Source organism: Chitinophaga sp. SYP-B3965 (genome assembly GCF_009647655.1).
GTDB lineage: Bacteria > Bacteroidota > Bacteroidia > Chitinophagales > Chitinophagaceae > Chitinophaga.
Map to the genome: position 1 here is coordinate 288,357 of NZ_WJFD01000003.1, position 115,343 is coordinate 403,699.

General features: G+C 44.9%; 93 protein-coding genes (2 of these 93 cut by a window edge). 34 read left to right on the top strand and 59 right to left on the bottom strand.

Annotated features, from left to right (window positions below; genetic code table 11):
- Together GFS24_RS18950 and GFS24_RS18955 are read left to right on the top strand one after the other, a co-directional pair.
- Window positions 1–2,264 carry the 3' portion of a SusC/RagA family TonB-linked outer membrane protein gene (locus GFS24_RS18950; protein WP_216647449.1) on the top strand. It extends 1,219 nt beyond the left edge of the window, so only the last 2,264 of its 3,483 coding nucleotides appear in the window; its start codon lies off the left edge, out of view; it ends in the stop codon at window positions 2,262–2,264.
- 9 nt (window positions 2,265–2,273) lie between these two features.
- Window positions 2,274–3,665, top strand: coding sequence for a SusD/RagB family nutrient-binding outer membrane lipoprotein (locus tag GFS24_RS18955; protein WP_153662104.1), 1,392 nt, complete (start codon window positions 2,274–2,276; stop codon window positions 3,663–3,665).
- Window positions 3,666–3,747: 82 nt separating this feature from the next.
- Here GFS24_RS18955 and GFS24_RS18960 read toward each other — a convergent pair whose 3' ends face one another.
- The 11 genes from GFS24_RS18960 to GFS24_RS19010 all read right to left on the bottom strand — a co-directional run bounded on the left by GFS24_RS18960 (window position 3,748) and on the right by GFS24_RS19010 (window position 10,200).
- Complete coding sequence (locus GFS24_RS18960; protein ID WP_253906532.1) at window positions 3,748–4,320, bottom strand: AraC family transcriptional regulator; 573 nt, start codon at window positions 4,318–4,320, stop codon at window positions 3,748–3,750.
- A gap of 1 nt (window position 4,321) precedes the next feature.
- On the bottom strand, window positions 4,322–5,182 hold the full coding sequence (locus GFS24_RS18965) for a hypothetical protein (protein ID WP_153662106.1): 861 nt from the start codon (window positions 5,180–5,182) through the stop codon (window positions 4,322–4,324).
- An 11-nt stretch (window positions 5,183–5,193) separates the two neighbouring features.
- On the bottom strand, window positions 5,194–5,709 hold the full coding sequence (locus GFS24_RS18970) for a heavy-metal-associated domain-containing protein (protein ID WP_153662108.1): 516 nt from the start codon (window positions 5,707–5,709) through the stop codon (window positions 5,194–5,196).
- Window positions 5,710–5,763: 54 nt separating this feature from the next.
- A complete protein-coding gene (locus GFS24_RS18975) occupies window positions 5,764–6,153 on the bottom strand; it encodes a hypothetical protein (RefSeq protein WP_153662110.1) in 390 nt (129 codons plus the stop codon).
- 9 nt (window positions 6,154–6,162) lie between these two features.
- Window positions 6,163–6,567, bottom strand: coding sequence for a DUF1579 family protein (locus tag GFS24_RS18980; protein ID WP_153662112.1), 405 nt, complete (start codon window positions 6,565–6,567; stop codon window positions 6,163–6,165).
- Window positions 6,564–7,103, bottom strand: coding sequence for an SRPBCC family protein (locus tag GFS24_RS18985; protein WP_153662114.1), 540 nt, complete (start codon window positions 7,101–7,103; stop codon window positions 6,564–6,566). Before GFS24_RS18985 ends, GFS24_RS18980 begins: the two co-directional genes overlap by 4 nt.
- Before the next feature lie 40 nt (window positions 7,104–7,143).
- Window positions 7,144–7,530, bottom strand: a complete 387-nt coding sequence (locus tag GFS24_RS18990; RefSeq protein WP_153662116.1) for an SRPBCC family protein — start codon at window positions 7,528–7,530, stop codon at window positions 7,144–7,146.
- A gap of 104 nt (window positions 7,531–7,634) precedes the next feature.
- Complete coding sequence (locus GFS24_RS18995) at window positions 7,635–8,321, bottom strand: helix-turn-helix domain-containing protein (protein ID WP_153662118.1); 687 nt, start codon at window positions 8,319–8,321, stop codon at window positions 7,635–7,637.
- A gap of 20 nt (window positions 8,322–8,341) precedes the next feature.
- Window positions 8,342–9,016 (bottom strand): nucleotidyl transferase AbiEii/AbiGii toxin family protein, encoded by a 675-nt coding sequence (locus GFS24_RS19000; protein WP_153662120.1) that lies wholly within the window; start codon window positions 9,014–9,016, stop codon window positions 8,342–8,344.
- The gene (locus tag GFS24_RS19005; RefSeq protein WP_153662122.1) at window positions 9,009–9,530 is read right to left on the bottom strand and encodes a hypothetical protein; all 522 of its coding nucleotides are present in this window, start codon (window positions 9,528–9,530) and stop codon (window positions 9,009–9,011) included. Before GFS24_RS19005 ends, GFS24_RS19000 begins: the two co-directional genes overlap by 8 nt.
- A gap of 67 nt (window positions 9,531–9,597) precedes the next feature.
- Entirely contained in the window at window positions 9,598–10,200 is a 603-nt protein-coding gene (locus GFS24_RS19010; protein WP_153662125.1) for a 2OG-Fe(II) oxygenase, read from the bottom strand.
- 73 nt (window positions 10,201–10,273) lie between these two features.
- Between GFS24_RS19010 and GFS24_RS19015 the strand changes: the two genes are divergently transcribed.
- Window positions 10,274–12,337, top strand: a complete 2,064-nt coding sequence (locus tag GFS24_RS19015) for a M48 family metalloprotease (protein WP_153662127.1) — start codon at window positions 10,274–10,276, stop codon at window positions 12,335–12,337.
- On the opposite strand, the gene GFS24_RS19020 is transcribed toward GFS24_RS19015, so the two are convergent.
- Both GFS24_RS19020 and GFS24_RS19025 read right to left on the bottom strand, forming a co-directional pair.
- Entirely contained in the window at window positions 12,334–14,328 is a 1,995-nt protein-coding gene (locus GFS24_RS19020; protein WP_153662129.1) for a putative porin, read from the bottom strand. The genes GFS24_RS19015 and GFS24_RS19020 overlap by 4 nt on opposite strands.
- Before the next feature lie 30 nt (window positions 14,329–14,358).
- Window positions 14,359–15,171 carry a purine-nucleoside phosphorylase gene (locus tag GFS24_RS19025; RefSeq protein ID WP_153662131.1) on the bottom strand — a complete coding sequence of 271 codons (813 nt, stop codon included), beginning with the start codon at window positions 15,169–15,171 and terminating at the stop codon, window positions 14,359–14,361.
- Between the two features lie 116 nt (window positions 15,172–15,287).
- Here GFS24_RS19025 and sucC point away from each other — a divergent pair, with 116 nt between their 5' ends.
- From sucC to GFS24_RS19050, 5 genes are all read left to right on the top strand, one after another.
- Window positions 15,288–16,502 carry an ADP-forming succinate--CoA ligase subunit beta gene (gene sucC / locus GFS24_RS19030; RefSeq protein ID WP_153662133.1) on the top strand — a complete coding sequence of 405 codons (1,215 nt, stop codon included), beginning with the start codon at window positions 15,288–15,290 and terminating at the stop codon, window positions 16,500–16,502.
- Window positions 16,503–16,601: 99 nt separating this feature from the next.
- Window positions 16,602–17,213, top strand: coding sequence for a hypothetical protein (locus GFS24_RS19035; RefSeq protein WP_153662135.1), 612 nt, complete (start codon window positions 16,602–16,604; stop codon window positions 17,211–17,213).
- A 106-nt stretch (window positions 17,214–17,319) separates the two neighbouring features.
- Entirely contained in the window at window positions 17,320–18,345 is a 1,026-nt protein-coding gene (locus GFS24_RS19040) for a DUF4407 domain-containing protein (RefSeq protein WP_153662137.1), read from the top strand.
- Between the two features lie 63 nt (window positions 18,346–18,408).
- Entirely contained in the window at window positions 18,409–20,316 is a 1,908-nt protein-coding gene (locus GFS24_RS19045) for a DUF4139 domain-containing protein (protein WP_153662139.1), read from the top strand.
- A 111-nt stretch (window positions 20,317–20,427) separates the two neighbouring features.
- Window positions 20,428–20,835 carry an OsmC family protein gene (locus tag GFS24_RS19050; protein ID WP_153662141.1) on the top strand — a complete coding sequence of 136 codons (408 nt, stop codon included), beginning with the start codon at window positions 20,428–20,430 and terminating at the stop codon, window positions 20,833–20,835.
- A 5-nt stretch (window positions 20,836–20,840) separates the two neighbouring features.
- Here the strand turns inward: GFS24_RS19050 and GFS24_RS19055 are convergent, their stop codons facing one another.
- The 5 genes from GFS24_RS19055 to GFS24_RS19075 all read right to left on the bottom strand — a co-directional run bounded on the left by GFS24_RS19055 (window position 20,841) and on the right by GFS24_RS19075 (window position 23,006).
- Window positions 20,841–21,461: a SprT-like domain-containing protein gene (locus GFS24_RS19055; protein ID WP_153662143.1), complete on the bottom strand. Its 621-nt coding sequence runs from the start codon at window positions 21,459–21,461 to the stop codon at window positions 20,841–20,843.
- Between the two features lie 3 nt (window positions 21,462–21,464).
- Window positions 21,465–21,860, bottom strand: coding sequence for a hypothetical protein (locus GFS24_RS19060; RefSeq protein ID WP_153662145.1), 396 nt, complete (start codon window positions 21,858–21,860; stop codon window positions 21,465–21,467).
- On the bottom strand, window positions 21,850–22,155 hold the full coding sequence (locus GFS24_RS29480; RefSeq protein ID WP_371731186.1) for an AtpZ/AtpI family protein: 306 nt from the start codon (window positions 22,153–22,155) through the stop codon (window positions 21,850–21,852). Before GFS24_RS29480 ends, GFS24_RS19060 begins: the two co-directional genes overlap by 11 nt.
- Window positions 22,040–22,492 carry a polymer-forming cytoskeletal protein gene (locus GFS24_RS19070; RefSeq protein WP_216647450.1) on the bottom strand — a complete coding sequence of 151 codons (453 nt, stop codon included), beginning with the start codon at window positions 22,490–22,492 and terminating at the stop codon, window positions 22,040–22,042. The genes GFS24_RS29480 and GFS24_RS19070 overlap by 116 nt, the downstream gene beginning before the upstream one ends.
- A gap of 121 nt (window positions 22,493–22,613) precedes the next feature.
- A complete protein-coding gene (locus GFS24_RS19075) occupies window positions 22,614–23,006 on the bottom strand; it encodes a hypothetical protein (RefSeq protein WP_153662149.1) in 393 nt (130 codons plus the stop codon).
- A gap of 261 nt (window positions 23,007–23,267) precedes the next feature.
- Between GFS24_RS19075 and GFS24_RS19080 the strand changes: the two genes are divergently transcribed.
- Together GFS24_RS19080 and GFS24_RS19085 are read left to right on the top strand one after the other, a co-directional pair.
- Window positions 23,268–26,183, top strand: coding sequence for a tetratricopeptide repeat protein (locus GFS24_RS19080; RefSeq protein ID WP_173003122.1), 2,916 nt, complete (start codon window positions 23,268–23,270; stop codon window positions 26,181–26,183).
- Between the two features lie 120 nt (window positions 26,184–26,303).
- Entirely contained in the window at window positions 26,304–28,703 is a 2,400-nt protein-coding gene (locus tag GFS24_RS19085; RefSeq protein WP_153662153.1) for a transglycosylase domain-containing protein, read from the top strand.
- Window positions 28,704–28,802: 99 nt separating this feature from the next.
- On the opposite strand, the gene GFS24_RS19090 is transcribed toward GFS24_RS19085, so the two are convergent.
- The 4 genes from GFS24_RS19090 to GFS24_RS19105 form a co-directional block, all read right to left on the bottom strand.
- Window positions 28,803–28,988 carry a hypothetical protein gene (locus GFS24_RS19090; RefSeq protein ID WP_153662155.1) on the bottom strand — a complete coding sequence of 62 codons (186 nt, stop codon included), beginning with the start codon at window positions 28,986–28,988 and terminating at the stop codon, window positions 28,803–28,805.
- A 105-nt stretch (window positions 28,989–29,093) separates the two neighbouring features.
- Complete coding sequence (locus GFS24_RS19095; protein ID WP_153662157.1) at window positions 29,094–30,026, bottom strand: M20/M25/M40 family metallo-hydrolase; 933 nt, start codon at window positions 30,024–30,026, stop codon at window positions 29,094–29,096.
- 51 nt (window positions 30,027–30,077) lie between these two features.
- Window positions 30,078–31,913, bottom strand: a complete 1,836-nt coding sequence (yidC, locus tag GFS24_RS19100) for a membrane protein insertase YidC (protein ID WP_153662158.1) — start codon at window positions 31,911–31,913, stop codon at window positions 30,078–30,080.
- Between the two features lie 119 nt (window positions 31,914–32,032).
- Window positions 32,033–33,688: a CTP synthase gene (locus GFS24_RS19105; protein WP_153662159.1), complete on the bottom strand. Its 1,656-nt coding sequence runs from the start codon at window positions 33,686–33,688 to the stop codon at window positions 32,033–32,035.
- Window positions 33,689–33,961: 273 nt separating this feature from the next.
- Here GFS24_RS19105 and GFS24_RS19110 point away from each other — a divergent pair, with 273 nt between their 5' ends.
- Window positions 33,962–34,483, top strand: a complete 522-nt coding sequence (locus GFS24_RS19110; protein ID WP_153662160.1) for an acyl-CoA thioesterase — start codon at window positions 33,962–33,964, stop codon at window positions 34,481–34,483.
- A 244-nt stretch (window positions 34,484–34,727) separates the two neighbouring features.
- Here the strand turns inward: GFS24_RS19110 and GFS24_RS19115 are convergent, their stop codons facing one another.
- The 3 genes from GFS24_RS19115 to GFS24_RS19125 are packed head-to-tail and all read right to left on the bottom strand — an operon-like array spanning window position 34,728 to window position 38,233.
- Entirely contained in the window at window positions 34,728–35,312 is a 585-nt protein-coding gene (locus GFS24_RS19115) for a bifunctional precorrin-2 dehydrogenase/sirohydrochlorin ferrochelatase (protein WP_153662162.1), read from the bottom strand.
- A gap of 11 nt (window positions 35,313–35,323) precedes the next feature.
- On the bottom strand, window positions 35,324–36,100 hold the full coding sequence (gene cobA, locus GFS24_RS19120) for a uroporphyrinogen-III C-methyltransferase (RefSeq protein ID WP_153662164.1): 777 nt from the start codon (window positions 36,098–36,100) through the stop codon (window positions 35,324–35,326).
- Window positions 36,101–36,118: 18 nt separating this feature from the next.
- Window positions 36,119–38,233 carry a HEPN domain-containing protein gene (locus GFS24_RS19125; protein WP_153662166.1) on the bottom strand — a complete coding sequence of 705 codons (2,115 nt, stop codon included), beginning with the start codon at window positions 38,231–38,233 and terminating at the stop codon, window positions 36,119–36,121.
- A 506-nt stretch (window positions 38,234–38,739) separates the two neighbouring features.
- On the opposite strand from GFS24_RS19125, the gene hxpB reads away from it, so the two are divergent.
- The gene (gene hxpB / locus GFS24_RS19130) at window positions 38,740–39,393 is read left to right on the top strand and encodes a hexitol phosphatase HxpB (protein ID WP_153662168.1); all 654 of its coding nucleotides are present in this window, start codon (window positions 38,740–38,742) and stop codon (window positions 39,391–39,393) included.
- Window positions 39,394–39,396: 3 nt separating this feature from the next.
- Here the strand turns inward: hxpB and GFS24_RS19135 are convergent, their stop codons facing one another.
- Window positions 39,397–41,067 carry a beta-xylosidase gene (locus GFS24_RS19135; protein WP_153662170.1) on the bottom strand — a complete coding sequence of 557 codons (1,671 nt, stop codon included), beginning with the start codon at window positions 41,065–41,067 and terminating at the stop codon, window positions 39,397–39,399.
- Window positions 41,068–41,139: 72 nt separating this feature from the next.
- The gene (gene rpsA, locus GFS24_RS19140) at window positions 41,140–43,038 is read right to left on the bottom strand and encodes a 30S ribosomal protein S1 (protein ID WP_153662172.1); all 1,899 of its coding nucleotides are present in this window, start codon (window positions 43,036–43,038) and stop codon (window positions 41,140–41,142) included.
- Between the two features lie 181 nt (window positions 43,039–43,219).
- On the opposite strand from rpsA, the gene GFS24_RS19145 reads away from it, so the two are divergent.
- Window positions 43,220–44,119: a rhomboid family intramembrane serine protease gene (locus tag GFS24_RS19145; protein WP_153662174.1), complete on the top strand. Its 900-nt coding sequence runs from the start codon at window positions 43,220–43,222 to the stop codon at window positions 44,117–44,119.
- Between the two features lie 34 nt (window positions 44,120–44,153).
- Here GFS24_RS19145 and GFS24_RS19150 read toward each other — a convergent pair whose 3' ends face one another.
- Window positions 44,154–45,515: a HAMP domain-containing sensor histidine kinase gene (locus tag GFS24_RS19150; RefSeq protein ID WP_153662176.1), complete on the bottom strand. Its 1,362-nt coding sequence runs from the start codon at window positions 45,513–45,515 to the stop codon at window positions 44,154–44,156.
- Complete coding sequence (locus GFS24_RS19155) at window positions 45,502–46,203, bottom strand: response regulator transcription factor (RefSeq protein ID WP_153662178.1); 702 nt, start codon at window positions 46,201–46,203, stop codon at window positions 45,502–45,504. The genes GFS24_RS19150 and GFS24_RS19155 overlap by 14 nt, the downstream gene beginning before the upstream one ends.
- A gap of 168 nt (window positions 46,204–46,371) precedes the next feature.
- Here GFS24_RS19155 and GFS24_RS19160 point away from each other — a divergent pair, with 168 nt between their 5' ends.
- The 3 genes from GFS24_RS19160 (at window position 46,372) to GFS24_RS19170 (ending at window position 49,622) form a co-directional block, all read left to right on the top strand.
- Window positions 46,372–46,857: a hypothetical protein gene (locus GFS24_RS19160; protein WP_153662180.1), complete on the top strand. Its 486-nt coding sequence runs from the start codon at window positions 46,372–46,374 to the stop codon at window positions 46,855–46,857.
- A 37-nt stretch (window positions 46,858–46,894) separates the two neighbouring features.
- Window positions 46,895–47,812, top strand: coding sequence for a bestrophin family protein (locus GFS24_RS19165; protein ID WP_153662182.1), 918 nt, complete (start codon window positions 46,895–46,897; stop codon window positions 47,810–47,812).
- A 121-nt stretch (window positions 47,813–47,933) separates the two neighbouring features.
- Entirely contained in the window at window positions 47,934–49,622 is a 1,689-nt protein-coding gene (locus GFS24_RS19170) for a hybrid sensor histidine kinase/response regulator (protein ID WP_153662184.1), read from the top strand.
- A gap of 152 nt (window positions 49,623–49,774) precedes the next feature.
- Here the strand turns inward: GFS24_RS19170 and GFS24_RS19175 are convergent, their stop codons facing one another.
- On the bottom strand, window positions 49,775–50,263 hold the full coding sequence (locus tag GFS24_RS19175) for a DUF4251 domain-containing protein (RefSeq protein ID WP_173003123.1): 489 nt from the start codon (window positions 50,261–50,263) through the stop codon (window positions 49,775–49,777).
- Here GFS24_RS19175 and GFS24_RS19180 point away from each other — a divergent pair.
- Window positions 50,244–51,587 carry a 4-hydroxy-3-methylbut-2-enyl diphosphate reductase gene (locus GFS24_RS19180; protein WP_153662188.1) on the top strand — a complete coding sequence of 448 codons (1,344 nt, stop codon included), beginning with the start codon at window positions 50,244–50,246 and terminating at the stop codon, window positions 51,585–51,587. The two genes, GFS24_RS19175 and GFS24_RS19180, sit on opposite strands and share 20 nt — an antisense overlap.
- A 211-nt stretch (window positions 51,588–51,798) precedes the next feature.
- Here GFS24_RS19180 and GFS24_RS19185 read toward each other — a convergent pair whose 3' ends face one another.
- The 7 genes from GFS24_RS19185 to GFS24_RS19215 all read right to left on the bottom strand — a co-directional run bounded on the left by GFS24_RS19185 (window position 51,799) and on the right by GFS24_RS19215 (window position 63,929).
- Entirely contained in the window at window positions 51,799–52,560 is a 762-nt protein-coding gene (locus GFS24_RS19185) for a LytTR family DNA-binding domain-containing protein (protein ID WP_153662190.1), read from the bottom strand.
- A 33-nt stretch (window positions 52,561–52,593) separates the two neighbouring features.
- Window positions 52,594–54,567: a tetratricopeptide repeat protein gene (locus GFS24_RS19190; RefSeq protein WP_153662192.1), complete on the bottom strand. Its 1,974-nt coding sequence runs from the start codon at window positions 54,565–54,567 to the stop codon at window positions 52,594–52,596.
- Window positions 54,568–55,127: 560 nt separating this feature from the next.
- The gene (gene cmk, locus GFS24_RS19195; protein ID WP_153662194.1) at window positions 55,128–55,817 is read right to left on the bottom strand and encodes a (d)CMP kinase; all 690 of its coding nucleotides are present in this window, start codon (window positions 55,815–55,817) and stop codon (window positions 55,128–55,130) included.
- Between the two features lie 88 nt (window positions 55,818–55,905).
- Window positions 55,906–57,510, bottom strand: a complete 1,605-nt coding sequence (locus tag GFS24_RS19200; RefSeq protein ID WP_173003124.1) for a T9SS type A sorting domain-containing protein — start codon at window positions 57,508–57,510, stop codon at window positions 55,906–55,908.
- A 13-nt stretch (window positions 57,511–57,523) separates the two neighbouring features.
- A complete protein-coding gene (locus GFS24_RS19205; RefSeq protein WP_153662198.1) occupies window positions 57,524–59,143 on the bottom strand; it encodes a hypothetical protein in 1,620 nt (539 codons plus the stop codon).
- A gap of 96 nt (window positions 59,144–59,239) precedes the next feature.
- Window positions 59,240–60,958 carry a hypothetical protein gene (locus GFS24_RS19210; RefSeq protein ID WP_153662199.1) on the bottom strand — a complete coding sequence of 573 codons (1,719 nt, stop codon included), beginning with the start codon at window positions 60,956–60,958 and terminating at the stop codon, window positions 59,240–59,242.
- Between the two features lie 439 nt (window positions 60,959–61,397).
- Entirely contained in the window at window positions 61,398–63,929 is a 2,532-nt protein-coding gene (locus tag GFS24_RS19215; protein WP_153662200.1) for an ATP-dependent Clp protease ATP-binding subunit, read from the bottom strand.
- Window positions 63,930–64,186: 257 nt separating this feature from the next.
- Here GFS24_RS19215 and GFS24_RS19220 point away from each other — a divergent pair, with 257 nt between their 5' ends.
- The 3 genes from GFS24_RS19220 (at window position 64,187) to GFS24_RS19230 (ending at window position 66,397) form a co-directional block, all read left to right on the top strand.
- The gene (locus GFS24_RS19220; protein WP_153662202.1) at window positions 64,187–64,558 is read left to right on the top strand and encodes an STAS domain-containing protein; all 372 of its coding nucleotides are present in this window, start codon (window positions 64,187–64,189) and stop codon (window positions 64,556–64,558) included.
- Between the two features lie 33 nt (window positions 64,559–64,591).
- Entirely contained in the window at window positions 64,592–65,500 is a 909-nt protein-coding gene (locus tag GFS24_RS19225; RefSeq protein ID WP_153662204.1) for a ribonuclease Z, read from the top strand.
- A gap of 69 nt (window positions 65,501–65,569) precedes the next feature.
- Window positions 65,570–66,397 (top strand): DUF3575 domain-containing protein, encoded by an 828-nt coding sequence (locus GFS24_RS19230; protein ID WP_153662206.1) that lies wholly within the window; start codon window positions 65,570–65,572, stop codon window positions 66,395–66,397.
- Between the two features lie 125 nt (window positions 66,398–66,522).
- On the opposite strand, the gene dapA is transcribed toward GFS24_RS19230, so the two are convergent.
- A complete protein-coding gene (dapA, locus tag GFS24_RS19235) occupies window positions 66,523–67,404 on the bottom strand; it encodes a 4-hydroxy-tetrahydrodipicolinate synthase (RefSeq protein WP_153662208.1) in 882 nt (293 codons plus the stop codon).
- Between the two features lie 80 nt (window positions 67,405–67,484).
- Window positions 67,485–68,438, bottom strand: coding sequence for an acetyl-CoA carboxylase carboxyltransferase subunit alpha (locus GFS24_RS19240; protein ID WP_153662210.1), 954 nt, complete (start codon window positions 68,436–68,438; stop codon window positions 67,485–67,487).
- Window positions 68,439–68,756: 318 nt separating this feature from the next.
- Here GFS24_RS19240 and GFS24_RS19245 point away from each other — a divergent pair, with 318 nt between their 5' ends.
- Window positions 68,757–69,275, top strand: coding sequence for a hypothetical protein (locus tag GFS24_RS19245; RefSeq protein ID WP_153662212.1), 519 nt, complete (start codon window positions 68,757–68,759; stop codon window positions 69,273–69,275).
- Between the two features lie 246 nt (window positions 69,276–69,521).
- Here GFS24_RS19245 and GFS24_RS19250 read toward each other — a convergent pair whose 3' ends face one another.
- From GFS24_RS19250 to GFS24_RS19265, 4 genes are all read right to left on the bottom strand, one after another.
- On the bottom strand, window positions 69,522–70,418 hold the full coding sequence (locus tag GFS24_RS19250) for a DUF5017 domain-containing protein (protein WP_153662214.1): 897 nt from the start codon (window positions 70,416–70,418) through the stop codon (window positions 69,522–69,524).
- A 23-nt stretch (window positions 70,419–70,441) separates the two neighbouring features.
- Window positions 70,442–72,007: a RagB/SusD family nutrient uptake outer membrane protein gene (locus tag GFS24_RS19255; RefSeq protein ID WP_153662216.1), complete on the bottom strand. Its 1,566-nt coding sequence runs from the start codon at window positions 72,005–72,007 to the stop codon at window positions 70,442–70,444.
- Window positions 72,008–72,011: 4 nt separating this feature from the next.
- Complete coding sequence (locus GFS24_RS19260; protein WP_253906534.1) at window positions 72,012–75,428, bottom strand: TonB-dependent receptor; 3,417 nt, start codon at window positions 75,426–75,428, stop codon at window positions 72,012–72,014.
- Window positions 75,429–75,569: 141 nt separating this feature from the next.
- Window positions 75,570–76,529: a FecR family protein gene (locus GFS24_RS19265; RefSeq protein ID WP_153662218.1), complete on the bottom strand. Its 960-nt coding sequence runs from the start codon at window positions 76,527–76,529 to the stop codon at window positions 75,570–75,572.
- Window positions 76,530–76,613: 84 nt separating this feature from the next.
- Between GFS24_RS19265 and GFS24_RS19270 the strand changes: the two genes are divergently transcribed.
- Entirely contained in the window at window positions 76,614–77,135 is a 522-nt protein-coding gene (locus GFS24_RS19270) for an RNA polymerase sigma factor (RefSeq protein ID WP_153662220.1), read from the top strand.
- 39 nt (window positions 77,136–77,174) lie between these two features.
- Here the strand turns inward: GFS24_RS19270 and GFS24_RS19275 are convergent, their stop codons facing one another.
- Genes GFS24_RS19275 through GFS24_RS19295 form a run of 5 tightly spaced genes read right to left on the bottom strand, consistent with a single transcriptional unit; the run spans window position 77,175 to window position 84,914 of the window.
- Entirely contained in the window at window positions 77,175–77,765 is a 591-nt protein-coding gene (locus tag GFS24_RS19275) for a hypothetical protein (protein WP_153662222.1), read from the bottom strand.
- Window positions 77,766–77,814: 49 nt separating this feature from the next.
- A complete protein-coding gene (locus GFS24_RS19280; RefSeq protein WP_153662224.1) occupies window positions 77,815–79,131 on the bottom strand; it encodes a DUF4302 domain-containing protein in 1,317 nt (438 codons plus the stop codon).
- Between the two features lie 18 nt (window positions 79,132–79,149).
- Window positions 79,150–80,052 carry a putative zinc-binding metallopeptidase gene (locus GFS24_RS19285; RefSeq protein ID WP_153662226.1) on the bottom strand — a complete coding sequence of 301 codons (903 nt, stop codon included), beginning with the start codon at window positions 80,050–80,052 and terminating at the stop codon, window positions 79,150–79,152.
- 19 nt (window positions 80,053–80,071) lie between these two features.
- Window positions 80,072–81,523: a RagB/SusD family nutrient uptake outer membrane protein gene (locus GFS24_RS19290; RefSeq protein ID WP_153662228.1), complete on the bottom strand. Its 1,452-nt coding sequence runs from the start codon at window positions 81,521–81,523 to the stop codon at window positions 80,072–80,074.
- Window positions 81,524–81,533: 10 nt separating this feature from the next.
- Window positions 81,534–84,914, bottom strand: a complete 3,381-nt coding sequence (locus tag GFS24_RS19295) for a SusC/RagA family TonB-linked outer membrane protein (RefSeq protein ID WP_153662230.1) — start codon at window positions 84,912–84,914, stop codon at window positions 81,534–81,536.
- A 339-nt stretch (window positions 84,915–85,253) separates the two neighbouring features.
- Here GFS24_RS19295 and GFS24_RS19300 point away from each other — a divergent pair, with 339 nt between their 5' ends.
- The 4 genes from GFS24_RS19300 (at window position 85,254) to GFS24_RS19315 (ending at window position 89,802) form a co-directional block, all read left to right on the top strand.
- Window positions 85,254–86,069 carry an AraC family transcriptional regulator gene (locus GFS24_RS19300; protein WP_173003125.1) on the top strand — a complete coding sequence of 272 codons (816 nt, stop codon included), beginning with the start codon at window positions 85,254–85,256 and terminating at the stop codon, window positions 86,067–86,069.
- Between the two features lie 182 nt (window positions 86,070–86,251).
- Window positions 86,252–88,462: a sensor histidine kinase gene (locus tag GFS24_RS29485; RefSeq protein ID WP_173003126.1), complete on the top strand. Its 2,211-nt coding sequence runs from the start codon at window positions 86,252–86,254 to the stop codon at window positions 88,460–88,462.
- On the top strand, window positions 88,459–89,241 hold the full coding sequence (locus tag GFS24_RS19310) for an MBL fold metallo-hydrolase (protein WP_153662236.1): 783 nt from the start codon (window positions 88,459–88,461) through the stop codon (window positions 89,239–89,241). Before GFS24_RS29485 ends, GFS24_RS19310 begins: the two co-directional genes overlap by 4 nt.
- A gap of 42 nt (window positions 89,242–89,283) precedes the next feature.
- Window positions 89,284–89,802: a PPC domain-containing DNA-binding protein gene (locus GFS24_RS19315; protein ID WP_253906535.1), complete on the top strand. Its 519-nt coding sequence runs from the start codon at window positions 89,284–89,286 to the stop codon at window positions 89,800–89,802.
- On the opposite strand, the gene GFS24_RS19320 is transcribed toward GFS24_RS19315, so the two are convergent.
- From GFS24_RS19320 to tkt, 3 genes are read right to left on the bottom strand one after another with little or no spacing between them, the layout of a single operon-like run.
- Window positions 89,756–90,511 (bottom strand): HAD-IIB family hydrolase, encoded by a 756-nt coding sequence (locus GFS24_RS19320; protein ID WP_153662238.1) that lies wholly within the window; start codon window positions 90,509–90,511, stop codon window positions 89,756–89,758. The two genes, GFS24_RS19315 and GFS24_RS19320, sit on opposite strands and share 47 nt — an antisense overlap.
- Window positions 90,508–91,116, bottom strand: a complete 609-nt coding sequence (locus GFS24_RS19325; RefSeq protein ID WP_153662240.1) for an HAD family hydrolase — start codon at window positions 91,114–91,116, stop codon at window positions 90,508–90,510. The genes GFS24_RS19320 and GFS24_RS19325 overlap by 4 nt, the downstream gene beginning before the upstream one ends.
- Window positions 91,103–93,097 carry a transketolase gene (tkt, locus tag GFS24_RS19330; RefSeq protein WP_153662242.1) on the bottom strand — a complete coding sequence of 665 codons (1,995 nt, stop codon included), beginning with the start codon at window positions 93,095–93,097 and terminating at the stop codon, window positions 91,103–91,105. The genes GFS24_RS19325 and tkt overlap by 14 nt, the downstream gene beginning before the upstream one ends.
- Window positions 93,098–93,205: 108 nt before the next feature.
- On the opposite strand from tkt, the gene GFS24_RS19335 reads away from it, so the two are divergent.
- From GFS24_RS19335 to GFS24_RS29000, 4 genes are read left to right on the top strand one after another with little or no spacing between them, the layout of a single operon-like run.
- A complete protein-coding gene (locus tag GFS24_RS19335; protein WP_153662244.1) occupies window positions 93,206–94,036 on the top strand; it encodes an SDR family oxidoreductase in 831 nt (276 codons plus the stop codon).
- A complete protein-coding gene (locus GFS24_RS19340; protein ID WP_153662246.1) occupies window positions 94,036–94,686 on the top strand; it encodes an NAD-dependent epimerase/dehydratase family protein in 651 nt (216 codons plus the stop codon). The genes GFS24_RS19335 and GFS24_RS19340 overlap by 1 nt, the downstream gene beginning before the upstream one ends.
- Window positions 94,686–95,483, top strand: a complete 798-nt coding sequence (locus GFS24_RS19345; RefSeq protein WP_153662248.1) for an AraC family transcriptional regulator — start codon at window positions 94,686–94,688, stop codon at window positions 95,481–95,483. The genes GFS24_RS19340 and GFS24_RS19345 overlap by 1 nt, the downstream gene beginning before the upstream one ends.
- A gap of 28 nt (window positions 95,484–95,511) precedes the next feature.
- Window positions 95,512–95,682: a hypothetical protein gene (locus tag GFS24_RS29000; protein ID WP_173003127.1), complete on the top strand. Its 171-nt coding sequence runs from the start codon at window positions 95,512–95,514 to the stop codon at window positions 95,680–95,682.
- 32 nt (window positions 95,683–95,714) lie between these two features.
- On the opposite strand, the gene GFS24_RS19350 is transcribed toward GFS24_RS29000, so the two are convergent.
- Genes GFS24_RS19350 through GFS24_RS19385 form a run of 8 tightly spaced genes read right to left on the bottom strand, consistent with a single transcriptional unit; the run spans window position 95,715 to window position 106,554 of the window.
- Window positions 95,715–97,844: a GH92 family glycosyl hydrolase gene (locus tag GFS24_RS19350; RefSeq protein WP_153662250.1), complete on the bottom strand. Its 2,130-nt coding sequence runs from the start codon at window positions 97,842–97,844 to the stop codon at window positions 95,715–95,717.
- A gap of 59 nt (window positions 97,845–97,903) precedes the next feature.
- Complete coding sequence (locus tag GFS24_RS19355; protein WP_153662252.1) at window positions 97,904–98,752, bottom strand: PKD domain-containing protein; 849 nt, start codon at window positions 98,750–98,752, stop codon at window positions 97,904–97,906.
- An 11-nt stretch (window positions 98,753–98,763) separates the two neighbouring features.
- Entirely contained in the window at window positions 98,764–100,278 is a 1,515-nt protein-coding gene (locus tag GFS24_RS19360) for a RagB/SusD family nutrient uptake outer membrane protein (protein WP_153662254.1), read from the bottom strand.
- Between the two features lie 11 nt (window positions 100,279–100,289).
- Window positions 100,290–103,298: a SusC/RagA family TonB-linked outer membrane protein gene (locus GFS24_RS19365; RefSeq protein ID WP_153662257.1), complete on the bottom strand. Its 3,009-nt coding sequence runs from the start codon at window positions 103,296–103,298 to the stop codon at window positions 100,290–100,292.
- 57 nt (window positions 103,299–103,355) lie between these two features.
- Window positions 103,356–104,411, bottom strand: a complete 1,056-nt coding sequence (locus GFS24_RS19370) for a dipeptidase (protein ID WP_153662259.1) — start codon at window positions 104,409–104,411, stop codon at window positions 103,356–103,358.
- Window positions 104,408–105,400 (bottom strand): 3-hydroxyacyl-CoA dehydrogenase family protein, encoded by a 993-nt coding sequence (locus GFS24_RS19375; protein ID WP_153662261.1) that lies wholly within the window; start codon window positions 105,398–105,400, stop codon window positions 104,408–104,410. The genes GFS24_RS19370 and GFS24_RS19375 overlap by 4 nt, the downstream gene beginning before the upstream one ends.
- Window positions 105,397–105,795 carry a RidA family protein gene (locus GFS24_RS19380; RefSeq protein WP_153662263.1) on the bottom strand — a complete coding sequence of 133 codons (399 nt, stop codon included), beginning with the start codon at window positions 105,793–105,795 and terminating at the stop codon, window positions 105,397–105,399. The genes GFS24_RS19375 and GFS24_RS19380 overlap by 4 nt, the downstream gene beginning before the upstream one ends.
- A gap of 12 nt (window positions 105,796–105,807) precedes the next feature.
- Window positions 105,808–106,554, bottom strand: coding sequence for an SDR family NAD(P)-dependent oxidoreductase (locus tag GFS24_RS19385; protein WP_216647451.1), 747 nt, complete (start codon window positions 106,552–106,554; stop codon window positions 105,808–105,810).
- A gap of 133 nt (window positions 106,555–106,687) precedes the next feature.
- Between GFS24_RS19385 and GFS24_RS19390 the strand changes: the two genes are divergently transcribed.
- The 4 genes from GFS24_RS19390 to GFS24_RS19405 form a co-directional block, all read left to right on the top strand.
- Window positions 106,688–107,710: a LacI family DNA-binding transcriptional regulator gene (locus GFS24_RS19390; RefSeq protein WP_153662265.1), complete on the top strand. Its 1,023-nt coding sequence runs from the start codon at window positions 106,688–106,690 to the stop codon at window positions 107,708–107,710.
- Window positions 107,711–107,812: 102 nt separating this feature from the next.
- Entirely contained in the window at window positions 107,813–110,299 is a 2,487-nt protein-coding gene (locus tag GFS24_RS19395; protein ID WP_153662267.1) for a T9SS type A sorting domain-containing protein, read from the top strand.
- A gap of 110 nt (window positions 110,300–110,409) precedes the next feature.
- Complete coding sequence (locus GFS24_RS19400; RefSeq protein WP_153662269.1) at window positions 110,410–112,518, top strand: GDSL-type esterase/lipase family protein; 2,109 nt, start codon at window positions 110,410–110,412, stop codon at window positions 112,516–112,518.
- 124 nt (window positions 112,519–112,642) lie between these two features.
- A protein-coding gene (locus tag GFS24_RS19405) for an endopygalactorunase (protein ID WP_153662271.1) crosses the window boundary here: on the top strand, window positions 112,643–115,343 show its 5' portion. Its footprint extends 98 nt past the window's final position; the window shows 2,701 of its 2,799 coding nt (coding positions 1–2,701); it begins with the start codon at window positions 112,643–112,645; its stop codon lies beyond the right edge, outside the window.

Here is a 115,343-nt window from a genome sequence, read left to right on the forward strand (position 1 = left end):
TATTCAGCTTTTATCCGCAGGACCCTGAGTATGGAAAAGAAACTCCTTTTATTCCTCACCCTGATAACATCAAAGATTTTTATCAGACAGGATATAGTTTAAATAATGGCGTTACAGTATCCGGCGGTAATGAGAATTCAACTTTACGCCTGAGCTATAACAATACGAATATCGGAGGGGTGGAACCCAACACCTGGTTAAAAAGAAATAACCTGGGTGTAAATGCATCTCTCGACCTCACCCCCAAGCTGACGGTTTCAACAAACATCAATTACGCTAACAATAGTGCGCAGCGGCCATCGCAGGGTTCCGAATGGGGCGCGCGCTATCTTGTACAATGGTTCCAGCGTAACCTGGATATGACCCGGATGAAGGATTACCGTTATGCAGACGGAACGATCAAACACTGGAACATTTCCTCTCCTGCTACCGGCAGCAGTGGCGTGCTTACAGATCTTAGCGCATTGTACTGGGACAATCCCTACTTTGATGCTTATGAAAATTTAAGCACTGATAGTCGTGATCGTTTCTTTGGTGATGTAGGGCTTAGCTACCAGGTATTACCTGGTTTAAAACTGAGCGGATTTGTGCGCGGTGATATGTACTCACAAAATATTGAAACACGGATCGCATTCAATGGCAGAAGAGTACCTGCGTATACTTCCGGGAAATATCAGAACAAAGAAATGAACTATGAATTCCTGGCGCAATACAATAAGACCTGGGATGATTTTTCTTTCAATGCTAACCTTGGTGGAAACATCTACAACAGGAAATATACGTATGTAACAGGTGAAACACAAGGCGGACTTTCCAGCCCTGGATTTTATAGCCTGGCTGCTTCCAAAGACCGACCGCTCAGCAATTCTTATTTGCAGGAAAAGGAGATCAGGAGCGGTTATGGCATGGCTTCCTTTGGTTATAAGAACACTTATTTTGTGGATGTTTCCCTGCGGAATGATAATACCTCTACGCTGGCGGAACAAAATAATTCTTACTGGTATCCCTCTTTATCCGGCAGCTTTGTATTTAGTGAACTGGTGAAATGGCCTGCATTATCATTTGGTAAACTCAGATTGAGCTATGCACAGGCGGGTTCTGACCTGGATGTATTCAAAACATCTTTGAACTATGGTGTTGGCGCGAACTATACCAACCCCGATAAGTCCATCGTCAATTCCATTTACATCCCGGATGAACTGGCCAACGTGAAGATCAAACCTTCCTTCGCCCATTCTTATGAAGCGGGTATTGATCTGAAATTCTTTGATGGCCGTTTGGGTGCAGAATTCACTTATTATCTTCAGCGGAACGAGAACCAGATCATTCCCCTTACTTTATCAGGTACTACCGGTTATGCGCAAACTATTATCAATGCCGGTATGATAGAGAATAAAGGTATTGAGCTAACGATATCGGCTACACCGATACAAACCAAAAACTTTAGCTGGAACACTATTTTCAACCTGAACAGGAACCGGAGCATGATCGTTGAACTGGGACCAGGACAGGATGTTTATCCGCTTTATTCTTCCACTTATTCCGGTGTTACAGCTTACCTCAATGCTTACAAAGGTCAGCCTTTTGGCAGCCTGATAGGCAAAGCATATCAACGTGATTCTGCTACGGGCAAGGTATTGCTGGGAACAAACAATATGCCGCTGTACACAGAAGCGAACCATAATTTCGGCAGTGTACTGCCTGATGTTACGGGTGGTTTCCAGAATATGTTCCGCTTAGGGAAATTCGACCTGGGTATTATGATCGATTATCAATTTGGCGGGATGTTCTTCAGCCGCTCTAAGATGCTGGCGGTGAAAACCGGCATGGCAGAAGAAACAGCGGTGTTAAATGATAAGGGAAAGAACATACGTGATGCGATAGCAGATGGCGGTGGTATTAAGGTGAACGGTATTTCTGCTTCCACCAAACAGGAAGTAACGGCTTATGTAGATGCACGCAGTTATTTCAGAACGGTACTGGGTACACATGTGTATGAAGAATGGTTATATGGTGCTGATTATATCAAACTCCGTGAGGTACGTTTGGGTTATACACTGGATAAAGCCATGCTGGGCAGGCTGCCTTTCAGCAAAGTGAATATTGCGCTGATAGCACGCAATCCGGCTATGCTCTGGCAGAAAGCACCGAAAGGTCTTGATCCTACAGAGTTGTCCAGCGGTGCTCAATCCATCAGCTGGCTCGAATCCGGTCAATCCAATACCGTACGTTCTTTTGGCGCGAACCTCACCATTAACTTTTAACTGACGATCATGAAAAGACTATATATCATTGCAGGTATCAGTTTGCTTTTAGGGGCTTGTAATAAGTTTGGTGACATCAACGTGGATCCCAATCGTCCCTCTGAAACTTCCAGCACACAGCTGATCGCCAATGCAGAACTCTATTTGCCTGTACTGGGAGAATCCCCGCAGGCAGAATATTTTGCACAGTATTTATCAGAAACACAATACCCTAACCTTTCTTTATACAACCAGGTAAGCTCCAGTTTTTACAGTCTCTATTACGGGCCACTGATGAACCTGGATTCTGTGATCCGCTCCACGAAATTGGACGCTACAGAGGGCCCTATAGCTAATCAGCTGGCGGTGGCCAAGATCCTGAAAGCTTATTACTTCTGGCATATTACAGACCGTTGGGGAGATGTGCCTTATCAAGAGGCTTTGAAAGGAAGCGCCAACACCACACCTGTGTATGATTCACAGGAAAGTATTTACACCAGCCTCTTCCTGTTACTGGATGAAGCGGATAAATCTATTGTGGCCGGCGATATTATCAATGACATTGTTTACCAGGGAAATATGGCCCGCTGGAAAAAGCTGGGCAACACCATCCGCCTGCTGATGGCATTACGTTTATCTGTTGTGAAACCGGAAATAGCAAAAACAGAATTCAACAAAGCGCTGACCGCAGGCATCATGACGTCTAATGTTGATAATCTTGTTTTTGCTCATTTGCCGGAAGCGGCGAATGAAAGTTACTGGTACGACCAGATCACAGACCAGAACCGCAAATGGTGGGCACTGAGCGAAAGCCTGGTGAATAAAATGAAACCAGTGAATGACCCGCGTTTACCTGTGTACGGTGATAAGAATTCCGCGGGGCAATATGTTGGATTGAAATACGGCGCAACAGATGGATTGAGCACTACCGCATTTTCCTTACTGGGTGCTGAGATCAGGAAACAGAACGCCAATGTGTACCTCGTTACTTATGCACAGGCGCTTTTTGCGAAAGCAGAAGCTGCCAAGCTGGGTTGGATACCTGATGGGGACGTAGCAGCGGAAGCGAATTACAAATCAGCGATTGAACAATCTGTGCGTCAATGGAAGAATAATGATACCACGGGTTTTGGTGTAATGATGGCCAGCCCGGGCATGGCTTATGTTCCTGCTACTGCTTATGAGCAGATCGGTAACCAGCGCTGGGTGCATTTGTTCATGCATGGTTTTGAAGCATGGGCGGAATGGAGAAGAACAGGATTCCCGGCCGGACTTATTAAACCGGATGGCAAGGATGTTCCTTCCAGGCAAGGGTATCCGCAGGATGAGGTGTTCAATAACAAAGTGCATTATGAAGATGCAGTGAGGAGACAGTTTCCTGGCGGGGATAACCTGTATGGTAAATTGTGGTGGGATAAATAGCTTATTAATAACTATGGTGTAATATAATTTGTTTCCCCCCTTTCGAAAAAAGGGCCTGTCTTTTCAGACAGGCCCTTTTGTTTTAGATCTTATCCAACGGCTTTCGTTTATCTTCTTTTAACTGTTTAAACTGGCTGGGGGTGAACCCTGTTACCTTTTTAAACTGTCCGGATAAATGGGCAACGCTGCTATATCCCATCTTATAGGCAATTTCACTGAGTGTTAATTCATTGTACACCAGTAACTCCTTCACCCGTTCTATCTTTTGTTGAATGATATACTGCTCGATGGTGGTATTCTCTACTTCAGAGAACAGTTTGCTGAGCAGGTGATAATCCTTTTGCAATCGTTGCGATAACAGAGTAGAGAAGTTTTCATTGAGTTCATCCAGTTCTCCGTAATGCACGGTTTCCACGATGATGTTCTTGATGCCTTCTACTATCTGGTGTTTACGATCGTCCAGCAATTCAAAACCTTCTTCCTGTAAAGCTTTTGCGATCACTTCCGTTTGCGTGGTACTGAGCGTACCTTTTAAAGTGGCATTGCCCAGGTTTACATCTGTCACCTCCTGCCCTTCCTGCTCCAACACCTGCCGCACCATTTTGATGCAGCGGGGGCAAACCATGTTTTTGATATGCAATACGGTGTTATCCATCCTACTTGTTTCTAAGGTTAAAGATATTATGTTCTACCCTTACCAGGAAACTCCTGTCCATATTACGTGCCATATCTCCAAACAGCTGTGTGCGGTAGGAGAAGTCCAGTCGTGTAGCACTGTTAAAAACAAACTGAATGGCCGGTGCCACATCCACATAATAACCTGCGCGGTATTGATCTATATTAGACTTACCAAGGAACTCTACATAGAGGTTCAGGTTCGTCTGCTCATAGCTCTTATACTTCACTGGCAATAGCAGGTAACCGGCAGACACGCTGTAATTCACCATATTGCGGGAAACGTTAGTGGGCAGTTCATTTTTGAGATTCTTCATAAAACGATTATAACCCAGCGTACCGGAAATGGCCAGCTTATGGAGCAGTTGTGTGGCAATGATGCCAGCGCCTGCTCCTGAGGTCATTCCTTCCAGATCCAGCTCTTCATTCTCATAGTTCCTGCCGTTATGATCGTGCCCGGCATTCACTACGGGATAATAAGGATTATCTATCAGGGAGCCTTTTACATAACCCGCCATCCGGAAATGTGCATGCACATCATCTTTCGATAGAAAGCGGTATTTGGCGTAAATGCTGCCTCCTTCAAAACGGATATCCTCCTGCATGTTATTGGAGAGGTATCCCACCGCATGCACCATCAGGTTCTTTGAAATACCGAACATCACTTCCGGCTCAAAACGCATGCCGGTATGGCCTTCGAATTGCATGTTGAAGAACTTGTTAGTGAGGCGGATACCCATGGAATTGGCGGGCATATTGCTTGCGGGTTCTGAATTCACATACAGCTCCTGGGCTTGCGCAGTTCCCGCTGTGAACATCAGCAGTATTATAAATTTCTTCATGGAAGGCGGGGTTAAATGGTTACGTGATATACTCTTTTACCTTCCATAGTACCGGTTTTATAACAGCCCATTTTAGTCTGGGTGCTATATTGCTTAAATGCTTTGCCGGTGATGAAATCCTTATCGATCACGGTGATGTCTTTATCGCCCTGTAATGTTTGAGGTTTCACATTTATGAAATGCAGTGTTTGTCCTGCAAAGGGAATATGCGTATCATTTTCCACTTTTACCTGATCGAAGTTAGCGGTAACAGTGAGTTTGGCTACGGAGAAACCCGCGCCTTCCACCTTTCCCCTGATCTGATCAAGGTTCACATTGCTGTTGGGTTTAAAATAGAGGATGAAGGTGGTATTGTTGAGATCGGTATCGATCTTATCTATAAAAGGCAGTGTTTTTAATGCTTTAAAAGTAGCGTTGGAACACATGGCGCAGGTGAGGCCAGCTGCCTGTAAAGATGCTTTCTTGTATTGAGCAGATGCGGTGAATTGTACACCTATTAGCGCGAGGGCTATGAGTAATGTTTTCATTGTATTTCTTCTTGAAATGATTAATTAGATACCTGTTTGTAAAGGGTATCTGCATCAGATCAGGAAAATACAATTGCTCATGTAAAGCGGAACGGAGGGTGTGATGGGGGGGCTGTTTTCCCTGGGGTTTAGTATGGCTGCTTTGGCAATGGGCTGTTGTAACCAGACTGGCTGCGTGATGGCAGGCGCCAGGGAAATGGTGTTACCGGAGAAATCCACAAAGGCTTTGGCGGCCTGGTGGGAGTTATCCAGCTTTATGAATTTGGCTTCGTCCTTACAGCAATCCCCTTTCACGTCCATGCCGCATTTTGGGCAGCTGTCGTTATGGGTATCGTGGAGGTCTACGGACGCCAACTCACCCATGCAATAATGCATATTTACCGTGAACCCGCTGGTTATCAACGTGTACAGAACGGCAAAACATATGGTGAGCAGTTTCTTCACGGGGTAAAGTTACGATATTTTTGTGAGCTTAACGTCCATGATGGGGGCCCAGGACTTTCCGTCTTCGGAGCCTTCCCAGGTGCCGGAAATTACATTCCCGTTCTCACTGAAGGTAAAAGTACCCCGCTCCTTTTCTCCTGTGAACGTCCAGGCACCGTTATGTTCCGTGGCCTGGCTTACGGTGTTGTTTCCCTGGTTATCGTAGAAATGCATGGGGTATTTACCGGTGGCCGCATCGTAGCCGATCATTTCAAGGCCGATCGTTTCCTGGCTGCCCATGTGTACATTGATCTTGTGTTGGAGGAAATGGCCCCCGGGGAACCATTCATAAGTATCCGTACCGGATATTTTTTCCCCGGTTGTCGTCTGGCCTTCTGTTTTCCAGGTGCCGATGAATGGCTGTAGCTTTTTCATTTTTCAAGGATGGTTTTCAGTTTTGCCAGTCCTTCGTCCAGATCCCTGGACAGCATCTTTTCCAAATTCATGAATAACAGCATGAGGTTCATGGGGTATTTCATCTTACCATTAAATACCCATATCACCCGAGTTTGTTGTTCTCCTACTGCAACATTGGCAATAGATGCATAAGAGGTCCCTTCAAAAGGACGAATAAAACGCAATTCATAATCTATCTTCTCTCCTTCCTGGATCTTAATGATCTCCTGTTCTCCTTTCCCTACCTGTTTATTTTCACTGTCCCAGGTTGAAACAAAACCCACGGTACCGTCTGTTCCTCTATATTCCTTTTTCATGTTGGGGTCTATCAATGCCCACTTGATAAAATTGTTATGATTACGCAGTAATCTCAGGTAATCATATACAACGGTTTTAGGTTTATTGATGACCACTACGCGTTCGATAGTGTATTCTTTCTTAATGAACAGTGCAATGATCAGCAGCAGGAGGATAATACCGATGAGGATAGTAAAAGCAGTAATTAAGATGCTCATTCTTTTGGTGGTTTTGTGAAATTTACTGCTTTTTCGGGAATTAATTCCGTTCTATGACCTCCTTTATCGTCTGCAGGTCTTTTTGCACGGCGCCCATATCCCTTTTAAATTCATCGTCCGTCATTTCTGGTAACCTGAACAGGGTGAACACTACTTCGCTTGTTCCATCATGATCCAGCACCCTTATGGGAATATATACTTCTTTGGCGCCGGGTTTTGCACGTACGTAATGGTCCGCTACCCTGAATTTGTTCTTTTCTACAAAACGTACCCTGGCCTCTCCCCCATTGATCCGCCACACATTTTCAGTTTCCGTTTTTTGTATAGATGTACATAAGCCCGCAGCCCATTGTGGCAGGTTCTCCGCATTTGAAATAAAGGTGTACACTTCGTCCGCATTGCGGTTGATGGAAATACTTAAGTTCATGGTTTGTGTATTAAAAAGAAGGCTCCATAAAAGAATAAGGTGGCTCATTTTAATTGCAAATTTAGGGCCATGCGGGTTCCTCATCTTTGGAAAAAACCGACAATTTACAGCTGTACCGGAGTATGCCCTGTGTACTTCTTGATTTCATGGGTGAGGTGTGCGTGATCGTAGAAGCCATTCATGAAGGCGATGGTTTCGAGGCTTTCTGTATTATGCCTGATCTGGTTGATGACAGCACGGAAACGGATGATGTTGGAGAATGCTTTCGGGCTGATGCCGGTGTATTGCTTGAAACACCTTTCCAGCTGGCGTTCTGTGATGAAATGTTTTTTTGTTAGTGTGCTTATTTTAGATGTTCCGTTTTGCGCGATGATATCTTCAATGATGGGGAGCAAAACATGGTGTTTGTGCTTTTGTTTATCGAGGAAGTATTGATCCAGGTTTCTTACATCTAATAATGATCTCTCAAACTCTATACATTGGTCTGCTGCTTCATGCAGGGGATGGTCATAAAACAAAGCAAAAGCACCGGGTTTGAAACGGATGCCCAACAGATGAGTATCCGGGTGGTTGATGGTTTCGGAGAAGCGGGTCATTGTGCCTATGAGGTATACATTATCCGGGGCGAGGATAGTGTTATCACTGGTTAATGGGGAGCCGAGATTGCAAATGAGATCTACACAACCATCCGGAAGGATGCGGGTGGAGGTTTGGCTTCCGGAGGTTACCGTCCAGTAGGCATCTATGTATGGATGCAGGGCTGGGTGTGGTTTGTATTGGTGGTAGCTCATTTGTGCAAAGATAATTGCATTTAATTTAAACTAAGCGCACTCTTCAACTGAAGGATAACTCCAGTATTATCCGCATCCTCCATATGACCAGAAACTGCTTCTTCAAAATCCGGATGATCTATCATACCGGAAAATTCCTTTTGCAGATAATTACGCACATGTTCAGGGCCATTAAGTAATTGCTGGTCAAAATCATTACAATTCTCGAAGATATACACCATATCTTCAAAATCTTTACTTGCACGCAGATCCTTTCCTCCTCTTGCTCTATGGGCCTCCCACTTTGAAGCGAGGAAATAAGGAAGAGAAAAAATAAGGACCTTTGTTTCAGCATCCAGGTTATGTGTGATAGCATGCCGGAAACCTTCGGGATACCATCTGTTGCTAAATCCCATCACAGGTTCCGTGGGCATGATATCTACGATCATACCTTGTATCCGATACCGGCATATAACCCCAGAAGTAATATCGTTTACAAAACCCATCGCTCTCAAACGTGCATCGATCTCCGCATAATCCTTATATGAGATCAGTTCAATGACTACGTCAACATCTTCCGTAGGGCGAATTGCTTTTGCCACAGCAGGTGCTGTATTATAAAGTGATACGGTTGCTCCTCCAACAAATACATAAGGCTGCCCTATTCCCTTCAATAAATTAGCTACTGCTTTTATGCGCACTATATTTTCATGCATGACTTCTATCGAATATCTGCTTTAATAGTTTTACTGCGTATTCTTTTTCCCTCACCTTTCCCATACGTAATACCTCTACCAGCGCCAGTACATCATACAGATCTTTATCTTCCAATACAGCTTCCACCAAATTAGGATATAACGGAACAACACTTTCTCCTCTTGCCTTTCCTTTCGAAAATGACCATACAACGATATCAGTGATAACAAGGTGATCAGACATTACAGGAGCAGCATATGCTGTTGGTACACCTTTAGTGACCTGGCCTTTAATAGCAGGAAATACGTAAGGCAAACCATGTTGTAAAAATTCCAGGAGCGCCTGGCGGCGAACCTTTTTCTTTGACACATCTAACAAACCTGCAAGTGCAGAACGACTAAGTGAATAACTAATTTCTGCAGGGCTGATCTTTAAGGCTGCGGAGAGGTCTTTATTCAGCCAGCCATCCTCTGAAAGGACGATCTTTAATAATACGGCGATATCATGTGGCCGCATGCCATTATGGTGTTTCATAATAGCAAATATACAACATTATTCACAATTCACAAATTGTGAATAATTACTAAAAACTACATCATTATCAATGAATTGAATCTTTTTTCAACCACCCCGTAATACTCAATCTCACCTTATTCGTCACCAACACCTCATGTTCCATTTCACTGCTCCTGAAAAATACGGTTTTGCCATTTGTTGGGGATATCTGCTGATCTCCTCCTGTACGGGTAATAGATAACTGCCCGCCATCTTCTTCCACCCAATCAACATTCAGGTACATGATCATGGAGTACTGCCGGCTTTCGTTATTGCGGAACTGATCCAGGTGTTTTTTGTAAAAGCTGCCCTCTTCGTATAAAGTATAGTGAAACTCATAACCGGTGATGCCTGTATAACATTCACTGTTGAGATGTAATATAAAAGCATCCATGAGATCGAAGAATTCATTCTCGTAGGGGTCATTATGCGATCTGTCCAGCCAGTAAATAACATCGCTCCGTACTAACTTATCTTTTAGTGCCAGTTCTTTGTTACCAGTTCCGGCAGCAAGCATATTATTTCCATCGTATAGGGTATTCAAATTGTCCTTCAGGTGACCGGCCAGCCGGTCGCTTAAAAAATGGTCTGCTATGCCTACTTTACTTTCTATAAAACTATTGATAAGTGTATCAAAGATCTGTTGCAATAAGGGTGGATTATCCGCTAAAGGTAGATTTAATTAAGGGGAATTATTATATTAGTCTTTTAAACACTATACCATGCCCGCAATTTCCTTATACCCACCCAACCCGTTAAACGTAAGCCCGGAATTGACCGCTCCTGCAGCTTCTTTTAAAAAACAGGTCTTCAAGGTGATCGGCGCCATTTTTCTGTTCTGCCTGGTATACCTGCTGCTATTGGCCTTAGCCGTTGGATTAGCTGCTGCCTGCATTTTTGCGGGGATCTTCCTGATCACTTCCCTGCCGAAATTCATTACGATCCTTATTGGGCTGGGTATTATAGGACTGGGGGTGATGGTGATCATCTTCCTGGTGAAATTTGTATTTGCGAAACAGAATGCAGAGAAACCAGAGCGTTTGCAGGTATTTGAAAATGAACATCCTGCCTTGTTTGCGTTCATCCGGCAATTGACGAAGGATACCAATACGCCCATGCCTAAAAAGATCTTCCTGGTACCGGATGTGAATGCGGCGGTGTTCTATAATTCCAGTTTCTGGAGTATGTTCTTACCAGTGAAGAAAAACCTGGAAATTGGATTGGGGCTGGTGAACGTTTTAAACCTGAGTGAATTCAAAATGGTACTGGCGCATGAGTTCGGGCATTTTTCGCAAAGCAGTATGAAGCTGGGCAGTTATGTTTTTACCATGAACAAAGCGATCTATAATATGCTTTATCAGAATGACGGGTATGATAAAGCTTTGCAGGGCTGGGCTGATATTCATGGCATTTTTGCTATCATGGCGGCTATCACGGTATGGATAGCAAGAGGGATACAAAAAGTATTACGGGATATGTATGGTGTGATCAATCTTCAATACATGAGCCTTTCCCGAGAGATGGAATTTCATGCAGATGCGGTAGCAGTTTCTGTTACCGGCAGCAATATTGCTACTTCCGCCATGCGCAGGATAGAATACGTAGGTCACGGCATGACCTATTGCATCAATAAAACAGGTGAGCTGGCGGAAAAGAATGCCGCCTTACAGAATATGTTTGAGATGCAAAGGGAAGTGAACCTTTATTTCGCCAACGTGCATACGATAGAAGTGGAAAATGGTTTACCCGCGATCTCTAATGAATACCTGGCCTCTTTTACGAACAGCCGTTTAAAATATAAAGATCAGTGGGCTACACATCCTTCTATGGATGAACGGGAAGAACGGTTTCAGGCTGCCCGTGTGGACAATACACCTGATCACAGAAGTCCCTGGATACTCTTTTCTGATCCCGCCGCTTTAGAAGAAAAGATGACACAGCATTACTTTGCGATCAACTATCCGAACGTAGAAGTAAAGGAACGGATGGATAGTGTGACCATGATCCAAAAACTGAAAGAACATAATGGATTATACCAGTTCCCGACAGATTTTAATGAATTCTATGATAACAGAACTTTCCAGAAAATTGAAGAAGGAAGAACGGTTCAAATACCGGCAACATTTGCGGAATTGTATGCGCCTGAAGTGGTGAACCGGGTAAAAAGATACTTCCGTAACCAAATAGATCTCGCATACCTGAAAGCTATTGAGCGTAAAGAACTGGATGTGAAATATTTTCAGTTCGACCAATCTCATTACAACAGGAAGGAAGCGGAAAAAGTAATTACTGATCTTGAGAAAGAAGTAAATGAGGGAGGTGAATGGTTGATGGACATTGATTATGCTGCCTACTTATTTCATCTGCAAAAGGATGCTGATCTTTCCAAAGTTTATGCTGAGATCGTTGCTTTGCAAGAAGAAAAAACAGCTTTTGAAGCCATCTCTGAGAAGATCACTAACCGGATCTCTTATATCTACCGGGTACAGCAATTTACGATTGAAGGATTACGTAGTGAACTGGGTGCTTTGAAAGATGAAGAACAGCCTTTTAAAGATCACCTGGATAAACTGCTGAGAAGCGGGATCGTAGTACCGGCTATTGATGATACTTTCCAAACAGATGCCAGTGCTTTCCTGGAGAAGTCCATCTCTTATATTGTTGACGACCAGGCACGGGGCACTGAAATAGTGGCCTTGTTCAATCTCTGCCATCGCACGATGGAGTGTTTTGACAGAGGCATCATCCTTAAGAAGAAAGCCTACCTTGAAAGAATATTAAATTAATTGATGAACCACCAGCGTAAACCCACCCTGAGAGAAAAATCATTGCTGGGGTAAAGTGGTGCGAAGAAATTCTGATCCCATAAGAAGGTATTCAGGTTCTCTGCCCTTACATAAGCTGTAAAGGATTTGATCCTGAAATGCACGAAGGCAGCCAGGTCCGGGTACACTTTTCTTTGAATACTATCCTGGTAAGTGAACTGGCCCAGCATGGGAGAATAATCATCTGTGTAGTAAGGTGTATTGTATTTACCCTCGAGACCTGTAAAGAGATTCAGGTTTTTAAAGAGGCGTGCATTATATCCTGCTCTTACACGACCCCAGAAAGTAGGGAGTTGAATAGGCGCGCTACCTGCCAGCTGCTGGAATGCCAGGTCAGCAAAGATGGTAAAGCTCTTTACATCAAAACGTTTTTGGCCAACGATCTGCAACAGGTTGAACAGTCCGGTGAACTGATTGCTCTGGGAATAACTTGAAAAATAAGTGTATTTATTAAAGAGATAGTAATTACCCACAATGTTATACTTCAGCTTCGGGTTATCTGAACGCACCTGTAATTGGGTAACGTTCTCTTTCTGTATTGTAGGATTCCGGTACACCTGGCCATGGTCTGTAGCAAAGAAACGGTACACATAAGAAGGTTCCCTGTTTACGTTTGCTCCCATCAGGGTAATGGTACCCAAAGTTCTGTTCAGATAACGGCGCAGGCTTGCACTTACGCTGTAGTCTCCGGCATTTTCACCTAACAGATAGAACTCCCCTTTTGCGGAGAGGTCCCATTTCTGGTTCTTCGTTTTATTCCGGTATTCCCCATGGATCCGGAGGTTCTGGAAAGTGATGCTGGTATTATCTATGAATTCACCAATGATATTATCAAATCCCCCACCTACTTTGATAAAGTGGGCCATGTTACCGCGTATCGGGAATTGGATAAAGGAAAGATCGTTACTCAGTATACGCCACTGGTGACGTGTTAAGACGGTATCTTCAAAACCACTACTGGCTGGTGGATCAAATATTAAACCGTAATGATTCTGATAGAATGTTGTATCCGGATTCCTGTCTATAAACTCATACGTGTTCTGTGTGTACGTGAATGTATGTTGTACACGGAAAACAGGATCGAATTTATACACATCGGTGGTATCGTTTATATGGATGGTATCTCCCTTGCCCCAGTCGTATTGATGCCTGAACAGGAAACTGGCTTCCTGGTAGGAATTCTTTACGGGTATGTTACTATTAAAAATGGAACTGGAAGTGGCGGTGCTTCCTCCCAGGTTGGTGGGGATCAGCCGTAGTTGTGTATTATCGGGATTCTTCAGTTCTGCGGTATCTGTGATCCCTCCATTTTCTCCGCCATTAATCTTATTCAGATAATAGCTCATCAGGATGTGATAGCGTTTATTCTGACTATTATAATTAGCGGTTACTTTATAGTTGTCGTGGTTAGTACTTTGATTCCTGTAATACCCCTGTGAATTTATTTTGCGGTAGGCAAAGGAGAAATTGAATTTCTCTCCCCGGTTCTGGGTATGCATCAGGTTGATCATTTGTTCCTGTTTGCTGCCGATGAGGTATCCCAGTTCTGAATAGGGCCTGTTGGTATTATAGAAACGGGCGTTCTGATGATTGAAGCCATACACATCAAATGCATGAAAACCGGGATCAAAACCGGGTAACATCCTTGGGCTGAAGATGATGTTGCGGGCTGCACTTCCGTTATTACCCAGCGTGAGGTAATTGGCGGGAACTTCCAGGTAGTTGAGGTTAAAATCTATGATAGAGGAATCCAGCATGAAGTCCGTGGGCTCATCCAGGTAGCGGAACCGCAGGGTGAGGGTATCCGGTTCATGGTCGTGTTTGGTGGTATCCCTTTGCATACGGGAATTGCCACCGCCTGCGCCAGTAGGGATACGGCCGGTATTAATTTGTGCCCGCAGGGCGGCGCCGGAACAAACCAGCAAAAGTAAAATAATGGTGAACTGCCTCATTCTGATGATTCGTATATGGCCCGCAATTCTCTACAATTGTTGAACCAATTCGCTGAAAATATATGTTAAATGTGGTTCTGCTGCTTTGGCGGCTGCCAGTACTTCCTCATGGGTGATCACATTTTCCTCTTCCCGTATGCCCAGATCCGTGATCACGCTCATGGCAAAAACCTTTAAACCGCTGTGGATGGCTACGATCACTTCAGGCACGGTACTCATTCCAACGGCATCGCCTCCGATAATATGCATGAACTTGTATTCGGCGCGGGTTTCAAAAGTGGGTCCCTGTACTCCTACGTAAACGCCGGTATGTAAAGATATACCTTTAGCGGCAGCTATACTTTGGGCTTTCGCGATCAGGGTTTTGGCGTAAGGCTCACTCATATCCGGGAAACGGGGGCCCAGCGCATCATTATTTCTGCCTCTGAGGGGATGTTCCGGCTGGAGGTTGATATGATCTGTGATGATCATCAGGTCCCCAACCCGGAAAGCCTTATTCATGCCGCCCGCCGCATTGGAAATGAGGAGGGTGTGGATGCCGAGGGCTTTCATGACCCTCACGGGGAAGGTCACCTGCTGCATGCTGAGGCCTTCATAATAATGAAAGCGGCCGGCCATGGCTACAACGGGACGGCCATTTAGCTTACCCAGTATGAGTTTGCCGGAATGGCCTTCCACTGTGGCGGGTGGAAAGTGAGGGATGTCATTATAAGATATCTCTATCTTATCTGTGATCTCCCCGGCCAGGTTTCCCAGACCGCTGCCCAGGATAATACCCACTTGCGGGGCTTCCTTTGCATATTGTTGTATAAATGTTGTTGCTTCGTTGATCTGTGCAGGCATAGCAAAAATTTATGCCCGGCAAAGTTAATCCTATATTACATATGAACAGCCTCCCCCAAAGAAATCACCTTTCTAAAACATAAAATGCCTATTTTAGCGCCCAAATTTAAACACCGATGAATTTACACGAGTACCAGGCGAAAGAACTGTTGAAAAAATATAACGTACCGGTGCAGGAAGGTATCCCGGTAGATACTCCAGAAGCTGCTGCTGAGGCTTACAAGCAACTGAAAGTTCAGTTCGGCAATGAGTTTTCCGTAGTGAAGGCGCAAATCCACGCTGGTGGTCGTGGTAAAGGCAAAATTGTGGGTACGGAGCAACGTGGCGTAGCGGTAGGAAAGAATGCAGAAGATGTTAAAACCATAGCCGGCAATATCCTTGGCGGTACTTTGGTGACCATACAAACAGGCGAAGCCGGTAAACTGGTGAACAAAGTGCTGGTGGCCCAGGATGTTTACTATCCCGGTCCTAATCCTATCAAGGAATTGTACCTCTCTATCCTGCTGGACAGGGCTAAGGGCACAAACGTGATCATGTATTCTACCGAAGGCGGTATGGATATTGAAGAAGTGGCACACAATACACCCGAAAAGATCTTCAAAGAATGGGTATACCCAGGTGGTAAACTGGAACCTTTCCAGGCCCGTAAGATCGCTTTCAACTTTGGCCTGAGCGGTGAAGCTTTCAAAAACATGGTGAAATTCGTTACCAACCTGTATAATGCATACGTTGGACTGGACGCTGCCATGCTGGAGATCAACCCCCTGTTCAAAACCAGCGATGAAAAGATCATTGCAGTGGATTGCAAACTGAACCTGGATGATAACGCATTACTTCGTCATCCTGACTTAGTAGCCCTGCGCGATACAACAGAAGAAGATGCTACCGAAGTAGAAGCTGGTAAACACAACCTGAACTTTGTGAAACTGGATGGTAACGTAGGTTGTATGGTGAACGGCGCTGGTCTGGCCATGGCTACCATGGATATGATCAAGCTGAGTGGTGGTGAACCCGCCAACTTCCTGGACGTGGGAGGTTCTGCCAACGCACAAACCGTTGAAGCAGGTTTCCGAATCATCCTGAAAGATCCTAAAGTGAAAGCGATCCTCATCAATATCTTTGGTGGTATCGTTCGTTGCGACAGGGTAGCACAGGGTGTTATTGATGCTTACCAATCCATCGGCACCATCAATGTACCCATCATTGTACGTTTGCAAGGTACCAATGCAGAAGAAGCCAAGAAACTGATCGAGGACAGCGGCCTGAAAGTTCAGTCTGCCATCCTGCTGAGTGAAGCGGCTGCACTGGTGAACAAAGCGGTGAGCGCTTAATAACTTAGAGATAATGTTTTGATAATAGGTGGCCGGCATATTTGCCGGCCATTTTTTTTGCGCCTTTCCTTATATTTGGTTTCCATTAAAACCCAATATATGCACCTCCGTATTCTAACTATTGCAGCATCTGCTACCATCCTGCTGGCTTGTAATTCAGGAAAGAAAGGAAATACAGCAGACAGTACTTCTCAAGATACTACTACTGCACCTGCTCCCGCAGCAGCAGCCCCGGTTGCCAAAACATTTGACCTGAATGCTATCCCGGTTTCTGATAAACCGCTGGGCGCATTCCCTTATTTTGAACTGCCGGAAGGATATTATAATTATAACAAGAACAAGGTGGTAGATTTTGATGTGGCCTACTTCTGGGTGGGTGATCATTTTGAAAAACCGGAAGGGAAGATCTTTTATGATTACATCAGGGCAAAAGAAGGAAAGTCTTACAGTGACCTGGAACTGACTAAAAACCTGGATGCGGCGATCACTGGGGCCGGCGGTGTAAAACTGACGGAAATGAAAGTACCGCAGGATTCTGCTACAGCCATCCCTGAAAATAACAAGTTAAAATATCTGACAGGATATGGGTTCATCAGTCATGCCGTGACCACTACCTATCTTATCCGCAGGGCAGATAAGAACATCTGGGCACAGCTCACTCCTTCTGATGATGGCGCGTCCATCTGCTGGATGATATTGGAAACCAAATAACACTTCCGGAGAGTGGAGATTGTGAAAATCCAGTATCTTTGGTTTCCATCCTTCTTACATAAAACATGCATCAGGTTATTGGTCTTATCCTTTAACAAGAATACGCATGTTACGCATCCGCCATTTTTTTCTCATTTGCTCCGGCGCTCACCTGCCGATGTTGAATCGCGCACCTTCAGAACTGAATAAGTATGCAGGTATTGGCGCCACTATTTTCTTTACAGGACTGCTGGCTGCCCTCTCCGGAGGATATGCCCTCTGGACGGTATTTCAGCAACCATGGGCTGCTGTGGTATTTGCGCTTGTCTGGGGCCTGATGATCTTCAACCTGGACAGGTACATTGTTTCCAGCATGAAAAAACGGGACCGCTTCCGGGATGAATTCCTCATGGCCCTGCCACGGATCATCCTTGCCCTCCTGATCGCTATCGTGATCTCCAAACCTTTGGAGCTGCAGATCTTTAATAAAGAGATCCAGGCAGAACTCGTGATCATGGAACAACAGAAATTTAAAGCGCAGGAGGATAAAGTGAAAGAACGTTTCCAGGCCCGCAGTGCAACTGTGAATGCACGTTTGCAAACATTACAGCAGCAGATGACAGTTGAGGCCGCCAGGCGGGATACTTTGCAATTGCTGGCCCAGCAGGAAGCAGATGGAACAGGAGGATCCAAACTCAAAAACCTGGGGCCTATTTACAAAGCCAAAAAAGCGGATGCGGATAGTGCACAGGCAGCATGGGTAGCTTTAAATCAGCAACTTGCAGCAGACAAGGCTGAACTGGCTGGCATAGACGGAGAAATTGCAAGCACCATTGCACAATTGAAACGGGACCAGCTGAACGGATTTGCCTCCCGGCTGGATGCCCTGGGCACCATCACGCAAAACAGTGCGCCCATCCGATGGGCTAACTGGTTCATTATCTTATTATTCATTGCCATTGAAACGGCGCCTGTATTTGTAAAGCTGATCTCTCCCCGCGGGCCTTATGATGATCTGCTGGAACAACATGAATACGGCTTTACTATGCATAATAAAGAAAGGAAAGCCATGCTTACACTGGAAACGGATGAACGTATTGCCGTGCGGACAGGGGAAAGTGAGCATAGAATGAAGAAAGCAGCCTTTTCCTAAAAATATCCGGAGGGGGTTTATGGAATCGGGGGAATTACATCATCCTGTCCATAAATCCCTCGTATGAAAATACATTTATGCGTTGTTCTCTCTTTTATCGGAGCTAACCTTCATGCGCAAACGAAAAAGCAAACTGTTAACGCTACCATTGATAAGGTAACTGTGTTTATGCAGGGAGCACAGGTCACACGTTCCGCCACTACTAATATTCCGGCGGGTACTACTACGCTGGTATTCCCAAATATCTCCCCGGAACTGGAAGAAAAAAGTATCCAGGTACAGGGCAAAGGGGCTTTTACGATCCTCTCTGTTTCCCGCAACAGGAATTACATGGGTGTACAGGCGCCAATTGAAGAAGTGACCCGGCTGCAGCAACAACAATCCCTGCTGGAAGAAAAGCGGCTCCGTGAAAAGAACCGGCTGAAAGTATTTGCACAGGAAGAAGCGATGCTGGGCAAAAACCAGGACCTCCGCGGAACCAATACAGGTCTTAAAACACAAGACCTCCGTGATGCATTGGATTTTCAACGTACACGCCTTACAGAAATACTGGAACAGCAACTGGCCATCGAAAAGAATATCAATACCCTAACGGATCAGATCCACAGGCTGGTATCACAACAGGTTTCACTGATGGCGGTGAAGGACAGTTCTACCAGCGATCTGCTGATCACGGTGATGGCCAAAGAAAATATCAATGGCAAACTCTCGCTTAGTTACCTCGTGAAAAATGCAGGCTGGTATCCTACTTATGAATTAAGAGTAGAGAATATCAGCCAGCCGCTGGAAATGGCATACAAGGCTAATGTGTTTCAGCAATGCGGGGAGGAATGGAAGAACGTGAAGCTGAGTTTATCCAACGGAAATCCTTCAGAGAGTGGGTCAAAGCCGGAATTACAACCCTGGCAGATGAGAACTTTCTATAGCATGCAGGAGTTAGTGAACTCCCGGAGTGGCCAAAAGACAACAGGTAAAAATGAAGCGCGCGGCAGAGTTTTGGATCCGGAGGGCAAACCAATTAATGGTGCTACCATCAGGGTGCCAAATCGTTCTATTGGTACTATTACTAATGAAAATGGCGAGTTTAGTTTGCAAATGCCACAGGATGTGAGTACGCTGGAATTAAATTTCTTAGGGTATGAACCGGAAGAAATAAGGCCCACCGGGAATTTTCAATCTTTTGTGATGAGGCCCAGTAAGTCTACGCTTAATGAAGTAGTGATAACGGGTTATGCAACACAGTATAAAAAAGACCTTACAGGCGCTGTTAGCAGTATCAGGATAAGAGGGACGAACTCAACAGTAGCTCCTGCCCCCAAAGTGCAGGAAACCATCCCGCTATCTGTTAACGCTACTTTTCACACTACCAGTGTGAACTTTGATATTGCCACCAGTTATACCATTTTATCAGATGGCAAACCTTATACTGTTTCTATCAAAGAAATGGAAGTGCCCACGCACTATGAATACCATACTGCGCCAAAACTGGATCCTGCTGCTTATTTGCTGGCAGGTATAACAGACTGGGAAGGATTAAACCTGCTGGAAGGGGAAGCCAGTATTTATTTTGAAGGCACTTACCTGGGAAAATCTTTGCTGAATCTTCAAACTGCTACTGATACTTTATTTGTTTCTTTAGGGAAGGATAAGAACATTGTGATCAACCGCAAGCTGCAAAAGGATTATTCCAAAAATCAATTCTTCGGCAGCAATCAAACGGTAACGCGCAATTACGAGATCAGTGTGAAGAATAATAAACAGGAACCTATTCGTATATTAGTAGAAGATCAGTTACCGATTTCCATACAGCGGGAAATTGAGATCAGCAAAGTAGAATACCCGGGTGCGCGGTTAGATGAAACTACACAGCAGATAACCTGGGACCTGAATATTGCATCTAAGGAAGAGAAGAAAACGAAATTGCAGTATGCAGTGAAGTTTCCAAAAGACAGGATCGTGAACCTGGATTAGCCTTAAAGGCCGTTTTCAAATTTAACTAGTCGCAAATGTTGCCCCCTCGCCCCTGCTGATTGCAGGGGCATTTGTTTTTGTTTATACCCTCAAGTTTCCGTACATTAAACTATGCAAGTACACATCAAAACAATTCACGAAAGCAGCGCTGCGGCTGGATGGGCGGGTCCGCGCAGCCTGGTGATAGATCGTACGCCCAGGGCTGGTGGAATGGGGATCGGTTTTAGCGGGGAAGAACTCTTTATGATGGCTATCGGAGCCAGTATCTGTAATGATCTGTATCGGGAAGCTGCGCTGTGGCAGGTAAACATCCGGCATGTGGAGATCATTGTTAATGGTGACTGGGGTGGTGAACCCACACGCGCCAGTAACATCCGGTACGATATCAGAGTGGAATCTGATGCACCCCGTGAGAAGATCGAAGACCTGATCCGGCATACGGACCAGATTGCGGAAATACCGCATTCATTAAGAGTGGGAGCGGCTGTGAAGTTGAATCATGTGGAAGTGGTACGCTAGTTAATCTACTCACTTACCAGTTCTACCTCATACACCGGGCTGAACAGGTACACTTTTTTAGACGGCACTTCTTCGCAACGATACCGTTTGCGGATCCGTTCTCCTTTTCGGAATACCCTTCCGTCTTTCGTTTTAAATAATTGTCCTAACGGCAGTTGTTCTACCAGGTAATGATTTTCCTTTTGCCTGTCGTACCGTTTTAAAACTCTCATCAAACCTTCGTCTGCGCAGGAACTGGCGCCGGGGTTATGCAAACTTTCTCTTACAGCGCCTTCCACATCTGCAGGCAGATACTGTTTACCTACAAACTGGCGGAGGATCTTGCTGTATTCCTGTTTCCATTCTTTTCCATGGGCAGATACCCTGTTCCCATACACCATGAAAGTAACGAGGTGGGCTATCTCATGCAGTAAAGTGAGGAGGAAGGCATATTTATTCAATCCGCCGTTGATGCTGATGCGGTGGCCTTTTTCCTGGTAAGGATGGCGGTAATCTCCCAATACGCTTTGCCTTTCTCTTGTAATAGTGAGATGCACTTTATATTGGGTAATATAATCTATCACCTGCTCAAAAGTTCCTTCCGGCAGATAACTGGCCAATGCATGTAATGGTGCTTCTTGCTTCAAGCGCTACGATTTCTTTTGCTGTTTGCTGGTACGGAGTAAATGACTGGTCTCGAATACGGTGTATACGAGATAGAAGAACATGAACAGAAAAATAGTGGGTTTGCTTACACGGGTGCGGTTCACGATCACATAGATCGCTATCGCTACTACGCAAAGCATCAGTTTAGCCAACGTAGACGCATAAACAGAACGCACAATGACATTCGGATTATCGCTCGTCATGCCTTTGCGGTTCAGTGAATAACTAATCAGTGTGATAAGTGCCATGACAACATTGCCGGCCACCAGCACTTCGTAATGTACACCCAGCGTCTGGAAAAGCCAGGTCTGTAAGAGAAATAAGGCGGCAGTGATCAAAACGAAAACAACTGCCAGCCAGAGAATAAATTTATCGGTCATGCTTACTGGTATCTTTAACAATCTTCCACAAAAGTAGCGCTAAAGCCAGTAAAGAAAAAATGATCATGAACAGGGGAAATTTCATCCCCAGCCATTGATCCAGCAGGTAGCCCAGCCATAGGGAAATTCCAATGGCTGCCATCATTTGAAATGCAAGTCCGGCGTAGCGGAGGAGCAGGTTATACGGTTTCTTCCTGGAGGACTGTTCTTCCATTTTTAGAATCCGAATGGTTATATGATGGTGAAGAAGCAGGTGCAGCTGGAGCTTCGTTAGGATCCATATAGCAACGACCATTGAATTTCACGGAAGGTTCCATTTCAAAATGTGCTGTGTATATATCTCCTTTGATCAATGCATTGCCTTTCAGGAAGAGTAATTCCTCTACCTTAATGATCCCGGTCACTTTTCCTAAAATATCTGCGCTCTGGCAGACCAAATCACCATTGATCTCACCTTCCGGTCCCACAACGATCTTAGCCTTTGTGGATACCAGTCCGTTCACCTGGCCATCTATACGAATATCTCCCTCGCACGCAATATCTCCGTTGATAGTGGTGCCATTTCCGATGAGGTTGATGTTGGATGTAGGCATGAGCCCCTTGGCATCGCCTTTCTTTGTTTGGTTAAACATAGGTTCGAAGGTTTTCAGTTTTTAAAGAATAATATGGTCAAAATTAATGCGTTGGTAAGATAGATAAATATATTGATATGTGTATTATAATATTATTAAATCTATGGGAGGCTGAAATCCGTTAATAAGTACTGTTGTCTACTTTAGGCACTTTCAGCATATTTGTATCGAGCTGAATATTGCCGCCGATAACGTTCTTCAGGTTATCCAGGTATTGGTCCCTGGTAACGATAGACCTTTCCAGGGAGTCTGCCCGCATCCGGAGTTGCAGAAATTCCTTCCGCTGCTTCAGATCCCCGTAACCGGGAATGTAGTAGCGAAGGGGCGTGAATACCACGGTAGCCACGGTAATGGCCACCAGCAAAACGAAGAGGGTGCTAAGGGCTACATATACGCTCATACGGGACAAGCGGAATGCCGTTACCTCTTCATAGGTATCATCATTCATGATCACCAGCCTGTATTTGTGGTTTAACCTGTCCAGGCTCCTACCTTTGTGTTTGTCGTCCGCCATTGAGTTCAGTTACGAATGATGTATTCTTTTGTTAATGTAAAGATTGAAGAATTTCCCGAAATATCCATTAAAATTCGTAATTGTCATAAAGTTATGCAATAATATGAGTACGCTCTTCCTCTAGGCAAAGAAAAAAATAATCATATCTTTAAAATATTTTTTCCAATTACATAGTTTATATAATAGTTCTTATTGACCCTGGTTAAATACATGAATTGTTCTAGATCCTTATATGTACGCGCTTGTGTGATGAGTTTGGTTATGTGTTCCGGAGCTCTGGCCGTATTTGGGCAAAGCCAGGTTGATAAACCTGTTATCAAAAAGGAAGATCGACGCCCGCCTTCTGAAAAAATGGCCGAAAAGTCCTGGACCATCAAGCGAAAGCTGGTGCAGAACACTGTGACCCGTTATAACTACTATTATCACGCTAAACTCAAGCTGGAGGGGGTGCTCAAAGGCATTAACACCCAACGGCAGGATAATTATAATGTATTCCTCCCCTTCTACCCTTTTTCTGTAGATAAACTCAGCCTGAACGGTTCCGACCTGGATTCTGTGATCCAGAAAGCCTCTGTGGCTGTGCAGATCCACGATCCGCGCAGTAAATGGATAGACGACTGTTACCTGCTGGTAGGCAAGGCCTATTATTATAAAGGCGACTGGCAGGAGGCAAACAATACGTTCAAATACATCAATACCACCTTCGCCCCTAAAAAGAAATCTGAATACAGTACGGTAGTGGGCAGAAGTGAAGATTCCCAGCTGTCCATCGCCTCCCGTGAAAAGGAAAAGAACTGGTTCAACCGTTTCAGGCATAAATCCGCCAGGAATGACGCTTTTCTTTGGCAGGCCAGGGTTTACCTGGAAGAAAAGAAACATGACGAAGCCCAATCCCTCCTGAATATCCTGGAAAGCGATCCTTATTTCCCTCACCGGCTGGAAGGCCAGCTGGCGGAATTACAGGCCTACCGCTTTTACAAACAAGGTCTCTACCGGCAAACAATAGAGCCTTTGCGCCTGGCTATTAAAAAAGGCAAGGGCAACAGGGACGAAAAAGCCCGTATGAGCTATATCCTGGGGCAGCTTTACTTTTCTCAGAATGTGCCGGATTCCGCCATGGATGCATTCCGGAGTGTGATCGCTTACAAACCGGATGCCCTGATGGACTTCAATGCCCGGGTGCAAATAGCCCGTGCCAATGCAAAAGTGAGCGGCGCCAATATGGAACAAAGTCTGGCCGCTTTACAAAAAATGATGCGCAAGGAACGTTTCCAACCCTTCAAGGATGCGCTTTATTATAATATGGCCTCCATCGTTGCCAACGACGATCCCAACAGGGCATTGGAATACCTGCATAAAGCACTGAAGGTGGAAAACCCCAACATGCTGCAGAAAACCCTCACCTTCAAGGCCATCGCGGATATTCATTATTTCCAGAAGGATTATCTCAAGGCACAGCGTTATTACGACAGCACCGCTGCCATCATGGGGCCTGATTTTGAAGATGCCAGCCTGGTGACCACCCGTAAGGATGTACTCACGGAAGTAGCCAAAAGGATCCAGCTGATCCACGATGAAGATAGCTTGCAAAGGATCGCTGCATTACCTGCTGATCAAAGGGAGAAATTGCTGGCCCAGAGAGTGGTTATCATCCGGAATGAAAAAAATGCCCCACCTAAAAAAGGGGAAGATCCACAGCAATTCCAGGCTTATAATAATAACAACCGTTACAACAATCCTTCTTCTCCTAATAGTAACGGGGAAGCAGGAGATTGGTATTTCTATAATGTGGGTAGTAAATCCACAGGATATTCTGAATTTAAACGCCGCTGGGGAAATCGCCAGTTGTCTGATAACTGGCGCAGAAGCCAGGGATCTTCTATTACGCAATCCAATAATAATCAACCGATCACTGATGAATCACCTGCTGCTAATGCAGCGGCGGCCCTTGATCGTTTGCCTGCGGATAGTGTTAATAGTAATGTGTTAGCGGCAAATCTTCCCACCACACCGGAAAAACTGGGAGAATCACGGCTCCGTCAAATGGATGCCTGGTATGAACTGGGTAAGTTATACCATGATAAACTGGAAAATCCGCGGGATGCCATCGCTTCTTATGATTCACTGCTGGCAAAGTTCCCGGATAATCCACGCAAGGCAGAGATCATGTATTCGCTGTATGTATGGCATGAAAAAATGGGCCATACCCAGGAATCTGCACGGTACAAACAAATCGTGCTGAGCCAGTTCAGCGGTACCAATTATGCCAATTACATTCAATTCGGCTTGCCAAAAGATGAAGGTCAGGAACGGAAAAAAGCGGTGAGCGCTATTTATGAATCTGCTTACCTGGCTTATCTCACGGGCAATTATGATACAGTATTTACGTTAAAGAAACAGGCTGATTCCTCTTTTGGATTCAGTTCTTTACAATCCCGTTTTGACCTGCTGGAAGCAATGGCCATTATCAAAACAGGAACGGAAGAAGAGGGTAAGAATGCCATCCAGGCCGTGATCAAAAAATATCCGGGAGATGATGTGATCCTCCGCCAGGCTACGATGATCCAGGATGCGCTGAACAAGAAGAAAGAAGTGGTGGATTATCTGTCGCAATTGCAGGCGGTGCCCCGTGATAGTTCCGGAAACGCTATTGTGGATGAAAATATTTCGATCCGTTACCCATGGCAATCACCCAAACCGGATCTGAAAGATTCTGTTGCGGTGGTACCAAAACCAGCTACGGATTCAGTTGCTACTGCTGTTGCACCTCCTCCCCCTCCGGTTACACCTTATAAACTGGGAGACGAGAAAGCAGCCAATCCGCATTTTGTGGTGATGTATTTTACCCGGGTATCCAAAGTGCTTGTAGATGAGGCACTTGCGCAGTTCTCGAAATACAATGCGGAAAAACATGTGGCGGATAAAGTGGAAACCAGCAGTTTTGTGCTCACACCCACAGAGATCATGATCATTTTCCGGTTATTCCCGTCTGAGGATAAAGCGCTGGATTATTTTGACGAGATCTCTAAAACAGCTGCTGCTGTGATCATTCCGCGGATTAAACCTACTGAGTATAAATTCTTTATCATATCAAGAGAAAACTTCATTCTTCTCAACAATACAAAGGACATAGAGGGCTACAAGAAATTCTTTAATACGAACTACATAACGGAATAATATTTGCACTACTTACCTGCACCACGCCCAATGAAGGAAAAAACCTCATTGGGCAAGGCCTATGAAAGCCGGGGAATTTGAATAATTTTGCACTACAGACTGTTTCACACAATTTAACATATGAAGAAATCCGTAAAAATATTATGGTGGATATTTGGGGGAGGGCTCGCTTTCCTTCTAATCCTTATTATACTCATCAATCTCCGCCTCATTGGAAATATGCCCAGCATTGAGGAACTGGAGAACCCCAGAACAGCCCTTGCCTCCCAGGTACTTGCGGAGGATGGCACTATTATGGGGAAATATCTCCAGGTAGACCGTTCTAACATTGACTATAAGGATATCTCCAAAAACGTGATCAACGCCCTCCTGGCTACGGAAGACCGTGGTTTTTACGACCACTCTGGTATTTCTGCCAAAGGCACGGTGGCCATCCCCTTCTATCTCATGATAGGGAAGAAAAGAGGGTCCAGTACCATCACACAACAGCTGGCACTCAACCTGCAGGCGGATGCTGATGGCAAACAAAGAGCACGTAATTTCATTGCACGGGCATTCCAGAAATTACCGGAATGGATCATCTCCATCAAACTGGAAAGGAATTTTACCAAAGAAGAGATCATCACGCTTTACCTGAACACGGTTACTTTCGGGGACAATGTATATGGTATTGAAAATGGTGCCCGCACTTTCTTTAGTAAAGATCCCAGCCGTTTGTCCATCGAAGAAGCTGCCATGTTGGTGGGTATGCTGAAAGGCCCCTCTCAGTTCAATCCCAGGAGAAATCCTCAAATGGCGCGTGACAGAAGGAATACGGTGATAGAGAACATGATCGATGAAGGATACCTCACCAAAGCAGAAGGAGAAGCTGCCAAAAATCGCCCGATCGTATTACGCTATAATAAAATAGACCACAATAAAGGACTCGCTCCTTACTTCCGTGAAGTACTGAGAGCTGAATTGAAGACCTGGTGTAAAGAACATAAAAAAGCAGACGGCACAGAATACAATCTCTACCGCGATGGCCTGAAGATCTATACTACCATCAATCCCCGGATGCAATTGTATGCGGAGGAAGCTGTAGCCAAACATCTGAAAGACCTGCAGAAATCTTTCGCCCAGCAGTCTAATATCAAGTCCGGCAAAGTGTGGGAGAAAAGACAAAAAGACCTGGAAGGCTTCATGAAGGAATCCGATCGTTACAAACAAATGAAGGAAGATGAAGCCACAGATGAAGAGATCAAAAAGGCTTTCAGTACACCTACCAAAATGAAGGCATTCTCCTGGCGTAGCTTTACCGATCGTGATCTGAATGAGATCGATACGGTGATGACGCCCATGGATTCCATCAAATACATGCGTGCTATCCTGCAGGCGGGTTTCATGGCTATGGATCCTGAAAGCGGAGAAGTGAAAGCATGGGTGGGTGGTCCGGATTTCCGTTATTTTAAAAATGATCACGTTGCTAAAACCAAACGCCAGGTTGGTTCTACTTTCAAACCATTCCTCTATTGCTTTGCATTGATGAATGGCATCGGTCCTAATACGATGCTGCCTAATGAACCTGTTACTATCGGTAACTGGACGGTGAGCCGGAACTCTGAAGGAAGTGTGGGTGGTTCTATTTCCATGGCAGGTGCGCTGGCTAAGTCCCTCAACCTGGTGAGTGTTTACCTCATCAAACAAATGGGCGCTAAAGCCTTTGCGGACTTTGCACAGAACAAGATCGGCTTTGAAGGTAAGATCCCTGAATATCCTTCTATTGCATTGGGTACGCCGGAGCTTTCTCTCTTTGAAATGCTGCGTGCTTATACTATGTTCCCTGCAAGAGGGGTGATCACCAAACCTATTTATATTACCCGTATTGAAGATCGTAATGGTAATATCCTGGAAACTTCTGTTCCTGAAAAAAGAGAAGTGATCAGTGAAACGGATTCTTACACTATGGTGAAAATGATGGAAGGCGTAACGGCTCCTGGCGGCACAGGTGCAAGGTTGCGTTTCCGTTTTAATATTCCGGGAGAGATCGGTGGTAAGACGGGGACTACGAATGATAATACGGATGGTTGGTTCCTGGGTTATACGCCACAGTTACTGGCTGGTGCATGGGTTGGTTGCGAAAATAACTATCTCCGTTTTTCCAGTACTGCTTTAGGGCAGGGTGCTAATACGGGTTTGCCTATCTGGGCTTATTTCATGCAAAAAGTATATGCTGATAAAACACTGGGAGTAGATCCTAATTCTACTTTCCCTATTCCGGCTAACCTGCATAATGACCTCTACTTTAATTATGATTCTAATGTACAGCCGGGTGCAGAAGCGGAAGATGTTGGGAATGGGGCTGCTACGGATTATGAGCCGGCAGTGGATGTGGGGGATTATGGAGAACCTACTGAGCCTGCTAAGAAAGAAGATCCTGCGAAGAAAGAAGAACCTGTTAAGCAACCGGTGAAAGAGCCGGCTACGACTCCGAAGGATCCTAAGGCGTTGATGCCGCCGAAGCCGAAGAAGGATAATTAGAGAGTTTGCCGCGCAGCAAAGGGCGGAGGGTTGTGTGTTTCTCTAAAAAATATATGACCAAATAAAAAAGCGTTCCGGTTGGAACGCTTTTTTATTTGGTCATATATACACCGGTGGAATATTCGTTGGCATAGATGTCGGTAGATTGGGGAGTTTGGGCAATTCTGCTTCCATGATATCGGATGGAAATTCGTTAACATCAATAATATCTCCACCCCTGATCTCACTCATTTGTGTGGTGGTTAGCAATTGCAGTTCACTGTTGATGTGTAACTCATTTTTCATGTACGTAAGTGTTTAAATGACGGCCTACTCTATTTTAGCTTTTCGGCATCCGCTGCTTACGTACTAACCATTTTGAAAATAAAATGGTTGTTATTCTCCCGTTAATCATTTCTTTTCTTCCTCTCCTTTATATGACAATTTCTTTTCCTTCATCGCATTATTGATAAGCTGGATACCGATCTCCAGGATACCTGCTTCTTCTTTCGCTTTGAGTTTATCGATATCATCTGTGGGTTTATGGTAGTCGTCATGACCACCGGTGTGGAAGAATAATACAGGTACACCTGCTACATAAAAACTATGATGATCTGATCCGCCTTTACCGGCTGCATCTGTAAAGAACTTTACACCATCCCCTTTCACATCTTTAAAAATGGCCGGCCATTCTTCTGCACTGCCGTAACCACCAATTCCAACACCACGATCCGCATTGTATCGTCCTATCATATCCATGTTCAGCATGAAATGTACATTGTACAGCGAATCAACCGGATTCTTTGTGTAGTATTTTGAACCTTGTAATCCCAGCTCTTCTCCGCCAAAAGCGATGAACATAAAATTGAATGGTTCCTTCTGATCATTCTGTGTGTAATACCGCGCCAGTTCCAGTAAACCGGCTACACCGGATGCATTATCATCTGCTCCGTTATGGATCTCTCCGATGGGATATTTCCCATCAAACAAACCAGCCCGGCCGAGGTGATCATAATGCGCGCCAATGATAATGGTGTAGGGCGCTCCATTGTCCAGCCAGCCGATCACATTCCTGCTGGCGACATTTAAATGTTTGCCGCGGTTAAAGGTAAAGGGCTGATAATACTTGCCGTTGAAACCAGGCTCCAGGCCTAAGGATGCGAATTGCTTCGCCACAAACTTACTTGCTTTCTCTCCTCCTTTTTCTCCTGTACCACGTCCTTTCAGTTTATCGGAAGCGAGATAACTTACTGTTTTGGTGATGCGCGCTGCAGATGGCATATAAGTTTGCGCATAACTGCCGATGCCTGTTAATAATAAACCTGCTAATAGAATAACTCTCATGTGTTCACTGTTAATAAAAAGGCCCCAGTTTCGTGGGGCCTTTCGGATATTTTATTTCTTCTTTGTTTTGTCTTTCTGCATGTCCTGCTGGCGCTTTTGCATTTCTTCCAGTTTGCCTGCCCATGCGGACTGTTTCTTCGGCTTCAATTTATTCTCCTGGATCTTTTTATGGATCTTATCATGGTTGATCACAAACGTCTGGATCACCCATTGCAGCAGGATACTGATCACGTTACTCAGGAAGTAGTAATAAGTAAGGGCCGCTGCCAGTTTGTTGAAGATACCAAGCAACATTACCGGGAATACATAAGGCATGTATTTCATTACGGGGTTGCTTTGATCTGTCATGCCGCGATTATAGAAAGCGAGGATCAAACTGGTGATGGTCATCAGGATGGTGAACAAACTGATGTGATCTCCATAGAAAGGAATATTAACTCCAAAGTTGAAGATGGAATCGTAGGTGGACAGGTCTTTTGCCCATAGGAAACTTTCTTGTCTCAACTCAATGGAAGAGGGGAAGAAAGAGTACATGGCTACGAGGATGGGCAATTGCATCAGGGCGGGTAAACAACCTCCCAGTGGGTTCACACCTGCACTGCGGAAGAGTTTCATTTGCTCTACACCAAAAGCCTGCTGATCATCTTTGTATTTAGCACGCAGATCATCCAGTTCCGGTTTCAACACTTTCATTTTTGCAGCAGATACATAACTCTGGTAAGTGAACGGAGCAATGATCAGGCGGATGAAGATGGTGAGGAGGAGAATGATCAGACCATAGTTAGAGGTAAGACTGCCCAGGAAGTTGAACACAGGGATGATGATCCATTTGTTCACATACTTCACGAAGGCAAAGATACCTGTGCCCAGGGGAATGATCTTTTCCAGATCCACATCCATTCTTTTTAAGGTCTGGTAGTGGTTGGGACCGTAATACACTTCCATGGGGAAGCTGTATGCGGCAGCACCATTGTAAGGAATAGCAAGGGTGGACATGTTCTGCCCAACAATGTTACCGCTTTCAGGTACTTTGGTATTGATCTCTGCGGACGCAAAGTTTTCTTTGCGGGCCAGCAGGGTGATGTTGAAGAATTGTTGCTTGAAGCTCACCCACTGGATCGGTTTATCCAGTTTTTCCTGGCTACGGTTAGTGAGGGTGAAATAATCATGGTCCTTATTGGCAAAGCGATAATGTATCTGGTTATTTAAACGCTCCGTTTCCATGTTATGCTCCTGGCGGTCTGCCTGGCTGTTCCACTGGAAGTTGATATTCCCTTTTGGCAATACGTTCTGCATGCCAATGAGGTTAATGGTATAATCGATCAGGTAGCTGTCTGCCTTCAGGGTATATACATATTCCAGGTATTGGCTGGCGCTGGTGCCTAAACGGTAGCTGATGGTTTGACTGCCATCTGCGTTCTTTTTTATTTCCTGCGGGGTAAAGTAAGCATCTGAAGTGTTGAGCGATTGATTATTCGCTAAAGGTATTTTCAGACCCATCCTGTTAAAGGAACCTTGTTGCAGGAACAGGGGTTTACCATCAGAGGTTTTAAAATCAAGCAATTGAATGGTAGCAGGTTCCCCACCTTTATTGCTAAAAGTGATCTTTACCAGTTTGTTTTCCAGTACCTGCTGTTGTTCTGTTCCACTGGCTGCTGCTGCAAAAGGACCATATTCTTTTTCCAGTTGGGCTGAATCCAATACTGGACTGGCGCCGGTGGAATCAATTACTTTGGCCTGTTGTTCCTTGGGCTTATTCAGGTTGGCTATGGAATCCTGACGGGCCTTCTCCAGTTTTGCAGTATTGGTGCTTTGTTGATTCCAGAAAATATATCCTATCAGCAAAGCTCCGAGCAACACAAAACCAATGACCGAATTTCTGTCCATGTCGATTTTAAAATTTAAGGAGCAAAGGTAATATATAAGGCAGCATTATGTACGAATTCCGGCAGATGAATTGTTAAAGTATTCATCTGCCGGAATTCAGCTATCACTTATAAAAAATATCAATCATGTATCACCTTCTCCTCGGCCTGTTTAGCTTTACCATTCTTGGTTTCGGCAAAGTTCTTGGCGGCCTGGATAAAGCTCACGAAGATAGGGGCCGGGCTTTCTACTGTACTTTTCAGTTCAGGGTGGAACTGGCCGCCTATGAAGAATGGATGGGTGGGTAACTCGATCATTTCCACGAGGCCGGTTTCCGGGTTTTTACCGGAGGCTACGAGGCCGCCATCTTCTATCTGATCCAGGAAGTCGTTGTTAAATTCATAACGGTGACGGTGGCGTTCATTGATAGAAGGTGCGTTGTGATAGATCTCAGCAGCCTGGCTGCCGGGTTTCAGTTCACAGGCATAAGAGCCTAAACGCATGGTACCGCCCATTTTGGTGATCTTCTTTTGTTCTTCCATCAGGTTGATCACCGGATAAGGTGTTTCCGGGTTCATTTCTGTGGAGTGTGCATCGCGGAGGCCGAGTACGTTCCTGCAATATTCCACCACAGCCATTTGCATACCTAAACAGATACCAAAGAAAGGCAGGTTGTTTTCGCGGGCATACTGGATGGCGGTGATCTTTCCTTCTATTCCTCTGTGTCCGAAGCCGGGAGCTACGAGCAAACCATCGAGGTTTTTCAGTTTCTCACATACGTTTTCCGGTGTAATATGCTCAGAGTGAATATTTTGTACGATCACTTTACATTCATTCACGGCACCTGCATGGATAAACGATTCCAGGATGGATTTGTAGGCATCCTGCAATTCTACGTATTTACCGATCAAACCAATGGTTACTTTGGTTTTAGGGTATTTCAGTTTGTCCAGGAACTCGCGCCATTTGATCAGCTCGGGTTCTTTTTCTACCGGGAGGTTGAGTTTTTTCAGGCAGATCACATCCAGTTTCTCACGCATCATTTCCAGGGGCACTTCGTAGATGGTTCCAACGTCCTGTGCTTCTATTACTGCATCTACCTGTACATTACAGAACAGGGCGATCTTTTTCTTCAGTTCTCTATATAATGGCTCTTCTGTGCGGCATACGATGATATCGGGGTGCACGCCATTTTCGCTCAATAATCTTACAGAGTGTTGTGTAGGTTTGGTTTTCAGCTCTTTTGCCGCACGCAGGTACGGAATGAGTGTGAGGTGTACTACCAGGCAATCTTCTTCTCCCAGTTCCCATTGCAGCTGACGAACCGCTTCAATATAAGGGAGGGATTCAATGTCACCTACGGTTCCGCCCAGTTCGGTGATCACGATGTCAAATTTGTTATCCTTGCCTAAAAGGAGGATACGGCGTTTGATCTCATCTGTGATGTGCGGGATCACCTGTACGGTTTTGCCGAGGTAGGCTCCTTCTCTTTCTTTGTTGATAACTGTTTGATAGATACGGCCGGTGGTTACGTTATTGGCCTGGGAAGTAGGCGTATTCAGGAAACGCTCATAGTGACCCAGGTCAAGATCTGTTTCGGCGCCATCTTCGGTTACATAACATTCCCCGTGTTCGTAGGGGTTGAGTGTACCGGGATCCACATTGATGTACGGATCAAATTTCTGAATTGTCACTTTAAAGCCGCGTGCCTGCAATAGTTTTGCGAGGGAAGCTGCGATAATTCCTTTACCCAATGAGGAAGTAACACCTCCCGTAACGAAGATATATTTTGCCATAAAAAACTAAGTTCCTGAAATTTTTACTTGACCAAAGAGGAAGTGCTGCCGGACTGTTTGGTGTATCCTGTCAAGTAATTTACTTCCGTAAGGTCATGCAAAGTTACACAAATTTGCCTCGCACCCAAGCCAATTTTTCGCGGAGGCCCTTCAATATCAACTCAAATCCTTTACCAGTAAGCCTTTCAAAAAAGATCATTAAAGTGTAACTTTATTTGTTCATGGGAATTATCGCGGCATTACCGTAATTTTGCGTCCTGAAATACATTCGATATGACCTTGACGCCAAAGAAGGCACATGACTCCCTGATCGTTATGACAGAGCTGGTGCTGCCCAATGACACCAATACTTTCGCTAACCTGATGGGTGGCCGTTTAATGTACTGGATGGACATTGCTGCCGCCCTTGCCTGCATGAAACATTGCGCCGCTCCCGTTGTAACGGCTTCCGTAGATAATATTTCCTTCGAAAATCCCATTAAACTGGGAAACGTGGTACATATTGAAGCCCAGGTTACCCGCGCTTTTACTACTTCCATGGAAGTACATATGAAAGTATGGGGGGAAGATCCGGTGCAGCAGTACCGGTATAAATCCAATGAAGCATTTATGACCTTCGTGGCCCTGGACCCAAATGGCAAGGCGCGTCACGTGCCGGCTATCCTGGCGGAGTCTGAAGATGAAATAAAACTGTATGAAGGGGCTTTGCGCCGGAGACAGTTAAGGCTGATCCTGGGCGGGAAGATGAAACCGGCGGATGCGGGGGAATTGAAGGCGTTGTTTTACGAGCAATAAAATTGGTGAATGTTATTTATACACGTAGGGCTGTTCTTTATAAGGACGGCCCTTTTTTATAGCCTCGTACTGGCCCCTTATCGGCCTTGCAACGGCCTTGTAATGGCCTTGAGCGGCCTCTAGATGGCCTCGTATCAGCCTTGCAATGGCCTCTCACCGGCCTGATTCTTCTATTATATGGCCTCTCCAAAAAAAGACCGTCCCCATTGCCGGAGACGGTCTTTTTCTATGATTTAGCCCGGTATCAATGATCCCTGCTCACCAGCACGCTGGTTAATTCGTTCAGTTTCTTCACTTTATCATTAAAATCGCCCTTCAGCCTGTCCCGGAGCGTGTGTAAATGTTGTAAAACAGATTCCAGCGTTTCGGGGATGGCGTCGTTCAGTACTTCTTTTAATCTTTTTGCGATGGTAGGAGATTTCCCGTTGGTGGAAATGGCAATCTTCAGATTTCCTTTCTGTACCACAGATCCCAGGTAAAAATCGCACAAGGCGGGGGTATCTGCTACATTGATCAGGACTTTGCTGGCTTTTGCTTTTTCCCAGATGCAGGCATTTAGTTCCTTGTCTGCCGTGGCTGCTATCACGAGGTCCTTTCCGAACAGGTCTCCACAGGAGAACGCTTTTTGCACGAGCGTTACATTGGGGAACCCTGCGGTGAGGCTTTCCAGTTCAGGCGCAAACCAGGTAGCCACTACGGTTACCCTTGCTGCGGGGCAATTCTGTAAGATGGCATTCACTTTTTCTGTTCCCACATTTCCGCCACCTACTACCAGTACCTGCAACTGCTCAAGCTTAAAGAAAACAGGAAATAAATGATTCTCTTCCATAAGATCACATTTTATGCTATTTGCTTGTAATTCTCCGCGATCTTGGCTTGCAGATCCTGGAACGCTTCATGGAACCTTACTACCTCCCCGATCACGATGATAGCGGGATTCTTCAATCCCTGCTCTCTTGCAAATGTACCGAGATCAGTTACATTTCCCACACCAATCTTTTGATTAGGGAGTGTGCCATTCTGAATAATGGCAGCTGGTACCTGGCCTTTGCCCTGTTGCGTGTAAATAGCAGCAATTTCATCCAGTTTGCTCATGCCCATGAGGATCACGACTGTTGTGTTTGCCTGGATGGCAAATTCCAGGTCACGGGAAAGTTTTCCATCCTGGGTGGTACCCGTGATCACCCAAAACCCCTCACTCACGTTACGCGCGGTTACGGGAATTTTATTAACGCCCGGAACAGAGATAGCACTGCTGATGCCGGGAATTACTTCTGTTTCTATACCATATTGCTGTGCAGCTGCCAGTTCTTCCTGTCCGCGGCCAAACACAAAGGAATCGCCGCCTTTAAGACGAACTACGCTGCCAAAAGTTAAAGCATATTTTACGATCATGCGGTTGATCTCAGCCTGTGTGTACACATGCATGCCGGCACGTTTGCCTACAAAACGTTTCAGGCAGTTCTGTGGTGCATTGTCCAGCAATTCATTGTTGGATAAAGCATCGTAGAGAATTACGCGGGCGTTTTGAATGGCCTTCAGTCCTTTTACAGTGATCAGATCCGGATCTCCGGGACCTGCTCCTACCAGTGTCACTTTCGGTTGTATTGTTTGCATGATCGGTTGGTTTTATATTTAAGCATTTGCACTGGCCGCCTGTTTTTCCAGACGGTATTCCTGTGCCCTGTCATAAAATGCTTTTGCCTGTTGATAGTATTGTTTGGCAAAGCTTTCTGTTGGTTCGTGCTGATTGATCTGCAGCACCATTGTTTTGAAACTATCTATTTTAAAGCGGCCGGTTTCTACAAAATGTTTGTCGAAATCATTGATGATACCGTGTTGTGTGTTACAGTTCACGTTTTCATCCAGCAACATGGTTTTGGCGGTTTGGATCATACAGGCGTAAGCGTGATAGATACCGTCTGCCCATGCATTGTTTGCAAAAGATTGTGCAGCCCATTCCAGTTTCTCTTCCGCTTCAAATAATAAAGTGGCGATGAGATCGATCATTACACCGGCACATTCTCCCACACCGATTGCTGTGCTGAATGATTCAGCCTGGCCCCAGTCGATGAAATCACCATCTGTTACAATACCCAGGTCTGCAAGTGGTTTCAGCAATTCGTAGAAGTACTTCTCTCCTTTCCTGTCGTAGTAATCATTGAACAGTTCTTTCTTCTCACTGTTTGATTCGTAATCATGCAGTAAAGTACGTAACACATCAGGACCCCGGCGGCTAGGCACTTTCAGTACTTTATCTGAAATCCTGCCGGCGCCATCAGAGAGTACACCGCCACCCAGTAATACCTGCAGTGCGGGTAATACTTTACCGGCAGCTTTCATGGAAGAACCATGGAAACCGATGTGCGCCATACCATGCTGACCGCAGGAGTTCATGCAACCGCTGATCTTTATTTTGATATCGTTATTATAGATAAGGTCCGGGAACTCATCGTGGATCACTTGTTCCAGGGCAGCGGCGATACCGGTGCTGCTGGAAATACCAAGGTTGCAGGTGTCTGTACCAGGGCATGCCGTGATGTCTGCAATGCTATCGAAACCGGCGGCCTGAAAACCTACTTCTTCCAGTGCGCTGAAAATGTAAGGCAGGTGTTCCGGGAGGATGTATTTCAGTAATAAGCCCTGGTTAACGGTTACACGTACATCATCCCCCACCACAAGTGCCAGTTTTTCCAGCAGGATGCGGGAATTCACGGAACTGATATTACCTAATGGTACTCTTACATAAGCGCCATAGAAACCTTTTTGCTTTTGCTCGAAGGTGTTTGTTTTCTTCCAGGCTTCGTATTGTTTAGGATCTTTAATGGTATAAGCGGGCAATACAGGATTGGCTGCAGGTAAAGCAGGTTCCTGCCATGCAGCGTAATCTACAGGTACTGATTTTTGTTTGATGGCTTTATATTCTTCTTTCACGAGGCGCTCGAATTCTTCCATGCCGATCTTGGCGATGAGGAATTTCATCCGGGCTTTATGCCTGCTGCTTCTTTCACCGTGACGGTCGAATACGCGTAAGATACTTTCTGTGTAAGGGATCAGTTGATCTGCTTCGAGGAATTCAAAAGCTGTTTTAGCGAGATAAGGTTGTGCGCCTAATCCACCTCCTACTAATACTTTGAATCCTCTTACTTCTTTACCATCTACGATGCGGATCTTGGGGATCACACCGAGGTCGTGCATGAAAGCGAAGGCAGTGTCTCTGTCGCTGGAGGAGAAAGAGATCTTGAATTTACGGCCCATGTCCTGGCAAACAGGGTTGCGGAGGAAATATTTGAAAGCTGCATCAGCGTATGGTGTGATGTCAAATGGTTCTTCCGGATCTACACCTGCTTTATCAGAGCCGGTAATATTCCTCACGGTGTTACCGCAAGCTTCACGTAAAGTGATATCATCTATTTCGAGTTTCGCCCAGAGTTCAGGAGTCCTGTCCAGGGAAACGAAGTGAATTTGTATATCCTGACGGGTGGTCAGGTGGAGGTTCCCGGTGGAATATTCATCCGAGATATCAGCGATGCGTTTCCATTGCTGGAGGGTCATTTTACCATAAGGGAGTTTGATGCGCACCATTTGCACACCTTGCTGACGTTGTCCGTAAACGCCGCGGGCTAAACGTAAGCTGCGAAATTTCTCATCAGAGATCTTTCCTTCGCGAAACTGCCTGATCTTTTGCTCCAGTTCAATGATGTCCTTTTCTACAATCGGATTTTCCAGTTCGGTTCTGAAACTTTGCATGATAATTGAATTGCTCGTGATTAATTAATCGTATTCATAACAACGCGTGTGGCAAAGGCCTAAAAAAACAAAACCCCCGTTGCATATCGGAGGCCTATCTTGTATGATTCTGAAAACAGATATTTCATATGTAGAAACCTCCTAGTCTGTTGAGTGATCCCAACAGTACATGCACATGTTCATTCCCAGCGATACTTTATTACCCATATTCCTATAGATTTTGTAGAGTAATACAAAGATATAGACCTGAGGGGGAACCACAAAACTTTTTTTAATAAAAAAGGGGGGTATAAATTAGAAATTTTCCAAAAGTGGGGGGCTAGGAGCTTGCCGCGCAGCAGAGGGCGGAGTTTTTTCTCTTTTGGGGAGGGGGTGCTTTTTGGGAGGGGTGTTTTTATCGAGGGAATTGTGGCTGCGGGGGAATGGCAGTGGGTTTGGGGATTGTATGATAGCCAGCGTCTTACATAAAATATCTTATTACCTTTGCGGCGGCGTAAAACCAATATATGATCAACACGGTGATTTTTGACATGGATGGCCTGCTCATTGACTCAGAACCCCTTTGGGGACTGGCCATGCGGGAGGTATTTTCAACGGTAGGTGTAGAATTGTCCACTGAGCTGGCCAGTCATACTACGGGGTTGAGAACCAAGGAAGTAGTGAGCTACTGGCACAATTACTTTAAATGGGATGCCAAAAGCGCGGAACAGGTGACGGACGAGATCATTGAAAGTGTTACGGGCAAGATCCTCCGGGAGGGTCAGGCCATGGAAGGACTCCATTATATACTGGACTTCTTTGGGCAGCGGGATTTCAAAATGGGACTGGCCTCCTCCTCTCCTATGCGGCTGATCCAGTCTGTGCTGGACCATTTGCAGATCGGGTCTTCTCTTCAGGCGGTGGTTTCTGCTGAATTTGAGCCTTATGGGAAACCTCACCCGGCGGTTTACCTCTCCTGTGCAGAGAAATTAAACAGCTCTCCACTGGAATGTGTGGCTTTTGAGGATTCTGTTACCGGTATGATAGCCGCCAAGGCTGCCAGGATGAAAGTGGTGGTGGTGCCGGAAGTGCATCGCCGGAATGAAAAGAAATTTGTACTCGCAGATATAAAACTGGATTCGTTGCTGGAATTTGATGAAGGGAAATTGCAGCTGTTATAATATTTACCAGGTAAATTTTAAGAACGAAACACCTTGCCGGGGTAATAAGATCCTTACCACAGTTTCTCCATTCTTCGTTTTTATCCATTCCGGTGCCTGCAGTAATTGCAGCTGCCCTGCTTTTTCTAAAGCTGTTATTTGTGCGGCATCCGGTTGTTTTGGGGAACCCATTTTCTTCCAGGCTTCATAGGAATTGCTGTATTCCTGATCTACGCGATAGTGCTGCAATAATGCAGCAGCGGGTAATCCGCTGATCTTTACAAGTACCAGTGTGGCTGGCGCCGGACTATTATTATCGTGATAATTCCAGACCATCACGGTTGCGCTGTTTTTATCTTTAGCGGCGAGTGCATTAATATCTGCAGAATCTCCACGTACGCTTGACTCTTTTATCCGCTTATGATCATAACTGAGTTTTCCGCTTACGGCTACCCTGTTCCCCTGCATCATACCAAACATCCTGAAGATGTTCAATACCGGTTTGTCCACACCATTGGTGGCCAGGTCTCTGAAACCGGCAAACCATGGCTGGTCCTCAAATTCAAAGGCCCATGTTACGGCGCCGGCTAAGTTTACTTTTCGTTCATCAGCAAGATCATATTTCCGTGCAAAAGCGGCGGCGGTATAACTGGAATACATAGTTCCATTCCGGTATGCATTCTGCGGGCTGAATTCTTCGGAGCAGGCGGCACAGCCTTCGGGATCTGATTCTCCAATGATAATGGGCAGGTGTTTGAGGGAAGGATAAGAAGCAACGATCTCAAACCCTTTATCTATATCTCTTAGCTGTGTGCCCATATTCATTTGCACAATGCCGTTCACTAATTTCGGTGATCCTTTTGCATGAAAGGTGATCACATCCAGCGGTGCTCCTTTTTTACCGGTCACGTGATTTTTACCGTTCACGATGTGGTCCAGGAATGTTTTAAAGAATTTTGTGGAGTTGCGGCCCTGTGGTCCTGTTACTTCCGGCCCGCCGATCTTTGCTGTTGGCAGCGCACGTTTTACAGCATCAGCTACGTAATCATACAGTTTGATGTATTCTTCCGGTGTGCCTTTCCAGTAACTGATATCCGGTTCGTTCCATAATTCCCAATACCAGCTTTCCACTTCTGTTTTGCCATAACGTGCTATGGAATGTTTCACCCATTCATATACAAGAGTGGCAAACTTTTTATAATCGGTGGGTGGATAGGCCCAGCCGGTGTAGATATCATTATAGTTATCACCAGGTTTCCAGTAATGCCGGTATGGTTCTGGTTTTGAGGAAAGGGCTTGGGGCATAAAACCAATCTGGGCAATGGGTTTCATGCCTCTTTCTATATAGGTGTCGAAGATCTTGTCTATGATGGTCCAGTTGTAAACGGGGTTTCCGTTAGCATCTTCTGTGTAGGCATTTGTGGAACCCCATTTTAGTGCGGCGGTTCCGTCTCCTGTTACGAGCAGGCTATGTACTCTTACGTACACGGGTACTTTACTGAGTTTTGCTATTTCGGTGAGGAGTTTCTTACCATCTTTCATGTAGGTATAGTTAGGTTCATCGTAACCAAACCATGCCCAGATGGGTTTCATGGGTCCTTTGGAGGTATTTGTATTTACATGGATGACCACAGAATCCTGTTGTGCGAATAGGGATTGCGCGATCAGCAGCAGTAATAGGGTGAGGGTTCTCATGTATCCAATATACTAAAAAAAAATCCTCCCGACATACATCGGGAGGATCCTTTATTTTTCTAAAACAATCAATTATTCACCTTTCTTTTCTTCACCACCTTCTGATTGTTTCAATTTTTCTCTCAGTTCAGCGAGCGCGCCGAGGTCACCCAGGGTAGCTTTTTCCACTTTAGCTTGCAGGTTCTTTACAGACTTGCGAGTTTTTTCAGCGTCAGCACGTTTTTCTTTGTTGACAGCTTCTTTCTCGTCTGATTTCACTTGTTCCCAAACTTTAGTGTGAGAAACCAGGATGCGTTTTTCGTTGCGGTCGAATTCAATGATCATGAATTCTTTCACATCTTCAACAGCAATTGGTTTGTCATCTTCCGTACGCAGGTGACGGGCAGGAGCGTAAGCTTCCAGGCCGTATTGCAGTTGTACGGTAGCGCCTTTATCATCTTTCTTCACTACAGTACCTTCATGGATTGAACCAATTGGGAAGATAGTTTCGAAAGTGTTCCATGGATCTTCTTCGATCTGTTTGTGACCGAGGCTCAGTTTGCGGTTGTCCTTATCTATACCCAGGATAACAACTTCGATCTCGCTACCCACTTTCGTGTACTCGCTTGGGTGATTGAAGCGTTTGATCCAGCTCAGGTCGGAGATGTGGATCATACCACCGATACCGGTTTCCAGTTCTACGAATACGCCATAAGGAGTGATGTTCTTCACGATACCTTTGTGACGGCTTTCGAGCGGGAATTTAGTTTCGATCGTAGACCATGGATCTTCGGTGAGTTGTTTGATAGACAGAGACATTTTACGCTCGTCTTTGCTCAGTGTAACTACCACTGCTTCGTACTCTTCGCCCAGTTTGAAGAACTCTTTGGCGTTGATTGGGGTAGAAGCCCATGAGATCTCTGATACGTGTACCAGGCCTTCCACACCAGGGAGGATTTCCAGGAATGCACCGTAATCTTCGATATTTACTACTTTGCCTTTCACTTTTGCACCTTCGGTGATAGTAGCTGGCAATGTATCCCAAGGATGCGGGGTCAGTTGTTTGTAGCCTAAGCTGATACGTTTCTTCTCGTCGTCGAAGTCCAGTACCACCACATTGATCTTTTGATCCATTTGGAGTACTTCGCTTGGGTGAGAGATACGTCCCCAGCTGATGTCTGTGATGTACAGTAAACCATCGAGGCCACCCAGATCGATGAAAGCACCGAAGTCTGTGATGTTCTTGATAGTACCTTCCAGCACCTGGCCTTTTTCCAGTTTGGAAATGATATCCACGCGTTGTTGCTCGATATCGCTTTCGATCAGGGCTTTGTGAGATACCACGGCGTTACGGATAGCTTCGTTAACCTTCACTACCTTGAATTCCATGGTTTTACCTACAAACTGATCGTAGTCGGTAACCGGTTTAACGTCGATCTGAGAACCTGGCAGGAATGTTTCCATACCGTGAACGTCTACGATCAAGCCGCCTTTGGTTTTGCTGGTAACGGTACCAGTAACCACTTCGCCTGTTTTGTAAACCTCAACGATACGTTCCCAGGCACGTTGTGCACGCGCTTGTTTGCGGCTCAAATGAAGGTTACCGTCCCTGTCTTCTTTTTCTACTACCAATACTTCTACGTCATCTCCGATCTTCAGGTTCGGCATGTCGCGGAACTCGTTCAGGGAGATCAAACCATCGGATTTGAAGCCGATGTTCAGCACAACGTCGGTTTTAGTTAAACCAACCACAAGACCAGTAAGCAAACCATTTTCTTCAATCACTTTGAAAGTGCTGTCGTAGGTTACATCGTACTTAGCCTTTTCTTCTTTGCTGTAAGAAGATACGTTACGTTTGTCCACGCTCCAATCGAAATCATCGTGAGCGGTCTCAACAGGTGCATTTTGTGTCGCTGTTTCTACCGTAGCAGCTTCTGCTACCGGGGCCTGTTGTTCAGCGTTTTGTTCGTTAGTAATGTTGTTTTCTGTCAATTTTTGTTTCCTCCTTTTAAGTAAAGAATTTTAAGGACGGCAAAGATACGCAGATAATCACTTTCGGGCAATTTTTTTTAGCCGGAATGCCCTATGTGTGCTAGGGGGTTATATATTAAATTTAACATTATCCAAGAGAGCTCTTTCCGCCCGGATCAACAATTTTCTTTAATTTTCCATTATGAACGGATCTTCTATTAAATCGGAATTGCGGATGTGGATCAGGCAGGAGAATATGGTCACCTACCTGATCATAACGAATATTGCTGTTTTCCTTATCATGGGCATTCTCAGGCTGGTATCCCTGGCTTCCGACAGCGCTAACCCGATATTTGCTTTCTTATATGATAACCTATCCCTGCATACCCGTCCGGACCAATTGCTGGTAAAGCCCTGGGGCTTTATCACTTATATGTTTACGCATTACCAGGTACTGCATATATTATTTAACCTGCTCATGTTCTTCTTTTTCGGGAACCTTTTCCGTTCAGATCTGAGCAACCGGCGTGTATTGCCACTTTATTTGCTGGGCGGGCTCATTGGCGGAATCCTTTATGTGGCTGTTTACAATATCCTACCCAGTTATAGTGGCATAGATGGCACCATGGTAGGGGCTTCTGCAGCCATTATGACCTTTATTGTAGCCAGCAGTACATTAATGCCTAACCTGGAAATTGCGCTGTTCGGTGTTTTCAACATCCGGCTTAAATGGCTGGCCCTTGGTTTGGTGGTGATAGACCTGTTTTCTATGCCAGATGGAAATCTTGGCGGATTGGTTTCTCATCTTGGTGGTGCCGCTTTTGGTTTTGCTTATATCCGTATCCTTAAGAGCGGCACAGACCTCTGTTCTCCTCTGATGATCCTTTTCGATAAAATAGGGGATATCTTTTCCCGCTCCCGCAGGGAAGCGAAGCCTAAAAAGTTCAAACCTAAAAAATCTCCCCTCCGGGTGGTTCGCAATAACGAAGTAGCCATCAGTACCCGGCTGGATGAATTGCTGGATAAGATCAATGAAAAGGGCCTTGAGAGCCTCACTTCAGAAGAAAAACTCTGGCTTAAAAAACACAGCGAAGAGAAGTAGGGGGCTTTAACGAAAGTACTTTAGCCGCAAATCTTTAAGCCGAAGGCAATTCCACCCTGATCTCTGTGCCCTCCCCCATACGGCTGTTTACAATGATCTCTCCTTTATGCATGCGGATAATGTTCTTTGTGAGCGGCAGCCCTATCCCGTAACCTTTAAACGGCTGTGTATTGGATGCACGGAAAAAAGGGGAAAAGATATAAGGCAGGTCTGGCACAGGGATCCCGATCCCCAGATCCCTTACAATAATAATGTTCTTGGAATTGGTTGCCGCCAATGCCAGTGATACCGGGCGATTACTGGAATACTTCACGGCATTGCTCACAATATTGCTCAGCGCCAGTTCCAGTAACTGAAAACTTCCCAACACATTCATTTTCTCTTCTTCCTCCGGGAAAAGGCTGTAATCGATCTCCACTTTATTATCCGGTGTGATACGATCTATCACATGTTTTACAGCAAAGAGCAGTTCATCTGTCCGCACAACGTCCCAGCTTTCTTTTTTACCATCAAAACCTGTCTGGGCTAGGTGTAACAAACTGCGTGTAATATGTTCCAGGCGCTCTGCTTCTCTTAACATATTGCTCACGGCTGTACGGTAACTTAAGCCATCCCGCTCTTTGCTCAATGCCAGTTCTGCTTCTCCTATAATAGCTGTAAGCGGGGTACTCAGTTCATGAGAAGCATTACTCACAAAATTATTCTGCGTTTCAAATGCCATTTCCAAACGGTCCAGCATGTTATTGAAAGTATCTGCGAGTTCGCTGATCTCATCATTGCCACCATGTGCTTCCACACGCAGATGCAGGTTGCTGGAACTGATATCCTTCACCTGGTCTATAATACGATGCACAGGCATTAAAATATACCGCGAAAAGAACAACCCTGTTCCAATGATCAGTGCCAGTGCTACTGTAAGACAGGTAAGCAGGATCCTCCGCAGGTCAATCATGTATTGGGACATATACTCGTTCACTGCAGATACGATCACGATGTAACTGTTATCTCCACTGGTATAGAGGATGCCTTCATAGAACCTGTCCCTGTTCCGGAATGTTTCCCTGCCTTCCCTGATCACGGTCTGATAGAATTCCGGCTGCAGGCCAATGCTATGATGTGGTTCCACTTTGTTGCCCGGCAGGATGCGCAGGATGTATTCATTTTCCGATGGCAGTTTTTCCAGGTGTTTGTCCCGTATATAATTATAGGCCAGGGTATCTGTACCAACCGGTGGAAAAGCAGCTGTAGCCGTGAGGTATGCACGTATTTCCAGGCGTTTGTAAAAATCTTCAAAGGAATACTGGCTGGCGAGGTAATACACGAAAAAGCTCATCACTGAAATGATGGATACGGTCAGTATCGCAAACAGCAGCATGATCTTGTTACGAATTTTCATCGGTACGGGTTTCTTTTAACATGTAACCATGGCCTACAACGGTTTGTATAAGCTCCGGCTCGCTGGCCTTGTTTATCTTTTTGCGGAGGTAGTTCACATATACATCCACTACTTTGGTGCTCATATTGAAATCTATTCCCCATACATGTTCCAGGATCTCTACTCTTGACAATACTTTCCTTGGATTACGCAGCAGGTATTCCAGCAGGCGGTATTCTGTAGCGGTTAACGTCATAACGCGTCCATTGCGGGAGGCTTGCCGGGTATCGGTATCCAGTTCCAGATCGGACATGCGCAATATGCTGGTATTGTTTACAGTTACAGGAGACATCCTTCTTCTGAGCAGAGAACGGATACGTGCTTCCAGTTCCTGGAACTTGAACGGTTTGGTCAGATAATCATCCGCTCCACTATCCAGCCCGATCACTACATTTTCTGTGGTGCCTAATGCTGTTAACATCAGAATAGGCGTCTGTATTTGGTCGGCTCTTAATTGCCTGCATACTTCTATCCCATTCTTACCGGGTAGCATCACATCCATGATGATCAGCCCGAAATCGTTGTTCCGTGCCATATCCAGTGCCAGCAAACCATCCGGTGCCACACTTACCTCATATCCTGATTCTGTTAATCCCCGGGAGATCACAGATACCACAGCAGGTTCATCTTCTACTAATAAAATCCTCATCTTTCCAAATTTAAACACTGAAGCCCAGAAAACAGTGCGTTTGCGCATTCTCTTACCAGATTCTAACTTCTTTGCGAACAGATTTTTATCATTTCGCAACTAACTTCTAATCGTGCATTTACTTCCTTCTAACATCCCCGTTCTAGTTTTGTTTTAAAATAAATACTGATGAAAAACATACTCGTACCCACTGATCTGTCCATTCGTTCATTAAACTATCTGCATAACCTGGCAGAGCGGAACGATGACGTGGTAAGCATTACACTGATGCATGCATTAAGAATGCCGGATTCCATACTGGACCTCTGGATGTTCACAAAATCAGGAAGACATCATACGCTTGTTACGGGCGATTTCAGGGAAGCCTGTGAAGTGATGAAGAATAAATACGCCAAAACGATCCACGAAATAAAAGTAGAATTCTTTTACGGCAGTACTACTCCGGCGCTGCGGAATTTCCTGAAAGCACATGAGATCCATGAAGTGGCCATGCCGCAGTCGTTTGTTTATCAGTGCCCGGGAAATGAAAGTTATAATCCTGAAAAGCTGTTGAGGAAATGCCGCTTACCCATCAAACAACTGATCCAGCATACGCCAAAACAAGCTGTTCCTTCCGCCACTTCTATTGCTGAGCTGCTGGTGTTGCAGAATTAAGATGATGCCTTACCCGTGAACATTAAAACGATGAATTATGCTGCTAAAGAAAGGTATTCCGCTAAGATATATTTTTGGTACGATCCGGTATGAGATACTGGCAGTAACGGTTTACACGCTGCTGATCAATGTCCTTTATTATCAATACGGATTACGTGAGATCGCTATTCCGCTGGCCATCCCCATGGTATTGGGTACGGTATTATCACTACTCCTGGCATTCAGGTCAAACCAGGCATATGATCGTTGGTGGGAAGCCCGTACGATCTGGGGAGCTATCGTAAATGATTCCCGTTCACTGGTAAGGCAGCTCACGTCCATGATCAATAATTCAAATGAAACAGAGGAGATCAGGCATTTCCGGGACCAATTCGTAAGGAGGCAGATAGCATGGAATTACGCCCTCGGGCAATCGCTCAGAAAGAAAGATCCACTTAAAGGATTGGACCGGCTGCTCTCCCGGCGGGAACTGAATTTTGTTTCGAAATTTGACAATGTTCCTGCCGGCCTTTTGCAAATGCATAGCCGCGATCTGCGGTATGCGCTGCAGCATGAATGGATCAATACTTATCAGCAGGTGGAAATGGATAAAACGCTTACGCGGCTTTGCGATGCGATGGGTAAATGTGAGCGGATCAAGAACACGATCTTTCCGGCCACTTATAGTTTGTACACGCATTTTGCCGTGATCTTCTTCATCCTTTTACTTCCATTTGCCCTGATCGATTCATTAGGTATTGTGGAAGTCCCCCTGGTGGCAGCTATTTCAGCTTCTTTCCTGCTGATCGAGAAAATGGCCATCAACCTGCAGGACCCGTTTGAGAATAAACCAACAGATACTCCTATGACAAGCATTGCCCGTAAAGTGGAACGGGACCTGTTGCAGATGCTGGAAGAAACGCAAATGCCGGAGGTAGAACTGGAACAGCAGCAGCCCGTTTACTATGTTTTATAGGCCATGGAGTTGTTAGCGGGCCTCCGGCTGGGGGTCCGTTAACAACTCCATTAACAATTGATTAACGCAATACCGTGGTGAAAATGATAGATTGGGATAACAATCGACATCCCTTATTCGCATGCCATTCATCTCGCCAAATAATGAAGCAGGTACTGCCCTTTCTTCTATCTTAAGAACTGGCACTAAAGGCATTCATGATGAAGCAGCCATTAAAAGTATTGTACTCGTTAATACACTGGCCCTTGCACTGGGTTCCCTGATCTTTGTGATCGGTTCCCTGTTCTACTACCTCACGGAAAATGGCCTGATCCTTATTCCCGCAGCAGCAGAATGCCTCATTGCCTTTTCTGCGATCTACCTGAACTATCTCCGTAAGAATACACTTGCCGCACTTACCATCTTCTTCCTGCAATGTTTTTCTGTGATCTATTTCGGCATTGTACTGGGCGAGATCCTGGTGCTGCAACTGATGGTTATTTTCCTCATCGCTGTCACGTATCTCATTTTCAATAAAACCCTTATCAGGAGGACCTGCCTCTGCATGGCCCTTAGCACATTGGTGGTGCTGGAATTTTGTTATTATTATAAAGTAGGGCCGTATGTGCATCTCAGTTATGCCACGGGATATATTTTCAAATGGTGTTCCATGTGCGGCATCCTGTTGCTGATCATCCTTACGGGCAGGCATTATGTGCGCAGCAGTGATTTCAAAAGGGTTTTCATTTACCAGATCACACATGAACTGAGAACTCCGCTGAATGCTATCCTGGTAGCTACGCAACTGATCAAGCGGGAAATAAAATTCAATCCGGACATTCAGAACATAGATGCTTTATCTGATCACTTGCTGGCTGCAGGTAATAATGCCCGCAACATTATCAACAATGTGCTGGATATGGCACAGATCGAATCCGGTAAAATAGATAAACAGGATGAAACAGCTTTCCTCGTACAACCTTTCTTTGAACAGATCATCGGCGTACATCATGTGATTGCGCAATACAAGGATATCCGGCTGAAGATGGAAGTGGAACTGATGCCGGAAGTGATCCTGGGCGATCCGTTGAAACTGCATACTGTTACCACCAACCTGTTGTCCAATGCCATCAAGTATGCGGATAAGAAAACGGAGATCCTTATCCGCCTTTCCGGTTCTGCTGACCTCTGGCAAATTGAGATCATCAATCGTGGTCCGGGCATACCGCCAGAAAATCAGGATATCATTTTTGAACCTTTTGTTACGCATAAAAATAAAAAGGAAGATGGTACAGGACTTGGGTTGTTCATCACCAGGATCAAAGTGACGGCCATGGGTGGAAATATTGGTGTAACCAGTCGCCCTGGTGAATTCACTACTTTTACGGTTACGCTGCCGCTGAGAGAAGGGAAACTTTCAGACATCAAAAAGGAAACGCTGGCGGATGGAGATAACAGTCCTTTTGATATGCATGTGCTGATTGCGGATGATAATGATATGAACAACATCCTGCTGGCCAAATACCTGAAGCAGATGGGCTGCAGGGTTACGATGACGGTGAATGGGCTGGAAGCTATTCAACAGGCTGAGATCGAAACGCCGGATGTGATCATCCTGGATTATCATATGCCGGTGATGGATGGTAAGGAAGCATTGATCCTTTTCAAACATACTTCCTCTTTTAAACATATTCCTGTGATCATGGCCACGGCGGATGCTTATAAAAACTCTAAACAGATATTGATGGATGCGGGGGCGGATGCATTTTTGGAGAAACCTATCAGTTTTAACAGGCTGCATTCTATTCTTGTGGAGTGTGTGAGGAAGTGAGGTAAGGGGCTGGGAGTTTGCCGCGCAGGAAAGGGCGGTTTTCTTTTTTCTTTTGAGGGGAGGAGTTTTTTGGGGGCGTTTTATTCTTTTAAGGAAGAGGAGTTTTTTAGGGAGGTGTTTTATTCTTTTGAGGGAGAGACGTTTTTAATAATTCACTCTATTATATTCCCCATATAAGAAATCGGTTGTTTATTCCTTGGTTCCACATACAGGGTGGCCACGCCTGATCTTAATACGTTCAGTACCATATAACTTATATCCGGAGAATTCCGCCGCCGGAAAGTGATATTCCAGCCTTTCTTCTTTTCTTCCAGTTTATAGTCGAACTGCCCCCATTTAAAGGTGAAACCTATCTGGGAATTATCTGCATAGGCGTTGGTGGACCGGCCATAGTAAGGGAGGTTTACATGGAGGCTATCCCCCTGAACCCGGAAAGTGTAATTTTCTCCTGGTACGCTGGTGGTTTGACCGCCGGGGGGTACCACGGACTGTACAAAAAAGCGGAATGTGTGCTTGTCCAGCAGGGCTTTTATGGTGTTGGCGATGAGGGAATCTTTGTGCTGAGGGCTTTGGGCTTTTGAAAAAGTTACCGTGAGGATAAGAAAAGCGCATGCGCACAGCATGGATCTTACAATATTCACTGGATGGGATTTTAGGTATACGGAAGTTAACAAATTAAGGTCAATCAGAATCTTGTTATCTTTGTACGGCACAAGACAATGTACAGACGACCACATGAAGACATTTAACGTACCTATTATATATCGCAGTCCGCTCATCTCTGCTATTAAACAGCAGCGGAAACAGCAGGACCGTATGAAGAAAGACTTTACCCCCACCCTGCTGGATTTTGGCCCTGTGCGGATACAGCTGGCGCGGCATTTCGGGTTTTGTTACGGTGTGGAAAATGCCATTGAGATCGCCTTTAGAACGGTGGATGAAAATGAGGGGAAAAGGATCTTTCTCCTGAGCGAGATGATCCATAACCCACAGGTAAATAACGACCTGCTTTCCCGGGGGGTAAAATTCCTGATGGATACCTCGGGCAGGCAACTGATCCCCTGGGATGAGCTGACGGCGGACGACATTGTGATCATTCCTGCTTTTGGCACCACGCTGGAAATTGAGGGAAGGTTGCAGGACATGGGAATTACGCCGCTTCAATATAATACAACCTGCCCTTTTGTTGAACGTGTATGGAATAAAGCTGAACAAATTGCGGCTAAGGAATATACGGTGATCGTACATGGCAAACCCAAACATGAAGAAACCCGGGCTACCTTTTCTCATAGCAGACACCATACCCCCACGATCGTGGTGAAGGACATGGAAGAAACACACCGGCTGGCAGCCTACATTCTGGGTACACGGCCAGCAGAGCAGTTCTACGAAGAGTTTAAAGGACAATACTCTGATGGTTTTGATGTAACCAAACACCTCCAACGTGTTGGTGTCGTGAACCAAACCACGATGCTGGCCTCAGAAACGCAGGCTATTGCAGATTACATCAAACAGACCATCCAGGAGAAATACCAGTTGGCGGAAAACCAGGTGGGTGAACGGTTTGCTGACACAAGGGATACTTTGTGTTATGCCACGAACGACAACCAGACTGCCGTTACGGGGATGCTGGAAACGGAAGCTGATCTTGCCATTGTGGTAGGAGGTTATAACAGCTCCAACACTTCTCACCTGGTAGAACTCTGTGAGGAAAAACTGCCTACCTATTTCATATCATCTGAAGAAAAGCTCTTATCCCGCGATGAGATCAGTCATTGGGATTTCCATCATCATGAGGAGCTGCACAGTACCCAATTCCTTCCGAAAAAGGAAACGCCGGTCACCATTCTCCTTACCAGTGGCGCATCTTGTCCGGATGCCATTGTGGAGGGTGTGATCAGGAAGTTACTTTCTTTTTACGGGATGGAACATAAAGTAAACGAAGCGATAGAAACTTTCGGATAACAAAAAAGACACCAGAAGGGTGTCTTTTTCCTTTGGGGCTAATCAAACGCTAGTAATGCAGAGAAAAATCTTGAAACAAACAATTGATGACCTTGAACGTGGAACAAAAGTACATTCCTATACAGCAGTCCGCAACCTTCATTTAATATCCGGTATTGTATTGGCGATAAGTGGTAAGATTGGAAGTAAATTTGGTGCGGCAGGATCGCAATTAAAACTGCATCGCTTTTTTCAGGAACTCCGCTTTACGCCTGCGTGACACTTCTACCTGTGTTCCATCACTCATCAATGCAAAACCACCCTCTCCCTGGATATACGATTCCATCTGCTGTAAGTTGATCAGGTGGGAATTATGCACGCGGAAGAAATCCACGTCTGTTAGCAGTTCTTCAAACTCTTTTAATGGCTTTGATACCAGTAACTGTTTTTTATCCGTGAAAAAGATCTTGGTATAATTACCTGTGGATTCACATCTTACGATGTTCTGCACGGGCATGAACACCAGGCCGTTGATGGTTGGGAGTGCTATCTTTTTATTGGTCTGCTGCAAAGTTTTCATGTTCTGCAGGAAAACTTCCAGCGGTGCAATGGAGGTATCCTGTTTGTTCAGCCGCCTTTCGTGGAACTTACGCAGGGCTTCCTGTAATTCTTGTACGCTGAAGGGTTTCAGGAGATAATCCAGGGCATTGAACTTGATAGCTTTCAGCGCGTATTGTTCGTAAGCGGTTGTAAAGATCACATCAAAATTTACCTTGTCGTACAACTTCAATAATTCGAAGCCGTTCTGGTGAGGCATTTCCACATCCAGGAAAACCAGGTCAGGCTGCAGGTCATCAATTAATTGCTTAGCATCCTGTACACTATTTACACCGGCCAGTACGGTTACTTCCGGGCATTTTTTCTGCAGCATTGTTTGCAAGGCGTCAATACAATGCTGTTCATCGTCAACGATAATTGCTTTAATCTCGCTCATGTGGTGATATTTTGCTAAATTTCTCTGCTCCCTTTAAAATAAGAATTCCGCGGGCAATACGATCTTTACCTGAGTTCCGGTAGCCAGCCCTACATGATCCTGCAGATCATTCACTACTACATTGGCATCTTTGGTGTTGTTGATCTTGCGGATCAGGGCGATACGCCCCTCCGTCACTTTCATACCCATGGAATTGTGCAGATGGTCTTTTTTCGCTTTAATTTCCATTGCCAGTTTACGACCGATGCCGTTATCTGTTACAATGATCTCCAATACTCTGCCGTTGAGGCTCACGGTGATATCCAAACGGCCTTTATCCTTACGGTGCACTAAGCCATGCCAGATGGAATTCTCTACATATGGTTGAATGATCATGGGCGGGATCAGCACTTCTTCTTCATTGATATTTTCTGCCACATGAATTTGGTAATCAAAAATATTATTGCAGCGCAGCGCTTCCAGATCAAGGTATAAACGCAGGGACTCTAACTCTTTGTTCAAGGGGATGAACGTATGCTGGCTGTTATCCAGGATCATGCGCATCAGCTTGGAGAACTTGGTGAGGTAGTCTGATGCTTCTTCCTGGTTATTGCTCCAGATATAACGGTGGATGGAACTCAGCGAATTGAAAATGAAATGCGGGTTCATTTGTGAACGCAGGGAGCGCAGTTCCAACTGGAGGGTCTGACGGTTGGCCTGCAGGTTGCGGTGCCTGATATAAAAGAATCCTCCCACGATGAGCATAAAGAGAAAACCGGCCAGCGCAATAGCCAGGGCCAGGTTGCGGCGGATCCTTAACTGGCTGAGGTCCTGTTCCTGCTGTAATTGCTTGATCTGGTTATCTTTCTGATGCACCACATACATGGCCTGCATTTGTGCAAATTCTGTTGTAGACCTTTCATTCAGGATGCTATCCTTGTACAGGAGGGAGATATTGGAATTATCAATGGAGCGGTCATAATCGCCGGTGCGTTTGTAATTATCCGCCATGGCTTTGTATGCTTCCATCAGGGTAGACTTGAAACCCCATTTCAAACCGAGGTCTATAGACTCCTGGATGTATTTCCTGGCCTCTTCGTTTTTATTCTGTTCATTCAATAAACGCCCTATACTGAGATAACTTTCTGCCACATGTACTTTATCATCCACTTTATCATTTGCCTGGAGTGCTTTTTGGAGGTATTCCATGGCAAGGGTATAGTTCTTCTTTTTCTGATATGCTGCACCCAGGCAGGTATAACAGATGGACATTCCTGTTTTATTATCCATGGCCTGGTTAACGGCCAGGGAACTTTTATAGTATTCTATGGCTTTATCCAGCTGGCCCAACCCTTCATAGGCATATCCCAGGTTGCCCAGATTAATAGCCACGCCCAAGTCATTTTTTCCGTCCCGCTCCAGTTGGAGGCTGCGGGAAAACTCCTGGATGGCATCATTGTACTTCCCGTCGGACAGTTTGATATTGCCGATGGAGTTAGTAGCGATACAGATATTCCGGATGTCGTTGTTCTTTTCGGCTAGTTTGAGGGCCCTGAAATGGAAGTCGAAAGCTTTGGGTAGCATGTCCCTTCTGCGATAGTCTACCCCGATATTATTGAGGGAAACGGTGATCAGGCGAACGTCTTTGGCATCCTCCGCATACTTGAGTGCTCTTTCATGAAAATCAGCGGCCAGGATGTATTGAGATTTATTTCGTTTAGTCGTGCCCAGTTCGTTATATCCTTCTGCTAATCCTTTGTTATAGCGGATCTTATGAGAAACGTTGATAGCCTCCTGGAGGAAGGCGTTATCATTCCGGCTTCTGTCGTAATAGCGGTAAAGACTTCTGGATTTGGCCATGAGGCGGTTCACTTTGAGTGTATCATCCGCCATTCCTTTTATGGAGTCCAGGCTGGCCTGAACCTGCAAAGAATCCTGTGCCGATGCGTACATCCACATGGCAAGGTGCAGGAATACAGTAAGAATGAGGCCTTTTTTAGACATGGTGAAAGGTGAAACAGTACTCACAAGTTAAAAAAAATAAAACGATTGTTAGCGATTGTGTTTCAAGATGGTATGAAAAAAGTGAAGGGGCGAAAGAATTCGCCCCTTTCCTATTAACCGAATACACCTACTGAAAATATGAAATAGGGCCGTCTAGCGACCGCATTCCACATTTAGTTTAAGACACGTTACGCCATAAAGCATAGCGTGTTTGATTTATTTTGTAGTTCTTTTATAATCGGTTAATAGCATGGTCTTTAGTCTGGATATAGCCTAAAAGCTTGGACAATCACATAGAACCACTTTGCAGCGATAAAAAAGTTACGGGATCCGCAAAGCGCCATCCGGTAGCCTTTATCATTCAATGATTTGCAACAAAGTTCAGGTTCTTTTCCAGGTATGTGTCTATCAGATCCAAAGTATCATGGCATATATCAATCACGTCCGTGTATGTTACGGAATCAGGGCCAAGACCATTAAAATGCAGGAATTTCGAGAGGATGAGGTATATAAAATTAGTACGGTAGGGATAGTATCCCTATCGAATCAAAGGTAATAACGTTTTTTTGATATACAAAAAAATTTCAAGAAGAATGTGCCATGATTGCATCTTCTACCCATTGCATAACCAGATCGAGCTGTTCCTGCATGTTTAATTGACTGTTATCCAAGATGATAGCATCATCAGCCCTGCGGAGGGGGCTTACTTCCCGGTTTGCATCTATATAATCCCGTAGTTCCAGGTTCTCTTTTACTTCGTGGAGGGTGATATTCGGGTTTTTGGCGTATAGTTCTTTGAACCTGCGTTCCACCCTGATAGCGGGATCTGCGGTCATAAAGATCTTCAATTCTGCATGCGGAAAAACAACTGTACCAATGTCCCGGCCATCCATTACGATGCCACTTTGTTCTCCCATCTTTTGTTGCTGTGCTACTGCAAATTCACGTACAGCACGGATGGCAGCTACCTCGCTCACTTTTTCAGCTACCAGCATTTCACGGATCAATTGTTCTACATTTTCATCATTCAGGAACATATCACTATAACCGGAGATCTGGTTGTGTACGAATTCCAGGTGGATGCTGGCGAGTGCATTTTTCACCTCCACGTGATCGCTATATTCTATCCTGTGCTGAATGAAATAAAGGGTGATAGCACGATACATCGCACCACTGTCTATATACAGGTAATTCAGCTGTGAAGCCAATTGCCTGGCCAGTGTGCTCTTCCCACAGGAAGAATAACCGTCTATTGTGATGATGATCTTTTTCAAACCCCGGATTTTTGATGTGCAGGTAGGTGCTAATGTTACAATTGCCACTGCAAAAATGCCGTAATTCCGGGAAAATTCAAAGAGTTTTCTATCGGCGATCTATCACAATTACTTTATGTGTGCGCATCAGACGGTTTGATTTCTGATCGTAGAATGCGAGTACGTAAGTTCCTTTGGCAAGATTGTTTACGCGAACAGTGGCTTCTCCCTGTACGGAGTACTGATTCACTATCTGACCCAGGCTGTTTACTATCTGCATGATCATATCTGTATGTTCTCCGCGGATCTGTACCTGGAACTGGCCCATGTTAGGATTCGGCCATACTTCGATGTGCAGGAATGGTGGTACGGCTTTGATCTGTGAGTAACTTACGCGTTCATTTTTAGATACTGCCTTGATACGGTAATATGTCCAGCCATCATAAGTATTAGGATCAGCATGCTGGTAATCCAGGCGGGAAGTAATATTTCCGTTTGGTGCCTGGGAGCGTACTTCGCCGGCTTTTGTGAAACCGGTATCCTTATCAAAACGTCTTTCTATTTCGTAACGGTCATTGTTCAGTTCGCGGGCTACAGACCACTCCAGTTGTGCGAAGTTTTCTGAGAGGCGCCACGCATTAAAATACATAAAGGCAGCAGGTGCATACGGTCCATAGATCATGGAGGCCTTCGTAAAATATTCGTTGTTGTTCAGTCCATCTTTAAATACGCGGAAGTGCATGGTAGCATTCCTCAATGTATTGGTGGTGGTGATATTACCTGCAACAGGGAAGGATTCCAGCGATTCCAGGTAATCCCAGTTATTGTTCACATAACGGCTTACATAACTGGCAGAGCGGAAGGTCATATAGTCCTTTCCTTCTTCGGCATCCATGTGCTGCAAAGTTACTTTTGCTTCTGCGTGGTCACTTCTTACGCGAGCCACGTTCCATGTTTTATTGGTAAAATCGAGTTTATTTACATTTCCTGATATCGCAAACTGGTACACACTATCAAATACCCTTGCCCTGAAATCGTCCGGTACGCCGGCGTATTCAATTTCTGCGGGGGCGTAGGTATCTATAGAAGTGCCGATAGGGAATACTACTTTACCAGATGCTCCATCTACATTTTCGCGATAAAGGAAACCACCGGCTACCGTAGAGCCTGTTACGATAAATGATTTTTCGCTGTATCCTGTGATGGTACCGGGTTTGGCATCTCCTACCACCAGGTTCCAGCCATTCAGGAAAAGATGACCGTTTACAAAATTGAGATTGTTACGCACTTTCACATCACTCAGATCTGAGAGTAAAATTCCCAGCCGGTTATTTACCTCAAAGTTAGGAAAGGTAGCGCCGGTACGGCCTACAACACTATATCCACCCAATAACTGCTGTGCGCCCAGGTTCCCGTACATTGGATTGTTGCCGGAGAAGCGGAACAGACCGCCTTTTCCATCAACGCCGCTGGCGGATTCATCGGGAAGCGTAGCTGCGTTACCGTTATTCCATGTTTTGCCGTAGAAATTGATGATTGAATTAAGGCTGGATCCAAAAGCGCCTTCGTTTGTAACGTTTCCATATATGCTGAATACTTCTCCCGTTGCGATCTGGATCCTGGCATCGGGAGCAATGTATAGCCCTTGTTGTTGTGCTGCGAGGGGCAGTACAAAACTAAGAAGTGCTAATATGGTAAGGTTAATGTAACGCATTTTCTTTCGGTTATCACAATGAGATGATAGCAATATTAAATTTTGTTCCATTAGCAATCGTCCTGTTGTTGTCATCAGCATTAATAAACCCAACCTGTATCTGCCGGGCGCCGAAATTACTAACTCTGACCCATCCTACTCCAACTCCATTACCCAGGGCTAAGGCTGGACTCACTATCACATTATCATCTGTTTTCAAAACAACGCCTGCGGGTAATGTCCATGTAACTACTGTTGTTGTCATTTGGTTAATTGTTACGTTAGCAGTTGTGTTATAAACTACTTTAGTAATGCCAGTTAATACACTACCATCAGTACCCAGTTTAAAAGTCCCTTCCACATCCAGTTTAGCAGTAGGTGTAGCTACACCGACACCTAACCTTTCATTTGCATTATCCCATATCAGTGATGTTCTTTGCGCTACATCGCCGGTTGTCCCAGTGGTGAACAATAGGCCTCCGGTTGTATTTAAACCAGTTACCCTCAGACCTCCTGTAACGTGCAAGGCTGTACTGGGAGCATTGGTACCAATCCCTAACCTGTTATTGGTGGCATCCCAGAACAATTGTGCATCATCCTGTTCTACTAATCCGGTAGTACCTGAGGTGAATAATATACCACCTATTTTATTTAAACCGGTTGCTCTCAGATCTCCGGTAACATGTAAGGCTACTGAAGGAGCAGCGTTACCGATACCTAACCTGTTGTTGGGAGCATCCCAGAACAATTGTGCATCATCCTGCTCTACTAATCCTGTGGTACCTGAGGTAAATAATATACCGCCTGTTTTATTTAAACCGGTTGCTCTCAGATCACCTGTAACATGCAGTGCTACTGAAGGAGCAGCGTTACCGATACCTAATCTGTTATTGGTGTTATCCCAAACCAGCTGACCTGCTTTCTGTGTTACGGCACCTGTATTGGTGAATAATAATCCACCCTGCGTAGTTAAACCTGTTACAGTAAGACTTGCAACGTTACCGTTACCATTTATGCGGAAATTGCCTGTTTGCAATGCTGCATTCTGATTTTGAATATAGGAAGCTCCAAGGTTTGGAATATCTGCTGCTATCAGGGCTGTTGCGCCGGATTGTACACGGCCTTTTGCATCTGTTGTTACTTTAAAATAAGTATCAGCAGTGCCAAAATTTGATAAAGTAGTTGTAACGTTTCCGGCGGCGTTTACTGTACCAGCAGTAACATCTCCGGTCATTGTTTTAATATAGTCAGGGGTCCAGTTACTCCATTTTGCGCCATCGTAGCGGAGTAATTGATTAATGGTGGGGGCTACAGGGAAGTTTATATCCGACAAATTGCCCAATGCGTAGGAAGTGAGGTCTGGAATTTTTTTCCAGCCGGTATATCCGTTGGTTTTCTTAACGTACAGTGTCTGATCATCGAGATTGAAAACCATCATGCCCTGAGCGGCACTATCGAGTGGATTGGAGGCTAATGCTGCGTTCGTAACACGCGGTAACAGTAAACCTTTTTTGTGTGAGCTTATTTCGAGGGCGGCATCCAGTCTGGTACTTTCAGGCTGGCCTCCCAATTTCAATTGCGCCTGGGATGGAATGGCTGCCAATCCGGAGATCAACAATATTAGTAATGATTTATATCCTCTCGGCCAATTCATGTCAATTTTTTTGGTGTACAGAAACATCATATGCTTGTTATTAAGATTTTACCGGAACGGTTATACGATTATAATAACCGTTCCGGTAAATCAGGTTTAGAAGCCAGTTCCTCTGCTGAGCAGTTGCCAGTTGGTACCGTCAGACATTACAGTGATAGAAGTATGTACAACAGTGATTGAAGTACCAGGAACACCATTAATTGTTTGTGCACTGGTTGTAGCAATCACTACGTTATTATCTTCTTCAGTAACAGGGTTAGAGCCAGGGATCCTTTTGATCACATATACACGGCCTGCACAAGTAGTTGCATCAGGAAGTGTAACGGCGGAAGTTGCACTTGTTGCAGCCACCATCACGATGTAATCATCCGCTGCGATTGGGCTGCCAGTTGCGATTGTACGGAATTTAACACCCAAAGAACCGTTCACGTTTAAGTTAGAAGTAGTAGCTACAGCACCTGCAGTAGGGCCTACCAATACTTTAGTTTCGAAAGTCTTATCGCCAGTGAATGACTGAGCAGCTATAGTTACAACGCCTCGGTTTGTAACAGATGCATCAGGCAACGCGAAAGTCACTTTATCAGCAACAGATGAGATAGAGAAGTCTGTACCAGTTGTTACTGTTTCAAAAGCCAGGTCACCAGTAGCACTACCTACAGCAGGAACACCGGTTGGTGTAGAGATCTGTCCGATACCAGTAGCGGTTAATTTCCAACCTGGAACAAGTACTTTCCTTAATTCATTATCTGTAGTATTTTGTAATAACAGATTATAGCTATCAGTATTTACCAGTGTTTGCGCAGTAACACCATCCAGGGTTACAGCACCTTCTACTGCTAAAGTAGCAGCACCAGGCGTTGCAGAGAGTTTCTTAATTACTACAGCACCGTCGAATGTCTTATCACCTGTGAATTCCTGAGCAGTAGTGCTAACAATACCGGGACTTGTTCTTGAAGCAGGCGATAAAGCCAGTTCCCATTTACCGGTAGTAGCATTTTGTGTAAATACACCACCTTCTGCAGTAGCGGCAGCGGATACTGCAACTACTTTAAATCCATCAGGATTAGTCAGGGCGTGCAGGGAATCATAGTCAGCCTTAGTCATGAAACCGAAAGCTGCAGCCTGGCCTTCCATAATCGGATAGCTTAATTCTATTATACCGGGGAGACCACCAGCTGGTGCTGTAGTAGCAATTGCAGGTGCAGTACCATTGTTACCTTCCAATGTGATATCCATATCACCTTGTAAAGTATTCAATTTAGTTACAGAAGTCTGTGCCAGATCTTTCTTTTTAACAGTACCATCTGCTGCTATTACCAATACATCATTGATAGCAGGATCAGTAACTAATGGATAATTAATAAATGAAGGTGTAAAGATCAGTCTGCCATCTGCACCCACTGTAAGACCTGTAACACCGTTTGCATTCAAACGTAAGTCTTGCGTGTTGGTAGTACCCATAAAGCTGGTAGGCGTACCAAGGTTACCATCCATTTTCCATGGTGCTCCTGCTCCACCCTCAGTGGTAACTCTCACCATAGCGCCACCAAGTTTCACAAACAACCCGGCAGGATTGCTCGGACCAGAACCTGTATAATATACCAGGTAACCTTCAGTAGCTGAAGCAGACATAAGCGACATATCACTTACACGTGGCAGTAAAAATCCTTTCTTGTTGCTTTCCAATTCCAGGATGGCATTGGGATCAATCTGAGCGGGATTACCCCCGATCTTGACCTGAGCTTTTAGGCTGTCGTAGCTAAAGAACAACAGCGCAGCCAGTACCATACTGGCAATACGTAACGACTTTCTCATAGGATAATAGGTTGAAAAATATGAGTTGTTAAAATAAAAGGTTTATGTGTTTAATTGATTTATGACGACTTTTTGTTTTTGTTCACCGCTCCTTAAATCCCCTTTTTTTGAGGCAGGTTTTTAAGGCTAGGTCTAATGTTTTTCCCCTCTCTCGCATCAGGGCTACAACGCTGTCACAATATTACATATATATTTTGATTAATACGTATTATTTATAATGTTTTTTCTTTATTTAATATATAAATATGTGAAAAGTCGAAGTTAGAACCGCTATGGGAGCAGTATTTACTTATGAGTCAGGGGGTTAGAAAAAGTTATGAAAGAGGGTACGAAAAATAAAAAGTGCAAGTTAGGAGGGTTAAAACGGGAAAATGCTCCATAAAAAAAGGTTGCCGGAGGATATCCGGCAACCTATATATTATATAATGTCCTTTGAAAATTATGCTTCTGATTTCTCAGATTTACTCTTGGAAGGATTCTTTAAAGAGAACACCAGTTTCTGGTTTTCTTTATCGAGGTCCGCGATCAGAATATCTCCATTATGAATGCTCATATTCAGGATCTCTTCTGCTAACGGATCTTCCAGGTATTTCTGGATAGCGCGGTGGAGCGGACGGGCTCCAAATTGCTGATCGTATCCTTTCTCTGCGAGGAAACCTTTGGCTTCGTCTGTAAGTTCCAGGCTGAAGCCCAGGTTCTGCAAACGTGCCAGCACACCTTTCATGGTGATATCTATAATGGTATAGATATGCTCTTTGGACAGAGAGTTAAAGATGATCACATCATCGATACGGTTGAGGAACTCAGGAGAGAAGGTACGTTTCAAAGCCTTTTCTATTACGGCTTTGGTGTTATCTTCTTCACTTACTGCTCTCGTATTGGTGCTGAAACCAACCCCTGCACCGAAATCCTTCAACTGGCGTACGCCAATATTAGAGGTCATGATGATAAGGGTGTTTTTGAAGTCCACCTTGCGACCGAGACCATCTGTAAGGATACCATCATCCAACACTTGCAGGAGGATGTTATAGATATCCGGATGGGCCTTTTCTATCTCATCCAGGAGGATCACAGAGTATGGCTTACGGCGAACTTTTTCTGTCAGCTGACCACCTTCTTCATATCCTACATAACCTGGAGGCGCTCCGATCAGGCGGCTTACGGAAAATTTCTCCATGTATTCACTCATATCAATGCGGATTAAGGCATCATCTGAGTCGAACATGTACCTGGCGAGTGATTTGGCCAATTCTGTTTTACCTACCCCGGTTGGGCCGAGGAAGATGAAAGTACCAATCGGTTTTTTAGGATCCTTCAGCCCTACGCGGTTACGCTGGATGGCTTTGGTCACTTTACTGATGGCTTCTGTTTGTCCAACCACAGCACCGGACAGGTCTTCACCCATGCGGCGGAGTTTATCGTTTTCTGCCTGCACCATCCGTTTAACGGGAATGCCGGTCATCATACTCACTACTTCTGCGATGGCTTCTTCATCAATTGGGTAGCGTTTGTGCTTTACTTCTTCTTCCCACACGGCTTTGGCCTTTTCGAGGTCTTCGCCGAGTTTCTTTTCGGTATCGCGGAGGGCTGCAGCTTCTTCGAAGCGCTGGCTCTTCACTACTTTATTTTTTTCCTGCTTAATGTCTTCGATCTGTTTTTCCAGGTCGAGGATATTTTGCGGAACATTGATGTTCTTTAAGTGTACCCTTGCTCCTACTTCATCCAACACGTCGATAGCTTTGTCTGGCAGCAGGCGGTCCGTCATGTAACGGTCGCTCAGTTTCACACAGGCGTCGATGGCATCATCTGTATAACTTACGTTGTGATACTCTTCGTAACGTTGTTTGATGTTGTTGAGGATGAGGATGGTTTCTTCCACGGATGGCGGATCAACCATTACTTTCTGGAACCGGCGGTCTAACGCTCCGTCTTTCTCAATGTACATACGGTATTCATCTAAAGTAGATGCACCGATGCATTGGAGTTCTCCACGGGCGAGGGCTGGTTTGAAGATATTGGAAGCGTCCAGGGAACCGGAAGCTCCACCTGCGCCAACGATGGTGTGGATCTCGTCAATGAACAGGATCACGTCCCGGTTCTTTTCGAGTTCATTCATGATGGCTTTCATCCTTTCTTCAAACTGGCCGCGGTATTTTGTACCGGCTACCAGGGCAGCAAGGTCGAGGCTTACTACTCTTTTATCGAACAACACGCGGGAAACTTTGCGTTGTACGATGCGGAGGGCGAGGCCTTCCACGATAGCAGTTTTACCAACTCCCGGCTCACCGATGAGGATTGGATTGTTCTTTTTACGGCGGGAAAGGATCTGCGAAACGCGTTCAATTTCCTGCTCACGGCCAACGATGGGATCCAGACTTCCGCTTTCAGCGAGTTTGGTGATATCGCGGCCAAAATTGTCGAGTACAGGTGTTTTAGACTTTGTATTGGTTTGCTTCGCTTTGGAGGCATAACTTTTACGTTCGTCTTCGAACTCCTCTTCTCCGGGGTCATCGAACTCTGCTTTAGGATCTGCAGATTTTACGAAGCCCAATTCGTTTTTAAATGTATCGTAGTCCACGTCAAATTGTTGAAGGATTTGAGTACATACGTTTTCTTTATTCTTGAGGATGGAAAGCATGAGATGTTCTGTCTCAACGGTAGGGCTTTTAAGGGCCTTAGCTTCCAACACGGTCACACGGATCACTTTCTCTGCCTGTCTGGTTAGAGGGAGACTATTAATGTTAGCAATGTTCTTGCCGGTTTTATCCTTAATAGCCAGTTCCACTTCTTTGCGCAGTTCATAAAGATCTACGTTCAAAGCTTGTAGAATTTTAACAGCCGTCCCCTCACCTTCACGAATGATGCCCAATAGCAGGTGTTCCGTACCGATGAAATCATTTCCCAGACGTAAAGCTTCCTCCCTGCTGAACGAAATGATCTCCTTTACTTGCGGTGAAAAATTCTGATCCATTGTAGATGATTTTTGATTAAACCCTTACGGGGGCTTGCTTATACAATATTACCAAATAAATTTGGATTTAGTTTTTATCCTTGCACATTTATACTTAAGATTTACTTTTGCTTCAGAAGGCCGTATAGATGTAAATATACTTACGAGAAGGAGGATGTTTTTGTTTGGGTGAGATTTGCTTCCGGCAAGGTAATTACGGACGGGTTCGTTCGGCTGTCCTTTTTTTTAATGATTAAAATAATATAACATCCTGGCTTATGCAATTCAAAATTGATACCAAAGAAAAAATAGTGCTTTTCCGGCTGGAAGAACCCGAACTGAATGCTAATTTGGCAGCCGAGCTGGAGGAAACGATTTCCGGAATGACCGAACTGGAGGAGAAGAATCTGGTGCTGGACCTGCGTTCCCTGCAATCTATTGATGAAAAAGGCCTTAAAGCCATTTTTGCAGTATATAACCATCAGTACGAGCGTGGTCTTTCGGCGGCCGTTGCTCATCTTTCACCAGATTTAGCTGCTGTGCTGGGTGAAAAGTACCCGGAAATGCTGAATGTAGTGCCTACAGAATCTGAAGCCATCGATATGGTGATGATGGAAGACCTGGAAAGGGAGCTGGACCTGGGAGAATGATATCATTACCAATTACTTGTTTATTTTAGAGATATGTTCGCGGTAACAATTTTAGGCAACAATTCGGCTATACCTACACCAGACAGGCATCCTACCTCTCAGGTGATCACTTATAATGATCAGCTGATCCTCGTGGATTGCGGAGAGGGCACACAAATGCAGTTAACCCGTTATAAGATAAAAAGAGCCCGTATCCGGCATATTTTTATCAGTCACCTGCATGGGGATCATTATTTTGGGCTGATAGGGCTTATTAATAGCATGAGTTTGCTGGGAAGGATAGAACCTTTGTCTGTTTTCGGCCCGCCGGAACTGGAAGAGATCCTGCAGATCCAGTTAAATGTTGCCGGGACTATCCTCAACTTCGAACTTAATTTTCATCCCCTGATGCCTACGCAAACGGGTGTTGTGTTAAAGGAAAAAGAAATGGAGGTGAGCTTCTTCCCTACCCGCCACAGGATTCCCTGTTACGGTTTCTCCTTCAGCCTTCAGCGCAGGAAACGCAGGATCATTCCTGAACAGGCACGCATATATGAAATACCGGCGTCCTTTTACACCAAGTTGCAGGAAGGGGCAGATTATGAAAGGAAAGACGGGAAGCTCATCAAGAATGACTGGGTAACCCTCCCTCCTCCTAAAGCCAAACGGTATGTGTATTGTGCGGACTCCATATATGATGAGGACCTGGTACCACATATGCGGGAAGCGGATATGGTGTATCATGAAACTACTTACCTGCATGATCTTACACAGCGGGCTATGGACAGGTTTCATAGTACGACTGTTCAGGCGGCTACACTGGCTAAAATGGCAGGGGCCCATCGTTTGCTCATTGGGCATTTCTCTTCCAAATACACTGAGCTGCAACCTTTTCTGGATGAAACCCAACCTGTTTTCCCCCAAACAGAACTGGCCCTGGAGGGTGTTACCTATCTTATCTAGTCAGGTATTTTTTGTGTAAGTGGTTTTACCAGACTATATTTACACATTAAATTTAAAATTCCTATAACTATGAAAAGAGCAGCACTGCTTTTGATGCTTCCCCTATGCCTGGGACTGAACGCCGTGGCACAATCTGATAGTACGGCCATGGGCACAGATTCTACGGAGGCCCCCACCCGCAAACACCGGCTTCGCAATTTGCCTTACAACAAGAATATCATTAAAACGAACCTGGCTTCTATTGCATTGAATAACTACGGCCTTACTTATGAAAGGATGATCAGCCGTAAGATCTCTGCTTCCCTGGGTTATCGTTTCATGCCTAAAACCTACCTGGCTAAAACTTCCCTTACGGAAAAGGTGATGGATTATTTTGAGGATGGTGACGGAGAGATCACACAACAGCTGGATAAATTGCAAATGAGTGGTAATGCCATCACTGCGGAGATCCGCTTCTATACCGGCAAACGGCCTGGCGCCAAAGGTTTTTATGCCGGCGTGTATGGCAGGTATGCTTCCTTCAAATATGATTACCCTTATGATTTTGAATTGCCTACTGAAACAAGGTTAGTACCCCTAACTGGTAAAAGCAGTGGCATTGGCGGCGGGATCATCCTGGGTGGCCAGTTCAATGTGCACAAGAATGTGGTGATCGATCTTTTCATTATTGGCGGCCATTATGGCAACCTTAGCGGTAAAGTGGAAGGGCTTACAGACCTGAGTGATTTTGATGAGCAACAGCGGAATGATCTGAAAGATGACCTCGAATCATTGATTGAAATAGGTAATAAGAAGAATATCACGGCGGAAGTAAGGGATGATGGTATCCGGGCGGATGTCAAAATGCCTTTTGTGGGTGTGAGGGGACTTGGGTTGACTGTGGGGGTATCTTTCTAGGAGGATGGCTATAGGATCATCGAAGGATCTCCCTATCTTGAGCCTATGTCAAGCCTATGTGAAGCTTAATTAAAAGGACCGTTCTCATGAGAGAACGGTCCTTTTTTAATACGATCAATACTTATTTAGTAACCCTTCAGGAAGGTGTTTATTTTGGTTTGCAGTTCATCGCTTACCGGAATGATGGGCAGGCGGAAAGTGTTTTCGATGATCTTGTCGAAAGCCAGGAATGCTTTGATACCGGCGGGATTGTTTTCCATGAACATCAGGTCGAAACCATCCAGCATTTTGTAATGGAGGCGGCGGCCTTCTGCGATGTTACCATCCAGGGTTGCTTTCACCATGGCGGAAAAATCTTTTGCGAAGTAGTTGGCGGCTACTGAAATAACGCCGTCCATTCCGCAGGCAAGTTGTGGAAATGCCACCCCATCGTCTCCGCTGATCACCAGGAAGTCTTTGGGTTTGTCCTTTATGATCTGCATGCATTGGAGCATATCGCCGGAGGCTTCTTTCATGGCTACGATGTTTTCTACCTCATGGGCCAGGCGCAGGGTTGTTTCTGCGGTCATGTTACGGCCGGTGCGGGCAGGGACATTGTATAATATGATAGGCTTAGGTGAAGCTGCTGCGATGGCTTTATAGTGCTGAAAGATGCCTTCCTGTGTAGGTTTGCTGTAAAAAGGGGATACGCTTAAAATAGCGGCAGCCTCATCCAGCGGACATTTTTCCAGCCGGCTTACAACATCTGCGGTGCTATAATCACCGATACCTACTACAACGGGCACCCGTTTATTTACCTTCTCGAACGTAAACTTTATCAGGTCCAGTTTTTCATCGGAAGACAAGGTGGGTGTTTCTCCGGTGGTACCTAAGGTAACCACGTAATCCACTCCTCCTCCGATCACATAATTGATCAGCCTTTCCAGGCCTGTCCAATCAATTGCTCCTTTTGTAGTAAAGGGCGTAACCAGTGCAACACCGGTACCCCTTAATTGTTGCTGTAACATATCTAATGGTGTCAATAGCCTTTAACTGCCCTTAAAAAGATGCAAATATGAAAATTTGGATCGGTTCCCGCAATTTTTATTTAGCGTTCTTCGTAAAAGCCCATATTTGAGAATTTGTCTATCCGTTGCTCAATGCGGGTATCGGGATTGACCCCCTTTAATTCGGCGAGGGTAGACTTTAATTTTGTTTTCAGGATGGCTGCCATTTCTTCATGATTGGAATGTGCGCCGCCTACTGGTTCTGGGATCACACCATCCACGAGACCGAACTGGCTCATATAGGTGGAAGTGAGTTTCAGTTCTTCTGCTGCTTTTTCCTTGAAATTCCAGCTGCGCCAGAGGATGGTGGAACAGTTTTCCGGGGAGATCACGGTGTACCAGCTGTTTTCCAGCATGAAGATACGGTCTCCGATACCTATTCCCAATGCACCGCCAGAGGCCCCTTCTCCTATGATCACGCAGATCACTGGTACCTTTAATTTCACCATTTCAAAGAGGTTACGGGCGATGGCTTCCCCCTGGCCCCTTTCCTCTGCTTCCAGACCGGGATAGGCTCCTGGTGTGTCTATGAGGGTAACGATGGGCTTGTTGAACCTTTCTGCGAGTTTCATGAGGCGGAGTGCTTTCCGATATCCTTCAGGATTAGCCATTCCGAAGTTACGGATCTGGCGCATCTTGGTATTGATACCTTTCTGCTGGCCGATGAACATGACTGTTTCTCCGTCCAGATCGGCAAAACCGCCTACCATGGCTTTATCATCTTTTACGTTCCTGTCACCATGCATTTCCACGAAGTTGGTGGTCATGCGTTCGATGTATTCGAGGGTGTAGGGCCTGTCCGGATGGCGGCTTAGTTGTACCTTTTGCCAGCTGGTCAGGTTGTTATAGATGCTTGTTTTAGTGTCGTTTATTTTTTGTTCGTACTCGCTTACGGTTGCCGATACATCCACACCGGATTTCACGCCGTTCTCTTTCAGTTTTTCCAGTTGTTCGTACAGATCCGCAATCGGTTTTTCAAAATCCAGAAATTGCATTATACAGATTTAAAAAGGTTAAAGTACGTCATAAAGATAGTAAACCCTGCACAAGTGCCCCAAATGGCGTTTCTGATACAGGGATAATGCTTTAATAAAATAAACCCGGCTCTGCCCGGGTTTGCAATGCTCGAGCCTTTTTTAGGAACTCAGGGCGGCAAAAGTAGTACAATTAAGGTTATATAACAATATTTTTGGTTTTTTGGGGAGGGCTGGGGGTTTGCCGCGCTGCAAAGGGCGGAGGTTTTCTTCTTTTTCTGGGGGAAGGAGTTTTTGTTGGAGGGGGCCTTTTTCTTTTGGGGAAGGAGTCTTTTGGGGATGATGTTTTGGCTGGGAGTTTGCCGCGCAGCAAAGGGCGGAGTTTTTTATCTTTTAAGAAGGCGTTTTTGTTGGAGGGAGGACCTTTTTCTTTTGAGGAAGGAGTCTTTCGAGATGATGCTTTGGCTGGAGGTTTGCCGCGCAGCAAAGGGCGGAGGTTTTCTATTTTTTAAGAAGGCGTTTTTGTTGGAGGGGGCCTTTTTCTTTTGGGGAAGGAGTCTTTTGGGGACGATGTTTTGGCTGGGAGTTTGCCGCGCAGCAAAGGACGGAGTTTTTTATCTTTTAAGAAGGCGTTTTTGTTGGAGGGAGGACCTTTTTCTTTTGAGGAAGGAGTCTTTCGAGATGATGCTTTGGCTGGAGGTTTGCCGCGCTGCAAAGGGCGGAGGTTTTTTCTTTTTTAAGAAGGAGTTTTTGTTGGAGGGGGCCTTTTTCTTTTGGGGAAGGCGTTTTTTTGATGATGCTTATTTTTTTGCTGGGAGTTTGCCGCGCAGCAAAGGGCGGATTTTCTTTATTTTTTAAGAAGGTGTTCTTATTGGAGGGGGACCTTTTTCTTTTGGGGAAGGCGTTTTCTTCATTTTGGGAAGAAAGTTTTCTTTCCGGAAAGAAGGTTTTCTGAAGATGAAGATGGGTGTTGAGTGGGCGAAATTCTTCCTCCTAAAACAATTTCCCTCCTAAAACAAAAAAGCCCCCCTTAGCGGAGGGCCTTTGTTGGCATAGGTATGAAAGGGATAAGGGAATAAGCATGGTTTTCATTTAAAAAATATATCAGGGAGTGACTGTTACCTGCAATTCTTTTACGTTGGTTCTGCTATCGTATACTGTTGTGTTGGCGGCTTCGAAAGTGGCTTTGTAGACACCGGCTCCTTTGTAGATGTAAAAAGAAGAGGTGATACTGTTGGATGATATGTTTTTTAGAGATACGCCTACATCAGGGATGGCCCTGTTGAGGATCAGTCCTTTTGTGATCACCCAGCTTTCTGCTTCTTCGCTATTGGCAGCCCCACCTGTTACTTTCAGTGTGGTGGCAGATACTACCCATTTCACGGCTGGATTTTTCATCAGTACTACTCCCCATGCAGCTCCTGCAAGATCTGCAGCTACCGGCATTTTGGTTTTACCATCTTCCAGCAGATTCGTTACTGTGAAAGTTGGAATGGTCCATGTCCTTTGTGCAGAGGCGCTTTTTATACCGGTGTATTTGAATGCGATGTAAACAGGTTTGCCATCGTTTAAAAACTCAGATAGATCTACGACCCCTGAGGCTGTGTTGTTCACACCGGTGGAAAGTGTTGCCTTGCTGGTAATATTAGTCCAGTGTGTATTTGGACTGTATATGGTGGCAGAATCATACACGCCGGGGAAATCTGTAGAGATCATCAGCGCCAGGCTGTTGGTCTGCGTTCCGGTTTGCATGTAGGAGGTAAACTGCAGCTGTGGTGTTCCCTTTGCACTTGCTCTTTTTCGGAACTCGTATTGATGGGAACTGTCTCCTGCATAAAAAGTGATGTTATACGGATTCCCGGTAAAAGAAAAGAAAGTGGTATCTCCTAAAGCGTAGGTATCACTTTTGGGCGTAACGGAAAAATCGGGCGCAGGTACATCCGTTGTGTTGCAACTAACTGCCACAAGACTTACTGCGAGTATATACAATAGTTTCTTCATAAAATCTTTTTAATGTAAAACGATTACCATCCGGGATTTTGCACCATTAGTTTATTCAATGACATTTCATTGGATGGAATGGGATATAATAAATGTCTTTCCGAAACACGATCAGCTGCGGTGGCTGCATACTGATAAGTAGCCGTTGCGCGTGCTTTAATTTCCAGGGCCTGATCTTTCATAGCAGTGAGGTATAAACCCCAACGAATAAGGTCCTGCTTGCGTACTCCTTCAAAACAAAGTTCCATGGCTCTTTCATCCTGTACCGCTTTGCGGAAGGATGTCTGATCCAGCCCGGTGAGATCTGCTGTAACATCAGGTGTGTTGGCGGGTTTACCATATCCCCTTCTTCTTACCATATTAATATATTGGTAAGCGTTAGCCGGGCCACTCACTTCATTCTCTGCTTCTGCGAGCATCAACAATACATCTGCATAACGCAGGATGGGGAAGTTGGTAGGCGTGTAGTTTTTATTCAGGGGACGTAACAGTTCGTACTCTCTACGCCATTTTGCACAATTCCTTGCATAAATGTTGGTGGCAGCCAGCATTGTTTTAACACCTGTAGCATTCAGTGTATAGTTTCCAATTGCCCAATCCCTTCTGAGATCGCCGGCTTTATAGAGGGAAAATAGTTTGTAGGTGGTGCTGTTAAATCCGTAAGCATATCCTACTACCTGGTCATTGGAAGAAGAACATTTTACACCATTCTCGTTTCCGATGCGGCCTCCGATCCTGTTGGCATCACTATTGTTGCCCCAGGTACCGGTTTCCCAGATACATTCTTTCCATTCATCGATATCCTGGCATTCGTTGATGTAGATCTGGGAATAACTGGGATTCAATTCATGCACATTTGATTGCACCACTTTCAATGCATAATCGCGTGCATCTGCATATTTCGTTACTTCTTTCAACGGTTCGCCAGCCCATTGCAGGTACACCCTGGCTAAAATGCCCTGTACGGTTGATTTTGAGATACGTTCTGTATTCCCAATAGCGGTTACGGTGTTTACCAATGTTTCCGCTTCTTTCATTTCTTTCTCAATGAAAGTGTACACTTCTTTCATGGGTGTACGTGCGAGATCTACATTGTTCACGGAAGAGGAAGCTGTTATTTTTAAGGGAACATCTCCCCAATATTGTACCAGGGTGAAATAGTAAAATGCCCGCAGAAATTTTACTTCTCCCTTTACAATTCCCTTTTTGGCATCGTCCATTTTTGCTTTATCAAGGTTGGCCAGCACTACGTTGGCTCTTTCAATACCGCTATACAGGTACGTCCACATTTCTGTTACGGTAACATCAGATGCATCATAAGTGAACCACCATGGGCCGATGGGCTGGTTGGTAACGGAATAAAAGGATTCATCTGTACTGGCATTGTGCCGGATAGGGATCCTTCCACCCCACATGAATTCCATGCCTGCAATGCTGTAAACACCTGTAACTGCTGCATTTACTTCTGCTTCGTTATTATAATAGTTAGAAGGAGATACAGACGAGATGGGTTTTTTATCGAGAAATTTACTACACCCGGACACTATTACGAGTAGTACAAGGCTTGTAAGGGAAAGTATCTTTTTCATGATTTTATAAATTAATGTTAAGACCGAAAGTGATCGTCCGGGCACGTGGATAAGAAGAATAATCGAATCCGGGTGTGAGGGCTGAATAACCAATACCTACTTCAGGATCTGAACCGGAATATTTTGTCCAGGTGATGAGGTTTTGTGCTGAGGCATATAACCGCAGGCTCTTGATCTTTGCTCTTTTTAAAAGTTCTGCCGGCAAATTATATCCCAGGTTGACTGTTTTCAGGCGCAGGAAAGATCCGTCTTCCAGTGTGCGCGTGGAATAAACATATCCGAACTGGCCACCTGCACGCGGCATGGTAGTTTCTGTATTTTCCGGCGTCCACCTGCTTTCAAAACTTTTATACTGGTTGAGGTAGGATTTATTGCCGGTTTCAAAATTGATCCGGTTACCGTTCATGATCTGGTTACCGTAAGACCATTGGAAGAAAACGTTGAGATCAAAACGCTTATACCTGAAATTATTGGTAAAACCGCCGATGTGTTTGGGCAGGCCTCTTCCGATAATGGTACGATCGTCCACATTTACTACACCATCTCCGTTAAGGTCCCTGTATTTGATGTCTCCGGGTTTAATAGCCGGGCGGGTATTACCATTGGTAGGCCTGTCATCTTTTAGCAGATAAGTACCGTTGGGAAGTTTGTTGAAGTCGTCATACTGATATACACCATCCCATATAAAGCCATAGAATTGCCCCATGGGCTGGCCGATCTTAGCTAAGTATAAAGGAACTGTGGCATACCAGGAGTCCCAGCTCATGAAAGAAGAAAGTGATTCCTGGTTTTGCGTCAGCGCGAGGATCTTGCTTTTATTGAAGGAGATATTGAAACCACTGCTCCAGCTGAAACCATTTTGGTTTTTAATATTTACTGTGTTCAGTGAGATCTCCAATCCTTCGTTACTTGTTTTGCCTACGTTCTTGAATGCAGTTCCATAACCGGTGGTGGGAGGAAGTTTTGCATTCAGCAGGAGATCTGAAGTTGTTTTCTTATAATAATCTACGGAGAGGGATATACGGGATTTGAAAAAATCCACATCCAGCCCTACATCTGTTTGTGCAGTGTTCTCCCATTTCAGGTCCTGACTGGCCAGTGAAGTAGGGATAGCACTTTGCTGCAATTCATTGTTAAATGAATAGTAGGAATTACGTGTGGCGAAATCGAGCAAAGCATAAGTAGCATATTCACTCACCCGGTTGTTTCCGGTGATCCCCCAGCTGGTGCGTAATTTTGCATCATTGATAAAACGAACGTCTTTCATAAACTTTTCGTTTTTGATCTTCCATGCAAAAGCGGCAGAAGGGAAATAACTCCATTGATTGGTAGACCTGAATTTGGAAGAACCATCAGAGCGGAAAGAGGCGGTAAATAAATAACGGTCTTTAAAAGTATAGTTCACCCTTGCCAGCATGGAGGCCATTGACCATTCAGATTCCCGGGAAGTTACGGGTTGTGGCACACCCTGGCTGAGCCCGCTCAGGCCAAGGCTTTCATTTGGCAATTGGTTGGCGGACATTCCGTACAGGCTGCTCTTATTACCTTGCATCGTAAAACCAGCTACTACGTTCAGGATATTATCCCTGTTTATTTTCTTATCATACACCAGCGTATTTTCATTGAGCCAGGTGGAAGATTCAACATAGGTGATAGATCCATTCACTTTATATACGGTGTTGGGGTTACCGCTTCTTGTTAATGAATTATTGAAAGCATCACTGCGTTGTGTGTTCTTATTGATGCCTCCTGATACGCGCAACATCAGATCCGGCAGGATTCTGTATTCTCCGAAACCGTTTGCGATCAGGTTGTTTACATTCCGTAAACGATATTCATTCTCCGCGCTGAGGAAAGGATTGATCCGATAGTCCGTACCAGAATTCACCATATCATCTATCAGTTCATCTTCAAAATCTTCATTGATAGGTTTGGAAGAATTAATAGGGCCGGCAGGTCTGTAACCCCATGCACTGTACAGGAGATTATTCATGGAGGAACCGCTGAGTGCAGACGGAGATGTTCCTGTGGTTTTTGTAGTGGTATAGCTAATGTTACCCCCTACTTTAAATTTATCATTCACCTGCTGATCAAGGCTCACCTTACCCTGGTAACGTTTAAATCCAGAGTTGATAATAGTTCCCTGCTGATCCTGGATCTGGCCGGATACGGCATACTTTGTTTTTTCCGTACCGCCGGACATAGAAACAGAATGATTCTGCATAGGCGCTACACGGTAGAGCTTTTTCTGCCAGTTGATGCTTTCCACTTTTTTGTAATCGTCTACCGTTGCGCCATTGGCCAGGTAAGTGAGGTCCAGATCACCTGCTCCTATCTCCTGCTGCAATTTCACAAATTCGTAAGCATTCATGACAGGGATATCCTGGATGTTCTGCTGCATTCCATACCAGGTATTGTAACGAATAACGGGGGCACCGAGTTTACCTCTTTTGGTAGTAATGATCACTACACCGTTTGCTCCCCTGGCACCATAGATGGCAGTGGCGGATGCATCTTTCAATACATCGATGGTTTCAATATCATCCGGATTCAGGATATTATTATCTGGTGTTTCGATGGGGAATCCATCTATTACATACAGGGGATTGTTGTCCTGTGTGAGTGAGTTGTTACCACGGATAACGATCCTGGCATTTGTTCCGGGCTGCCCTTCTGCGGAAAAAACCTGCACACCGGCAACACGACCAGCCAATGCTTCATCAAAAGAAGAAACGGGGGCTTTGTTCATGTCTTCCATGCTTACACTTCCAATAGATCCGGTGAGATCTTTCCTCTTTTTTGTACCGTAACCTATTACCACGGTTTCGCTGAGTTCGCTGGCTAAAGTGGAGAGGGATACTTCTATACTTCCTTGTCCGTTCACGGCTTCCTCATAACGGGTGTATCCTATGATCGTAAATACCAGTGAGCCTTTGGGCGGTACATTAGCGAGTTCGAATTCTCCTTTTTCATTGGTGGAAGTACCAATGCCGGCACCTTTTACGCCAACAGAAACACCGGGCACTGGTTCTCTTGTAGAAGCATCTGTTACTCTGCCTTTTACGCGAATGGGCTTACTATCTGCCACCACAGGCGGTTTAACCTTTGCTTTTTCGATCAGCACTTTACCCGATACTACCTGAAAATCCAGTTGCAGTGGTGTGAGGATCTTTTTAATAACAGCATCCACACGTTCATTGGCAGCGGATAAATTTACGGGCGCCTGAAAAGCGGCGTCGTTAGACGTGTATACAAATGGCACGCCGGATTCTTTGGTGATTGTTTTTAACGCGTCCTTTAAAGGCGTGTTCTTAAAATTGACGGTGATCTTCTTTGACAGATCCGTCTGGCCCTTACTTTCCAGGGAAGTAGCCATGATCATAACGATGGCAGTGAAAGCCAGGAATAGTTTTTTCCACATAACTTTGATTGATTATAATGTGTCCGTACATGAGATAATTTCCGTGGTTGGGCAATATATTTCCACAACCATTTCATAGACTTAAAGAGACTCTTTGAACATAGCTTCGTATTAATAGTGAATAAATCTGTCCCGGGACGGTTACTTACATCCCTTTCCTGAGAGATGGATCATTGTTCCTTCTCTTTTAATTTTCGTTTTGGTTAAAGTGGTAATGATCTTCAGGATCTCTTCCAGTGGCTCTGTATCGAATTCACCGTTGAAACGGCAATCGGACAGGTTCTTGCCTACCAGAACGATCTGAACGTTATACTTGTAGGATAATCTTTCCGCCACTTCTGCTAATGGCGTTTCTTCGAAGATGAGTTTGCCTTCACTCCATGCGATGGCATTTTCCGGTTTATCTACAATGGATGTAATTAATGTGGCTTTGTCCGGATTAAAAGTGGCTCTTTGATTAGGGAGCACGGTCACGCTTTTTTGAGAAAGCGTATCCATCACTGCCACTTTTCCGGTTAATACGGTTACGGACAATTGCGGCGAATTTCTGTAAGCCGTAATATTAAAAGAGGTACCCAATACGGTGGTATTGAGGCCTCCTGCATGAATGATAAAAGGTTTGCCGGCGTCCGTGGCTACTTCAAAGAAACCTTCCCCTTCCAGCGTAATTTCTCTTGTATCTCCTATAAAGCGTTCCGGATAAGTTAAGATACTACCAGCATTAAGGGTAATGACAGTGTTATCTGGCAGGGTGAGTTTTTTGGTGGTATGAAAAGGTACTTTCACAGCCACCAGGTTCACTTTTTCAGGTCCCTGTACAAAATACCAGGCGCCTCCGGCGGTTACCAGTAAACCAGCTACCAGTGCGGCGATACGGATAAATCCTTTCCAGGGAGAGCGGGTATGGCTCATAATACCGGCTATCATTTCGGCCTTTTCTTCCTCCGGCATTATAACGGAAGGCTGCTCCCAGCCTTGTTCCATCAAGTTTTCCAGCCAGTTTTCCGGCTGGTCCTGCAACCATAATTCCACCTGCTGATTTTCGGCTGGTGTTGTTTCTCCCTTTAAAAACCTTTCCAGTAATTCTCGGTTCATATGCATAGAACACGTTTTTTAATTAAAATGCCTATACATACTTTACAATTCTTAACTTTTGCTTAACTTTCGAACTGTAGCTTTGCAGAAATGACGTCGATTCGTAATATATCGCAACAACGATTTAAGCGCATTGTGGAGGAAACTTTTGATCGTTTATATGCGTCCCTGTATCTGCTGTGTAATAACAAACAGCTGAGTGAGGATATCATGCAGGAAACTTATATCCGGTTGTGGAAGAATATTGACCAGGTGCAGGATGATCACACCATTATTAATTTACTGAAGCGCTATGCGCGAAATATATTCCTGGACGAGGTGAGAAGTGCAGCGAGGAAAAATGCGTCCCTTTCCAAACATCAGCCGGAAGAAACGGTAGATTCTCCGGAAGATTGTTTTAAGAACAGGGAGTTGAACATGGCTATCCAGAGCGCCATTAAAAAACTGCCGCGTCAGCAGCAGATCATTTTTCGTTTACATAAAGAACACGCGATGAGTTACAAACAGATCTCGGCGCGGATGAATATAGGTACGGGGACTATTGAGGTTCATATGAACCGTGCGTTAAAAACATTAAAACAACATCTCTCCCATTTACAGGGAATTGATTAAAAAGAAAAAGAGGCGTTATGCCTCTTTTTCTTTTTATGCTTAATCTTTTATACCAAGGTATGCTTTGACTGCAAGATAATTGTTCCAATCAACAGCAGGTGCCTGCCTGGCTGCCTGGCCACCAGGGATGAGCACGTAGCGGTATTGCCGAACTTTTGCTCCTTGCTGGTTTACAGTAGTACTCATGAAATGGGTGGAATAAAGGTCAATTTGTCCTACTGAGAAAGTAGTGGTAATACTGAGTCCTCCACCGAGGTAAATATCAAACATGGGCAGTGGATCCACTAACTGGGCTGCTGCTGTTCCCCAATTTAAATAAACTTTTATTTCCCCATTATTCAATATATCACTTGTAAGTTTAGGTGCAAGAATAGTGGCATAAAAACCGATCGTATCTGCTCCATCTTTTTCCACTGTGAACGGTACGTCCAGCCATGCGGAATAGATAACATTGGCTGTTCCGGGATTTCCAGCTGCTCCACCAGGGCCGGCGGGACCAGCAGGGCCAGCAGGACCGGCAGGACCAGCGGGGCCGGCAGGGCCAGCGGATCCATCTTTGGAACAGGAAACAAAAAATACTGCCACAGCCATCAGCGAGACGTATAAGATTCTGGACGTAATGCTCTTCATAAAAAAAAGTTGAATTGGTTATAAAATAGGTAAAGACGTTCCTAATGTTTTAACGAAACCAGCTGATCCACGCTTTTGCATCTAACGCACTCACCATATCATACGTGGTAGCACTTGTTTGTATCAGATAATATCCCTGCGGACTGAGGAATTGTATAGCCGTATTTATATAGGCATCTTCCGAATCCGGCGGGATATCTCCCAGATCTCCGAGGTAACGGAAACCAATTCTTCCATCCGTGCTGAATACAGGTGCCCTGAAAGCTGTACCAAAAAAGATAGTGGGTGCTCCTCCGTCCGGCAATACATATCCGGCCAGATCATATCTCACTCCGCCGGAAGTACCAAACTCTGCAAAGAAACCGAGGTATAGAAAACCGGGGATCTCTGTGATCTTAAATGCATCATCTACGCCATTCACATGGAACCCTTGCAGGGAAACCCATCGTCTTTGCACAGTTCCAACTGTTTGCCACCAGCGGGTTGGGCTGTTGAGGTCTCTGATAATTGGTGCAATTGCTCCTGCTATTGTAGCGGCGGCACCACCATTGATATTCAAATTAAATACAGTAGCAGTGGGATTCCAGCTTATATTGGTGAGTGCGCTGATCGTTGTAGCGCCATTTACCAACGGCGATACAAGTTGCACACCCTGGCTGGTAAAATAATAACCTGTTGTAAACTGACGTCCTACTCCACCTCCATCTACCCATATAAAGGTGACTGTTCTTGTTAAAGGGTTTACTCTTATTTCGTAAGAGGTGGCGCCGATCACTAATCTTTTGAAATAGTTGAGGATGCGTGAGCTGCTATATTCAAACAGCAGCGAATTTTTCCATTGCCCGCTTTGCCATGACTGCAGATCCTGCTGCGTAGCTTTTTTTATCACCATTTTACTACCCTTGAAACGGCCGGTGAGTTTGATGCTGTCTGTGGTCAATGTATCCAGTGAGAATTCGAAATCAGAAGACAACCCTTCTCCATATTCTCCTCCATTTACTGAGCCATCAGGATCAGCCAATTGATGCAGATAAGAATAAGTATCAAAAATGAGTGCTGGCTGCTGCAGTGCTTTCAGCCGGAAGCTGCTTTCTTTGCGGGTCAGGGCAGTGATCGTATCCACATCTCCAAACATCAACACGCGGTTGTCATTATTGAAACTGAAATGGAAATGATAAATGCCACCGGCGGCAGTTCTCAGTTCGGCATTCCAGCCGTTTGGCGAACCTGCCAGGGCAGTCTGGTACTCTCCCAATACTCTGTTGATCCGGGCATCGGGTGATTCACTGAATATAGGATCATCATCTTTCTTACAGGAAGAAAATCCGATCAGGCCTATCATGAAATATAATAAAGTTCTTTTCATCTTTTAGATTTTAACAGGTTACCTGATCAGTGATTCAATAGAGGCTCTTGTGCGCGCCTGCAGGTCGTAAAAATTAATTTTCCATACAGTGGCGAAGTAGTTGACGACGATGGCTTCTTTCTGCCGCAGCCTGCTTCTTGCCTGATCTGGTGTAATACCACTGGCACCAGGTTCTGTAATATTATTGAGCAGATGATCAAATCCCTGTTTACCTTCTATCAGCATCATGGCGATCATTTCCACGAAATCTTCATCGGGTGCTGAAATAGCATAAGCGGTGATAAAACCATCACTCAGTGCTTCTCCGTCAGATATATTATTCCAGTTGGCAGTGTATTGCCCTACGGAGATCCGTTTGAATTCCGGCGGGTACAATACATTCTGGTGCAGGATATGACCGAATTCATGTTCAATGGTATGGAACATCATTTTCAGATTAAAGGAATCAGATACCACATATCCCGGCATTCCTTTACTCCTGAAATCATTCATTACGTATAACATAATACGACGACCACCTTCTGCGGTACCCAGTGTAATGGTACCATCCAGGTTATAACTGGCGCTACCTACGAGTACAAAAAATTTGGGGCAATAACGCGGCATGAAAAGAGGGCCGGCTACTGCTTCATAATTTTTGATCCACACGTCTTTGATGGCGCTTAACACGGGTACGATCTTTTCCTCTTTTGGCGGAACGAGTGTTTTGTTAAACTCCAGTTCCCCCTGATCCCATTTATATTTTACGGATACATTCAACGGCGTTACCAGGTTATCCTGGATCCATACGTCAATAGGACCTTTCGTCCAGGTATCCCCACCGAGGCCGGGGATATTATCTACATCGCCCAATGCATCTTCCTTATTGCAGGAAATCAACGCAGCGAATAAAAGGATCAATAATATTTTAAGATGCTTCATGTTCTGATTCGTTTAATGATCAACGTGGGTTAGGTGTTAAACCTGACACTGAAACTGATTGCGGCAACTGGAACAATCTTCTTGGATCGTTCGCAGTGAGCGTTACGGCCTGGCCGGTGAAAGTGGTATGCGTAACCGGGATCCTGTACCGCAGGATATCAAACCAGCGCATTCCTTCCTGCACATATTCTGCCCGTTTGAAATCAAGGATGGTCCTTATTACCGCTGTCTGCAGATTACCACCGCCATAAAAGTTCAGGACCTTGGCATTGGTGATGATATGAGCTGCTGCGTTATAATTATTAATACGTGTAGCTGCATAAATATTCAGATCGGCGATGGCAGCACCCGTATTATTTTGTTGGGCATATGCTTCTGCCCTGTTGAACAATACCTCTTCCGTAGTAAATAAAGGCACCATTACATAAGCGTTGCCTATGCTGGCATTCACGGAATTGCGTACAAAGAATTCATTGATCTTTGGGAGCAGGAAATTATCTGAGCCAACCGTATATGTCTGGTAATTAAAGCCCCATTCTCCTCCTGTAACATTGTTTCCCAGGATCTCTCTTTGTTTGGGAGAATTGAGTGCATACCTGTAAGAGTAATAATAACGGCCCCAGATAGAAGGTGTTTCTACCAACAGCAGGTTAGCCGGTTCGGTAGCTTTAGCATATACGGCATACAGTTCCAGGTAGGTCATTGTTTTATAAGTGGTATTCCACGGCCGCAACACATTGGTGGGATCACTATTATTGAATACGATGCTGGCAAATGCCACTGTTTTTGCCCAATCCCGTTTGAAGAGGTAAAAGCGGGAAGCAAAAGCATTGGCTGCTTTTTTCGTAAAGTGATAACCGGGGATGGTATATTTTGTATCATCTAACAGCGGTATACCTGTGGTGAGGTCTCTTTCTATCATCTCATATACGCTTGCCACTGTTCCACGATCATATTGTTTGATCACTGTTTTCTCCGGCTCTGTTACATATGGAATGCCAGGGCTGGTAGCGGCGGTAGCGGGATCGTATGTTTCTGCAAAGAAAGTAACGAGCATAAAATGTGCGTACGCCCTGCATAATAAAGCTTCTCCTTTCTGCGCCTGGTAGTCCTGGGGATTCGGTGCTTTTTCACAAGTTTCCAAAGCAAGGTTTGCTACGGCGATGGCCTTGTAACAAGCATTCCAGTAAAACTCCGGAGAGTCCTCCTGATCATCTCGTACATCCATGAACTGGAATGGATCTCCGTTTACATTTTCCAGGGTACCTGCTCCTTTATCTGCCACATTATCCGAAGAGGATTCTGTGAACGACATGTAATTGGCCTGTGGATAGGCAGTGCCCAATAACTGGGATACCTGTTGCGGTGATTGCAATTCTGCCCGGTTATCCGGTGGTTTCTCGAGGAATTTTTTACAACCATTGGCTGTAAAAGCGAGCAGTACGAATGTATATATAGATAGTCTCTTCATGTTGATGCAATTAAATACCCACTTTCAGCGAGAGTGTAAATTGTTTTTGGATCGGTAATGCCACACCTCCGGAGTTAAAGAATTCCGGGTCCTGCCCTTTCAGTTTACTATCCGCATAGATCAGCCAGGGGTTGGTAGCTGCAGCAGTTACGCTGAGGCTGTTCATCTTTAGTTTATTCAGCACCGCGGGTGTTAAATTATAACTGAGCGATACTGTTTTCAACCTGATGAAATCTCCTTTGGCCACTCTTTCTGTTGAATAGTTGTAGTTGTTATAAGGATACGCTCCATCCAGCCTGGATTGTTCAAAGGCACCATAGATGGAAGGCACTTTGGTATAACGTTCATCTCCCGGCATCACCCAACGATCAAAGAATTCTTTGGGCATGGCATCCAGATCTGTGTAGGATGTTCTGAAAGCAGGATAGAGCCTGATCTTGTTGCCTGCCTGGTAAGTAACGAATACATTCAGGGAGAAATTCTTATAGTTGAAGGTGTTGGAGAAACCACCAGTGATAGTGGGATCTACCGGTCCTTCATACTTCAGATAATCGATGTTCTGATCCTGAAGATATACGGCGCCGGATTGTTTACCTTCTTCGTCAATGAAAAGCGGCAAACCGGTGTAAGGGTCCAGTCCTTTGAAATCTATGGAGAACAGGCTTCTTACAGGATAACCTTCCCGGTTACCTCCTTCTGCCTGCACCATATCAAAAATGCGGGGTTTGTTCCTGGCATTGGTGATCTTGTTTTCGTTATAACCAAAGGTTAAGTTCGTTCTCCAGCCCCAGTCCCTCTTTTTGATCACGTTCCCTCCTATCAGTATTTCAGCACCATAGGAATCCATATCGGCATAGTTGGCCGCTTTTTCTGATTCCCCTCCGATACCGGAAGTGCGGATCAAACTGATGAGGTCGAAACTTTTCCGCTGGTATACATCCAAACTCACGTTCACTTTATTCTTAAAGAGCCCTGCATCCAATCCGATGTTAGCGGTGTAGGACTTTTCCCAAGTAAGGTCCAGGTTCTCCAGGTTAGCCAGCTGGATCACCGATTCCACTTCTGTGAGATAAGGACGGGTTGTATTGATATTTCTTAACACGATCGTGGAGTTGGTGGCAGGTCCCATACTGGCGGTCAATCCATAGGATGCGCGCAGTGTGAGATAATCCACCCATGTTACTTCTTTCATGAACGGCTCTCCGTCTAAGTTCCAGGAACCCGCAAGGCTCCATGTCGGCAGCCAGCGTGCGCGGGTTGATTTACCTAAACGGTTGGAACCATCATAACGCACTGTACCGGTGAAATTCAGTTTCTGGTTATAAGAGTATCCTGCGGAACCATAAAATGCTACAAAGCGATCATAGTCCTTGCTCATACCATAATACGGGAAATTGCTCTCGATGGTTTGCTTCAGGATTCGGTAATCCACAAAAGGTGTTCCGCCGTTGCCATATTGGTAACCATAACCGGTGTTGGAAAAGTTCTGCCTGTCTGCTGACTTCACCTGCATACCGGCTAAGAGGTTCAATGCGTGTTTTTCCTGGATGGTTTTAACGTAATTAAAACTATTCCTGAAATCGTAGTTCATCAGCTGATCTTCCGTTCTGTTGTAGAAACCGCCATAAGGCAGTACTACCACAGGTTCTGCTTCGGGATCTTCCGGATCGCGATAAAGGAACCTGTTATTTGTGCGGATGGTGGAATTGCCTGCGGCACGGTAAGCATTGGCCATATTGGCGTTTTCCGTGATCTGGTGTTCCCGGGAAGATTTCACATACCGTACGGCCCCTACAAATTCATAACGCAGGTCTTTGGTGATCTTGTAAGAAAGATCTCCCTGCAAACGAATGTCAGACACATTAATATCCAGGTAATTATTTTCCAGTTCTGTGAGGATATTAAAGGGGGCGAATTCCCGCCGGAAATATTCCCTTTTCCCATTCTGGTCAAACGCCGTGAGGGTGCGGCTGGTATTCAGCGCGTAACTAAAAGGGTTGATATCAAAATCACGATCGTACTGTCCTTCCACCGGATTGCTCTGACGGCCTAAAGAGCCGGGTGCTCTTTGCTGCCGCAGGGAAGCCAGGGTAGAAAAACCAACAGACAAACGATCGGAGAACTTATAGTTGTTACGGAAGTTGAGGGTGTAACGTTTCACATTGTCGGCAATCGTCCATCCGTTATCACCATAATAACTGGTAGAGAAATAGGATTGGGATTTATCTGTACCGAATGAAACACTCAGGGAATGTTCCTGCATGAAGTTATTCCTGAACAGGAGATCGAACCAGTCTGTGTTTGCGCGGGCATATCTTTTCAGGAACTCCGCCCTGCCCTCTGGTGTATTAACCACTGCATACTGGCCGTTGGCATCAGCAATGGTGCCTTCATACATTTTACCGTATACGCCATTATTGGCGCGGTCCAGGATATTGGGATTCAGGAGACCTTTCCTTTCCAGCTCTGCCAGTACGGACATTTGCTGGGAGGAGTTCATGATATTGTAATCCGCATAGGTGGGTTTCAGCTGTGTACTGAAATTACCAGTATAACTAACGAGGGGTTTACCTACCCGTCCTTTTTTAGTGGTAATAACTACCACACCATTCATGGCTCTTGCACCATAAAGGGCAGTAGCGGCAGCATCTTTTAATATGGCGAAGCTTTCAATATCGTTTGCATTCAATCCGGCTACTGCGGAACCCAGCAAAGTGGTGGGGTCTCCGCTGGACAGCTGATCGTTGGTGATATTAATAATGTCTTCCAATACTACATTATCTACTACCCAGAGCGGTTTGTTATCTCCATTAATAGAAGTGGCTCCACGGATACGCAGTTTGGGCGCAGCGCCAAAGGAACCGGATACGTTTTGTACGGATACGCCAGCAGCGCGGCCTTCCAGCATGCGGCTCACATCTATCACCCCATCCATTTTAACATCGTCTGCTTTGAGGGTAACGGCGGATCCGGCAAACTTTCGTTTATCGAGGTCCTGAAAACCGGTTACCACCACTTCAGACAATTGACCTCCGAGATTGGCGAGCCTTACATTGAGTGCTGCCCCCCGAAAGGTGACCACGAGGGGTTTTTTCCCGATATAAGTAAAACGGAGACTGTCCCCTGCCTGGGCAGCCAGGGTAAAATTACCGTTGGCATCCGTTAAAACTCCTTTGCGGTTAACCAGGTTCTCCACGGTGACCCCGGGAAGCGGAATACCCTCCTCTGCATCTAAGACCTTACCCTGCGCCTGCTGCTGTGGCTGGTTCTGGAAAAACGGGACGGCTTTTGAATCAGAAGGTAAAACGGTTAATAGTGGAAAAAGTAAAAGAACTATCGGGGATCTGCGTAGCAATTTCCGGATAGAATAGGAATGTAGCGTTAAAAGCATGGGCGTACATGTTGTTATATGTGTTACGATCTGGTTGATACAATAATAGCGGTTCAAACAATCTATTTCACGGGTGCGCTCCTCACTTGAGTTAATCAAAACAATTTGAAGGGATGTGGTAAGGCACCTTAGCCATACTTAAGTTACAATTAAAATCAATGTTTTTTCAATTTTACATGGCTTTTTTACACGCCGGCTTTTTTGGCGAAATATCAACATTCCGGTTAAAATTATTGATATATCACTAATCCTATTCTTCAAAACACTCATAAATCAATGTTTTTCAATGCATTACAAACAAGGCACAGCAATTGAATAATGTACTTCAAATATCAGGACATGGGTACATCAACAAACAGCCAGTTTGAAATACATACACTGGAATGGTTTTCCAAAAACCAGCCTGCCGCTAAATTATCTGCATACGAAATCCTATGGGTGAAACGGGGCACCGGCATCCTGCAGGTAAACTTACAGGAATCCGAGATCAGGGATCAAACGATCTATTGTTTACGTCCCGGCCAGTTAAGAAAACTGAACACGATGGGAAGGATGGAAGGATATTACCTTTCCCTGTCCGCGGATTTTCTTTACCTGGCGGAAACTACCCTGAGCTTTTCCCTGTTGTCTGACCAAAACCAGCCTTTGCAGATAGCGATAGATGAAGAAACGCAAAACGAGGTAGAGGAGATCCTTATTAAAATGAGAAAGGAATTCGTCAATTACTTTTCCTTCCGGTTAGAGATCCTGCAAGGGTTATTTAAGATCTTCCTGCTTTATACTTCCAGGAAATTCCCTTATACGATCACTTTTACCAAAGATGCAGAACTGCTTCGCCGATTCATGCAGTTATTACATGAGCATTTTATCACAAAGAAAATGGTCACTGATTATGCAGATGCCCTGAACGTAACACCCAGTTACCTTAACCAGGTGGTGAAAAAGATCTCCGGTTATACAGCCAGCTATCATATACAGCAATACCTGGTAACGGAAGCCAAAAAACAGGCTATCTATTCCAACCGCAGCATGAAGGAAATTGCGTATGCACTTGGGTTTAACGACATGGCACATTTCAGTAAGTTCTTTAAGAATAATTCCGGTGTTAACTTCACCAATTTCAAGAAAGGCATTCCCCTTATGATCCAGCATTAACAATACTTTACGGCTATTATTGTTTCATCTAAAAATGTATCTTAGCAGCACAGGTTCCCCTACTTATGATACGATATTTGATAAGATGTTTTTTTCTCCTATGCGTATGTATATTCTTACAGAACGTAGTTAAAGGCCAGTCCCTTCAAAGCAGCTACGATATCGTTAAACAACGGCTGTTAGTGACAGGTACAGGTAACTTTATTCATAGTGTAAGCCAGGGTGAGATCGATACGGACAGCGCAAACTTGCTTGCCTGCCGGATGTATGGCCTGCCCCGTTTGCTTCCTTATGATGAAGGGTTCAGTGATGGCGTTACCTCCCCTACCAGCAAACTGATAGATGCAGGGAAGATAGCGATCGTTACCAATGTGCTTAACTATACAGAAGGGGAAAACAAACTGCGGATCCTGCTGGAGCTGGGTGCTTATTATCTTTTCAAACCAGGCAATGAAAAAAAAGACCTGGACAGCGCTTTACTTTTTATTCAACGGGCACAGGCATTGAGTGTGGAAACGGGATGGCAAAAAGAAAGTCTCAATTTACTGGGGAAATATTATTTCCAGGCAGGTAATATAGCAGAAAGCCAGCGGTGTTTTTTACAGACAGGTGATGTCTTTGCTAACGGGAAATATTTGCCTGTTACTGATCCCAGGAAATTAAGTTACCTCGAAAGTTCACTGGCACTTTTCCGAAAACAGCAAATGAAGGAAAAGGAAATGGAAGTGAGGATGGAAATCGCCAATGCATACCCTGCCCTTGCAGAGAGACAATTACAGGAAATACTCCTGCTGCAGAAAGCTATCGGATTCCGTCATACTTTATATACCACCTATGCACTTTCCGGCTTAGCAGTTAAAAAAGGAGATCATATGACCTCCCTCTCCTATACACGGCAATCAATAGAGAATATGCAGGAAACAGGAGATGTTGGACTCGCCTGTGTTTTTTACATGCAGATGGGAAATGTGTATAGTCACCTGGATAAACCGGCGGAAGCATTAACCTGGTTTAAAAAATCCTATGCCGGCAAGAAAAGTTTAGAAACACAGATCTTCTGGTATAAAGGTTTCATGAGTGCAGCTCATTTGCTGGCTTATTTAAATCGTGGGGAAGAAGCATTGTCCCTCATACAGGAAATGGTGATCCCCTTTCCACCCGCCAGCACTTTCGATAAAATGTATCTCGCATTAATTAAAGGGTATTGTTACGAACAGCAGCAAAACAATGCACTGGCAGAAGAGAACTATAATACTTTTACTTCCATAGCAGACCAGCTCCCCCCACAACATATTAATGGAGGAACACCTGAAGCGTTCTATCGTGTATCTCTCTTTTACTTTAACCAGGGGCAGCGTGCAAAAGCCAGAACTTATCTTCAAAAGGCGCTTGCGTTCACTTCCGGGCAGATCGATAACCTGGCCGGTATTAACCTGTTGCTTTCTAAATTGGACTCGGCCGCCGGGAGGTATGCATCTGCTTTACAGTATCATGTTCAATATGCATTTTATAAAGACTCTATCATTAATGTTTCCCAACGCAAACAAATGGAAGCGTTAACAGAGAAGTATGAAACAGAGAAGAAAAGCCACGATAGTAAATTACTTACACTGCAACAGGCGGAACAAAAACAATCGGGTTTCTTACGTTATATTATGCTGGGTGGATTGCTTTCCCTGCTCATCATCGCAGCATTACTTTATAATCAATACCGGCTGAAACGGGAAGCCGATCATAAAAACACAGACCTCCAATACCTGGCTAAAGAGAAAGAATGGTTATTAAAAGAAGTGCATCACCGGGTGAAAAATAATTTGCAGACGCTGGTAAGCCTGCTGGAATCACAATCTGTATCTGCTGTGCAGAATAGTCAGAACAGGGCATATGCGATGTCCCTCATCCATCAGAAATTATATCTCCGGGAAAACATGACTTCTATTGACGTACGTTCTTACCTACCCGAACTGGTCCATCATCTTCGGGATCGTTTTAATGTAAGCCGGCGGATCCATATTCACCTGGAGATACCACATCTGGAACTGGATGTATCACAAGCAGTGCCCATCACCCTGGTGATCAGTGAAGCCATCACCAATTCCATTAAACATGCTTTTCCGGGGAAAGAATTAGGGCAGGAAATTACTATTAGCATGGAACAGTCCCCTGATAATGAGATAACACTCATCATTGCTGATAATGGCATCGGGCTGCCTGCGGATTTTGAGGAGGAACACAACAGCGGGTTAGGACTGAAATTTATGCAGGGCCTCACGGAAGATATAAATGGTACCTTCATTATGGAATCAGAAATCGGTACAGTGATCAGGATCCATTTTATGGCGAATATGGCGTTGTATAAAACGACTGCGACTTTGAACCTTCAGGTTGTATGAATATAAGTATCACACATATCGACACTGCCTGCATCCTTCTTGAAATTGGAGGATACAGGATCTTAACAGACCCTACCCTGGATGCAGCAGAACATCTTTACCATCATGGGTTTGGCGCCATATCCCGCAAACTGGACAACCCTGCTTTGCCCCTGAGGGACCTCACCAATATTGACCTGATCCTGCTCAGCCATCATCAGCACAAAGATAATTTTGATACCAATGGAAAGGCCTTCACTGCAAAAGTGCCCCATGTACTTTCTACTATAAATGCGAGTAAGGCCATCAATGGAATTACAGGATTGAAGGAGTGGCAAACACAATCTATCCCTACCACTAAATTGCCCAACTTAAGGATCACAGCCACCCCTGCGCAACATCGTCCAAGTTGGATACCGGAATTTGTTTCAGGTAAAGTGATCGGTTTTGTCATTGAATTTGACGGGCAGGAGAATGGTGTTATTTATATCTCAGGCGATACGGTTTATTTTAAAGGAATAGATGAAGTAGGCAGAAGATATAAGATCGATATTGGTATTTTTCATGTGGGAGCTGTTCAATTCCGCTACCTCTCCGGGTTTGGGGAATATACGATGGATAGTGCAGGGCTTATTAAAGCGGTGAGTGTATTAAACCCGAACAAAGTTATTCCCATACATTCCAGGGGATGGTCTCATTTTAAGGAAAAGGAATCTACGCTAAAGGAGGCTTTGATGGGTAATGCGATAACGAGGGATAGAACGGTGTTTTTGCGGTCCGGGGAGTCCACAGATATTTAAACAGCCGCAACATTCTGGCATGACTCCTGTTAATAAGATCAAATGAAAAACCTACAATTTATGACCATGATCTTCTGCCTGTTCTTTGCAGGCCAGGTTGTTGCACAGGACACAACCAAACGTTATACAAAAGTGCCGGTAGGTTACCTGATGGTACTCCGGCAGGGTGATGATGTGTTAGCGCACATCGAATCACTGGCTGTTAAGGAAAAGATCCCCTCCGCCAATTTTTCCGGGATGGGTTTTGTCAATGCCCGCTTCGGCTTCTTTAATTTCAGCACAAAAGAATATGAACCGAAGGAGTTCAACAATGTGGAATTGGCCAGCATGCAAGGTTCTATTGCCTGGCAGGATGGAAAGGTTTCGCTGCACACCCATGGCGTGGTAACTGACAAAGATTTTAAAGCTTACGGAGGGCACCTTTTAAAAGCTGTTGTGGGAACGGGGTCTGTGGAAATCCTGGTGACGGTGCATGATAAAAAACTGGAGCGGGTTTTGGAACAACCCTTGGGTGCTAACGTGCTGCATATTGCGCCAAGCTACCGCCCAGGCAATAAATGATCGCTTCCACTACCCTTTTTGTTTCATGTGGATCTCTTACCTGGATACAGTCTACACCTGTTTCCCGGGCAGGGTGATCATTCCCTCCTTCAAACAGCGCATCACCAATGAATAACATGTCCTTCACAGGCATGTTTAATGTTTGCTCCAGTTTATGAATGCCATAAGCTTTATCAATACCGGGTTTAGTGATATCAATGGATGTTTCTCCGCCCATCTGGATAGAGAACTCCGGGAGGGTTTTGTCCAGCGCTTCTTTGATTATTTTGCGTTTGGCGAAATCTGGGTCCCAGTCTTTTTTCACTTCATGCGGGGCATCCTGCCCTAATCCTGAAAAGGTGATCTGGCTGCCGCGGTCTTCGATCTGCTCACCCCATATTTTTGCAGGGTGCAGGATCTCTACTACCTCATTCAGCTGCGTAAGGATCTTCTTTTTTTCTTCAGGAGAAAAGTTCTCTGCATACAGTTGTTTCCATTCTCCTGTGTACTGGTAATATTTAGTGCCGCAGGTGGGTAAAATAGATAGGTTGGCGTGTGCCGTGATCTTAGACAGTACCTGCTTTTCAAACTGGGGCCAATCACCACCGGATATGATGGCTACTTTACTAACCCGTAACAAAGCTTCTAACAGCCATGCCATCTCTTCATCTAATGCAGCTTTACTTTGCGCTAAAGTTCCATCGAGATCAAATATGATAAGTTGCTTCATATCAGCCCTTCCAATATCTTTTTGGTGGATAAAAAATCCTGGTGATGAAAACTCCTGATCCCCATTTTATTAGCTGCCTGCACAATCATCAACCGGTCGTCAAAATATACACATTCTTCCGGCGATACCTGCGCAATCCCCATCGCCAAAGTAAAAATATCAGGGTCCGGTTTGCGCATCCCTACTTCACAGGAGGAAATAAAAGCATCGAAGCAATCATGCAGGCCGAATTTCTTTATGCGGAAATCATTCAGTTCCCTCCCTTCATTGTTCACGGAAATAACCCTGAAACCACAGGTTTGCTTCCAGACTTTAAACCATTGCAGGAAGTCCGGCAGCTCAATGGATTCCTCAAACATAAATGTTTTAAAATCCAGTTTTGAAAAGTCTCTCGGGTGATTGAAGACGACCCTGTCCAGGTAATCATCCAGCGTGATCTTGCCAATTTCATAGACGTTGAAAATGAAATTGTGCAGGACTTCCATCTCTTCGTGATCCAGTCCAAATGCACGGGCCGCCTTTTTGCGGGACTGGTGTCCCCATCCGTTGTTTAATAATACACCCCCTACATCTGAAAAAATTACTTTTACTTTAGCGGTTGCCATGAAGTAATGCTTTAGCTTTTTTTACCACGTTCTCTGTGGTGAATCCGTATTCTTTCAGCACTTCTTCGCCAGGGGCAGATTCACCGAATTTATTGATACCTATAACATCTCCGTCGTCTGTAACGTACTTCTGCCAGCCTAAGGGGGAGCCGGCTTCCACGGCGAGGCGTAACCTGAGGGCTTTTGGAAATACTTTTTCTTTATAAGCACTGTCCTGTTTTTCAAACAACTCCCAGGATGGCATGCTCACTACGCGGGCTGCAATATCTTCTCCTTTTAATTGCTGTTGCGCGGCCAATAACAATTGTACTTCAGAACCGGTACCGATCAGAATAACCTGTGGTGCTTTTTCTGATTCGGAAAGGATGTAAGCGCCTTTTTCCAGTTCACAGTTTTTTGGATCGATCACAGGAATTTCCTGACGGGTTAAGATCAATGCAACCGGGCCTGTTGTATGTTCCAACGCTACCCGCCATGCGGCTACCGTTTCATTTGCATCTGCGGGGCGGATCACTATTAAATTCGGCACAGATCTTAAACCGGCCAATTGCTCTATGGGCTGGTGGGTGGTTCCGTCTTCACCCAGCCCAATACTGTCGTGCGTATAAATAAAGATAGGACGAATTTCCATGATGGCGGCCAGGCGTACCGGCGGCCGCATATAATCAGAGAATATCAGGAAAGTGGCGCCATAAGGAATGAGGAATTTACTGAGGGCCATTCCGTTTAATATAGCACCCATGGCATGTTCCCTGATCCCAAAATGAAAGATACGGCCACTGCGGTTGGTGGCTGAAAACGATGTGTATTTTTCGAGGTCTGTATTTGTAGAGGGAGAAAGATCTGCGGAACCGCCTAACAAATTAGGCAGATAATCTGCAATAGCGTTCAGTACTTTACCGGAAGCTTTACGGGTAGCCATCTTCTCTGCCCCGGCTTGGAAGACAGGTAATTTTTCCTGCCATCCTTTTGGTAGTTTACCACTGCTGATCAGTTCGTACTCTTCTGCCAGCTCTTTATATTTTTCTTTATAGGACTTGTATAACTCCTTCCACTCCTGTTCTTTTTTTACTCCTCGCTGCCCTGCTTCCCGATAATACTGCGCCACATCTTCCGGTATCACAAAATATTTATCAGGGTCAAAGCCAAAGTTCTTCTTCACCAGTTTTACTTCATCCTCTCCCAATGGTGCACCATGTGCTGCAGCTGTATCTACTTTATTAGGACTCCCATAACCAATATGCGTACGTACTTTAATGAGGGAAGGGCGACCGGTCTCAGCCTGTGCGTTTTTAATAGCAGCAGATAAAGCAGCCAGATCATTACCATCCGGCAATACCTGTACATGCCAGCCATATGCTTCAAAACGTTTGGCCACATCTTCATCAAATGCCAGGGCAGTATTTCCTTCAATGGTGATGTGGTTATCGTCATACAGGTAAATGATATTACCCAGCTGAAGATGCCCGGCTATGGATGCAGCTTCTGACGACACGCCTTCCATGATATCCCCGTCACTGCAGATGGCGTAGATCTTATAGTCGAAAATATCAAAGCCGGGTTTGTTGTAACGTTCTGCCATGTACTTTTGGGCGATGGCAAACCCTACTCCGTTGGCAAAACCTTGTCCCAATGGACCTGTGGTCACTTCAATACCTGCCAGCAATCCATATTCAGGATGGCCTGCTGTTTTGCTGTGTAGCTGCCGGAAGTTTTTAATATCATCCAGGGTGAGATCATATCCTGTGAGGTACAGGAAACTATATTGCAGCATACAGGCATGGCCGGCAGATAAGATGAAACGGTCCCGGTTGGCCCATGCCGGATCCTGTGGATTATAATTCATGCTTTCCGTCCACAAAATGTGGCCAATAGGGGCAAGTCCCATGGGCGTTCCCGGATGGCCGGATTTTGCTTTCTGCACGGCATCGGCTGCCAGCACACGTACGGTATTTATAGCTGATTGTTCAATGGTTTTCATATGCTATTAATAACAGGGATAGTGCCAAATAGTTGATGGGCTCCTCAACAAAGAAAATCTGGACTCCTCAACAAAGCAGCGTACCTGTTTTTCAACTGACCTTTGTGTATGAAAAAGACAATTTTAATCACCGGAACTTCTTCCGGTTTAGGTAAAACAGCCGCCATACATTTTGCGGCTAAAGGCTGGAACGTGATCGCCACGATGCGTTCACCTGAAAAAGAACAGGAACTGACCAAACTGGATAATATCCTTGTTACCAAACTGGATGTGCAACAACCAGCAACCATCGCATCTGCTATTCAAATTGGTATAGATACATTCGGGCAAATTGATGTACTGGTTAATAATGCAGGTTACGGAGAATTTGGCTTGTTTGAGAATACACCGGAAGACCAGGTTAGTATGCAGTTTGATGTGAATGTTTTTGGCGTGATGAATACCATCCGCACCATACTCCCCCATTTCCGGGAAAAGAAAGCTGGTACTATTATTAACATCAGTTCCGGTGCAGGACGTTTTACACTGCCATTGATCTCATTGTATGCCGCATCCAAATTTGCACTGGAAGGATTTTCTGAAGCATTATCATTTGAACTCGCAGCCTTAGGTATTGGTGTAAAGATCGTTGAACCTGGTGGTGCCAGCACTAACTTCAGCAACGTAAGTGGTGAAAAATTCTCTGGCAAAACACCTATTGCGGATTATAATCCATTTCTGAACGCAGCCGGCCAGTTGTTTGCTACCCTGCAGGGCCAGCGGTTAGCAACCTCTGAAGAAGTAGCAGAAGTTATCTATACCGCAGTAACGGATGGAACGGATACATTAAGGTATGTAGTGGGAAATGAGGATTTTAAAAACCGTATGAAAGCAAGGTCCACTATGCCCGATCAGGATTATATCAATTCTATTAAGGATTCTTATCTTAAATTCATGTAATGAAGATAAAAGTGATCATTACAGGTGCTACGGGTATGGTGGGTGAAGGGGTTTTACTGGAATGCCTGGACCATCCTGATGTACAGCAGGTACTGATGGTGAACCGTAAGCCCTCCACCCTGAAACACCCCAAACTGAAAGAATGCATTGTGCCTGATTTCTTCCAGCTGAACGATGTAACCGATCAGCTAACGGGATACGATGCCTGTTTCTACTGCGCAGGTATCAGCTCCCGGGGATTGGATGAAGCTGCTTACAGCCGCATTACTTATGATACCACTTTGCATTTTGCTATCACGCTGGCAGACCTCAATCCCGGCATGATCTTCAGTCATATATCCGGCAGCCATACAGACAGTTCTGAAAAGGGCCGTATCATGTGGGCACGTGTGAAAGGTAAAACAGAGAACGCGCTCATGAAACTGCCTTTTAAGAAAGCCTATAATTTCAGACCCGGGTTTATGAAGCCTACGGCAGGACAACAGAATGTGAAAGGTTTTTATAAAGTCCTCAGCAGTTTATATCCTTTGATGAAGTTGATATTCCCTGCAATTACGCTACGGGAGGTGGGATTGGCTATGATCAACAGTGTATTGAAGGGTTATCCGAAGCAGGTACTGGAAATAGAAGATATTAAATTGCTGGCCTGATGGAATCTTCCAATACACCATATACTTGTCATTTTAGCCCAACTGCTTCTCCGGAGCAGTTCATACCCGAGCATCTTTTTATGTACCTGGTGTCCGGCGACATGACGGTGTTTGATGGGAGTAAAGAATACAACGTACGTCCCGGGGATTATGGTTTTGCAAGAAGGAACCACCTGGCTAAATATATCAAAACGCCACCTCCCGGTGGTAAATTCAAAACGATCTCGATTCTTTTAGAGCAGGATTTTTTACGAAAGTTTAGCACCGAATATAATTACACGGCAGATGAGGTGATCAATTCTGGCGCCATCATACCACTCCATGCCAATCCTTTGTTCCATACCTACATACAGTCTGTAGCACCTTATCTGGATCTGCCATCAGCAGAGCAGGATAATTTTCTTTTCCTGAAAAAGAAAGAGATCGTGCTCCTGCTGTTAAAAACAAATCCTGAATTAAAAAACGTATTGTTTGATTTTAGTGATCCGGGTAAAATAGATCTGGAGTTATTCATGAACCAGAACTTCCGGTTCAATGTAAGCATGGAACGTTTTAGTTACTTAACCGGAAGAAGCCTCACTTCCTTTAAACGGGATTTTGAAAAGATCTTTAATAACTCTCCCGGGAGGTGGCTATTGGAAAAACGGTTGCAGGAAGCACATTACCTCATAGAAAAAAAGGGAGCAAAACCTTCTGATGTTTACCTCGAAGTAGGTTTTGAAGATCTCTCCCATTTTTCCTATGCATTTAAGAAGATGTATGGTACTTCTCCTGCTCAGTTAAGAAAGGTGAAATAGTTTGGCATGTTATTGGCTCCCCTATAGCATGAGAAAGTTATATTTAGTACTGGCAGTTGCGGGAATAATGTTGGCAAGCTCATGTTATACACCAAGAACAGCCGGTAACAGCGGGAAAGTACCTCCTGGCCAGGCAAAGAAAGCAGCAGGCTCACAATCTGCCAAGCCATTTGCCCCCGGTCAGCAGAAAAAGAATTAAAAGCGAAACGATGCCCTGGGGCATCGTTTCTTTTATTTTGTGGCAATCTCAATCTTACCCCCATTTTTGAATAAATCATGCGGGACGAAATAGCCTTTGTTTTCTTTCCCGTTCACTTTTATAGAAGTCAAATTCCTTCCTTTCCCGGGCTTAGTTATCGTTAATAATTTCCCAGTGCTCGTTTTCCATTTCACTTCATCAAAGAGCGGAACTGTTACCAGGTATTCAGGGTCTGTTGCTGAATAAGTATACAACCCCAGGGAACTAAGCACATACCAGGCAGACATTTCTCCTGCATCATCCATTCCGCAAAGTGCCAGTCCTTCTTCCCCGATACCATACAGGCTATTCAGGATGGTATCGATCATTTTTTGGGACTTCTCGGGTTTGCCGATAAAGTAATAAGCAAAAGGTGCTTCATGATCCGGCTGGTTGCCATGGCAGTATTGTCCTATCATGGTTTCAACGTTACGGGCAATGTATTTCGGATTCCAGGGCACAGTAAAAAGTGAATCCAGTTTGGATTCAAAACCTTTGGCACCACCGTATAATTCAATAAGTCCTTTCATATCATGCGGTGCAAAGAATGATACCTGCCAGGCATTAGCTTCCCTGTACATGTATTCATAATAAGGGAACTCCGGGTTGAAGGGTTTGATCCATTCGCCATTTTCCAGGCGGCCTCTCATAAACCGCGTGGAGGGATCAAACATATTCTTATAGTTCTTTGACCTGGCCATCAGGATCCTGTAATTAGCCGTATCACCTAATTTCTTTGCCATCTGCGCCAGGGAATAATCATCATAACTATATTCCAGTGTTTTGGACACACCGGCTTTTGCTTTTGTTTCTACCTTAGGATCTGGAATGTCCGGATCAGAGATATACCCTTTCTCAATGTATTCAGTGATATGCGGGCGGGCACCTCCAGCCACATTCGCATTCTTCAACAGGATGGCGTAAGTCCCTTTCACATCAAAATCATCGATGCCTCTCAGGTAAGCGCCTGCAATCGAAGAAGCTCCATGATCACCATGAAAGAAGGTAGGAATGAAACCACGCTTATCTCCCACATCTTTCATTGATTTGATCACATCCAGTGTAACCTTGGGAGAGATCAAACCCAGCAGCACATCCTTATTCCGGTAGGTATCCCATAAAGAAGGTTCTGTGTAATAGTTAAAATCAGCTTTTACCACCTGCCGTTTTGCATCTGTGAATTCTCCGTTCACATCACTGCGCAGTGCCGGCCAGAGGAATGATCTGTACAAACAGGAATAGAACATTTGCTTTTGCTTATCCGTTCCACCTTTTACCTGTATGGAGGATAATAAGGCCTCCCACTTTTGCGTAGCTTCATTGCGGATCTGGGTAAAGGATCTATTGCCAATTTCCTGCTGAAGGTTTTGTTTCGCATTTTCCATGCTTACAAAGGACAGTCCAATTTTCAGTTCAACTGTACCAGCCTGGCCATTCACCAAATGGGCAATGGCAAAACCGGAACGTTGTCCTTCCTCTTTTTTCTCCAGTTTTTCAATATCCGTATTCAGGATAGCATAGAAGTAGATCTTCTCCCCTGCCTGCTGATAACCTTGCAGTACATTATTACCCACCTGCTCGATACTCCAGTTGGAGATCCGGTTATTGGCCCTGGCCAGATCAAAAAGGATCTGCCGGCCTGTATTCTTTTTGTAAGTATACTGATGATATCCGCATCTCAGGGTAGAGGTCAGGTTTACATTCACATTGTAATCATCCAGGTACACCTGGTAAAAACCGGGCGCTGCACTTTCTTTTTTATGGGTGAACCGGGAGCCGAATTTTTCGCCCGGATCTGAAAGTGGCAGGATGGGAATGTTGCAAAGGTTCCAATGCCCTTTGTTGGTATGGGTAAAACCATAGATAACGGAATCCTCATATTCATATCCGGCACCGGAGCCATATTCCGTCATGGGACTTAACTGCACCATGGCATTCGGCAAAGAACTTCCGGGAAAAGTGAGGCCGGCCCATGATCGCCATCCTCTGGGTAATTCATAACCGAGGATCTTAGGATCGGTAAGCGGTGCCGTACCAATAAAAGTATTTACATATTTCGTGTAAGACTGGCTTCTGCCAATAGTTGCAGCCAGCAGCAACATTACTATAAACGGGAATCTCATTATCCAATATAAAAATATATCCGGATAATGAGATTGCTAAAATGATCAAAGGTATTTAGCTATTCGCTCATGTCAATAAAAAATGAGGCGGCAGCCGGTGTTGGCAAAGCCCCCAGCATAGCGCTCCAATCATTCTTGGTAGTAGCTACTCCTATCTTAAAACCTGTTCCCAATAATCCCTTTATTTTAGAACGGGTGAGCCTTCCTTCGAAAGTAAGGATGCCGCCACTCTCACTGATAGTACCTATTTCAAAGAAATCACTGATAGATTGATAATCGAAGGCAAAGGCAGCAGGATCACCTTTATGATAAAATACATCAAACCATCCTGTCAGCAATGCACCTTCCAGCAACACATCATTTCCTGCCCCGGTAAACAGCCAGGTATTATATCCGGTGGCGGCGCTGTTATCTGTGTCCATATAAAAATCAAAAATGTCACCATTGGCTTTAGTGGAAGACACTTCAAAGTAGAAGTAAACATAATTGCCGTCATAGTCATACTTCGCCTTTTTGAGGTTGCCGCTTCCTGCTCCCGGCATCACTACATTGTGTGTAACGGTATCCCAGTCACTGAATGAATTATCATTCAATTTAACGGCCGTACCTTTTGAGATGCGCAGTACGGTAGATCCTTCTATCACTTTACCATTGGCGGTGGTAACATATAAGGTGGGTACGAATTTGCCCTTTTTCGCGTAGATATGCACCGGACTTTTCTCTGTAGAAGTGGCGCCATCCCCAAACTCCCATTTATAAGATTGCCCGTTTAACGTCTGGTTATCGAACGTTACTTTGTAACCTTCAATATTCACAGTATACACTACGTCCGGCAGTTGTTCTGCTTTATCCTTTTCGCAGGACAGGAATAACGTGCCGATGCCCAATAAAATATAAGAGATTCTCATTGTGTTAGATTTTAAGGATTCTGTGTGCATAAAGGATTAGCCTGGATCTCATCTACCGGTATATAAAAAATGGTGCGGGGACTGTTCCAGTTCACGACCATATTCGTATAACCTACAGGGGCCTTTGAAAGATCAACATCTGTTTCCTGCAAGCCTGCCAGGTGATATCCCCAGTAAGTACGGTTCATGCTGAGTTTATTCCTGTACACATCAAAATTCCGGTGTCCTTCAAATGCCAGTTCCATTCTTCTTTCCTGTAATACCACATCCAAAACAGTACGGCCTGCAGGTAATTGTTTATTATATAAAGATGCCGTCAGGCCACGTTTCTTCCTGATCTCATCTACATCATCCAGTGCAGCGGGTGTCATATTGGATTTGGCTTTTGCCTCTGCACGGTTGAGATAAACTTCTGCCAGCCTGAACATAACCGGTGAACTTAACGTAGGGCTTCCTCCCTGGAAAGAATACTTGGTGATATAGTAGGTTTCAATCCCGTTCATCTTTACCACATTGCCTCCTGCATCTTTCCTTGGTGAAATATAAGACCAGCGAACATCTTCCGGATGTGCTGCCATTACATCCCGTAAAGAAGAAGAGGCAAATTCCTCTCCCCATCCTGAGTTGCCATCAGAATATAACATAGAAGCCACAGAACCATTTTTACCATAATCATCAACGGGAGTAAAAGCAATGCAAAAAATGGTTTCCGTACTGCCCTGCGCATTTCTGAATAATTGCGGAAAAGTAATAGCATCCGTCAGAGAAAACTTGCCGGAGCTGATCACCTTATCTGCAGCGGCAATGGCTTTTGCATTATCTTCTTTGTATAGATACACCCGGGATAACAATGCCCACGCGGCTTCTTTGTTAGCATAGGATACACCGCGGGACTGGTTCATCAATGTAGCCGCTTTTTCCGCATCCGCGATCACGGCATCATATACTTCTGCTACGGTAGCCCTCTTCTTCTGAGAAGGATCACTTAAGGAAGTGCGTAAAATAATCCCCGCAGCCGCAGGGTCCTGAGAATAAGGTTTGGCGAATAGACGTACGAGGTTGAAATGGCAAAAGGCCCGGAGGAAATAACTCTCACCGATCAATTGCTGGGTAGCCGCATCGGGGTTGCTTATCTTTTCTCCTGCCTCAATAACTGCATTGGAGTTGTTGATGATCTTATAGGAAATGTACCAGAAGAAACGGGTATTGCTCTGCGCAGGAGAATGCGTAAGCGTAAAGCTGTACCACAAAGGATCTGTGGTCACCTGCCCGCAGGTGATATCATCACTGGAAAAATCAGACAGGTGATAATAATTTCGCAGGTACATCAAACCTACATCGACAGTACCATTAAAAGATACATGATCTTTAAAAAGGGAATAGGAACCGTTTACGGCATTCTTTAACCCATCCGGTGTTGTAATGAGCGTTTCAGAGGTAATTGCATCACTCGGGCTCACTTCTTTCAAACAACCGGTGCTGCATACACAGAGGAACAGGCCCGTTAAAATTATGTTGATTCTCATAATATAATATTTTAGAACCGAAGGTTGATATTGAATAAGAACTGGCGGTTATTCGGATATTTAAAATCCGACACACCCGGTGTAACAAAAGCTTGCGGCGTAATGGTCGTCTGCGGGTCCTGGCCCACGAACTTTGTAAAGGTCCATACATTATCCGCACTCAGGGAGAAAGTAACACCTTCCATCTTTAAGCGGCTGAGGGGTAAACTATAGCTAAACGTAATATTCCTAATAGCAATAAAGCTCCCGTCCATCAGGTAACGGGAAGATGTTTCCGTAGAATTAGCTGCATTCTGCGGACTGGGGTTAGTAGCCACGTCTCCAGGTTTTGTCCAGATGTTGTGGTCCTTTGGCAGTACTGCCTGATTGAGATAGGGCTCACTGCCATCGTTCATTACAAAACGAAGGTTATTGCTGAATACTTTATTTCCTTCAATGAAATAGGCATTCACCCTTAATGAGAATTGTTTATAGGAGAATTCATTCGTCATCCCTCCTTGTAAATTGGGTAAAGCTGATCCTACTTCCTGGTAGGTAGCCGCTGCGTAATCAGAAGTTGCCTGGCGGCCGGTTTCTACCCCATTCGCATCTTTGGTGATCACTTCCCATTGTGGTGCGCCGGTGGCTGGATTCACGCCTAACCATTTGGGCATATAGAATTCATAAAGGTTGCCACCGTTCCGGTAAATTTGGGAGATTGACCAGGAACCGGTATTAATAATGTTGGAAGGAAGCTTTTGTAGTTTGTTCTTATTGAAGTTGATGTTGAAATCTGTACTCCATGCAAAATCCTTTGTTTTAATATTGAGGGTATTCAAACCTATCTCGGTACCGGTGTTTACGATCTCTCCCACATTATCCCAACGTTTTTCAATCCCTACAGATAAAGGCTGGGATACTTCCAGTAATAAGTTCTTCGTAATATTCTTATACACATCAAAAGTGATATTCACCCGGCTATTGAATAAACCAAGGTCGAATCCGGCATTTGCCTGGTATTTACTTTCCCAGGTAAGTTCCGGACTGGGTAACTGTAACGGCACGGCGCCTACCTGCGCATTGTATTGACTATTGAGGGAATACAAACCAAGGTAGCGGGCAGCGCCAATATCCTGCGTACCCGTTACACCATAACTGGCGCGTATCTTCAGATTATCTACTGTTCTGCTCTTTTCCAGGAAAGATTCCTTATTCACCAGCCACGCTGCAGAAACAGCAGGGAATGATCCATAACGGTTCTTCGTGGGGAAGGCTGATGAACCATCCACCCGGTAGGAACCTGTCAGAATATATTTATTGCGGAAGCTGTAGTTTACCTGAGAAATAAATGATTGTACAAACGACTGGTTATAGAAACCCCGCACCGCCTGACTGTTGGATACCACATTCAGTACATTCAATCCTATGGGAAGCCCTTTACCGGATGCACCAGAAAGTTCCGTCTGGCTTCCTTCAATAGCAATACCTGCCAAACCACTGATACTATGGTCCCCCATGTTAAACTTAAACTGGAAGATGTTATTGGTAATACCACCATAAGTAAGGATGGTTTCTTCTGCCAGGTATCCCGTTCCATGATATACTCCGGCAGTGGTAGGCGAAAAGAAATTAGATCCTTTGCTGAAATTCACGGCTCCCCGGTTGGAGCTGGAAAAACTCAGCCAGTTAGTGATATCAATGTTCAGGGCAAGGTCATAGTTCACATCAAAGCTCTTATACTTATGACTGGAGTTCTCTATGGTATGGATAGGATTGATCTTATCCCTGGACCACCATTTAAAAGGAGAATTACCATCTACATAACGTGCGCGGCCTGTGCTATCATAAGGATTATCCCAGGGCAGGTTCAGATAAGCATAGTAAATATCCATGTAGTCGTAACTCTTGCCGTTGGCTGCGCTGATGTTGATATTATTGGTGACCCTGATGTGGTCATTAAAGCGGTAATTGGTGTTAGCCCGCAGGTTTACCCTTTTAAAATCCGTATTCATAAAAGTGCCCTTCTCATTGTAAAACGAGAGGCCTACATAATGATCAGCTTTCTCTGTTTTGCCCGCAAAAGAGAAAAAGTAGTTCTGCATAAAAGCAGGTTTAAAAATAGCATCTAACCAACTATGGTCCTGATCACGTATGGTGAGGGGCCGTTCGCTGTAAAATTTCAGCAGGTCTATCTTATAGGAGTTATCCGTTTGGCCGGGAACATAATCCCGGTATAATTCTTTCTGGTATTCATATAACTGGCTGCCATTCATCATATCCATCTTCCCAAAATCCGGTGTGCGGAAACCAGTGGTTATTTTTGCTTCATAACGGTTCTTGCCTGCCTTCGCTTTTTTAGTGGTGATGATGATCACCCCGCCGTTGGCCTGTGAACCATACATGGCAGTAGCACCTGCATCTTTCAATACGGTAACACTTTCCACATCATTGGGATCATAGCTGCCGCCAATAATACCATCAATCACAAACAGGGGGCTTTGTGTGGCATTGATGGAAGAGATCCCCCGCAGCCTGATCTCTGGTGCCGCACCCGGCGTACCTGCACTATTTACTACCTGGAGCCCTGCTACTTTTCCCTGCAGCATGGTGCCAATGTTATTGGATGTTACGTCTTTCAGTTTTTCTTCGGATACTACTGTTACGGCGCTCGTTAGTTCTGATTTCTTTTTGTTGCTATATCCCACTACGACTACTTCGTCAATAGCCGCAGTTGGTTTTAACGCAACGTTTACTGCTGTGTTCCCGGACACCGTTACCTCTGTGGTGGTATAACCTACATAGGAAATGATCAGTACATGGTTGCCATTTTCTGGTGCAGGTAATAAGAAATGTCCATTCACATCTGTAGTTGTTCCCCTGTCCGTTCCCTTCAGTTTTACGGAGGCGTAGGGTAAAGCCTTTCCATTTTCATCTGTAACCGTTCCTTTGATGTCTGCCGGTGTGCGCGCCACTACCTGCAAACTGACCAGGAGCAACATGAAGAACATGAGCAGTGGTTTTTTCGTTGTGCGATGTTGCATGATTTTTGGTTGTTTGGTTACGAAAAATATTCAGTATAGGGTTCTCACAACAACGGATCATATCCATGCTTTGCGTAAAAAAGCTAACCAGTTCTTATGGAAGATGTTTTCGATGTCCGCTTTACGGTATCCCCTTCTTTCCAATAACACTTCCAGTTTTTGCAGGTCTGCGATGGTATCTATATCGTAAGGTGACTGCTCCGTCCCGAACATTCCATCCAGGTCACTGCCAATGGCCACATGGTTACTATTGCCTGCCAGCTGGCAAATGTGATCGTAGTGGTCAATTAATAATTCAAGGCTAACATGTTCTTTCACCGGATCTGATTGCCTCATTTGCCAGCCACTCTTTAACATCCATGCATCCAGCACACCGCCAATAACACTGCCCCGTTCTATCAATACTTTGATCTGTTCATCAGATAACTGACGTTGATGATCTACCAATGTTCTGCAATTATGATGGCTGGCCCAGATATTCCCTTTATACAATGTAGTAGCCTGTTTGAATCCTTCATCCGTTAAATGCGTTACATCCAGGATCATGTTGAGTGCATCCATTTCCTTCAGGAGTTCAATACCCTTAGGGCTGAGTGGTCCCGTTTCTCCGGTGCCTGGGGCATATCGGCCAGGGCCGTAATGTGCAGGGCCGAGGGCGCGTAATCCATTCCTGTAAGCTTTTTCCAGGTAAGAAATATTTACCAGTGAATCTGCTCCTTCCAGGCTAAGGATATAACCAACCGGCTTCGTCTGATCCCACTGTTCAATCTGTTTATTCAGTTCCTGCAGGTTGGTGATCTGTTTCATTTCTCCGGCATCTTCCATAACCCTGTACCAGGCCAGCTGGCCTTGCGTTTGCGCCCATGCCTGTTCCGGAGAATTCCATCCCGGAAGTTTACTTCCCTTTTCAACATACCGGGCAATCTGCGTAGCTACTACCAAACCGATGTTCCCGGCACGCAGGTCTTGCAATGATACTGTTCCTTTTGCACGATCCGGTTTATCCGTCATGCCATACTCCCTTTCCCTGATGGCAGTAACATGCTGTTTCAGGTCCCTGTTCCACTCCAGGGCATTCATGGCAAGGTCCAGGTGTGCATCAATGATCATCATGGTTTCTCCGCATTTACTTCCTTCATTTTTCTTTTTACCACATCCGCCGGGTATTTCAGCGCCAGCTTCCTGATCTCATAGCTGAACTCTGTAAATGTTTCTTCCCATAACCTCGCTTCCTCTTCCGTGTATTCATAAAACCCCTTCCCGTTCAAAACACCCTTCCCGCCTTGCTTCACAATATCATCTATGAGTTTAGGTATCTCTGTTTGATTATTCAATGTAGGGAAGAGGTCTTTCATCACAGTGTGATAAGCCGGTACACCTGTAAGGTCCATCCAGCGGAATACGCCCACCAGCGTCATCCAGTAACCTGCATTATTACGACAGGCCCTGTCTACATCTTCTACAGTGGCATAACCATTTTCAACGAGATAGAAAGCCTCCCGGTACATGGCATACATCAGCCGGTTAGTAATAAAACCGCGGATGTCTTTACGTACAAGTGTCGGTTCTTTCCCCCAGCGGTGTGACAGCTCATAGAGTGATTCCGCGAGTGCGACATCTGTTTTTTCCCCGCAGGTCACTTCCAGGAACCTCGTGGTGTGGGAAGGTTCATGCCAGTGCAGGCCCATGAACCTGTTGGGAAAACTCGTGAATTCCTGTAGCAGCGTGATGGGCAGCGCCGATGTATTGGAAGCCAGCAAAGCTCCCGGAGAGAGATATGTTTCAATATGTTTGAACACCGCTTTCTTCACATCCAGATTTTCTATCGTGCATTCAATCACCAGATCACAGGGGCTTAAGGTGGCATAATCTTCTGTGATCAGCAGGTTTTGCAAATACACATCCGGTACTTCTTCTATCATGTCGTCTTCCCAGGATTTTTGCAAATGATGTTTTATCCGTTCTTCCGCAAGATCAAGGTCTGACGGCAAAGGAGCCAGCGCCACTACTTTATGCCCTGCCATTAAAAGACAGGTAGTGATACTGCAGCCCATCAAACCTAATCCTACTACTCCTATTGTTATCTCATTAGTTTGCTTCATACGGCAGTTTTATGGATTTTTGCAATGGCATCTATTTCTACTTTGATACCGTGACCTAATACAGACTGCACGGTTGTTCTGGCAGGTTTCACACCTTTAAAAAAAGAAGCGTACACTGCATTGAATCCACTAAACTCATGAATGTCTGTAAGGTGCACAGTGCATTTCACCACATCATCCCATGTGCAGCCTGCTTCTTCCAGGATGCAGCCAATGTTGTGCATGGTCAATGCCGTTTCACTTTCAATTGTATCCAGTTTAAACTGACTGGTGGTGAAATCAATGGGGCCCTGGCCGCTGATAAAAAGCCAGCCGTCCATCACCACACCGGCTGAATAAGCGCCGGTGGTGAATTTCTCTTTGTTCTCCGGATGAATTATTTCCTGTTTAAGCATAAGATGTATTTATTAGTAAGTAGCACGCCCGCCAGACAGATCAAAAGTGAACCCGGTTGTAAAACTGTTTTTAGCAGACACAATGAAAGCAGCCATACTGGCCAGCTCTTCCAATGTGCCACATCGCTTCATGGGTATTTTATCCGTCATGTATTTCACCTGTGTTTCAGGCAATGCATCCACCAATGCTGTACGTACCACAGCAGGTGCCAGGGCATTGACAGTGATCCCTGTTTCTGCATATTCCTTCCCCTGTACTTTCGCCATGGCTATCACAGCTGCTTTGGACGCAGAGTAAGCCAGCATGCCTGCATTCCCTTCTTTACCGGCAATAGAAGCAATATGTAAGATGCGGCCATAGTTATTGCTAAGCATATGTGGCAATACATACTTGGAAGTATAATAACTACCCATAAAATTCACATTAAAGACGGCTTGCAGGTTAGCCGTATCCACTTCATGGCTTTTAATATTGGTGATGCCTGTGATACCTGCGCTATTGATAAGCAGGTGTACCGTCCCAAATCTTTTAATGGCTGCAGCTACCGCATCTTTCACTTCGTTCTCATTGGTAACATCCACGGCAAATACTTCGGTATCACCTTCCAGCGAAGCGGATAATTCGATCAGTTTTTCTTTATCCTTATCAAACAAAGCTATATGTATGTTATGCTGCGACAGCTCTCTCGCAATAGCAGCCCCAAGCCCTGAGGCCGCTCCCGTTATAATGGCTACCTGGTTATCTGTTCCCATTTTCATGTAATTTTCTGGTTTACCGTAAAATAGACCGCAGGGGGCATATATTTTTTCAACAACCGGTTGTTCTATTTTATTTCAAACAACCGGTTGCCTTGTTTTTTGCGTAACTTGTAAGGGAAGCATACGCGCAAATATGGAATCTAAAAAGACGACCATTATTGATATTGCCAAACAACTGAATGTTTCAAAGTCAACCGTCTCCAGGGCATTAAGTGATCATCACAGCATCGGGTTAAGAACAAAAATGAGGGTACAGCAACTGGCGAAAGAGTTGAACTATGAACCAGACCAGACGGCCATATTCTTTAAGCAACGTAAAACATACCTGATAGGAGTGATCCTTCCTACTTTATCCAATACCTTCTTTGCTTCCATTGTTAGCGGCATAGAAGATGTGGGGTATAATAAGAACTATACCCTCCTGCTGGGCCAGTCCAGGGATGAGGAAGACCGGGAAAAGAAGATCGTGGAAACAATGAAAGATCATCGCGTAGATGGCATCCTTATTTCCATGGCCAAAAGTACCTATAACTATGAGCACTTCGAAATGCTGAAGAAGAACAACATCCCCACTGTTTTCTTTGACCGCATCCCCCAAATGCAGGACATCCATTTCATTGCCAGCAAACTGGAATCCGGCATGCTGGAAGCCGTGAACCTCCTCGTGAAGAGAGGTAACAAACTCATCGCGCTGATCAATGGCCCTGAAAAAATGCCCGCCTGTAAAGAAAGATATGAAGCGTATATAAAAGCATTAAAGCAGAATAAAATAAAGGCAGAAGAGAAATATGTGGTGCATACGGATATCACCGTAGAAGGCAATAATGCCGCCATGAAAGAACTGTTAGACCTCCCCAAACGCCCCACCGCCGTAATTGCTTTCAATGACTATGTAGCCATGGATGTGATTCATTATGCGAAGCGGCACAAAGTAAAGATCAACAAAGACATCACCTTTATCAGCTTTGCCAACGAGGCCATTTGTAATTACATGGACCATCCCCCACTGGCCTCCATAGAACAATTTCCCTACCAGCAAGGCGCCAAAGCTGCTGAGACATTACTCGAATTATTAGAACAGGGAAGTGATGAAAACCAGAAGAACTTCCGCAATATCCTGTTGCCTTCGCAACTGGTGGTAAAAGTCACGAAATAAGCAGCACAACCGGTTGTGCTAAATAAAATCGCACAACCGGTTGTTGTTTTTTAGTATATACAATAAAGGATAAATTGAGGTTAACCAAATAAATTACATCCAATGAAACTCAAACTCTACTACCTGTTGCTGGCCATTGCTATGGCCATCTTCCCCCGGTTGCTTTCTGCACAAAACCTGTACTATGTAGATGTTACTCACCCCACAATAGGCAGCGGTACTTCCGTTGACCCTTATAACAGTATCGGTCGTGCGCTCAACAATGTACCTTTTGTAAACGGCACCGGTGTTGATGCGGTGGTCTATATCAAAAGAGGTACTTATACCATTAACCCTGCAGATCAAACCACACAGATCTATATCACCGGAGCCAGGGGCGGATCTGCAGGGAAATATTTTACATTGAAAGCTTATCCCGGCGATGAAGGCCTGGTGATCATCAATGGCAGTAGTCTTACTACCAATCCCTTCTTCCCTTACATGGCAGCTATTGTAAGCACCAGTTATGTAAAGTTCGAAGGACTGACCTTTGCCAACTTAGGTAATACCAGCGGATACGGGATCCTGGCCCAGAACGTGGATAACATAGAAATAAAGAACTGTACCTTTTCCAATCTTAAATGGGATACAGATTCCGTACAATCAAAATACCCCATCAGCACCAGCAATTTCATCAACGCTATTGACATTTCCGGCACCACTTCCAGCATCAGCCTGATTGGTAATGTCTTTCAAAACCTCGCACTGGCATGGGGAGAAACCGTTAAAATTGCTGCAGGCAGTACAGGCATCACACAAACAGGCAGTACGTATTCCAACCTGATAGGCATCGCCTCTGATTATTATGTAAGCCTTTCAGGAAATGACACCACCGGCAACGGCTCCATTACCAAACCCTGGAAAACGATCAACAAAGCGATCAACACAGCCGGTATCAACTATACCACCTCTCCCGCTTCCCTGATCAATGCACCCGTGAATATTTACTTACGCAGCGGTACACATAAACCTGCCGGTACTATCTTCATCAATGAATTACGCGGCTCCAACAATAACTGGTTCAAGATCAAAAATTATCCGGGAGAACATCCTACGGTGAGTGGTGAAAACATCACCGCCAAGTTCTCTTCCATCTTTGCCATAGCCGGCGGAAAGAACGTGGCCATTGAAGGATTGAAAATAACGAAGCTCACCAACGATTCTACCCTTACCAACCAGCCACCGTCCATCGGAACAAAGGATAGCCGCTTTGGTATTATCGTGAGTGGAAAAAGCGCTAACATCGTGATCAGGAAAAACGAGATCTTCGATCTTGCATGGACGCGCAATACCGTTAAACAAAAATTCCCCACCGCATTTGATAACCTCGGCGCTATTATGATCCTCGGCACCACGGATACTTCTATCCGCAATGTGGTAATAGACAGCAATACAGTGTATGAAATTGTACCGGGTTTTACTGAGGCTATTACCGTTAATGGAAATGTGGATTCCTTCAGCATCTCCAGCAACCTCGTATTTGATATCGCCAACATTGGTATCGTAGCTGCAGGGAACTATCCATGGGTAGTAGATGATCCTAATTATACCGTTACCGCACCAAATAATAATGCCAAGAACGGCAGGATCGTGAACAATACTGTTTACCGCTGCCTTTCTCCTATTGCAGTATCCGCCGGCATTTACCTGGATGGTTCGAGGAATGTAGTAGTGGAAGATAACCTCAGTTACTGGAATGGGGCCGGATGTTCTGTAGGTAATGAACAATACAACAGTACCAGTGGCGGCCATACGATCAGGAATAATGTATTCAAGGAAAACCTTTCTTCTGGTTTCTATTATGGCAGTATCAATACCACATCATGGGTGGAAGATTGTGTGGTGAAATGGAATACCATCAAACACAACTTCCGGATAGATACCGTTCTGTACAATAAAGCCAACGGGCAATACGGAACATTAAGCCCCGGAGGAAGGTATGTGGAAATACAGGTATACCGCCTGCGGAACAGTAGTTTCTTTGAAAATGAGATCACTTCCAACTCCAATATCATGACCGGATTCTTTAGAACACAATCTGGTTTAAGCTTCTATGATAATGAATATTATCCTGTATCAGACGATGCCTGCAATGCCCTGTTTGTACAAGACATGAACAATGATGGCGCTGTAGGGCTGCCACAGGATTCTATCTATTTTAGTTTTCATGGTTATGCAAAGTACACAGGATATGACCAGGATGGTTCATCCTGTGCAGGGGATATCTATGATCCCAACGGCTGCGGTACTTTCCTGTTAAGTGAAGAGCTAATGACAGCTAAGATAGAAACCCCCTCTTCAGATCTTAAAATATCCGTATACCCTAACCCGGTTGTCAGCGATCTCTATGTGAATATTTCGCTGCCAGCCAGTGAAACACTCAACATACAGCTGGTAGATGTATCCGGCCAAACCTGGTTACAGCAAACCCGGAAGCTGGAAAAAGGTACACATCACATGAAACTGACCAATGTGAAAGACAAGCATCTGGCTGCGGGGATCTACTTCCTGCGGGTAGGAAAGAAAGTAGTTAAGCTGATCATTCCATAAGTTTTATCCAAAAGCCAGGGTTTGCGCCCTGGCTTTTTTTGATAATATAGAACCTGAAAAGGCTATTTTTAGCTTTGTTTTATAATTTAGGGTACTATATTTTCACACACATGACACATAGATCCACCACGTTACTACTCATCGTCCTCTTTTCGGCCTTCTCTTCTTATGCACAGAAAAAGATCAGGATAGCCTGTATCGGCAACAGCATCACCTATGGCGCTGGCATAGTAAACAGGGAAAGTAATAACTATCCAAGGCAATTGCAGGTAATGCTGGGCAATGAATATGAAGTGATGAACTTTGGCGTGAATGGTACCACCCTGCTGAAAAAAGGGAACAACCCTTATTGGAAGAAAAGTCAATATACCTCAGCCCTTGCCAGCAAACCTGATATTGTTTTTATCAAGTTAGGCACGAACGACAGCAAGGCGGTGAACCGGCCTTTTTATGATGAATTCGAAAGCGACTACAAAGCGTTGATCGAATCTTTCCGCCAGCAGGAAACAAAACCAAGGGTGGTCATACTGTTGCCGGTGCCTTCCTTTATGACAGACAGCAACCAGATCTATGATCCCATCATAAAGAGCAGGATCATTCCCATGATCCAGAAAGTAGCGTATGAAACGCAAACGGAGATCATCAACCTGTATCCCCTGTTTGTTGACAAAGCAGACCTGTTCCCGGATAAGATCCACCCATCTTCTATTGGTGCCAATATCATTGCCAAACGTTTGTATGAAGCGGTTAAAATAAACAAAGACAAACCATTCGATCTCTTTTCCAAAATAACAGAAGATAAAAAAACCAGTTCCTTTTATGGTTTTGACTGTGTGGATTTTACTTTAAACGATCACAGCTGTAAAGTAGTTAAGCCCAGAGTAGTTGCTAAAGGCAAACCCTGGGTATGGCGCGCCAGGTTCTGGGGCCATGAACCGCAAACTGATATTGCCCTGCTCGAAAGAGGGTATCATATTGCTTACTGTGATGTAGCAGAACTGTTTGGTAACAACGAAGCAGTAAGTGTATGGAATAAGTTTTACGCTTATCTGCAACAACGTGGCCTGTCTAAAAAGCCAACGCTGGAAGGTATGAGCCGCGGCGGCATATATATTTACAACTGGGCCTTAGCCAATCCCGGTAAGGTATCCGCTATATATGCAGATGCCCCCGTACTGGATCTGAAAAGCTGGCCAGGTGGAAAAGGAAAAGGCCCCGGCAGCAAAAGCGACTGGGAGATCTTCAAAAAGGATTATAGTCTAACAGAAGAACAAGCCGTTCAATTTAATAACAACCCACTGGACAATGCGGCGAAGATCGCAAAACTGGGTTTTCCCATGTTGCATGTAGTAGGTGATGTGGATGAAGCCGTTCCGGTAGATGAAAACACCAATCCCTTCGAAGAAAAAATAAAAGCAGCTGGAGGAGATATCGCCGTTATTCATAAACCCGACGGTAAACATCATCCGCATAGCTTACCCAATCCTACACCCATCGTAGATTTCATCCTTCGTGCTACCGGTAACAAATTCAACTTCGCCGCTATTGCAGCCGCTGGTGTTGAATATCGTTCCGGTGCCGGCTGGACGGAAGGAAAAGAGTGGGTGGCACAGTTCAGGAACATAGACAGTTTACTGGATGCCAGAAAGAATTTAGATATAGTTTTCTTAGGTAATTCCATTACACAGGGCATTGGCGGAACAAGGACTTACGTAACCAGCAAACCCGGATTTGCCATCTTTGATTCTGTATTTGCAGGCCGTACATGGGAATGTGCCGGTATTTCCGGAGACCGCACACAGAATGTACTATGGCGTTTGCAAAATGGCAGTTATGCCAAAGCCAAACCAAAAGTAATGGTGATCACAATTGGCGTGAATAACTTTGGGGATGATAGCGCTGAAGAAATTGCAGCAGGCATCCTGGCCATTGAAAAATGGACAAAAACCAATATGCCTTCCACCAAAATTATACTAACCGGCCCGCTACCCACCAGTTTGAAGAAAGGTACGGACCGCCGTAATAAATATGAAAGGATCCACCAGATCCTGGCCCGCAACAAAATGGCGGCTCATTACTTCCCCCTGTCTGATATATTCATTCAGGCCGATGGGGACATCCTGCCCGGCACTTATTCCAACGATGGCATTCACCTGGCAAAGGAGGGATACCGTCTTTGGGCATTGGCCTTAAAACAGGCAATAGATAAGCTGCTTTAGGTGAAAATCAGGGTACAAAATGACAACTTTATATCACTAGTGCGTATTTTTAAAAACTACTTTTAAGAAGAAATTGCGCATTGCGCAACCACCACGTTATTAAAATAGTCTTTACATTACACACATGAAGAAATTGTCATGGGTACTGGTACCCTTTTTTTCCTTCACTGGCCTTGCTATGGCGCCAGTTTTCAGCGCTGAAATTGAAATAGGGCCACAAGCTTCTCATATCGTCCGGATCTCTAAGGATACCCTGGTGATCGCTACAGGTAGTACGTATGCCTTTACTGTTGACACAAAGGAAAACGAAGGGCTGGTATCTACCAAAGCTAATGCTGCACAACTAATGAAGGAACTGGTGGCCAAAGATGGTTCTGCCCAGCAGTATAAGATAGTTTCCCTTGCTACCGGCGATCAACTCATCGTTACCGCACAGGATGGCAAAATCACTAAAACTTATTATATCGCAGAAGAGCGCAGGGCGCTGAATGCACAATTCCGTTTAGGACAACAGCAGATCACCGTAAATACGAAAAAGAATATCGCGCTCTTTTTTACAGCTGGCCAAAGAAGCCCTCAGGCAACGGTGCGCTTTTTCATCCCCGCCGGTATCACGGTTACGCCGGATAATGTAACTGTGAATGTTATCGGCCGCGGTGAGGTATTACTAAAGGATCTGCCGAACCAGTCGATAGGCCGTGTAGGTACCAAATATTCCTACTCAAAAGTAGGTGTGGCTGATATCACGAAAGTAGCTTCCGGCACCCAGCTTACTTTATCTCATCTTGATCTGCGCCCTGCTAACGGAGAGGATGTAATTGTAGTGATCAGGGATGTACAGCTGAACAAAGACGGAGCATATGCATTCAGGGCCAGCTATTCCACCTCGCAACCTGAAGTACTCACCAGCATGGAGACAAAAGCTACGCTTCAGGCTACCGGCAACATTACAGATTTCGAAAGAGAGCTGGATAAGAACCTTGTATATAAAGAAACCCCTTCTACCTATACAAGGGTTTCTTTCAAATGGAGTTCGCTGAACAAGGCCATCACGCTCATGCAATCACTTGATAAAGGGAAAACATGGTCCGCCTCTCCGCTTAAAATTGATCCGAAACATGCCAAAGCCACCATAGAAGGTTTGCAAGCCAACAAACTCTACACCTTCCGGCTGGCTGTGAAAAACGGCGGTTTCTCTAACACTATTCAGTTCTATTCCGGTAAAATGGATATCAAACAATTCGGTGTACAAGGAACAGATAACGGAGATGATACAGAAAAGATCAATGAAGCCATTGCTTATTTGCACCAGATCGGTGGTGGTACTTTACTATTTTCCAACGGTACTTACAATGTAAGAACCGTTCATCTGAAAAGTAATGTATACCTCTATGTTGATAAAGGCGCTACCATAAAAGGTCTAAAAGGTGCCGATGCTCCTGAAACCACCTGGTTCAGCGATAAAAAATACCGTTCCGGCCTCTCTCCCACTGATGCCGGCCCATACGAAGATTCCGAGAACTACATGACCAAACAGGATGTAGGCCATCATTATTTCAGGAACACCATGTTCTTCGGCGAACGACTGGATAACATCAAGATAATAGGAAACGGTTACATCACTGGCAATGGCAATCTTAACACCAGCGATAAAGTGATGAACAATGCTCCTGATAGCCGTGCAGATAAAATGTTCACCCTAAAGTTGTGTACCAATCTTGAAATTGGCGGTATTCACAGAGATGAAGATCTCTGGTATGATGAAAAGAAAGACGAACCTTATTACATGGGTTCCAATAAAGAAACAGACAACATGCTGCACATAGACCGGGCAGGTCACTTTGTACTGCTGGCTACGGGAACTGATAACATCCATGTGCATGATACTTACTTCGGCAAACACAATACTTCTTCCGTACGGGACATTTACGATTTCATGGCCTGCAACAATGTGACCGTTACCAATATCTATGCAAAGGTAAGTTCAGATGATATTGTAAAACCAGGTTCCGATTGCTCTCTGGGTTTTACCCGTCCGGTAAGCCACCACAGAGTGCGCAATATCATCGGCGACACCAACTGTAATCTCTTCCAGATAGGATCAGAAACAGCTGATGACATTATGGACATATGTGTGGATAATATCTACATATTGGGTGCTAATAAAGCAGGGTTCTCCATTTCCACCAATGACGGCGCCCACATAAAAGATATACATCTCAATTGTGGTCATACCGGCACCCTCCATTCCCGCTCAAAGATGTACCGCGCTTTTACGCCCTTCTTTATTTCCATCTCCAACAGGGCACGGATCCTTGGCGCAGAAGTAGGGAAATATGCTTTTTCAGACAATGGTGTGCCGCATAATGAATTACTGGTGAAAAACGTGAACATAGGACAGGTAGAGAATATCATCATCAACGGCATAGATGTGTATGAAGTATACGCCGGCAGTTCCTTCAGCGGAAAAACCCGCTGGAAACCTTACGATGGTTCACAACGCAGAGCAACTCCCATAGTAGCCGGTTACAGCTTACCAGACAACGGAATTGATTTCAAACTACCCAATGGTAACCATACCGGGTATATTAACAACATTGTATTCAATGATGTGCAGGTACTCGTAAAAGGAGGCAACCCTGTATCAGATACAGCCGCCGCACCTCCTGAACTGGGTGTTGGGCAATACAATGCCTCCAACCTGAAAGTACAGCCTTCTTATGGACTCTGGGCCAGGCACGTAAATGGACTGACTGTTACAAAAAGCAGCTTTAATGTAGAGCAGCCGGATGGCCGTTATGCGATATTCCTGGATGATGTAAAAA

Excerpts from the sequence above, each read along its gene's own strand:
- GFS24_RS18955 (WP_153662104.1), top strand. The coding sequence starts at position 2,274 with ATGAAAAGACTATATATCATTGCAGGTATCAGTTTGCTTTTAGGGGCT.
- GFS24_RS18960 (WP_253906532.1), bottom strand. The coding sequence starts at position 4,320 with ATGGATAACACCGTATTGCATATCAAAAACATGGTTTGCCCCCGCTGC.
- GFS24_RS18965 (WP_153662106.1), bottom strand. The coding sequence starts at position 5,182 with ATGAAGAAATTTATAATACTGCTGATGTTCACAGCGGGAACTGCGCAA.
- GFS24_RS18970 (WP_153662108.1), bottom strand. The coding sequence starts at position 5,709 with ATGAAAACATTACTCATAGCCCTCGCGCTAATAGGTGTACAATTCACC.
- GFS24_RS18980 (WP_153662112.1), bottom strand. The coding sequence starts at position 6,567 with ATGAAAAAGCTACAGCCATTCATCGGCACCTGGAAAACAGAAGGCCAG.
- GFS24_RS18985 (WP_153662114.1), bottom strand. The coding sequence starts at position 7,103 with ATGAGCATCTTAATTACTGCTTTTACTATCCTCATCGGTATTATCCTC.
- GFS24_RS18990 (WP_153662116.1), bottom strand. The coding sequence starts at position 7,530 with ATGAACTTAAGTATTTCCATCAACCGCAATGCGGACGAAGTGTACACC.
- GFS24_RS18995 (WP_153662118.1), bottom strand. The coding sequence starts at position 8,321 with ATGAGCTACCACCAATACAAACCACACCCAGCCCTGCATCCATACATA.
- GFS24_RS19000 (WP_153662120.1), bottom strand. The coding sequence starts at position 9,016 with ATGCATGAAAATATAGTGCGCATAAAAGCAGTAGCTAATTTATTGAAG.
- GFS24_RS19005 (WP_153662122.1), bottom strand. The coding sequence starts at position 9,530 with ATGAAACACCATAATGGCATGCGGCCACATGATATCGCCGTATTATTA.
- GFS24_RS19015 (WP_153662127.1), top strand. The coding sequence starts at position 10,274 with ATGCCCGCAATTTCCTTATACCCACCCAACCCGTTAAACGTAAGCCCG.
- GFS24_RS19020 (WP_153662129.1), bottom strand. The coding sequence starts at position 14,328 with ATGAGGCAGTTCACCATTATTTTACTTTTGCTGGTTTGTTCCGGCGCC.
- GFS24_RS19025 (WP_153662131.1), bottom strand. The coding sequence starts at position 15,171 with ATGCCTGCACAGATCAACGAAGCAACAACATTTATACAACAATATGCA.
- sucC (WP_153662133.1), top strand. The coding sequence starts at position 15,288 with ATGAATTTACACGAGTACCAGGCGAAAGAACTGTTGAAAAAATATAAC.
- GFS24_RS19035 (WP_153662135.1), top strand. The coding sequence starts at position 16,602 with ATGCACCTCCGTATTCTAACTATTGCAGCATCTGCTACCATCCTGCTG.
- GFS24_RS19040 (WP_153662137.1), top strand. The coding sequence starts at position 17,320 with ATGTTACGCATCCGCCATTTTTTTCTCATTTGCTCCGGCGCTCACCTG.
- GFS24_RS19045 (WP_153662139.1), top strand. The coding sequence starts at position 18,409 with ATGAAAATACATTTATGCGTTGTTCTCTCTTTTATCGGAGCTAACCTT.
- GFS24_RS19050 (WP_153662141.1), top strand. The coding sequence starts at position 20,428 with ATGCAAGTACACATCAAAACAATTCACGAAAGCAGCGCTGCGGCTGGA.
- GFS24_RS19060 (WP_153662145.1), bottom strand. The coding sequence starts at position 21,860 with ATGACCGATAAATTTATTCTCTGGCTGGCAGTTGTTTTCGTTTTGATC.
- GFS24_RS29480 (WP_371731186.1), bottom strand. The coding sequence starts at position 22,155 with ATGGTCGTTGCTATATGGATCCTAACGAAGCTCCAGCTGCACCTGCTT.
- GFS24_RS19070 (WP_216647450.1), bottom strand. The coding sequence starts at position 22,492 with ATGTTTAACCAAACAAAGAAAGGCGATGCCAAGGGGCTCATGCCTACA.
- GFS24_RS19075 (WP_153662149.1), bottom strand. The coding sequence starts at position 23,006 with ATGGCGGACGACAAACACAAAGGTAGGAGCCTGGACAGGTTAAACCAC.
- GFS24_RS19080 (WP_173003122.1), top strand. The coding sequence starts at position 23,268 with ATGTGTTCCGGAGCTCTGGCCGTATTTGGGCAAAGCCAGGTTGATAAA.
- GFS24_RS19085 (WP_153662153.1), top strand. The coding sequence starts at position 26,304 with ATGAAGAAATCCGTAAAAATATTATGGTGGATATTTGGGGGAGGGCTC.
- GFS24_RS19090 (WP_153662155.1), bottom strand. The coding sequence starts at position 28,988 with ATGAAAAATGAGTTACACATCAACAGTGAACTGCAATTGCTAACCACC.
- GFS24_RS19095 (WP_153662157.1), bottom strand. The coding sequence starts at position 30,026 with ATGAGAGTTATTCTATTAGCAGGTTTATTATTAACAGGCATCGGCAGT.
- yidC (WP_153662158.1), bottom strand. The coding sequence starts at position 31,913 with ATGGACAGAAATTCGGTCATTGGTTTTGTGTTGCTCGGAGCTTTGCTG.
- GFS24_RS19105 (WP_153662159.1), bottom strand. The coding sequence starts at position 33,688 with ATGGCAAAATATATCTTCGTTACGGGAGGTGTTACTTCCTCATTGGGT.
- GFS24_RS19110 (WP_153662160.1), top strand. The coding sequence starts at position 33,962 with ATGACCTTGACGCCAAAGAAGGCACATGACTCCCTGATCGTTATGACA.
- GFS24_RS19115 (WP_153662162.1), bottom strand. The coding sequence starts at position 35,312 with ATGGAAGAGAATCATTTATTTCCTGTTTTCTTTAAGCTTGAGCAGTTG.
- cobA (WP_153662164.1), bottom strand. The coding sequence starts at position 36,100 with ATGCAAACAATACAACCGAAAGTGACACTGGTAGGAGCAGGTCCCGGA.
- GFS24_RS19125 (WP_153662166.1), bottom strand. The coding sequence starts at position 38,233 with ATGCAAAGTTTCAGAACCGAACTGGAAAATCCGATTGTAGAAAAGGAC.
- hxpB (WP_153662168.1), top strand. The coding sequence starts at position 38,740 with ATGATCAACACGGTGATTTTTGACATGGATGGCCTGCTCATTGACTCA.
- GFS24_RS19135 (WP_153662170.1), bottom strand. The coding sequence starts at position 41,067 with ATGAGAACCCTCACCCTATTACTGCTGCTGATCGCGCAATCCCTATTC.
- GFS24_RS19145 (WP_153662174.1), top strand. The coding sequence starts at position 43,220 with ATGAACGGATCTTCTATTAAATCGGAATTGCGGATGTGGATCAGGCAG.
- GFS24_RS19150 (WP_153662176.1), bottom strand. The coding sequence starts at position 45,515 with ATGAAAATTCGTAACAAGATCATGCTGCTGTTTGCGATACTGACCGTA.
- GFS24_RS19155 (WP_153662178.1), bottom strand. The coding sequence starts at position 46,203 with ATGAGGATTTTATTAGTAGAAGATGAACCTGCTGTGGTATCTGTGATC.
- GFS24_RS19160 (WP_153662180.1), top strand. The coding sequence starts at position 46,372 with ATGAAAAACATACTCGTACCCACTGATCTGTCCATTCGTTCATTAAAC.
- GFS24_RS19165 (WP_153662182.1), top strand. The coding sequence starts at position 46,895 with ATGCTGCTAAAGAAAGGTATTCCGCTAAGATATATTTTTGGTACGATC.
- GFS24_RS19170 (WP_153662184.1), top strand. The coding sequence starts at position 47,934 with ATGCCATTCATCTCGCCAAATAATGAAGCAGGTACTGCCCTTTCTTCT.
- GFS24_RS19180 (WP_153662188.1), top strand. The coding sequence starts at position 50,244 with ATGGATCTTACAATATTCACTGGATGGGATTTTAGGTATACGGAAGTT.
- GFS24_RS19185 (WP_153662190.1), bottom strand. The coding sequence starts at position 52,560 with ATGAGCGAGATTAAAGCAATTATCGTTGACGATGAACAGCATTGTATT.
- GFS24_RS19200 (WP_173003124.1), bottom strand. The coding sequence starts at position 57,510 with ATGCGTTACATTAACCTTACCATATTAGCACTTCTTAGTTTTGTACTG.
- GFS24_RS19205 (WP_153662198.1), bottom strand. The coding sequence starts at position 59,143 with ATGAATTGGCCGAGAGGATATAAATCATTACTAATATTGTTGATCTCC.
- GFS24_RS19210 (WP_153662199.1), bottom strand. The coding sequence starts at position 60,958 with ATGAGAAAGTCGTTACGTATTGCCAGTATGGTACTGGCTGCGCTGTTG.
- GFS24_RS19215 (WP_153662200.1), bottom strand. The coding sequence starts at position 63,929 with ATGGATCAGAATTTTTCACCGCAAGTAAAGGAGATCATTTCGTTCAGC.
- GFS24_RS19220 (WP_153662202.1), top strand. The coding sequence starts at position 64,187 with ATGCAATTCAAAATTGATACCAAAGAAAAAATAGTGCTTTTCCGGCTG.
- GFS24_RS19225 (WP_153662204.1), top strand. The coding sequence starts at position 64,592 with ATGTTCGCGGTAACAATTTTAGGCAACAATTCGGCTATACCTACACCA.
- GFS24_RS19230 (WP_153662206.1), top strand. The coding sequence starts at position 65,570 with ATGAAAAGAGCAGCACTGCTTTTGATGCTTCCCCTATGCCTGGGACTG.
- dapA (WP_153662208.1), bottom strand. The coding sequence starts at position 67,404 with ATGTTACAGCAACAATTAAGGGGTACCGGTGTTGCACTGGTTACGCCC.
- GFS24_RS19240 (WP_153662210.1), bottom strand. The coding sequence starts at position 68,438 with ATGCAATTTCTGGATTTTGAAAAACCGATTGCGGATCTGTACGAACAA.
- GFS24_RS19245 (WP_153662212.1), top strand. The coding sequence starts at position 68,757 with ATGATGTTTTGGCTGGGAGTTTGCCGCGCAGCAAAGGGCGGAGTTTTT.
- GFS24_RS19250 (WP_153662214.1), bottom strand. The coding sequence starts at position 70,418 with ATGAAGAAACTATTGTATATACTCGCAGTAAGTCTTGTGGCAGTTAGT.
- GFS24_RS19255 (WP_153662216.1), bottom strand. The coding sequence starts at position 72,007 with ATGAAAAAGATACTTTCCCTTACAAGCCTTGTACTACTCGTAATAGTG.
- GFS24_RS19260 (WP_253906534.1), bottom strand. The coding sequence starts at position 75,428 with ATGTGGAAAAAACTATTCCTGGCTTTCACTGCCATCGTTATGATCATG.
- GFS24_RS19265 (WP_153662218.1), bottom strand. The coding sequence starts at position 76,529 with ATGCATATGAACCGAGAATTACTGGAAAGGTTTTTAAAGGGAGAAACA.
- GFS24_RS19270 (WP_153662220.1), top strand. The coding sequence starts at position 76,614 with ATGACGTCGATTCGTAATATATCGCAACAACGATTTAAGCGCATTGTG.
- GFS24_RS19275 (WP_153662222.1), bottom strand. The coding sequence starts at position 77,765 with ATGAAGAGCATTACGTCCAGAATCTTATACGTCTCGCTGATGGCTGTG.
- GFS24_RS19280 (WP_153662224.1), bottom strand. The coding sequence starts at position 79,131 with ATGAAAAGAACTTTATTATATTTCATGATAGGCCTGATCGGATTTTCT.
- GFS24_RS19285 (WP_153662226.1), bottom strand. The coding sequence starts at position 80,052 with ATGAAGCATCTTAAAATATTATTGATCCTTTTATTCGCTGCGTTGATT.
- GFS24_RS19290 (WP_153662228.1), bottom strand. The coding sequence starts at position 81,523 with ATGAAGAGACTATCTATATATACATTCGTACTGCTCGCTTTTACAGCC.
- GFS24_RS19295 (WP_153662230.1), bottom strand. The coding sequence starts at position 84,914 with ATGCTTTTAACGCTACATTCCTATTCTATCCGGAAATTGCTACGCAGA.
- GFS24_RS19300 (WP_173003125.1), top strand. The coding sequence starts at position 85,254 with ATGGGTACATCAACAAACAGCCAGTTTGAAATACATACACTGGAATGG.
- GFS24_RS19310 (WP_153662236.1), top strand. The coding sequence starts at position 88,459 with ATGAATATAAGTATCACACATATCGACACTGCCTGCATCCTTCTTGAA.
- GFS24_RS19315 (WP_253906535.1), top strand. The coding sequence starts at position 89,284 with ATGAAAAACCTACAATTTATGACCATGATCTTCTGCCTGTTCTTTGCA.
- GFS24_RS19320 (WP_153662238.1), bottom strand. The coding sequence starts at position 90,511 with ATGAAGCAACTTATCATATTTGATCTCGATGGAACTTTAGCGCAAAGT.
- GFS24_RS19325 (WP_153662240.1), bottom strand. The coding sequence starts at position 91,116 with ATGGCAACCGCTAAAGTAAAAGTAATTTTTTCAGATGTAGGGGGTGTA.
- tkt (WP_153662242.1), bottom strand. The coding sequence starts at position 93,097 with ATGAAAACCATTGAACAATCAGCTATAAATACCGTACGTGTGCTGGCA.
- GFS24_RS19335 (WP_153662244.1), top strand. The coding sequence starts at position 93,206 with ATGAAAAAGACAATTTTAATCACCGGAACTTCTTCCGGTTTAGGTAAA.
- GFS24_RS19340 (WP_153662246.1), top strand. The coding sequence starts at position 94,036 with ATGAAGATAAAAGTGATCATTACAGGTGCTACGGGTATGGTGGGTGAA.
- GFS24_RS19345 (WP_153662248.1), top strand. The coding sequence starts at position 94,686 with ATGGAATCTTCCAATACACCATATACTTGTCATTTTAGCCCAACTGCT.
- GFS24_RS29000 (WP_173003127.1), top strand. The coding sequence starts at position 95,512 with ATGAGAAAGTTATATTTAGTACTGGCAGTTGCGGGAATAATGTTGGCA.
- GFS24_RS19350 (WP_153662250.1), bottom strand. The coding sequence starts at position 97,844 with ATGAGATTCCCGTTTATAGTAATGTTGCTGCTGGCTGCAACTATTGGC.
- GFS24_RS19355 (WP_153662252.1), bottom strand. The coding sequence starts at position 98,752 with ATGAGAATCTCTTATATTTTATTGGGCATCGGCACGTTATTCCTGTCC.
- GFS24_RS19360 (WP_153662254.1), bottom strand. The coding sequence starts at position 100,278 with ATGAGAATCAACATAATTTTAACGGGCCTGTTCCTCTGTGTATGCAGC.
- GFS24_RS19365 (WP_153662257.1), bottom strand. The coding sequence starts at position 103,298 with ATGCAACATCGCACAACGAAAAAACCACTGCTCATGTTCTTCATGTTG.
- GFS24_RS19370 (WP_153662259.1), bottom strand. The coding sequence starts at position 104,411 with ATGATGATCATTGATGCACACCTGGACCTTGCCATGAATGCCCTGGAG.
- GFS24_RS19375 (WP_153662261.1), bottom strand. The coding sequence starts at position 105,400 with ATGAAGCAAACTAATGAGATAACAATAGGAGTAGTAGGATTAGGTTTG.
- GFS24_RS19380 (WP_153662263.1), bottom strand. The coding sequence starts at position 105,795 with ATGCTTAAACAGGAAATAATTCATCCGGAGAACAAAGAGAAATTCACC.
- GFS24_RS19385 (WP_216647451.1), bottom strand. The coding sequence starts at position 106,554 with ATGAAAATGGGAACAGATAACCAGGTAGCCATTATAACGGGAGCGGCC.
- GFS24_RS19390 (WP_153662265.1), top strand. The coding sequence starts at position 106,688 with ATGGAATCTAAAAAGACGACCATTATTGATATTGCCAAACAACTGAAT.
- GFS24_RS19395 (WP_153662267.1), top strand. The coding sequence starts at position 107,813 with ATGAAACTCAAACTCTACTACCTGTTGCTGGCCATTGCTATGGCCATC.
- GFS24_RS19400 (WP_153662269.1), top strand. The coding sequence starts at position 110,410 with ATGACACATAGATCCACCACGTTACTACTCATCGTCCTCTTTTCGGCC.